This window comes from Nonomuraea roseoviolacea subsp. carminata (assembly GCF_024172185.1).
In the GTDB taxonomy this organism is placed as follows: domain Bacteria; phylum Actinomycetota; class Actinomycetes; order Streptosporangiales; family Streptosporangiaceae; genus Nonomuraea; species Nonomuraea roseoviolacea.
In genome coordinates, this window is record NZ_JAMZEC010000001.1 from 7,069,558 (window position 1) to 7,184,248 (window position 114,691).

Annotated in this window: 103 protein-coding genes, 7 tRNA genes, 3 pseudogenes and 1 riboswitch (2 of these 114 running past the window's edge); of the genes and pseudogenes, 61 read left to right on the forward strand and 52 right to left on the reverse strand. The window is 70.4% G+C overall.

The annotated features are described in order from the left end of the window. The 4 genes from HD595_RS32595 to HD595_RS32610 form a co-directional block, all read left to right on the forward strand. A protein-coding gene (locus HD595_RS32595) for a WXG100-like domain-containing protein (RefSeq protein WP_253775742.1) crosses the window boundary here: on the forward strand, positions 1-2,583 show its 3' portion. The gene continues 978 nt to the left of window position 1, outside the view; only the last 2,583 of its 3,561 coding nucleotides appear in the window; its start codon lies beyond the left edge, outside the window; it ends in the stop codon at positions 2,581-2,583. Further along, the gene (locus HD595_RS32600) at positions 2,580-2,963 is read left to right on the forward strand and encodes a hypothetical protein (RefSeq protein ID WP_253775744.1); all 384 of its coding nucleotides are present in this window, start codon (positions 2,580-2,582) and stop codon (positions 2,961-2,963) included. Before HD595_RS32595 ends, HD595_RS32600 begins: the two co-directional genes overlap by 4 nt. 19 nt (positions 2,964-2,982) lie before the next feature. Beyond that, entirely contained in the window at positions 2,983-4,152 is a 1,170-nt protein-coding gene (locus HD595_RS32605; RefSeq protein WP_253775746.1) for a 4-hydroxybenzoate 3-monooxygenase, read from the forward strand. Positions 4,153-4,287: 135 nt separating this feature from the next. Beyond that, positions 4,288-6,258, forward strand: coding sequence for a glycosyl hydrolase family 18 protein (locus HD595_RS32610; protein ID WP_253775748.1), 1,971 nt, complete (start codon positions 4,288-4,290; stop codon positions 6,256-6,258). Positions 6,259-6,319: 61 nt separating this feature from the next. On the opposite strand, the gene HD595_RS32615 is transcribed toward HD595_RS32610, so the two are convergent. Then, positions 6,320-7,144, reverse strand: a complete 825-nt coding sequence (locus tag HD595_RS32615; protein WP_253775750.1) for an ATP-binding protein — start codon at positions 7,142-7,144, stop codon at positions 6,320-6,322. Next, positions 7,134-8,003 (reverse strand): MEDS domain-containing protein, encoded by an 870-nt coding sequence (locus tag HD595_RS32620; protein WP_253775752.1) that lies wholly within the window; start codon positions 8,001-8,003, stop codon positions 7,134-7,136. The genes HD595_RS32615 and HD595_RS32620 overlap by 11 nt, the downstream gene beginning before the upstream one ends. Positions 8,004-8,288: 285 nt before the next feature. On the opposite strand from HD595_RS32620, the gene HD595_RS32625 reads away from it, so the two are divergent. Further along, the gene (locus tag HD595_RS32625) at positions 8,289-8,540 is read left to right on the forward strand and encodes a hypothetical protein (RefSeq protein WP_253775754.1); all 252 of its coding nucleotides are present in this window, start codon (positions 8,289-8,291) and stop codon (positions 8,538-8,540) included. Here HD595_RS32625 and HD595_RS32630 read toward each other — a convergent pair. The 7 genes from HD595_RS32630 to HD595_RS32660 all read right to left on the reverse strand — a co-directional run bounded on the left by HD595_RS32630 (position 8,515) and on the right by HD595_RS32660 (position 13,498). Then, positions 8,515-9,807 (reverse strand): hydroxyacid-oxoacid transhydrogenase, encoded by a 1,293-nt coding sequence (locus HD595_RS32630; protein ID WP_253775757.1) that lies wholly within the window; start codon positions 9,805-9,807, stop codon positions 8,515-8,517. The genes HD595_RS32625 and HD595_RS32630 overlap by 26 nt on opposite strands. 233 nt (positions 9,808-10,040) lie before the next feature. Then, positions 10,041-10,421, reverse strand: coding sequence for a hypothetical protein (locus HD595_RS32635; protein ID WP_253775759.1), 381 nt, complete (start codon positions 10,419-10,421; stop codon positions 10,041-10,043). A 226-nt stretch (positions 10,422-10,647) separates the two neighbouring features. After that, positions 10,648-10,722: transfer RNA gene (locus HD595_RS32640), tRNA-Val, on the reverse strand. Positions 10,723-10,741: 19 nt separating this feature from the next. Continuing rightward, a tRNA-Gly gene (locus HD595_RS32645) sits at positions 10,742-10,813 on the reverse strand. A gap of 49 nt (positions 10,814-10,862) precedes the next feature. Further along, positions 10,863-10,933: transfer RNA gene (locus HD595_RS32650), tRNA-Cys, on the reverse strand. 16 nt (positions 10,934-10,949) lie between these two features. Beyond that, a tRNA-Gly gene (locus HD595_RS32655) sits at positions 10,950-11,021 on the reverse strand. A gap of 116 nt (positions 11,022-11,137) precedes the next feature. Beyond that, a complete protein-coding gene (locus HD595_RS32660) occupies positions 11,138-13,498 on the reverse strand; it encodes an N-acetylmuramoyl-L-alanine amidase (protein WP_253775761.1) in 2,361 nt (786 codons plus the stop codon). A 156-nt stretch (positions 13,499-13,654) separates the two neighbouring features. Here HD595_RS32660 and HD595_RS32665 point away from each other — a divergent pair, with 156 nt between their 5' ends. From HD595_RS32665 to HD595_RS32695, 7 genes are all read left to right on the forward strand, one after another. Further along, positions 13,655-13,927 carry a hypothetical protein gene (locus HD595_RS32665; RefSeq protein ID WP_253775762.1) on the forward strand — a complete coding sequence of 91 codons (273 nt, stop codon included), beginning with the start codon at positions 13,655-13,657 and terminating at the stop codon, positions 13,925-13,927. Between the two features lie 77 nt (positions 13,928-14,004). Next, positions 14,005-15,825, forward strand: a complete 1,821-nt coding sequence (glmS, locus tag HD595_RS32670; RefSeq protein WP_253775764.1) for a glutamine--fructose-6-phosphate transaminase (isomerizing) — start codon at positions 14,005-14,007, stop codon at positions 15,823-15,825. Positions 15,826-15,897: 72 nt separating this feature from the next. Beyond that, complete coding sequence (locus HD595_RS32675) at positions 15,898-16,695, forward strand: SAM-dependent methyltransferase (RefSeq protein WP_253775765.1); 798 nt, start codon at positions 15,898-15,900, stop codon at positions 16,693-16,695. A 66-nt stretch (positions 16,696-16,761) separates the two neighbouring features. Then, positions 16,762-17,721, forward strand: coding sequence for a Bug family tripartite tricarboxylate transporter substrate binding protein (locus tag HD595_RS32680; protein WP_253775767.1), 960 nt, complete (start codon positions 16,762-16,764; stop codon positions 17,719-17,721). A gap of 4 nt (positions 17,722-17,725) precedes the next feature. After that, positions 17,726-17,938, forward strand: a riboswitch (cobalamin riboswitch). A gap of 117 nt (positions 17,939-18,055) precedes the next feature. Continuing rightward, on the forward strand, positions 18,056-20,284 hold the full coding sequence (locus HD595_RS32685) for a ribonucleoside-diphosphate reductase subunit alpha (protein WP_253775769.1): 2,229 nt from the start codon (positions 18,056-18,058) through the stop codon (positions 20,282-20,284). Between the two features lie 51 nt (positions 20,285-20,335). Continuing rightward, positions 20,336-21,331 carry a ribonucleotide-diphosphate reductase subunit beta gene (locus HD595_RS32690; RefSeq protein ID WP_253775772.1) on the forward strand — a complete coding sequence of 332 codons (996 nt, stop codon included), beginning with the start codon at positions 20,336-20,338 and terminating at the stop codon, positions 21,329-21,331. A 32-nt stretch (positions 21,332-21,363) separates the two neighbouring features. Next, positions 21,364-22,512: a mechanosensitive ion channel family protein gene (locus tag HD595_RS32695; RefSeq protein WP_253775774.1), complete on the forward strand. Its 1,149-nt coding sequence runs from the start codon at positions 21,364-21,366 to the stop codon at positions 22,510-22,512. Between the two features lie 12 nt (positions 22,513-22,524). On the opposite strand, the gene HD595_RS32700 is transcribed toward HD595_RS32695, so the two are convergent. Then, the gene (locus tag HD595_RS32700) at positions 22,525-23,403 is read right to left on the reverse strand and encodes a DMT family transporter (RefSeq protein WP_253781392.1); all 879 of its coding nucleotides are present in this window, start codon (positions 23,401-23,403) and stop codon (positions 22,525-22,527) included. 87 nt (positions 23,404-23,490) lie between these two features. Here HD595_RS32700 and HD595_RS46965 point away from each other — a divergent pair, with 87 nt between their 5' ends. Both HD595_RS46965 and HD595_RS32710 read left to right on the forward strand, forming a co-directional pair. Next, entirely contained in the window at positions 23,491-24,021 is a 531-nt protein-coding gene (locus HD595_RS46965) for a CGNR zinc finger domain-containing protein (protein ID WP_253775775.1), read from the forward strand. Positions 24,022-24,302: 281 nt separating this feature from the next. Beyond that, complete coding sequence (locus HD595_RS32710) at positions 24,303-26,867, forward strand: M4 family metallopeptidase (RefSeq protein WP_253775777.1); 2,565 nt, start codon at positions 24,303-24,305, stop codon at positions 26,865-26,867. A gap of 61 nt (positions 26,868-26,928) precedes the next feature. Here HD595_RS32710 and HD595_RS32715 read toward each other — a convergent pair whose 3' ends face one another. Beyond that, positions 26,929-27,078, reverse strand: coding sequence for a hypothetical protein (locus HD595_RS32715; protein ID WP_253775779.1), 150 nt, complete (start codon positions 27,076-27,078; stop codon positions 26,929-26,931). A gap of 38 nt (positions 27,079-27,116) precedes the next feature. Between HD595_RS32715 and HD595_RS32720 the strand changes: the two genes are divergently transcribed. Continuing rightward, a complete protein-coding gene (locus HD595_RS32720; protein WP_253775781.1) occupies positions 27,117-27,347 on the forward strand; it encodes a hypothetical protein in 231 nt (76 codons plus the stop codon). 186 nt (positions 27,348-27,533) lie between these two features. On the opposite strand, the gene HD595_RS32725 is transcribed toward HD595_RS32720, so the two are convergent. Together HD595_RS32725 and HD595_RS32730 are read right to left on the reverse strand one after the other, a co-directional pair. Further along, positions 27,534-30,632: an ATP-binding protein gene (locus HD595_RS32725; protein WP_253775783.1), complete on the reverse strand. Its 3,099-nt coding sequence runs from the start codon at positions 30,630-30,632 to the stop codon at positions 27,534-27,536. Between the two features lie 93 nt (positions 30,633-30,725). Next, positions 30,726-32,267, reverse strand: a complete 1,542-nt coding sequence (locus HD595_RS32730) for a LysR family transcriptional regulator (protein ID WP_253775785.1) — start codon at positions 32,265-32,267, stop codon at positions 30,726-30,728. Between HD595_RS32730 and HD595_RS32735 the strand changes: the two genes are divergently transcribed. After that, the gene (locus HD595_RS32735) at positions 32,215-33,174 is read left to right on the forward strand and encodes a YeiH family protein (protein WP_253775787.1); all 960 of its coding nucleotides are present in this window, start codon (positions 32,215-32,217) and stop codon (positions 33,172-33,174) included. The genes HD595_RS32730 and HD595_RS32735 overlap by 53 nt on opposite strands. A gap of 573 nt (positions 33,175-33,747) precedes the next feature. Here HD595_RS32735 and HD595_RS32740 read toward each other — a convergent pair. After that, positions 33,748-34,458 (reverse strand): TetR/AcrR family transcriptional regulator, encoded by a 711-nt coding sequence (locus HD595_RS32740; RefSeq protein WP_253775789.1) that lies wholly within the window; start codon positions 34,456-34,458, stop codon positions 33,748-33,750. Between the two features lie 134 nt (positions 34,459-34,592). On the opposite strand from HD595_RS32740, the gene HD595_RS32745 reads away from it, so the two are divergent. Both HD595_RS32745 and HD595_RS32750 read left to right on the forward strand, forming a co-directional pair. Then, positions 34,593-35,309 carry a DUF4386 domain-containing protein gene (locus HD595_RS32745; RefSeq protein WP_253775791.1) on the forward strand — a complete coding sequence of 239 codons (717 nt, stop codon included), beginning with the start codon at positions 34,593-34,595 and terminating at the stop codon, positions 35,307-35,309. Between the two features lie 182 nt (positions 35,310-35,491). Continuing rightward, positions 35,492-35,672 (forward strand): annotated as a pseudogene (locus HD595_RS32750) (IS5/IS1182 family transposase); the annotation flags it as partial. 24 nt (positions 35,673-35,696) lie between these two features. Here HD595_RS32750 and HD595_RS32755 read toward each other — a convergent pair. Next, a complete protein-coding gene (locus HD595_RS32755) occupies positions 35,697-36,224 on the reverse strand; it encodes a hypothetical protein (protein ID WP_253781477.1) in 528 nt (175 codons plus the stop codon). A 463-nt stretch (positions 36,225-36,687) separates the two neighbouring features. Here HD595_RS32755 and HD595_RS32760 point away from each other — a divergent pair, with 463 nt between their 5' ends. The 3 genes from HD595_RS32760 (at position 36,688) to HD595_RS32770 (ending at position 39,473) form a co-directional block, all read left to right on the forward strand. Next, positions 36,688-37,419, forward strand: a complete 732-nt coding sequence (locus HD595_RS32760) for a hypothetical protein (RefSeq protein ID WP_253775793.1) — start codon at positions 36,688-36,690, stop codon at positions 37,417-37,419. A gap of 726 nt (positions 37,420-38,145) precedes the next feature. After that, a complete protein-coding gene (locus HD595_RS32765; RefSeq protein WP_253775795.1) occupies positions 38,146-38,616 on the forward strand; it encodes a hypothetical protein in 471 nt (156 codons plus the stop codon). Between the two features lie 305 nt (positions 38,617-38,921). Continuing rightward, positions 38,922-39,473 carry a hypothetical protein gene (locus HD595_RS32770; protein WP_253775797.1) on the forward strand — a complete coding sequence of 184 codons (552 nt, stop codon included), beginning with the start codon at positions 38,922-38,924 and terminating at the stop codon, positions 39,471-39,473. Between the two features lie 22 nt (positions 39,474-39,495). On the opposite strand, the pseudogene HD595_RS32775 reads toward HD595_RS32770, so the two are convergent. Together HD595_RS32775 and HD595_RS32780 are read right to left on the reverse strand one after the other, a co-directional pair. Then, a pseudogene (locus HD595_RS32775) lies at positions 39,496-40,428 on the reverse strand (IS5 family transposase); the annotation flags it as partial. Between the two features lie 467 nt (positions 40,429-40,895). Continuing rightward, on the reverse strand, positions 40,896-41,243 hold the full coding sequence (locus HD595_RS32780; RefSeq protein WP_253775798.1) for a hypothetical protein: 348 nt from the start codon (positions 41,241-41,243) through the stop codon (positions 40,896-40,898). 203 nt (positions 41,244-41,446) lie between these two features. Here HD595_RS32780 and HD595_RS32785 point away from each other — a divergent pair, with 203 nt between their 5' ends. Next, the gene (locus HD595_RS32785; protein WP_253775799.1) at positions 41,447-42,676 is read left to right on the forward strand and encodes an NsdA family TPR-like regulatory protein; all 1,230 of its coding nucleotides are present in this window, start codon (positions 41,447-41,449) and stop codon (positions 42,674-42,676) included. A 55-nt stretch (positions 42,677-42,731) separates the two neighbouring features. On the opposite strand, the gene HD595_RS32790 is transcribed toward HD595_RS32785, so the two are convergent. Further along, positions 42,732-43,250, reverse strand: a complete 519-nt coding sequence (locus HD595_RS32790; protein ID WP_253775800.1) for a hypothetical protein — start codon at positions 43,248-43,250, stop codon at positions 42,732-42,734. A 1,083-nt stretch (positions 43,251-44,333) separates the two neighbouring features. Further along, on the reverse strand, positions 44,334-44,798 hold the full coding sequence (locus HD595_RS47305) for a recombinase family protein (RefSeq protein WP_420540766.1): 465 nt from the start codon (positions 44,796-44,798) through the stop codon (positions 44,334-44,336). 174 nt (positions 44,799-44,972) lie between these two features. Here HD595_RS47305 and HD595_RS32795 point away from each other — a divergent pair, with 174 nt between their 5' ends. The 3 genes from HD595_RS32795 to HD595_RS32805 all read left to right on the forward strand — a co-directional run bounded on the left by HD595_RS32795 (position 44,973) and on the right by HD595_RS32805 (position 47,328). Then, positions 44,973-45,272, forward strand: a complete 300-nt coding sequence (locus HD595_RS32795) for a helix-turn-helix domain-containing protein (protein WP_253775801.1) — start codon at positions 44,973-44,975, stop codon at positions 45,270-45,272. Between the two features lie 820 nt (positions 45,273-46,092). Next, a complete protein-coding gene (locus tag HD595_RS32800; protein ID WP_253775803.1) occupies positions 46,093-46,848 on the forward strand; it encodes an XRE family transcriptional regulator in 756 nt (251 codons plus the stop codon). A gap of 12 nt (positions 46,849-46,860) precedes the next feature. Further along, entirely contained in the window at positions 46,861-47,328 is a 468-nt protein-coding gene (locus tag HD595_RS32805; protein ID WP_253775805.1) for an NUDIX hydrolase, read from the forward strand. Between the two features lie 414 nt (positions 47,329-47,742). On the opposite strand, the gene glgC is transcribed toward HD595_RS32805, so the two are convergent. After that, positions 47,743-48,978: a glucose-1-phosphate adenylyltransferase gene (glgC, locus tag HD595_RS32810; RefSeq protein ID WP_253775807.1), complete on the reverse strand. Its 1,236-nt coding sequence runs from the start codon at positions 48,976-48,978 to the stop codon at positions 47,743-47,745. Between the two features lie 195 nt (positions 48,979-49,173). Between glgC and glgA the strand changes: the two genes are divergently transcribed. After that, positions 49,174-50,358: a glycogen synthase gene (glgA, locus tag HD595_RS32815; protein ID WP_253775809.1), complete on the forward strand. Its 1,185-nt coding sequence runs from the start codon at positions 49,174-49,176 to the stop codon at positions 50,356-50,358. 100 nt (positions 50,359-50,458) lie between these two features. Here glgA and HD595_RS32820 read toward each other — a convergent pair whose 3' ends face one another. The 7 genes from HD595_RS32820 to HD595_RS32850 all read right to left on the reverse strand — a co-directional run bounded on the left by HD595_RS32820 (position 50,459) and on the right by HD595_RS32850 (position 55,912). Next, a complete protein-coding gene (locus HD595_RS32820) occupies positions 50,459-50,827 on the reverse strand; it encodes a PH domain-containing protein (RefSeq protein WP_175604865.1) in 369 nt (122 codons plus the stop codon). 60 nt (positions 50,828-50,887) lie between these two features. After that, a complete protein-coding gene (locus tag HD595_RS32825) occupies positions 50,888-51,292 on the reverse strand; it encodes a nitroreductase family deazaflavin-dependent oxidoreductase (protein WP_253775811.1) in 405 nt (134 codons plus the stop codon). Positions 51,293-51,371: 79 nt separating this feature from the next. After that, a complete protein-coding gene (locus HD595_RS32830; protein WP_253775813.1) occupies positions 51,372-51,827 on the reverse strand; it encodes a hypothetical protein in 456 nt (151 codons plus the stop codon). Between the two features lie 166 nt (positions 51,828-51,993). Beyond that, on the reverse strand, positions 51,994-52,506 hold the full coding sequence (locus HD595_RS32835; RefSeq protein WP_253775815.1) for a GNAT family N-acetyltransferase: 513 nt from the start codon (positions 52,504-52,506) through the stop codon (positions 51,994-51,996). A 79-nt stretch (positions 52,507-52,585) separates the two neighbouring features. Then, positions 52,586-53,293, reverse strand: a complete 708-nt coding sequence (locus tag HD595_RS32840) for a sirohydrochlorin chelatase (protein ID WP_253775817.1) — start codon at positions 53,291-53,293, stop codon at positions 52,586-52,588. A 269-nt stretch (positions 53,294-53,562) separates the two neighbouring features. Next, positions 53,563-54,495, reverse strand: coding sequence for an SPFH domain-containing protein (locus HD595_RS32845; protein ID WP_253775819.1), 933 nt, complete (start codon positions 54,493-54,495; stop codon positions 53,563-53,565). Between the two features lie 112 nt (positions 54,496-54,607). Further along, entirely contained in the window at positions 54,608-55,912 is a 1,305-nt protein-coding gene (locus tag HD595_RS32850) for an MFS transporter (RefSeq protein WP_253775821.1), read from the reverse strand. A 94-nt stretch (positions 55,913-56,006) separates the two neighbouring features. On the opposite strand from HD595_RS32850, the gene HD595_RS32855 reads away from it, so the two are divergent. The 5 genes from HD595_RS32855 to HD595_RS32875 all read left to right on the forward strand — a co-directional run bounded on the left by HD595_RS32855 (position 56,007) and on the right by HD595_RS32875 (position 60,116). Beyond that, the gene (locus HD595_RS32855) at positions 56,007-56,687 is read left to right on the forward strand and encodes a GntR family transcriptional regulator (RefSeq protein ID WP_253775823.1); all 681 of its coding nucleotides are present in this window, start codon (positions 56,007-56,009) and stop codon (positions 56,685-56,687) included. A gap of 70 nt (positions 56,688-56,757) precedes the next feature. Then, the gene (locus HD595_RS32860) at positions 56,758-57,120 is read left to right on the forward strand and encodes a DUF2203 domain-containing protein (RefSeq protein ID WP_175595779.1); all 363 of its coding nucleotides are present in this window, start codon (positions 56,758-56,760) and stop codon (positions 57,118-57,120) included. A 115-nt stretch (positions 57,121-57,235) separates the two neighbouring features. Then, complete coding sequence (locus HD595_RS32865; protein WP_253775825.1) at positions 57,236-58,279, forward strand: hypothetical protein; 1,044 nt, start codon at positions 57,236-57,238, stop codon at positions 58,277-58,279. A gap of 5 nt (positions 58,280-58,284) precedes the next feature. After that, positions 58,285-59,361, forward strand: a complete 1,077-nt coding sequence (locus HD595_RS32870) for a WD40 repeat domain-containing protein (RefSeq protein ID WP_253775827.1) — start codon at positions 58,285-58,287, stop codon at positions 59,359-59,361. Positions 59,362-59,402: 41 nt separating this feature from the next. Continuing rightward, the gene (locus tag HD595_RS32875) at positions 59,403-60,116 is read left to right on the forward strand and encodes a CGNR zinc finger domain-containing protein (protein WP_253775829.1); all 714 of its coding nucleotides are present in this window, start codon (positions 59,403-59,405) and stop codon (positions 60,114-60,116) included. Positions 60,117-60,128: 12 nt separating this feature from the next. Here the strand turns inward: HD595_RS32875 and HD595_RS32880 are convergent, their stop codons facing one another. Further along, positions 60,129-61,631, reverse strand: a complete 1,503-nt coding sequence (locus HD595_RS32880) for a hypothetical protein (RefSeq protein ID WP_253775831.1) — start codon at positions 61,629-61,631, stop codon at positions 60,129-60,131. 213 nt (positions 61,632-61,844) lie between these two features. On the opposite strand from HD595_RS32880, the gene HD595_RS32885 reads away from it, so the two are divergent. Beyond that, positions 61,845-63,158 carry an FAD-binding oxidoreductase gene (locus HD595_RS32885; protein ID WP_253775833.1) on the forward strand — a complete coding sequence of 438 codons (1,314 nt, stop codon included), beginning with the start codon at positions 61,845-61,847 and terminating at the stop codon, positions 63,156-63,158. A gap of 102 nt (positions 63,159-63,260) precedes the next feature. On the opposite strand, the gene HD595_RS32890 is transcribed toward HD595_RS32885, so the two are convergent. Continuing rightward, positions 63,261-64,628 carry an MFS transporter gene (locus HD595_RS32890; RefSeq protein WP_253775835.1) on the reverse strand — a complete coding sequence of 456 codons (1,368 nt, stop codon included), beginning with the start codon at positions 64,626-64,628 and terminating at the stop codon, positions 63,261-63,263. A 286-nt stretch (positions 64,629-64,914) separates the two neighbouring features. Here HD595_RS32890 and HD595_RS32895 point away from each other — a divergent pair, with 286 nt between their 5' ends. Further along, on the forward strand, positions 64,915-65,544 hold the full coding sequence (locus HD595_RS32895) for an alpha-ketoglutarate-dependent dioxygenase AlkB (RefSeq protein ID WP_253775837.1): 630 nt from the start codon (positions 64,915-64,917) through the stop codon (positions 65,542-65,544). Between the two features lie 21 nt (positions 65,545-65,565). Here HD595_RS32895 and HD595_RS32900 read toward each other — a convergent pair whose 3' ends face one another. Both HD595_RS32900 and HD595_RS32905 read right to left on the reverse strand, forming a co-directional pair. Then, entirely contained in the window at positions 65,566-66,345 is a 780-nt protein-coding gene (locus HD595_RS32900; protein WP_253775839.1) for a hypothetical protein, read from the reverse strand. 43 nt (positions 66,346-66,388) lie between these two features. Next, entirely contained in the window at positions 66,389-67,636 is a 1,248-nt protein-coding gene (locus HD595_RS32905; protein WP_253775841.1) for a helix-turn-helix domain-containing protein, read from the reverse strand. Between the two features lie 41 nt (positions 67,637-67,677). On the opposite strand from HD595_RS32905, the gene HD595_RS32910 reads away from it, so the two are divergent. Then, complete coding sequence (locus tag HD595_RS32910) at positions 67,678-68,457, forward strand: phytanoyl-CoA dioxygenase family protein (RefSeq protein ID WP_253775843.1); 780 nt, start codon at positions 67,678-67,680, stop codon at positions 68,455-68,457. A 22-nt stretch (positions 68,458-68,479) separates the two neighbouring features. Here the strand turns inward: HD595_RS32910 and dusB are convergent, their stop codons facing one another. Further along, entirely contained in the window at positions 68,480-69,589 is a 1,110-nt protein-coding gene (gene dusB / locus HD595_RS32915; RefSeq protein ID WP_253775845.1) for a tRNA dihydrouridine synthase DusB, read from the reverse strand. An 82-nt stretch (positions 69,590-69,671) separates the two neighbouring features. Here dusB and HD595_RS32920 point away from each other — a divergent pair, with 82 nt between their 5' ends. The 10 genes from HD595_RS32920 (at position 69,672) to HD595_RS46275 (ending at position 73,711) form a co-directional block, all read left to right on the forward strand. Then, positions 69,672-70,307: an ACT domain-containing protein gene (locus HD595_RS32920; RefSeq protein ID WP_253775847.1), complete on the forward strand. Its 636-nt coding sequence runs from the start codon at positions 69,672-69,674 to the stop codon at positions 70,305-70,307. 95 nt (positions 70,308-70,402) lie between these two features. After that, positions 70,403-70,474: transfer RNA gene (locus tag HD595_RS32925), tRNA-Gly, on the forward strand. A 13-nt stretch (positions 70,475-70,487) separates the two neighbouring features. Continuing rightward, positions 70,488-70,561: transfer RNA gene (locus HD595_RS32930), tRNA-Cys, on the forward strand. A gap of 1 nt (position 70,562) precedes the next feature. After that, positions 70,563-70,637 (forward strand) — tRNA-Val (locus HD595_RS32935). A gap of 242 nt (positions 70,638-70,879) precedes the next feature. Then, on the forward strand, positions 70,880-71,119 hold the full coding sequence (locus tag HD595_RS32940; protein WP_253775849.1) for a hypothetical protein: 240 nt from the start codon (positions 70,880-70,882) through the stop codon (positions 71,117-71,119). Continuing rightward, a complete protein-coding gene (locus HD595_RS32945) occupies positions 71,109-71,609 on the forward strand; it encodes a DUF6879 family protein (RefSeq protein ID WP_253775851.1) in 501 nt (166 codons plus the stop codon). The genes HD595_RS32940 and HD595_RS32945 overlap by 11 nt, the downstream gene beginning before the upstream one ends. Positions 71,610-71,618: 9 nt before the next feature. After that, complete coding sequence (locus tag HD595_RS32950; protein ID WP_253775853.1) at positions 71,619-72,467, forward strand: helix-turn-helix domain-containing protein; 849 nt, start codon at positions 71,619-71,621, stop codon at positions 72,465-72,467. A gap of 61 nt (positions 72,468-72,528) precedes the next feature. Continuing rightward, entirely contained in the window at positions 72,529-72,933 is a 405-nt protein-coding gene (locus HD595_RS32955) for a hypothetical protein (RefSeq protein WP_253775855.1), read from the forward strand. After that, complete coding sequence (locus tag HD595_RS32960; RefSeq protein ID WP_253775857.1) at positions 72,930-73,559, forward strand: hypothetical protein; 630 nt, start codon at positions 72,930-72,932, stop codon at positions 73,557-73,559. The genes HD595_RS32955 and HD595_RS32960 overlap by 4 nt, the downstream gene beginning before the upstream one ends. Before the next feature lie 23 nt (positions 73,560-73,582). Continuing rightward, positions 73,583-73,711 (forward strand): hypothetical protein, encoded by a 129-nt coding sequence (locus tag HD595_RS46275; protein WP_301309670.1) that lies wholly within the window; start codon positions 73,583-73,585, stop codon positions 73,709-73,711. Positions 73,712-73,733: 22 nt separating this feature from the next. On the opposite strand, the pseudogene HD595_RS32965 reads toward HD595_RS46275, so the two are convergent. From HD595_RS32965 to HD595_RS46970, 10 genes and pseudogenes are all read right to left on the reverse strand, one after another. Continuing rightward, positions 73,734-74,716, reverse strand: a pseudogene (locus tag HD595_RS32965) (IS5 family transposase). A gap of 242 nt (positions 74,717-74,958) precedes the next feature. Further along, on the reverse strand, positions 74,959-75,333 hold the full coding sequence (locus HD595_RS32970) for a hypothetical protein (protein WP_253775859.1): 375 nt from the start codon (positions 75,331-75,333) through the stop codon (positions 74,959-74,961). A 463-nt stretch (positions 75,334-75,796) separates the two neighbouring features. Next, positions 75,797-77,419 carry a YfjI family protein gene (locus tag HD595_RS32975; RefSeq protein ID WP_253775861.1) on the reverse strand — a complete coding sequence of 541 codons (1,623 nt, stop codon included), beginning with the start codon at positions 77,417-77,419 and terminating at the stop codon, positions 75,797-75,799. 447 nt (positions 77,420-77,866) lie between these two features. Next, positions 77,867-78,667: a hypothetical protein gene (locus HD595_RS32980; protein ID WP_253775863.1), complete on the reverse strand. Its 801-nt coding sequence runs from the start codon at positions 78,665-78,667 to the stop codon at positions 77,867-77,869. A gap of 145 nt (positions 78,668-78,812) precedes the next feature. Further along, positions 78,813-79,307 carry a hypothetical protein gene (locus HD595_RS32985; protein WP_253775865.1) on the reverse strand — a complete coding sequence of 165 codons (495 nt, stop codon included), beginning with the start codon at positions 79,305-79,307 and terminating at the stop codon, positions 78,813-78,815. Between the two features lie 46 nt (positions 79,308-79,353). Beyond that, the gene (locus HD595_RS32990) at positions 79,354-79,512 is read right to left on the reverse strand and encodes a hypothetical protein (protein ID WP_253775867.1); all 159 of its coding nucleotides are present in this window, start codon (positions 79,510-79,512) and stop codon (positions 79,354-79,356) included. Positions 79,513-80,015: 503 nt separating this feature from the next. Then, on the reverse strand, positions 80,016-80,357 hold the full coding sequence (locus HD595_RS47310; RefSeq protein WP_420540728.1) for an HNH endonuclease: 342 nt from the start codon (positions 80,355-80,357) through the stop codon (positions 80,016-80,018). Between the two features lie 272 nt (positions 80,358-80,629). Continuing rightward, positions 80,630-81,064: a hypothetical protein gene (locus tag HD595_RS32995; RefSeq protein WP_253775869.1), complete on the reverse strand. Its 435-nt coding sequence runs from the start codon at positions 81,062-81,064 to the stop codon at positions 80,630-80,632. Positions 81,065-81,087: 23 nt separating this feature from the next. Then, positions 81,088-81,432, reverse strand: a complete 345-nt coding sequence (locus tag HD595_RS33000) for a hypothetical protein (RefSeq protein WP_253775871.1) — start codon at positions 81,430-81,432, stop codon at positions 81,088-81,090. Between the two features lie 14 nt (positions 81,433-81,446). Further along, complete coding sequence (locus tag HD595_RS46970) at positions 81,447-81,797, reverse strand: helix-turn-helix domain-containing protein (protein WP_308211289.1); 351 nt, start codon at positions 81,795-81,797, stop codon at positions 81,447-81,449. Positions 81,798-81,865: 68 nt separating this feature from the next. Between HD595_RS46970 and HD595_RS33010 the strand changes: the two genes are divergently transcribed. After that, positions 81,866-82,453 (forward strand): hypothetical protein, encoded by a 588-nt coding sequence (locus tag HD595_RS33010; RefSeq protein ID WP_253775875.1) that lies wholly within the window; start codon positions 81,866-81,868, stop codon positions 82,451-82,453. 1 nt (position 82,454) lies between these two features. Then, positions 82,455-83,660, forward strand: coding sequence for a tyrosine-type recombinase/integrase (locus HD595_RS33015; protein WP_253775877.1), 1,206 nt, complete (start codon positions 82,455-82,457; stop codon positions 83,658-83,660). A gap of 237 nt (positions 83,661-83,897) precedes the next feature. Here HD595_RS33015 and HD595_RS33020 read toward each other — a convergent pair whose 3' ends face one another. Further along, positions 83,898-84,245 (reverse strand): hypothetical protein, encoded by a 348-nt coding sequence (locus HD595_RS33020; RefSeq protein ID WP_253775879.1) that lies wholly within the window; start codon positions 84,243-84,245, stop codon positions 83,898-83,900. A gap of 168 nt (positions 84,246-84,413) precedes the next feature. Between HD595_RS33020 and bla the strand changes: the two genes are divergently transcribed. Then, a complete protein-coding gene (gene bla, locus HD595_RS33025) occupies positions 84,414-85,373 on the forward strand; it encodes a class A beta-lactamase (RefSeq protein WP_253775881.1) in 960 nt (319 codons plus the stop codon). Between the two features lie 24 nt (positions 85,374-85,397). Here the strand turns inward: bla and HD595_RS33030 are convergent, their stop codons facing one another. Both HD595_RS33030 and HD595_RS33035 read right to left on the reverse strand, forming a co-directional pair. After that, a complete protein-coding gene (locus HD595_RS33030; protein WP_253775883.1) occupies positions 85,398-86,285 on the reverse strand; it encodes an NAD(P)-dependent oxidoreductase in 888 nt (295 codons plus the stop codon). A gap of 94 nt (positions 86,286-86,379) precedes the next feature. Further along, positions 86,380-87,549: an ROK family transcriptional regulator gene (locus tag HD595_RS33035; RefSeq protein WP_253775885.1), complete on the reverse strand. Its 1,170-nt coding sequence runs from the start codon at positions 87,547-87,549 to the stop codon at positions 86,380-86,382. Between the two features lie 172 nt (positions 87,550-87,721). On the opposite strand from HD595_RS33035, the gene HD595_RS33040 reads away from it, so the two are divergent. Genes HD595_RS33040 through HD595_RS33070 form a run of 7 tightly spaced genes read left to right on the forward strand, consistent with a single transcriptional unit; the run spans position 87,722 to position 97,302 of the window. After that, positions 87,722-89,029: a glycoside hydrolase family 36 protein gene (locus HD595_RS33040; protein ID WP_253775887.1), complete on the forward strand. Its 1,308-nt coding sequence runs from the start codon at positions 87,722-87,724 to the stop codon at positions 89,027-89,029. Further along, complete coding sequence (locus HD595_RS33045) at positions 89,026-89,910, forward strand: carbohydrate ABC transporter permease (RefSeq protein WP_253775897.1); 885 nt, start codon at positions 89,026-89,028, stop codon at positions 89,908-89,910. The genes HD595_RS33040 and HD595_RS33045 overlap by 4 nt, the downstream gene beginning before the upstream one ends. Before the next feature lie 10 nt (positions 89,911-89,920). Next, a complete protein-coding gene (locus HD595_RS33050; RefSeq protein WP_253775899.1) occupies positions 89,921-90,739 on the forward strand; it encodes a carbohydrate ABC transporter permease in 819 nt (272 codons plus the stop codon). Between the two features lie 16 nt (positions 90,740-90,755). Then, on the forward strand, positions 90,756-92,066 hold the full coding sequence (locus tag HD595_RS33055; RefSeq protein ID WP_253775901.1) for an ABC transporter substrate-binding protein: 1,311 nt from the start codon (positions 90,756-90,758) through the stop codon (positions 92,064-92,066). A gap of 28 nt (positions 92,067-92,094) precedes the next feature. Beyond that, positions 92,095-93,663 carry an alkaline phosphatase D family protein gene (locus HD595_RS33060; protein WP_253775903.1) on the forward strand — a complete coding sequence of 523 codons (1,569 nt, stop codon included), beginning with the start codon at positions 92,095-92,097 and terminating at the stop codon, positions 93,661-93,663. 10 nt (positions 93,664-93,673) lie between these two features. Then, positions 93,674-95,638, forward strand: a complete 1,965-nt coding sequence (locus tag HD595_RS33065) for an NPCBM/NEW2 domain-containing protein (protein WP_253775905.1) — start codon at positions 93,674-93,676, stop codon at positions 95,636-95,638. Positions 95,639-95,652: 14 nt separating this feature from the next. Further along, entirely contained in the window at positions 95,653-97,302 is a 1,650-nt protein-coding gene (locus HD595_RS33070; RefSeq protein ID WP_253775907.1) for a beta-N-acetylhexosaminidase, read from the forward strand. Between the two features lie 138 nt (positions 97,303-97,440). On the opposite strand, the gene HD595_RS33075 is transcribed toward HD595_RS33070, so the two are convergent. Continuing rightward, positions 97,441-97,935 carry a DUF2087 domain-containing protein gene (locus HD595_RS33075; RefSeq protein WP_253775909.1) on the reverse strand — a complete coding sequence of 165 codons (495 nt, stop codon included), beginning with the start codon at positions 97,933-97,935 and terminating at the stop codon, positions 97,441-97,443. A gap of 17 nt (positions 97,936-97,952) precedes the next feature. Between HD595_RS33075 and HD595_RS33080 the strand changes: the two genes are divergently transcribed. Continuing rightward, positions 97,953-98,531, forward strand: coding sequence for a hypothetical protein (locus tag HD595_RS33080; protein ID WP_253775911.1), 579 nt, complete (start codon positions 97,953-97,955; stop codon positions 98,529-98,531). Positions 98,532-98,756: 225 nt separating this feature from the next. Here HD595_RS33080 and HD595_RS33085 read toward each other — a convergent pair whose 3' ends face one another. Both HD595_RS33085 and HD595_RS33090 read right to left on the reverse strand, forming a co-directional pair. Continuing rightward, the gene (locus HD595_RS33085; RefSeq protein WP_253775913.1) at positions 98,757-99,161 is read right to left on the reverse strand and encodes a hypothetical protein; all 405 of its coding nucleotides are present in this window, start codon (positions 99,159-99,161) and stop codon (positions 98,757-98,759) included. A gap of 52 nt (positions 99,162-99,213) precedes the next feature. After that, entirely contained in the window at positions 99,214-102,852 is a 3,639-nt protein-coding gene (locus tag HD595_RS33090; protein ID WP_253775915.1) for an SGNH/GDSL hydrolase family protein, read from the reverse strand. Positions 102,853-103,875: 1,023 nt separating this feature from the next. Here HD595_RS33090 and HD595_RS33095 point away from each other — a divergent pair. Both HD595_RS33095 and HD595_RS33100 read left to right on the forward strand, forming a co-directional pair. Beyond that, entirely contained in the window at positions 103,876-104,502 is a 627-nt protein-coding gene (locus HD595_RS33095) for an RICIN domain-containing protein (protein WP_253775916.1), read from the forward strand. 41 nt (positions 104,503-104,543) lie between these two features. Then, a complete protein-coding gene (locus HD595_RS33100) occupies positions 104,544-105,500 on the forward strand; it encodes a hypothetical protein (protein ID WP_253775918.1) in 957 nt (318 codons plus the stop codon). Between the two features lie 116 nt (positions 105,501-105,616). Here the strand turns inward: HD595_RS33100 and HD595_RS33105 are convergent, their stop codons facing one another. Further along, positions 105,617-106,753 carry an ROK family transcriptional regulator gene (locus tag HD595_RS33105; RefSeq protein WP_253775920.1) on the reverse strand — a complete coding sequence of 379 codons (1,137 nt, stop codon included), beginning with the start codon at positions 106,751-106,753 and terminating at the stop codon, positions 105,617-105,619. A gap of 111 nt (positions 106,754-106,864) precedes the next feature. Between HD595_RS33105 and HD595_RS33110 the strand changes: the two genes are divergently transcribed. The 4 genes from HD595_RS33110 to HD595_RS33125 are packed head-to-tail and all read left to right on the forward strand — an operon-like array spanning position 106,865 to position 111,157. Then, a complete protein-coding gene (locus HD595_RS33110; protein ID WP_253775922.1) occupies positions 106,865-108,142 on the forward strand; it encodes an ABC transporter substrate-binding protein in 1,278 nt (425 codons plus the stop codon). Positions 108,143-108,150: 8 nt separating this feature from the next. After that, positions 108,151-108,993, forward strand: a complete 843-nt coding sequence (locus HD595_RS33115) for a carbohydrate ABC transporter permease (protein ID WP_253775924.1) — start codon at positions 108,151-108,153, stop codon at positions 108,991-108,993. Continuing rightward, positions 108,983-109,804, forward strand: coding sequence for a carbohydrate ABC transporter permease (locus tag HD595_RS33120; RefSeq protein ID WP_253775926.1), 822 nt, complete (start codon positions 108,983-108,985; stop codon positions 109,802-109,804). Before HD595_RS33115 ends, HD595_RS33120 begins: the two co-directional genes overlap by 11 nt. A gap of 9 nt (positions 109,805-109,813) precedes the next feature. Next, positions 109,814-111,157, forward strand: coding sequence for an alpha-L-fucosidase (locus HD595_RS33125; RefSeq protein WP_253775928.1), 1,344 nt, complete (start codon positions 109,814-109,816; stop codon positions 111,155-111,157). A gap of 106 nt (positions 111,158-111,263) precedes the next feature. Here HD595_RS33125 and HD595_RS33130 read toward each other — a convergent pair whose 3' ends face one another. From HD595_RS33130 to HD595_RS33140, 3 genes are all read right to left on the reverse strand, one after another. Beyond that, positions 111,264-113,771 (reverse strand): DEAD/DEAH box helicase, encoded by a 2,508-nt coding sequence (locus HD595_RS33130; RefSeq protein ID WP_253781393.1) that lies wholly within the window; start codon positions 113,769-113,771, stop codon positions 111,264-111,266. Positions 113,772-113,885: 114 nt separating this feature from the next. Further along, the gene (locus HD595_RS33135; RefSeq protein WP_253775930.1) at positions 113,886-114,398 is read right to left on the reverse strand and encodes a GNAT family N-acetyltransferase; all 513 of its coding nucleotides are present in this window, start codon (positions 114,396-114,398) and stop codon (positions 113,886-113,888) included. Positions 114,399-114,423: 25 nt separating this feature from the next. Further along, positions 114,424-114,691, reverse strand: the 3' portion of a protein-coding gene (locus HD595_RS33140; protein ID WP_253775932.1) for an acyltransferase family protein. It continues 1,034 nt past the right edge of the window; the window shows 268 of its 1,302 coding nt (coding positions 1,035-1,302); its start codon lies beyond the right edge, outside the window; the stop codon is at positions 114,424-114,426.

A 114,691-nucleotide genomic window follows, 5' to 3' on the forward strand; every position in this document is an offset into this window, starting at 1 on the left:
GACAAGAGCTTCACCGACAAGGGCGTCACCGACAAGAGCCTTGCCGGTAAGGGCCTGCTGGGCGACGGGGCGGACGGGACGACGCTGGCCGGGCTGGGGCACCCGCCGAAGGCGGACGCCCCAGCCGCCGCGCGGCCGGAGGCGCCCGCGCCGGGCGGGGACCGCTCGCCGGTCGGCGCCGGCGTGGCCCACCACTTCGGCGCCGCCGACCGCCCCGGCCACGCCGAGCCGCCCGGCGCCGGCCCCCACGAGGGCGCGGCAGAGGGCGGCCACCCGGGCCGGCCAGACCACCCAGGCGACCCAGGCGGGCCCGGCCATCCCGGCCGCCGGGGCGGCGACGAGGGCGGGCGCGGCGTGCCCGAGCTCACCGACGCCCACCGGGAGATCGTCCGCCGGTCCCGGGTCGAGGTCGACGCGGGTCTCTGGTACCGCGAACCCGGCCGGCACGTCCTGCCGACCGCCGACATGCGGCTGCTGCGCCCCACCGAGGGCGTCGTGGACGTCGGCATCCAGGCCGACCGGGAGGGCTTCCTCGTCGGCGACCGGCGGCTGTCGGCCCGCGACGTCGGCGCGATGCTCGCCCACGACCCGAAGGTGCTGGCCGACCCGGACGCCAAGATCCGCCTCATCGCGTGCGACGTCGGCCAGAACCACGCCGTCCTCCAGGAGATCGCCGACATCACCGGCCGGCAGGTCGTCGCCGCCGACAAGTACGTCTACATCGGCGCCGACCGGCTGCCGCACACGGGCGGCGTCCCGGAGTACCTCCCCGACGGCCGCCCCGTCTTCCGCGAGGACGGCACCTGGCACCACGCCCGCCCGGAGCGCCCGCACGAGCAGCCGGCCGTCCCGATGGAGGTGCCCGAGCGGGCGCGCGAACTGCCCAGGGGGCCGATCGACGAGGCCGAGCTCAAGGCGCGACTGGAGCTGGGGCGGCACAGGATCAGCTTCCTCGCCCACGGCCAGCACGGCGTCGTCCAGCTCGTCCGCTTCCACGACGGCCTGGTCCTCGTCCGCAAGCTGCACAACTACGGCCAGGTGACGTTGCTCAAGGACCTGCTGGCCTCGCTCGTCGGCCGCGCCATCGGCGCTCCCGTGCCGCACATCGTCCGCGACCCGTTCAACCGCGAGGCCGTCTACATGCAGTTCGTGGACGGCACGCCCGCCGAGCAGATCCCCGCGATGGAGCTGTACCGCTACTTCTACAGCGAGGCCGGCGTGAAGCTCGGCGCGCTGGACGCGCTGGTGTCCAACACCGACCGCCGGCACGCCAACTGGCACGGCCACGGCGAGGGCCGATTGACGGCGCTCGACCTGAGCCGGTCCTTCTCGTTCGCGGAGGACCGGGCCGAGTTCGCCCAGAACGACTTCTCCCGCCACTACACGGACGTCGAGGGCGAGTGGATCGACAACCCGCTCACCCGCGCCCAGATGGAGTCCATGGTCGACGAGATCACGGCCCTGCGGCCCGCCTTCAAGGACGCGCGCCGCCTCCACTGGTACGAGTCCATGCTGGACAACCTCTACCACCTGAGCTGGCACGCCATGGGCGACGCGGCGGGAGCGGTCGCCCCGGTCCACCACTTCGGCTACACCGACGCCCCCACGGTCTTCGACGCGATCCGCGACCAGGCGCAGGCGATCTTCCAGACACGGTGGCGCGTGGCGGACGTCCTGCCGCTGCTGTTCGACTCCGGCGGGAGCCGCCGGGCGTTCGGCCTGGAGCTGGAGTACAGCCTGCCCCGGGTGCCGCCGGAGCGGCACGCCGCCGTCAACGAGGCGATCGCCCGCGCCCTGCACGAGGCCGGCCTCAGCCGCGACCGGCGGGTCCTCGACCACCACGTCGGCCACGAGCGCGGCTACGGCGAGGACGCGACCGGCTGGTGGGTCGAGACCGAGCGCACCGACGGCGTCGCCGGCGAGGTCGTCTCCCCGATCCTGCGCGACACCCCCGAGAGCTGGCGCAACCTCGCGCGGGTCGTGGAGATCATCCGGGCTCACGGGGGCGAGGTCTCGATGAGCGTGGGCGGGCACATCCACGTCGGCACGCCCGACTACCGCACCGTCGTCAACTACCTCAAGCTCCTCGACACCGTCCGGGGCAACCAGGACATCCTGTTCCGGCTGGCGCAGAACCCGCTCGCCGAGGAGGGCCTGCACCGGGGGTTCAATCACTGCGTGCCCAACGTGCCGAAGCCCGGCCTGCGGCCGTACTACTTCGGGGCGCTGTCCGAGGCCAACGGCGCCACGGCGGCCGTCAACATGACCGAGGTGCGCGGGAAGGTCGGCGACCATGTCGAGTTCCGGATGTTCGACGGGACGCTGGAGCCCGGCGTCATCCAGGCGCAGGTGCGGCTCGTCCTGGCCCTCGCCGACGGCACGCTGGCCGGTCATCTCGACGCGGGCCCGCCCGAACCGGTCGGTCACCACCGCGACCACGGCGACGACTCCGAGTCGTTCCGCCGCCTGCTGGACGGGCTGCCGCTGCGCGAGATCGACAAGGAGCAGCTCATCAGCCTGTACGCCATCACGCACTGGCAGCCGTCCGTGCTCGACCGCTACAAGTCCAGGAGCGACGGATGATCAAGATCGCGCGGGTGTTCGACGGGGTCAGGGACGGGGTGCCGTACTTCGAGCCCGGCCATCCCCGCGTGAGCGAGGCGCACGAACGCGAGCGGCTGGCCCGCTACCTGGAGGCCGGGACGCCCTTCCTGGCGACCACCGGTCTCGACGTGGACCGCGTCGACCCGGGACGCGGCCAGGTGGTGCCGGTGAGCTTCCGCACCGACGGCGTCCACGTCTGGACCGACACGGTCACCTACTACCTGCGCGTCCACCACCTGCGGCCGGACCCCGAGCTGTGCGCGCACATCGCCGCCGCCGGGTACGCCTGCCCGCCGGTCGGCCCGGAGGAGGCGGCCCGCGTCCTCGCCGAGTTCCAGCGCTTCTCCCGGGACGGCTGATCTCTGGCATGCTTCGGCCATGACTTCCTCCCCCACGCGGACTCAGGTCGGGATCGTCGGCGCCGGACCGGCGGGGCTGCTCCTGTCGCACCTGCTCCACCTGCGCGGCATCTCCTCCGTGGTGCTGGAGAGGCGCAGCCGCGCCTACGTCGAGCAGCGGGTGCGCGCCGGCGTGCTGGAGCAGGGCACGGTGGACACCCTCGTCGCGGCCGGGGTCGGCGAGCGGCTGCGCCGTGAGGGCCTGCCGCACCACGGCATCGAGCTGAGGTACGACGGGCGGGGCCGGCGCATCGCCTTCGAGGAGCTGGTGCCCGGCCGCGCCATCACCGTGTACGGCCAGCAGGAGGTGGTCAAGGACCTGATCGCGGCCCGGCTGGAGGCGGGCGGCGACATCCGGTTCGGGGTGGAGGACGTGGCCCTGCACGACCTGGAGGGCGAGCCGTACCTGACCTTCGACGGCGGCCGGCTCGACTGCGACGTGATCGCCGGCTGCGACGGCTTCCACGGCGTGTCGCGGCCGTCGGTGCCCGAGGGCGTGCTGACCCTGCACGAGCGCGAGTACCCGTTCGCCTGGCTCGGCGTCCTGGCCCGTGTCGCCCCGTCGTCCGAGGAGCTGATCTACAGCCGCACCGAGCGCGGCTTCGCCCTGCACAGCATGCGCACGCCCGAGATCAGCCGCTTCTACCTCCAGGTGCCGCCGGACGCCACGCCGGAGGAATGGCCGGACGAGCGGGTCTGGGCCGAGCTGCGGGCCCGGCTGGAGACCGTGCCCGGCTTCACGCTGGCCACCGGCGAGATCCTGGAGAAGTCCGTCACGCCCATGCGCGGCTTCGTCGCCGAGCCGATGCAGTACGGCCGGCTCTTCCTCGCGGGCGACGCCGCGCACATCGTGCCGCCCACCGGGGCCAAGGGGCTCAACCTGGCGGTGGCCGACGTGCGGGTGCTCGCCGAGGCGCTCGACCGGTTCTTCGCCACGGGCTCGGCCGACCTGCTCGACGGCTACTCGCGGGCGTGCCTGGGCCGGGTGTGGCGGGCGCAGCACTTCTCGTGGTGGATGACGACGCTGCTGCACACCTTCGACTCCGACGACGCCTACGGCCGGCGGCTGCAGGTGTCGCACCTGGACTACGTGACCTCCTCGCGGGCGGCCGCGACCACGCTGGCGGAGAACTACGTCGGGCTCTCCTGACTCCGTCCGCACTGCCGTTGTTGACGCCGCCCCAGGCAGGGGTTACCGTCGTCTCTAAATCTAAAGGAAACTTTCCTAATAGTTTCCTGAGGAGACACTCCCATCCCACCCCCAGACACCGGATGTCGGAGCATCATGAGACACAGACCCCTCAGCAAGGTCCTGGCGGGGGTGGCGGCGTTCCTGCTGCCGCTGACCGCCGCCGTCGCCGTCCCGCCCGCCGCCCAGGCCGCCCCCGCGAGCAGCGTCCGGGCCGCCGCCTTCCTCGCCGACTGGGCGCCGAACGTCACCTACGCCACCGGCGCCCGCGTCACCTACAACGGCGTCACGTACGAGTGCATCCAGGGCCACACCTCCCAGACCGGCTGGGAGCCGCCCAACGTGCCCGCCCTGTGGAAGCCCGTCACCGGAGGCGGCGACACGCAGGCGCCGAGCGTGCCCGGCAACCTGCGTTCGACGGGGGTGACGTCGAGCAGTGTGTCGCTGGCGTGGAACGCCTCGACGGACAACGTCGGGGTGACGGGTTATGACGTGTACCGGGGGAGCACCCTGGTCTCGACGGTGTCCGGGACGTCGTACACGGACTCGGGGTTGAGCGCGAGCACGTCGTACACGTACACGGTGCGGGCGCGTGACGCGGCCGGGAACGTCTCGGCGGCGAGCGCGGCCGTGACCGCCACCACCAGCGGGGGCGGAGGCGGCGACACGCAGGCGCCCAGCGTGCCCGGCAACCTGCGTTCGACGGGGGTGACGTCGAGCAGTGTGTCGCTGGCGTGGAACGCCTCGACGGACAACGTCGGGGTGACGGGTTATGACGTGTACCGGGGGAGCACCCTGGTCTCGACGGTGACCGGGACGTCGTACACGGACTCGGGGTTGAGTGCGAGCACGTCGTACACGTACACGGTGCGGGCGCGTGACGCGGCCGGGAACGTCTCGGCGGCCAGCGCCGCCGTGACCGCCACCACCAGCGGCGGCGGAGGAGGCGGCGGCGACAAGCTGCTCGGCTACTTCGTCCAGTGGGGCGTCTACCAGCGCGGCTACCACGTCAAGAACATCGACACCAGCGGCTCGGCCGCCAAGCTCACCCACATCAACTACGCGTTCGGCAACGTGCAGAACGGCCAGTGCGCCATCGGCGACAGCTACGCCGACTACGACCGGTTCTACAGCGCCGCCGAGAGCGTCGACGGCGTCGCCGACACCTGGGACGCCGGCGCCCTGCGCGGCAGCTTCAACCAGCTCCGCAAGCTGAAGAAGAAGTACCCGAACCTCAAGGTGCTGTTCTCCTTCGGCGGCTGGACCTGGTCGGGCGGCTTCACCCAGGCCGCCGCCAACCCCGCGGCCTTCGCCGACTCCTGCTACCGGCTCGTCGAGGACCCGCGCTGGGCCGACGTGTTCGACGGCATCGACATCGACTGGGAGTACCCGAACGCCTGCGGCCTCACCTGCGACAGCAGCGGCCCCGCCGCCTTCAGGAACCTGATGTCGGCGCTGCGCTCCCGCTTCGGCTCCGGCAACCTCGTCACCGCCGCGATCACCGCCGACGGCACGTCCGGCGGCAAGATCGACGCGGCCGACTACGGCGGCGCAGCCCAGTACGTCGACTGGTACAACGTCATGACCTACGACTTCTTCGGCGCCTGGGCGGCGCAGGGACCGACGGCCCCCCACTCGCCGCTGACCTCCTACACCGGCATCCCCACCCCCGGCTTCTACTCCGACAACGCCATCCAGAAGCTCAAGTCCAAGGGCGTCCCCGCGAGCAAGCTGCTGCTCGGCGTCGGCTTCTACGGCCGCGGCTGGACCGGGGTCACCCAGGCCGCGCCCGGCGGCACCGCCTCCGGCCCGGCACCCGGCACGTACGAGCAGGGCATCGAGGACTACAAGGTCCTCAAGACCCGCTGCCCGGCCACCGGCACCGTCGCCGGCACCGCGTACGCCTACTGCGGCGGGCAGTGGTGGAGCTACGACACGCCGGCCACCATCGGCGGCAAGATGAGCTACTCGAAGGACCAGAGCCTCGGCGGCGCGTTCTTCTGGGAGCTCAGCGGCGACACCACCGGCGGCGAGCTGGTCACGGCCATGCGCAACGGCCTCGGCTGACGTCCGCGCGACCACGAGGGGCCGGTCCGGCTTCCGGGGACCGGCCCTTCCCGGCTGAGGATCAGGCGGGCGGCTGGAGCCGGCGCACGGCCTCCTCCTGCGTGCCCGCCACGGTCAGGGGCGCGGGGCTGAGCGCGTCCAGGCGGCGCCGGAAGTCCGCGGTCAGGCCCGTCAGCACCATGGCCCCGGCCTTGGCACCGTCCACCTGCTGCTGCGCGGTGATCAGCGCGGCGATGCCCATCACGTCCCAGAACGTCACCCGGCCCAGATCGAGCAGCAGCCGCGGCTCGGGGCCCGCGGAGACGATCTCGCGGACGACGACGGCGAGCTGCTGCGCGGCCTCGTCGCCGAGCGCCCCGGACAGCTCCAGCACGGTGTGCGAGTCCAGGTCGTGGCGGGTGAGAGCGAACGGCTCGTCGTGCCCGTCCGGCGGCAGGGCGAAGTCGGCGACGGCGACGGTGCCCTCCGGCCCGGAGCCGATCGTGAACCGGTCGGGCAGGAAGCGGGCGATCCACAGCCCGTGGCCGTGCTCGACCGGCCAGCGCGCGGCGTCCACGACGACGTCGTTCTCGGGAACGGTGCCAGGGGCGGCGGCGGGGGGCGTGGCCCGGCCCGCGTCGCTGATCTCGCACCGCAGCGTGTCGCCCGTCCGCCAGATCCGCACCCGGCCCGTCCCCGCGCCGTGGACCACCGCGTTGGTCGCCAGCTCGTGCACGGTGATCACCAGGTCCATGGCCCGGCCGTCGGGCATGCCGGCGTGCGTGGCGTGCGCCTCCAGCGTGGCGCGCAGCGCGTACAGCAGGTCGGCGTCGAACGCCTGGTCGAGGATGAGGCGCCGCTCGTCCTGGGCGGCCGTCGGGGTGTTCACGGACGCGTCATCGACCATGGCCGGTCACCAGACTGATCCCCGGAACGCCGCCCGCCCCCAGGAGCACGAATCTCGACGCCGTGAGCCTGCTGCACCGCAGGTCCACCTTCCTGTCGGGGGCGATGCTGCGCGCCGCGTCCAGGATCATGCGGGCGCTGGACAGGTCGATGAACGCCAGCTCCGCCATGTTGACCGTGATGTCGCCCTCTCCCCGGATCGCCTCGGTCAGCGCCATCCGCAGCGCGTCCTCGGCGGTGCGGTCCATCTGCCCGGCCAGCCTGATGCCGGGTGGCGCGTACTGGCGGCATATGCGCAGCAGTGGGGAGTTGTGGTAGGTCGCGGCGGCCACCGAGCGGGTGTGGAACGGCGACACCGAGGCCAGGGTGACCGGGTCGAAACGGTCGCGGTCGTACTGGCACAGCACCGAGACCCTCGTGTCGGCCAGCGTGGTGGCGATCTCCTGCTCGAACGCCGGCAACTGGTCGATCCCGCTGATCGGCCGCAGCGCCCATCCCATGTCCAGCGCCACGCGCAGCCCGGAGTAGCCCTCGCTCGCGGTCTGCCGGATCTGCTCGCGCAGCCAGCCCATCGCGTGCTCCACGGCGAACGCCTGCCCCGACAGCAGGCCGTCCTGGCAGGCCAGCACCTCCATCCGCCCGGCGGTGGTGGCGGAGCGCACGGAGACCCCGCGGCGGCCCAGCTCGGTCAGCGCCTCCTGCGGCTCCTCCGACAGCCACACCACCCGCAGCCCGCCCGACAGGCCGTCGCGCACGAACGCCGCGGTCAGGTCGAGCAGTTCCTCCGGCTCGCCGAACGTCAGGCAGGCGTGATCGTTGACCCTGAGGTCCGTGATCTGCACCTCGGCGTCGACCGTCACAGCGTCACCCATCCCTTCGCGGCGACCGCCGCGCACCTTACCGCCCGTGAGACCAGGGTAGTGACCGGCGGCAATCCCCACGCACCTCCCGACCGGAATCCTCGCGCCACGGCCGTCCGGCCCTGTCCCCGAAGGGCCCGCCGCGACGATCCGCCAGGCTCGCGGGCCCCTCGGCCGGTACCCGTGCCCCGGCGGCGCCGGTCCACACCTGCGCCCTGGACCGGTCAACCGGAACGGGCGCCGCACCCCCGTGGACCAGCGGGTGCGGAGCCCGATCGGGCCGCCGTGGGAGGGCTGCCGGAGGTCGTGGCCGTCGCCGAGGAGCGGGCCCGGGCCGCCGGGTTCGCCCACGCGTGCGAGCCCGCGGCCGGCCGCCTGCCGGCCGTGCTCGGCTACGCGTGCGAGCCCGCGGTGGGCCGCTCGCCCGCCGTGCTCGCCGCCCGGCTGCCGGCGGACGGGCGGGTGCTGGAGATCCATCCTGGCCACGCGCCACGCGCCCTGACGCGGGTGGTCACCACAGCTCGATCGAGCGGGTGAAGACGCCCGCCACGTCGTCCTCGGTGACCGGCAGGGGAGCGGTCGCGAGCAGGCGCTGCTGCCGCATCGTGCCCTCGACCAGCGCCTCGACGTCGCCCGGGCCGTAGCCGACGGCGCCGATCCCGTTGGGCATGCCGACGTCGCGCATCAGGTCGATGAGGACGGCCGGCAGGAACTCGGCCGGATCGGACGGCTCCTCGCGGTCCGGCGCGAGCAGCCGCGCGGCCAGAAGGTGCCGTTCCGGCGCCGCCGCGAACGTGAACCTGAACGCCTCCGGCGCCGTGAGCGCCACCGACATGCCGTGCGGCACCATCGGCTCCTCACCCGGATAGTCCTTGGGGTGGAAGTCGCGCACCCGGCCCGCGATCGGATAGGCGTTGGCGTGCGGGAGGTGCACGCCGGCGTTGCCGAACCCGAGGCCGGCGAACGTCGCGGCCAGCGCCATCTCGCCGCGGGCCGCCGCGTCGTCGCCGTGGCGCACGGCGCGCCGGAACGCCCCGGCCAGCAGCCGCATGGCCTGCTCGGCCCACATGTCGGAGATCGGGTTCGCGCCGCAGTACGGCACGCGCTCCTCGGGGCGTCTGCGCTCGCCCGAGGCGTACCAGCGGGCGGTGTAGCTCTCGACCGCGTGGCAGAGGATGTCCATCCCGGCCGCGGCGGTCACGCCCGGGGGCTGGGTGAGCGTGAGGCGGGGGTCCACGACGGCGAGCGAAGGGCGCAGCGCGGCGTGGCTGATGCCGGTCTTGACCTTGAGCGCGAGCACGTCGAGCACGCAGATGGTGGTGCTCTCCGCGCCGGTGCCGGTGGTCGTCGGCACGGCGACGAGCGGCTTGAGCGGCGCGGCGGGCGCCCGGCCGAGCCCGACCGGGGCGTTGACGTAGTCCATCAGCTCGCCGGGGTTGGTCAGCATCAGGTCCACCGCCTTGGCGGTGTCGATGCTGGAGCCGCCGCCGACGGCGACGAGCGCGTCCCAGGGGCCCGTGGCGCGGGCGTGCGCGACGGCGGCCTCCAGGGAGGCGTCCGTCGGCTCGACGTGGACCTGGTCGTACACGTGGGCGTCGAGCCCGTGGGCGCGGATCCCCTCGGCGATCCGGTGCGGCGCGCCGGTGGCGGCCACGCCGGGATCGGTGACGATCAGGACGCGCCGGACGTCGCCGTACCGGCTCAGGTCGAAGCCGATCTCGTCGGAGGCGCCGTCACCGAACTTGAGCCGGGGCGCGCCGTAGGTGAAGACGGTCTCGGGGGTGACCGGAGGCGTGGTCGTCATGTCCGTTTCCCTACCCTTCGACGCCCTCCTCCGCGCAGGCCTGGTCGCGCACTTCTCCCTGGCCGGCGGCGACCCGCTCCTCATGCTCGGCCACGAGGGGCGTGGGTAGGCAACCTCCTGCCGCACTGCGGGACGCCGCTCATGGCGGTCGCCGACTGGCCGGTGCGGAACCGCGACCGCCGGCCCTGGCCGTCACCGAAGGGGAGAACGGGCTCAAGGGGGGCGAGACCTGGCTATGAGGGAATCGGCCCGCCATCCGCGCCGCCATCGGACCTCACCTCGGCGATGACGCCACGGCTTCGCAGCCGGTTCCTCAGGAACTCCATCTCCGCCAGCGTCCCGACCAAGCCGGTGTCAGTGAGCTCGTCGGCCAGTTCACGGGCTCGGGGAAGCGACACCTTCGCGACCTCCCGCAGAACCTGCATAACCGAGACCAGGCTCGCCACCGGACCGGCCACACACAGCCGGCTTGGCCCATGCTCTGCCAGCAGCGCGCTGCGGACGTCCTCCGGCGCCTGGCCCGGGCCCGCGTGCTCACACCCGCCATCACCGCAGAACGCGCAGGAGAACTCGGCATCCCACCACAGTTGGCCGCAGTTGATGAACTGGTTCACCTGGCGTACCGAGGAGCCCCCGCACCTGTCGCAACGCGATGGGATCTTCGCCGTCTGCCCTGTCATCCGGACACCAACGCTCCCGTCTGTGGCGGGCCGGTTGTACCCGGCTGATGACAACCATGATCAACCCGGAACAACAAGAAGCCCCAGACTCCCGGCATGTGCCGTGAGCTGGGGCTATAACTCCCGTTTGACCAGGTCAGACCTGATCTGCTATGGAGCCTGGTGGACGATACTGGGATTGAACCAGTGACCTCTTCCGTGTCAGGGAAGCGCTCTCCCGCTGAGCTAATCGTCCGTATTGAGTTGGAACTCAGAGCGGAAGACGGGATTCGAACCCGCGACCCTCACCTTGGCAAGGTGATGCTCTACCACTGAGCCACTTCCGCATGGCGCTCTTTACTTTAGCGGATCCCGGGAGGACCCGCCGCCTGGCCGAGGTGGAGACGGGATTTGAACCCGTGTAGACGGCTTTGCAGGCCGCTGCCTCGCCTCTCGGCCACTCCACCAGGAGATCGAACTCCGAGCGGAAGACGGGATTCGAACCCGCGACCCTCACCTTGGCAAGGTGATGCTCTACCACTGAGCCACTTCCGCGTGTCTCCGGCGAAGTGCCGGCCACGGGAAAACCATATCGCCTCCTGGGAGTGCCCGCGCGCGTCCGGCGGCCTCCGGGCCGAATTCGTGCACCGAATCGGGCGCGGGCCGCTCGCTCACCGGATCACGCGGACGTCCCGCGCCCGCACGAACGCCACCCGGTGGCCGAGCTGGATCTGGTAGAACCGCCGGGTCCCCGTCACCAGGACGTGCGCGGCGGGGTCGAAGGAGCCGCCCCTGAGGTAGGAGGCCGTCAGCGTCTGTCCCAGCGTGTACGTCTGGCCGGGCCGGATCACGTACGCCAGCGGCGTGCGCTCCTGGTAGGCGACGCCCGTCCCCCGGTACGCGGGGTGGCCCGGGTAGGCGCGGCCGTATACCCTGACCTCGTCCCGGCGCGGCGTGACCAGCGGGCCGTGCGCGGGGATCGCGGTCGGCGCCGCGGCCGGGTTGTGGAACCACGCCTTCAGGCCCAGGTACCAGATCGCCGTCCAGTCGCCCCGCCGGTCGGCCACGGCGAAGCGCTGGCCGGTGGAGGCGCGGGCGCTGTGGTCGTACACGCCGTACGTGCTGGGCTTGCCCACCCGCTTGCCGATGTCGTCGACCAGGGGCGCGTCGTCGCGCGGCTCGGTGTGCAGCCACACGGACGAGGCGCCGTGCGGCTCGCAGGCCCGCGCGGGCTTGTCCTTGACGCAGCCGGTGAAGCGGGGCTGGTTGGTGCCGTAGTAGGGGAGGATGATCACCGACTTGCTGCGCGGGGGCCGGTCACCCGACGACGCGGGCACGACGCCGGTGGCGGCTGCCGCGCCTGCCGGGCCGGCCGCTCCCGTGACACCTGCCGCTCCAGTGACACCTGCCGCCCCCGCGACGGCTGCCGGGCCGGCCGCGTCTACGGGGCCGGCCGCATAGGTCGTGCCCAGGGCGGTCGCCGTGTCCGCCGTGACCTCCATGGCCGGGTCGCCGCTCGGTGCGGAGACGCTGGCTTCGGACGCGAGGGCATCGGACGCGAGGGCATCGGACGCGGGAGCGGGGGCGCCGGGCACGAGGGCGGGGGCGTCGGACGCGAAGACGGGGGTGTCGGACGCGAGGGCGGGGGCGAGGCCGCCGGGCGCGGTGTCGTCGAGCGGCATCCCGTACGTCGGTCCGCCGCCCGCCGGGGCGCTCACCGCCTCCAGGGCCGGGTCGCGGACCGGCACGCCGCCGATCGGGCTGCCCGCCAGCGCCAGGTAGTGGGCCCAGTCCCAGTACGGGCCCGGATCCTCGTGCATGCCCGGATGGCTCTCGGCCGTCGTGCCCGGGACGTTGTCGTGGCCGAGGACGTGGGCCCGGTCGAGGGGCACCTTGTACAGGTCCGCCAGGTAGCGCAGCAGCCGCGCCGACGAACGGTACATCGCCTCCGTGTACCAGGTCGCCCCCTTGGCCAGGTAGCCCTCGTGCTCGATGCCGATCGAGCGGGCGTTGAAGTCCCAGTTGCCGGCGTGCCAGGCGACGTCGCGGGTCCGCACGTGCTGGGCGACGTGCCCGTCGCCGGAGCGCACGGTGTAGTGCCAGCTCACGTAGTCGGGGTCGGTCACCATCGACCGGATGCCGCTGTAGCGGCCCTCCGTGTCGTGGATGACGATGTAGTCGATGTGCCGCGTCGTGGTGGCGGGGAGCCGGTCGTGGTTGCCGTAGCCGCCCCCGCTGGTCCGCTCGTACACGGCGGGCATCCACTCGCAGTCGAGCGTCGCCGGGCACTCGGCCTGCCGGGCGAGACGCAGCGGGGGCCCGGCGGGCGGGCGCAGGCCGGAGACCGGGGCCAGACGGACGACGAAGCCGTCGTCGGTGCGGCGGGCCTCTCCCTCGCGGATCACCGCGAACACCTCGTCCGCGAAGCCGCGGGATCCGCCGGCGGCGGGCGGTTCGCCCGTGCCGGCGTAGCGCGCCACGGCGTCGTACCAGTCGGCCGGGTCGGAACTGGGACGCTCCTGGAGGGAGGCGAGGACGGCGGCGCCGCCCCTGATGTTCGCGGCCGGGTCGCTGCGCAGCCGCGCGGCCGGCAGCCCGGTGAGCCGCGCGGCCCGCGCCAGCGTCGCCACTCCACCCGCGCCGGGCCCGCCGCCCGCAGCGCCCGCTCCGCCCGCACCCGGCTCGCCGCCCGCAGCGGCCGTTCCGCCCGCACCCGGCTCGCCGCCCGCAGCGGCCGTTCCGCCCGCACCCGGCTCGCCGGCCGCGCCAGACCCGCCCGTCCGGTGGCCCCCGGGATCGGCGGGGCCGCCCAGCAGGTGCATCGGCCCGTACCCGCCCGCCGTGCTCGGCCGTCCCCCGTTGGAGTCCCAGCGCGACTCCAGGTACGACACCCCGAGCAGCACGCTCACCGGCACCCCGGACTCCGCGGCGGCCCGCGCGAAGTCCGCCTGGCGGCCCGGCGGCGGGCCGGGGACGGTGAGCTGAGCGGCGGCGAGACCGGTGACCAGACCGGCGGCGGCCCAGTGCGGCATGACAACCTCCACGGATCGACATGGATACACTACGCAGAGTAATCAACCATGCGAGAGGCCCGGGGGCGCCGCGAGACCGTGTTCGGCAGGCTATTCCTGCCCGATTTCGGGCAGGATGTTGGCGTGTCGCGTTCCCTGTGCGTAGTGTCCTCGTCTGTGTCCACGTCGCACCCCTTCGAGGAGCTGATCGTCCACCTCACCCGGACGAGCGGGCTCGGCCCCGGTGAGGCGGCGCGCGTGGTCGCCGACGTGCTGTCGTACTTCTCCGAGCCCGTGGAGGAGTTCGTGCGGCGGCGTCACGGCGAGCTGAAGTCCCGCGGTCTCACCAACGACGAGATCTTCCCCCGGGTGGCCGCGGAACTGCGGGGGCGTCGCGTCGCGGCGCCCGAGCTGTCCCTGCGGCAACTGCGCCGCATCGTCTACGGATGACACCAGCGGATCGCCGAACGAACAACGGAAGTCCGTCTTCCCGGTGAAGGCGGATGACGACGGATAGGAGATGTCGGATGTGCGGAATCGTCGCCTACGTCGGCCCCAAGGACGCCGCCCCCATCCTGCTGGAGGGCCTGCAGCGGCTGGAGTACCGCGGGTACGACTCGGCCGGTGTCGTGGTGTCCAACAAGGGGCTCAAGGTCCGCAAGGTCAAGGGCCGGGTCGCCGACCTGGCCAAGGTCATGCCGGCCAGGTTCAAGGGCGGGCTCGGCATCGGTCACACGCGGTGGGCCACGCACGGCGTCCCGAGTGACGTCAACGCGCATCCGCACCTGTCGTCCGACGAGCGGGTCGCCGTCGTCCACAACGGCATCATCGAGAACGCCGGCGAGCTGCGCGCCAAGCTGGCGGCCGACGGCGCCGTGTTCGTCTCCGAGACCGACACGGAGGTGCTGGCCCACCTGATCGCCCGCACCGTCCAGGAGACCGACTCGCTGGAGGAGGCCGTCCGCAAGGCGCTGAAGAGCGTCGTCGGCACGTACGGCATCGCCGTCGTGGACTCCGAGCGGCCGGGAGAGGTGGTCGTGGCGCGCAACGGCAGCCCGATCGTGCTCGGCATCGGCGAGAAGGAGATGTTCGCCGCCTCCGACGTGGCCGCGCTGGTCCGCTACACCCGCCAGGTCGTCCACCTGGAGGACGGCGAGCTGGCCGTGCTCAAGGCCGACGGCTTCCACACCTTCGCCAGCGACGCCCGCGAGACGGCCAAGGAGCCGCTGACCGTCGACTGGGACGCCGGTCACTACGACACCGGCGGCTACGAGCACTACCTGCTCAAGGAGATCTCCGAGCAGCCCGAGACCGTGGCCCGCACCATGAGCGGCCGCCTCGACGAGCGCTTCCACATCGCCCACCTGGGCGGCCTCAACATGGACGCCCGCGAGACCCGCTCCTTCCGCCGCGTCAAGATCATCGGCTGCGGCTCCGCCTACTACTCCGGCCAGATCGGCGCCCAGCTCATCGAGGAGCTGGCCCGCATCCCGGCCGACGCCGAGCCGGCCAGCGAGTTCCGCTACCGCAACCCGGTCGTCGACCCCGACACCCTCTACGTCGCGATCAGCCAGTCGGGCGAGACCTACGACACGCTGGCCGCCGTGCAGGAGCTCAAGCGCAAGGGCGGCCGGGTGATCGGCATCGTCAACGCGGTCGGCAGCGCCATCGCCCGCGAGGTGGACGGCGGCGTCTACCTGCACGCGGGCCCGGAGGTCTCGGTCGCCTCGACCAAGGCGTTCACCTCGACCGCGCTGGCCTTCGCGCTGCTCGCCCTGCACTTCGGCCGCGTGCACGACCTGTCGCCGGCCGACGGCCGCCGCATCGTCGAGGGGCTGCGCCGCCTGCCCGCGCAGATCGAGGAGATCCTCACCCAGAACGACAAGATCGCCGAGCTGGCGCAGAAGTACGCCCCGTACCCGAGCATGATGTTCGTCGGGCGCGTGCGCGGCTACCCGGTCGCCCGCGAGGGCGCCCAGAAGCTCAAGGAGATCTCGTACGTCCACGCCGAGGCGTACCCGGCGAGCGAGCTCAAGCACGGCCCGCTCGCGCTGATCGGCCCGGAGATGCCGACGGTGGCGATCGTCCCGGACGACGAGCTGCTCGACAAGAACCTCACCACGCTCGGCGAGATCCGCGCCCGCGGCGGCCAGGTGCTCATGGTGGGCCACCGCGAGCCCGACGAGAAGCTGGCCGACGACGTGATCGTGGTGCCCAAGAACGAGATCGAGCTCGACCCGATCCTGCTGACGATCCCGCTCCAGCTCCTCGCCTACCACGCCGCCGTGGCGCTGGGCCGCGATGTGGACAAGCCTCGCAACCTCGCCAAGAGTGTCACAGTCGAATAAATATGTGCGGCACTATGGCCACAATCGCTCAAAGGTCGTGTTAGCGGAGCAATCTCGACCTAAGATCCGGATGTGGCCGAGTTCGATCCTCACACGCCGAACGTCGCCCGCATGTACGACTACCTGCTCGGCGGCCACGACAACTACGCCGTCGACCGCGAGGCGACCGAGCGGCTGGTGGCGCTGGTCCCGCAGGCCGTGCCGATGGCCCGGGCCAACCGCGGCTTCCTGCGGCGGGCCGTGCGCCATCTGGCCGACGCCGGCGTGCGCCAGTTCCTCGACCTCGGCAGCGGGCTGCCCACCCAGGGCAGCGTCCACGAGATCGTCCCGGACGCCCGGGTCGTGTACGTCGACCGCGATCCGGTCGTGGCGGCGCACGCGCGGGCGCTCCTGGGCGAGCACGACGGAGAAGGGCCCGGCCCGGGCCGCCGGGCCTTCCTCCAGGCCGACCTGCTCGACGTGGACGAGGTGCTGGGCCGCGCCTCGGACGTGCTGGACCTCGGCCGCCCGGTCGGGGTCCTGCTGGTGGGGATCCTGCACTTCGTCCCGGACGCGGACGGTCCGTACGCGATGGCGGACCGGCTGCGCGAGGCGGTCGCGCCGGGCAGCCACCTCGTGATCACCCACTCCGTGACCCCCGGCCGCCCGGCCGGCGTCGCCCCGGCCGCGCGGGGCGGCGGCGCCGCCCGGGACCCGGCCGCGATCCGGCGGTTCTTCGGCGACTTCGCCCTGGTCGAGCCCGGGCTGGTGCACGCGGCGGACTGGCGTCCCGACCGGCCCCGCCTGGCGGGCGAGCCTGGTGCGGGTTCGTACCTGATGGCGGGTGTGGGGTGGAAGCACCCTATTGGGGGGAGTGGCCCCAGAGTGTGACGGCTCGTGATGGTTCGCTAACCTGGTGTAGCGAGGTCGCGCCTCGCGGACCGGGGGAGGCACGCCATGCGCCGACGGCAGGTGATCGCACTCGGGCTGGCCCTCGCGGCCTCCGGGCTCGCCGGCGCCGCCGGCTGCGGCGCGCGGGGCGCCCCCGGCCGGGGCGTGCGCGGCCGGTTCGCCATCGTGCCGCAGGGCGACCGCTGGACGCGCGTGGCCGGCGCGCTGGCCACCGCCGCCTGGGACGCCGGGTTCGCCGTGTCGCGGCACGACCAGGCCACCCCCATCACCGTCACCGGCCTGCCCGCGCTGGCCGCCGCCGCGCTCGACGACGGGCCCACGCTCCTCGACACCGCCACCCCGCTGGCCCGGCTCGCCGGGGAGATCGAGGTCGTGGTCGTGCCCGCCGCCTCGAAGTTCCGTGACTTCGAGGAGTTCGGGACCCAGTTGCTGGCCCGGCCGGGCGAGACCGTGCTGGCCGGCGGCCCGCGGGGCGAGCCCGACCACCTGCTGTTCGGCCTGGTCGCGCAGGGCCTCGGCGCCGACACCCGCCAGGTCGTCTACACCGGCTACCCGAGCAGCGTCGAGGTGGCCGCCGCCCTGCTCGGCGGCAAGGTGGCAGCCGCCGCCGGCGCCCTGGCCGACTGGCGCCACGACATCCGCACGGGACGCTTCCGGGTGCTGGCCGTCTCGTGCGCGCACCGCGTCGACGGGATCGACGCCCCGAGCCTGCTGGAGAGCGGGGTGCGGGTCGACTTCGCCGCCTGGTGCGCGGTCGTCGGCCCGCACGGCATGACCGGCGACACGCGCGACGCCGCCCTGGAGATGTGCGAGGCGGTCTCCGGCTCGGCGCCCTGGCGCGAGGCGTGCCGCAGGCGCGGCTGGAGCGCCCTCCCGCTGTTCGGGGACGACTTCGCCGCCTGGCTCGCCACCGAGATCGGCCGCACCCGCGGGGTGTTCCGCGACCTCGGGCTCGTCGACACGAACAGCACAACATGCGGGCCTAGTTGCGTCAGCGGGCACTAGATGTAGGATCCTGCTCGTCGCTGGTTCGCCCGTCAGGGCGGAGCAAAAGGGAACCCGGTGCGATTCCGGGGCTGCCCCGCAGCGGTGAGCGGGAACGACCGCCGTCACAGAGCACTGGAGCGTATCCGGGAAGCGACGGCCACTAGAACCACGCGCGTGAGCTGCTCACGCGCGCCTGCCCGCGAGCCCGAAGACCTGCCAGCGTGCCGGAGCACCACCGGCTGACCTGTCCAGGGCCTCGAGGGAGGGCCCGGGGGCCGTCGCGGCCGGGGACCACCCGCGCCGCCGTGCTCTCGCGTGCCCTCACCGGGGTGAGCTCGCGAGGAGAGAGCACGTGACGACCATCGTTGAGGGTGACCGCCGGCTGGCCATCGAGGAGGCCGCCGCCCGGGTGATCACCGACCCCGCCAACTCCCGGGTCGCCGCCCGGCTGCTGGCCGAGGAGATCGCCGCCGAGGCCGCGTCGTGCGGGGTGCGGTCGTTCTCCGAGTCCGTCGCCGCCACCCACGCGGCCGGTCTGGTGCAGGACGAGCTGGCGGCGTTCGTCGCCGCGCACGCCGCCGAGCTGGACGCGCTGGTGCCGGCCGACGCCGACGACCGCTTCGAGTACTTCGGCCTGCGCACCGTCTACGACCGCTACCTGCTGCGCCACCCGGAGACCCGCGCCGTGCTGGAGCGCCCGCAGCACTTCCTGCTGCGCGTCGCCTGCGGCCTGTCCGCGACCGTCGCCGAGGCGGCCGAGCTGTACGCCCTCATGAGCACCCTGTCGTACCTGCCGAGCTCGCCGACGCTGTTCAACTCCGGCGCGCGCCGCCCGCAGCTCTCGTCGTGCTTCCTGCTCGACTCGCCCCGCGACGAGCTGGAGGCCATCTACGACCGGTACGGCCAGGTCGCCCGCCTGTCGAAGTACGCCGGGGGCATCGGCATCGCGTGGACCCGGGTCCGCTCCCGGGGCTCGCTCATCCGCGGCACCAACGGGCACTCCAACGGCATCGTCCCGTGGCTGCGCACGCTCGACTCGTCCGTCGCCGCCGTCAACCAGGGCGGCCGCCGCAAGGGTGCCGCCTGCGTGTACCTGGAGACCTGGCACGCCGACATCGAGGAGTTCCTGGAGCTGCGCGACAACACCGGCGAGGACGCCCGCCGCACGCACAACCTGAACCTCGCCAACTGGGTGCCGGACGAGTTCATGCGGCGCGTCGAGGCCGACGAGATGTGGTCGCTGTTCGACCCGAAGGACGTGCCGGACCTGACCGACCTGTACGGCGAGGCGTTCGACCGCGCCTACCGCGCCTACGAGGAGCAGGGCCGCCAGGTGCGGCGCGTCCCGGCCCGCACCCTGTACGGGCGGATGATGCGCACGCTCGCCCAGACCGGCAACGGCTGGATGACCTTCAAGGACGCGGCCAACCGCACCTCCAACCAGACCGCCCGGCCGGAGAACGTCATCCACCTGTCCAACCTGTGCACCGAGATCCTGGAGGTCACCAGCGACGCCGAGACGGCGGTGTGCAACCTCGGCTCGATCAACCTGGCCGCGCACCTGCGCGACGGCGCCGACCTGGACTGGGAGCGGCTGCGCGCCACCGTGCGGACCGCCGTGCGCTTCCTCGACCGCACCATCGACCTCGGCTTCTACCCGACGCCCGAGGCGGAGGCGGCCAACCGGCGCTGGCGGCCGATCGGGCTCGGCGTGATGGGGCTGGCCGACGTGTTCTTCACGCTGCGCCTGCCGTTCGACTCGCCGCGGGCGCTGGAGCTGTCCACCCGCATCGCGGAGGAGATCGCGCTGGCCGCCTACGACACCTCCGCCGACCTGGCCGCCGAGCGCGGCCGGCACCCCTCGTACGCCGACACCCGCGCGGCCGGGGGAGTGCTGCACGCCGACCACTACGCCGGCGCCGCGGCCTCGCCGCGCTGGGACGCCCTCCGCGAGAAGATCGCCAGGACCGGCCTGCGCAACTCGCTGATGATCGCCATCGCCCCGACCGCGACGATCGCCTCGATCGCCGGCTGCTACGAGTGCATCGAGCCGCAGGTGTCGAACGTCTTCAAGCGCGAGACGCTGTCCGGCGAGTTCCTCCAGGTCAACCGCTACCTGGTGGCCGACCTGCAGGCGCGCGGCCTGTGGACGCAGGAGATGCGCGACGCCATCAAGCGGGCCGACGGCTCGATCCAGGACGTCCCCGGCATCCCGGACGACCTCCGGAGCCTCTACCGGACCGCCTGGGAGCTGCCGCAGAAGGCCCTGATCGACCTCGCGGCGGCCCGCCAGCCGTACATCGACCAGTCGCAGTCGCTCAACCTCTTCATGGCCAGCCCGACCATCGGCAAGCTCTCGTCGATGTACGCCTACGCCTGGAAGAAGGGCCTGAAGACCACGTACTACCTGCGCTCGCGGCCGGCCACCCGGATCGCCCAGACCACCGTGGCGGGCTCCGCGGCGTTCACCGCCGGCGCCCCCGCGCCCGTGCCCGCCCCCGCGCTGCCGGCCGCCGAGGAGGCCGCCGCGGCGATCGCCTGCTCGCTGGAGAACCCGGAGGTCTGCGAGGCCTGCCAGTAGGCCGCGCGACCGTCACCCCGAAGACCACCCCACGTACGGAGATTTCCAGACATGCTGCTTGACCCGGGAATGGACCTGACCCTGCGCCCCATGCGCTACCCCGACTTCTACGAGCGCTACCGGGCCGCCATCCGCAACACCTGGACGGTCGAGGAGGTGGACCTCCACAACGACCTCGCCGACCTGGCGAAGATGACGCCGCAGGAGCGCCACCTGATCAACCGGCTGGTCGCCTTCTTCGCCACCGGCGACTCGATCGTCGCCAACAACCTCGTGCTCAACCTCTACCAGCACGTCAACGCCCCCGAGGCGCGCCTGTACCTGAGCAGGCAGCTCTTCGAGGAGGCGGTGCACGTGCAGTTCTACCTGACGCTGCTCGACACGTACCTGCCCGACCCGGACGAGCGGGTCAAGGCGTTCGCGGCGATCGAGCACATCCCGTCGATCCGCGACAAGGCGGAGTTCTGCTTCCGGTGGATCGACTCGATCAACGGTCTGCGGCGGCTGGAGACGGCCGCCGAGCGGCGGCAGTTCCTGCTCAACCTGATCTGCTTCGCCGCCTGCATCGAGGGTCTGTTCTTCTACGGCGCCTTCGCCTACGTCTACTGGTTCCGCTCGCGGGGGCTGCTCGGCGGCCTGGCCACGGGTACGAACTGGGTGTTCCGCGACGAGTCCATGCACATGGAGTTCGCGTTCAGCGTCGTCGACACCGTGCGCGCCGAGGAGCCCGAGCTGTTCGACGACGAGCTGGCCAAGCAGGTCACCGCGATGCTGGAGGAGGCGGTGGCGGCCGAGCTGGCCTTCGCCCGCGACCTGTGCGGCGACGGCATGCCGGGGATGACCGCGGACCAGATGCGCGAGTACCTTGAATACGTCGCCGACCAGCGGCTGGCCCGCCTCGGGCTGCCCACGCGGTACGGCACCGCCAATCCCTTCGCCTTCATGGAGCTCCAGGACGTGCAGGAGCTGGCGAACTTCTTTGAACGCCGGGTTTCTGCGTATCAGGTGGCCGTTGAGGGCAATGTGAGTTTTGACGAGAGCTTTTAAGACGACCTTTAGTGACATTGGGGGCATGACACGTGCAGTCGCCGGCTGACTGGCCCATCCTGGCCGTCTCCGTCGTGGGGGCGATCCTCGTCGTGGAGATCGTCCGCAGGCTCCTGATCCGCGCCAGGCGCCGCTCGGCGCTGGCCGGGCACCTGGTGGAGCACTGCACGTGGCCCGCCTTCGCCGTGGCCGCGGTGGTGGCGGCCAACTTCGTGTTCGGGCCGGGCATGTTCGGCATGACCCCCCAGGAGCGCGACCTGTCCTCCGCCGTCGAGCGGGGGCTCGGCCTGGTCACGATCGCCTCCGTCACCTGGCTCATCGTCCAGGCCAGCTACGCGCTGACCGACGTGGTGCTCGAACGGCTGGTGCGGGTCGAGGGCGAGCGCAACCGGCGGGCCCGGCGGATCATGACGCAGATCGCGCTGGTCCGCCGGATCGCCGCCGCGAGCATCATCGTGGTCGCGCTCGGCGCGATGCTGTTCTCGTTCCCGCAGGTGCGGGCGCTGGGCGCCGGGCTGCTCGCCTCCGCGGGCATCGCCGGCGCCGTGGTCGGCATCGCCGCCCAGCCGACCATCGGCAACGCGCTGGCGGGCCTCCAGCTCGCCTTCAGCGACGCGCTGCGCCTCGACGACGTGGTCGTGGTCGACAACGAGTGGGGTCGCATCGAGGAGCTGACGCTCACGTACGTGGTGGTCCGGCTGTGGGACGAGCGGCGGCTCGTGCTGCCGGTCTCGTACTTCACGCAGAACCCGTTCGAGAACTGGACCCGGCACGGCAGCCGGGTCGTGGCCGTGGTGTTCCTGCGGGTGGACTGGTCGGTCCCGGTGGAGAAGCTGCGGGAGGAGCTGTACACCTTCATCCAGTCCAACCCGCTGTGGGACCAGAAGGACTGGACCCTCCAGGTCACCGACGTCCTGCCGAACGGCCTGATCGAGCTGCGCGCCCTGATGAGCGCCGCCGACTCGCCGTCCGCCTGGGACCTCAAGTGCGACGTCCGCGAGCACCTCGTCCGCTACGTCCGGGAGAACTTCCCCGAGGCGCTGCCGCGCTTCCGCGTCGAGGCGCCGGAGACCCGCGCCGGCGTGCCGTGGACCGCGCAGCTCGGCGCCGAGCTCGACCCCGGCCAGGAGGTCTCCCGGTCCGGGTATCCCGACCCCAAGCCCCCCACCCAGCAGCTCTGACGTCACCGCCGCTCAGCGGCGGGCCGCCAGGAACACGCCGGCGCCGCCCACGACCAGACCGGCCACCGCGAGCGGGTGCAGCGCCTGCCCGGCGAGGAGCCAGGCCATGACGGCCGTCACGGCGGGCGTGAGGAAGAACATCGTGCTCACCCGGCTCGCCGGCGCGTCCCGCAGCATGGTGTTGAGCAGCAGGAACGCGCCGATCGAGTTGACCAGCACGAGCCAGGCCACCGCGCCGCCGAACGCGCCCCAGTCGGCGACCCGCGGCGTCTCCAGCAGCAGCGCGGCCAGCCCCATCACGGGCGCCCCGGCCAGGAACTGCACCGCCGTGCCCGTGCGCACGTCCATGTCCGAGGCGAAGCGCTTCTGGTACACGGTGCCGACGCTCAGCCCGGCCAGCCCGATCGCGCACAGCGCCACCGCGGAGGGCGAGAAGCTCACCCGGTCGGCCACCGCGAGGGCCACCCCGGCGGCGCCCAGCCCGAACCCGGCCCACCGCACGCGGCTCATCCGCTCGCCCAGCGCCCGGCCGGCGAGCAGCGCGACGACCATGGGGCTCAGCCCCTGCACCAGCGCGATCACCGCGGCGGGCATCCCGCGGCCGAGCGCCGAGTAGAACGCCCCGAACTGCACCGCCTGCACCAGCAGCCCGGCCACCACCACGTGCGCGAGCCGCCGCCCGCGCGGCCACGGGGCGCGGACCGCCAGCGCGTACCCGCCCAGCAGCAGCCCGGCCAGCGCGAAGCGGGCGAAGGTCAGCAGCAGCGGCGGCGCGGCGCCCACGCCGATCAGGCCCGCCACGAAGGCGCTGCTCCACGCCACCACGAACAGGGCCGGCACGCCGACCGGTGTCCTGGTCCGGGCCGGTGTCTCCATCGTCGGGACGGCCATCGCCACGCCTCCTCCATAACCATCCAAGCCGGTTATTCCACTGTGGTGCCCGCGTCCGTAACCTGTCAAGGCGGTTAACATGGGGGTGTGGCACGCTTCACCTTCGTCAGCGGCGACCTCGCCCTCGACCTGGCCGGCACCGTCCAGCACCGCCGGTCCGACCGGCTCGACCTGCTGCGCGAGCCGGCCGACCTGGGCCGCTGGGCCGTGGCGGCGGGCGTCCTCGACCGGCCGTGCGCGGTCACCCCGGCCGGCCTGGCCGCCGCCAAGGAGCTGCGCGAGGCCGTCTACCGGCTGGCCACCGGAGCGGGCGCGCCGGGCGACCGGGAGCTGGTCAACCGGGCCGCCGCCGAGCCGCCCGCCGGCGTCCGGCTCGGCCCCGGGGGCGGGGTGGAGCGCGCCGGCGACCTGACGGCCGTCCTGTCGACGGTCGCCCGGCAGGCCGTGGAGCTGCTCGGCGGGCCGGGCGCCGCGCGGATCAAGGAGTGCGGCGCCGAGGCGTGCACCCGGCTGTACGTGGACACCTCGCGCGGCGGCGGCCGGCGCTGGTGCGACATGCGCGAGTGCGGCAACCGCGCGAAGGCGGCCCACTTCCGCGCCCGCCACGCCACGTCCTGACCCCCGGCGGACGCACCCGGCACCTCTGACGGACGCCTCCGGCGTCCGCGGTGTTCCCACTTATCCCGGGCCAGAGTCGGAATTATCAGTATGCCTACCGATATGCATACGGATTCCCAGCTTTGTGACAAGCGCCTACCGTCTGGCTCGCAGTGATCCTTCGCACGTGCGACACACCCCCCGTTCCCCGACCGGTCCGTGCTCACAGGTGACCCCTGCGACGCGGGCCCGCGCCCGCCCACCCGGGCGGCCGGCCGGGGACAGCCGAAAGGAGCACAAGCGTGAAACGCAAGGGCCTGGCTGCCGCGACCGTGGGACTCACCGCGGCCGCGGCCATGGTGCTGTCCGCCTTACCCGCTCTCCCCGCCTTCGCGGCCCCGCCCGGGGCCACCCCCGCCCAGAAGGGCTCCGGCGGGCAGGCGCGCGTCGCCGCCGACCCCGAGTCCCGCGCCGCCGCCGTCGCCGACCAGGCGATCTCCAGCGGCATGGACAACCTCGCCAAGGGGGCCGACGAGGCGTACCGCCGCCTGAAGGTCGTCAAGGGCGCGGGCGACATGTTCTTCGTCTCCTACGAGCGCACCTACAAGGGCCTGCCGATGGTCGGCGGCGACGCCGTGGTCGTCACCGACTCCGCCGGCCACGTCCGCGACACCGTCGCCGAGTCCGGGCCCGCCCCGGCCGACCTGGCCACCAAGCCCGACATCAGCGCCGCGCGCGCCCTGCGGGTGGCCAAGACCAAGCTCTCCCGTGTGGACGACACCGCCGACCCGCGCCTCGTGGTGCTCACCTGGGGCGGCAAGCCGCGGCTCACCTGGGAGGCGGTCGTCGGCGGCCTGGCCGACGGCAAGCCGAGCATCCAGCACGTCTTCGTCGACGCCCGCACCGGCGAGATCGCCGACTCCTACGACCAGGTGCGCGAGGGCACCGGCAACGGCTACTACTACGGCCAGGTCACCATCAACACGAGCGGCTCCGGCAGCTCGTACTCCATGACCGACACCACCCGGCCGGGCATCAAGTGCGGCGGCCAGAACGGCTCCGCCTACACCGGCACCGACGACAACTGGGGCAACGGCTCGGGCACCGACCTGGAGACCGCCTGCGTCGACGCGCTGTACTCCGTCCAGCGCGAGTGGGACATGCTGCGCGACTGGCTCGGCCGCAACGGCATCAACGGCAGCGGCAGCGGCTTCCCCGCCCGCGTCGGCCTCAGCGACGTCAACGCGTACTGGAACGGCAGCTACACCAACTTCGGCCACAACCAGGCCAACACCCGCCAGGCCACGCCCATCGACGTCGTGGCGCACGAGTTCGGCCACGCCATCTTCCAGACCACGCCCGGCGGCGCCGGCTCCGGCAACGAGAACGGCGGCATCAACGAGGGCACCGGCGACATCTTCGGCGCCCTGACCGAGCACTACGCCAACAACCCCAATGACCCGCCGGACTACCTGGTCGGCGAGGAGGTGGACCTCGTCGGCGACGGCCCGATCCGCAACATGTACAACCCGTCGGCGCTCGGCGACCCCAACTGCTGGTCCACCTCGATCCCCAACACCGAGGTGCACTCCGCGGCCGGCCCCATCAACCACTGGTTCTACCTGCTGGCCGAGGGCAGCAACCCCGGCGGCGGCAAGCCGTCCAGCCCCATCTGCTCCGGCGGACCCTCCTCGGTGACCGGCCTCGGCATCGAGAAGGCCGGCAAGATCTACATGGGCGCCCTGAACCGCAAGACGTCGTCCTGGCGCTACACCAACGTGCGCGCCGCGGCCGTCGCGGCGGCGATCGAGCTCTACGGCGCCAACAGCGTCGAGTGCAACACCACCAAGGCGGCCTTCAGCGCGATCGCCGTGGCCGCCGCGTCCGGCGAGCCCGCCTGCGGCACTCCGGGCAACGACTTCTCGCTGTCGGTCAACCCGGCCTCGGGCAGCGCGCAGCCGGGCCAGCAGGTGACCACCACGGTCAGCACGCAGACCACCTCGGGCAGCGCGCAGACCGTCAACCTGAGCGCCACCGGCCTGCCGAGCGGCGTCACCGCGAGCTTCAACCCGTCGTCGGTGACCTCCGGCAACTCCTCGACGCTCACCCTGTCCGTCTCCTCCTCGGCGGCCCAGGGCAGCTACCGGATCACCGTGAACGGCGCCGGCACCACCACGCACAGCGCCGTCTACACCCTCCAGGTCGGCAGCACGCAGACCCGTGACTTCTCGATCTCGGCCAACCCGGCCTCGGGCACGGTGCAGGCGGGCTCGTCGGCCACCACCACCATCGCCACCCAGACCACCGCCGGCAACGCCCAGGCGGTCAACCTGTCGGCCAGCGGCCTGCCCACCGGCGCCACGGCCACCTTCAACCCGGCCTCGGTCACCTCCGGCGGCTCGTCCACCCTGACGATCGCCACCGCCCCGACCACCCCCGCCGGCTCCTACAACGTCACGGTGACGGGCACCGGCGAGACCGCCACCCACACCGCCACCTACGCGCTGACCGTCCAGGGCACCTCGGGCGGCCGGACGTTCACCAACGACACCAACTACACGATCTCCGACTACTCCACCGTGCAGAGCCCGATCACCTCCACCGCGACGGGCACCGCCGCCTCCCCGGTCAAGCTGTCGGTCACCATCAGCCACACCTGCGCCGAGGACCTCGACATCTGGCTGCGCGGCCCGAACGGCCAGTGGTACGCGGTCGACCGGTACGGCGGCACCAGCTGCACCTCCTACGGCACCCGGACGTACTCGGTGCCGGTCAGCCAGCAGGCCGCGGGCACCTGGACCCTCGAGGTCAGCGACGTCTACCTCGGTGACACCGGGTTCCTGGACTCCTGGAGCATCACCGTCTGACCCCCGGTAGGGAGGAGCTCAGCGAGCCGCTCGGTCAAGGCCGAGCGGCTCTCGCTGTTCTTCAGACGCGTGCCGGCGATGCCGGACTCGCCGGGCTCAGAGCGGCCAGGACGGTGCGCACCTCGGCCTCGGAGGCACCTACGACGCGGATCAGGGTGTCGTCGCGGCGGGCGTACAGACTCGTCATGCCATGGTCTTCCGCCAGCAGCACGTCGCCTCCCGGTGCGGTGAGCCGCGGGAACGATGGAGATGGAGGACATCGAGTCGCCGTTCCGGTACTCGAGTTCGAGCCTGACGTCATCAGGGCGTCCACCGGGGGGCCAGTCGGCCACGGCGGCCCGGCCCTGGAGCGCCGCGACGACGAACGCGCAGATCGCGGCGGCCGCCGCCGCCCGTGACGACCACGAGGGGTTACGAGAAGCGGCCCACGCCGCGGCCGCGTACGAGATCGTCGCGGCGAGAACGAAGGGGAGCGCGTAGCACGCCTCGGGAAGATCGGAAAGCGAGGGGTTGGGCATGAGTGCATTCAGGGCCTGGGCGGGGAACGCGAACGTGACCGACCCCGCCACAGCGGCCGCTCCCCAACGGGGAAGTCCGGTCCGGAGGACCAAGGCCGCAGCCAGCGGCAAGGGCACGACCCACATCGCCAGCATGTGGTAGATGCGGTCAGGGGGGCGGGTCCACCTCGGTGCGGGTGCGCACGCCGAGCTTCTGCAGCACCCGCGCCACGTGCGTGTCCACCGTACGGCGCGACAGGAACAGCACCTCGGCGATCTCCCGGTTCGTGCGGCCCTGCGCCACCAGCCGGGCCACCTCGCGCTCCCGGGGCGACAGCACGCCGCCGGCCGCCCTGCGGCCCCGGCGCGGCGGCCCGCCCACGCCGATCGTGCGCAGTTTGTGGCGGCAGCGGGCCGCGTCGTGGGTGCCGCCGAGCGTGGCGTACCGCTCGGCGGCGTCCGCGACGAGCCGCGCGGCCCCCTCCCTGTCGCCCAGCTCCAGCCGGGTGTCCGCCTCGTCCTCCGCCGCCCGGGCCGCGCCGTACGGCCTGGACATCGCCTCGTACGCGGCCCGCGCCCGGACATGGCACTCCAGCGCCTCCGCCGGCACGCCCCGGCCCCGCGCCAGCGCCCCGCGCGCCACCTCCAGCGCCGCCATCGCCGACGGCGCGTCGCGGCCCTCGATGCCCGCGGCGAACTCCGCCACCAGCTCCGCCGCCTCATGACGGCGCCCCGCCCTCAGCAGCGCGGTGACGGCCGCCGGGACGAGCTGGTCGCCCCACACCCACACGCCCTTGCGGCGCAGCCGCGCCACCGCGCCGCGCGCCTCGGCCAGCGCCGCGTCCACCTCGCCGCGGATCAGCGACAGCTCGATCAGGCCGCCCGAGGCGCACGCCGCCACCGGCAGGAAGGCCGAGTCGGCCCCCCGCGGCCCCGCCGCCTCCAGGCGCCGCCCGGCCTCCTCCCACTCGCCCCAGGCCAGCGCCAGCATGCCGAGCACGAGCTGGGCGTCCACGCCGAGCAGCGGCGCCTCCGGCATCCGCTCGACCGCCGCGACCGCCCGCTCCCGCAGCCGGTCCCAGCGCCCGGTCAGCCAGTCGAGCCGGATCGACGACATCTCCACCAGGTAGACCGGGTACAGGGCGCCGCTCTCCTCGGCGATCCGCCGGCCGAGGCGCGCGTACCGCTCGGCCGCCGCGTAGTGGCCGAGCGGGATGGCCGCGTCGCACAGGTTGGAGTAGGCGCGGGCCACCTGCCGCCGCACCCCCGCCGACGGGTGGTCCGCGGGCAGGGACTCGGCCAGCTCGAACGCCTCCGGCGAGCCGACCAGCATGGCGAAGGCGACCTTGTTGGCGTGGACCGTGGCCGCCAGCTCCGGGTCGTCCTCCGCGACCACCAGGCTCTCCGCCTGCTCCATCCACTTCTGGTGGGTGGCGATCGGCTCGGGACCCCAGGCCGGGATGGCCAGCAGCGCGAGCCCCCTGGCCGCCATCCCGGGCCGTCCGGTGAGGTCGGGGAGCGCGGCCAGCACCTCGCGGCGTCCCGCCTCGATCGCGCCGGCCTGGTTCGACAGCAGCACGCCCAGGTTGAGCCGGGCCTCGCCGCGCGCCTCCGGCGCCAGGAAGTCGTCCGACAGCAGGCGGCGCAGCAGCCGCACGACCCGCCGGTGCGACAGGCCGACCGCGGCCAGCCTGCTGAGCCGCAGGGCCAGCGGGCCGCGGGCCTCGTGCGGCAGCTTGGGGTCGGCCAGCATGCCCTCCAGCAGTTCGACGGCGAGCGGCACGTCACCGAGCGCCGCGGCCTGGTCGGCGGCGGCCTCGCCGTGCCGCCGCCAGGCGTCGAAGTCGCCCGCGCGCCTGGCGTGGTAGGCGAGCCGGACCAGCGGCCGCTGGTCGAGCGTGGCCAGCGCCGCCACGGCCCGCCGGTGCAGCAGCCGCCGGTCGGGGCCGGGGATGGCGTCGTAGACGGCCTGCTGGGCGAGTGTGTGCCGGAAGCCGTACTGGCCGTCGGGGTGCTCCAGCAGCACGCCCGCCCTGAGGGCCTCGCGCAGCCCCGTCCCGTCCGGGCCGCCGTCCCATGGTGCGCGGTCGTTGTCCCATGGCGCGCGGTGGCCGTCCCATGGTGCGCGGTCGCTGTGCCACGGTGTGCGGTCGCCGGCGCGCGGAGGCCCGGACACGGTGACGCCCGCCCCCTCGTCGCCGCCCGCCCTCTCGTCCCCGCGCGGCCTCTCGTGTCCGGGGGGCCTCTCGCCGCCGGACGGCCGGGCTCCGGTGGCGGCCGGCCCCGGTTCGCCGCCCGGCGGATGCACCACGGCGGCGATCAGCGACTCGTCGGCGGGAAGCTGGAGCACGGCGGCGGCGTGCACGGCGCGCAGCGCGGCGGGGGAGAGGCCGGCGAGCTGCTCGGCCATCGCCTCGCGCAGCAGCAGCGGCACCGCGATGCGGTCCAGGCCGGTGGGGTCCGCCTCGCCGTCCTCGTCGGCCCCGGGGAACCGGCCGGCCTCGTCGAGCAGCGAGCGGACGACCTCTTCCACCACGAACGGGACGCCGCCCGTGTGCTCGCGCAGCCGGGCCGCGAACGACACGGACAGCTCCGCGCGGCCGAGCAGGGTGCCCGCCATCCGCCGCACCTCCTCCACGTCCAGGGGCGCCAGCGCCACCACCGAGCTGTTGACGCCCTGCGGATGCCGGTAGGCGTGGCCGAACGGCAGTCCCGGCACCGGCAGGTCCTCCCGCCGGAACGTGACCACCAGGGCCAGGGCCGCCGGAGGCTGGTCGGTGAGGAAGCGCAGCAGGTCGCGCGTGCCGTCGTCGGCCCAGTGCAGGTCCTCCACCACGAGCAGGACCGGCCCCGCCGCGCTCAGCAGCGCGTGGACGGCCCGGAACAACCGGTGGCGCTCCGCGCTCGGGTCGTCAACGGGCGGCGGAGCCGGCGCCGGCGGCAGGTGCTCGGCCAGCTCCGGCAGGTAGCCGCGCAGCGTCCCGGTCACCGGGTTCAGCGCCGAGCGGTCGGGCAGCGCCGCGGCCACGTGGCGCAGCGCGTCGAAGACCGGCCCGTACGGGAACGGCTCCCTGAGCTGGTGACAGTGGCCGACCAGCACGGTGCGCTCGTCCGGGAGGAGCTCGACGGCGGCGCGCACCAGCCGGGTCTTGCCGATCCCCGCCTCACCCTGCACCAGCACCACGGCGGGCGGGTCGGTGATCGCGTGGAGGAGCGCCCTGAGCTGCGTGTCGCGTCCGACCAGCGCTGGGGAGGCGAGGCTCGTCATCGGGTGCTCCGAAACAGTGCGGGTGTGCTGCCCGTGCCGGATTCCGTTATCCACTAATGGTCAAGTATGGTCAACCCTCCCCTTACTCACCGGTCACCCGCCGGCCCCCTTCCCCGGCTGCCTCCGGTCTCCTGTACGGCGCTGTTCGGGCATGTGGCCGGCGTGACCCGAGGCCCCGGCGAGGCTGGCTCGACCGGGATCGACGAGGCCGGCGTGACCCGAGGCGGCGGCGAGGCGGACGAGCTCGGCCGCGGCGCCCGCCAGCCGGGTCCGGCCCCGCCACACGGCGAACAGCGGCCGCCGCCCGTCGAAGTCCGCGACGGGCACCTCGACCAGCCGCCCCTCGCGCAGCTCGGCCGCCACGGCCAGCACGCTGAGCACCGCCGGGGCGACCCCCGCCTCCACCGCCACCTTCACCGCGGCGTTCGAGGACAGCTCCAGGGCCGGGGCGGCGACGTCCCGCCCGGCCAGGAACCGATCGACGGCGTGCCGGGTGCCCGAACCGGGCTCACGCATGACGAGCGGCGCCGCCGCCAGCTCAGCGAACTCCAGAGGAGCGCGCCGCCGCGCCCAGGGATGCCGGGGCCCCACCACGACGACCATCCGGTCCTGCGCCATGAGCCGGGCGGTCAGCCCCTCCGGCACGTACGGCGACTCGATGAAGCCCACGTCGATCTCGCCCTCCTCCGCCAGGCGGCACACCTCACCCGAGTTGGCCACCCGCAGCCCCACCTCCACGTCCGGCGCGGCACGGCGCAGCGCCACGAGCCAGCCAGGCAGCAGGTACTCGGCGACCGTCATGCTGGCCGCCACCCGCACCCGGGCGTCGCGATCGCGGCGCAGCGCCTCCACGCCGGTCAGCAGCTCACCGGCCGCCTCCAACGCCACCCGGGCCCGGCCCGCGACGACCTCGCCCTGCGGGGTGAGCCGGGAACCGGTGGTCGAGCGGTGCAGCAGGGGAACGCCCAGCTCGCGCTCCAGGGTGTCGAGCCGGCGACTCGCCGACGCCTGCGTGATGCCGTGCAGCCTGGCGGCCTTGCCGAGGCTGCCGTGCTCGGCGATCAGCAGCAGCAGTTCGAGGCTGCCCAGGTCGGGCCATCGTCGGGTCATGCACTCACCGTATGACCCGCTGCGAAACCGGTGGCTACCGGGCATGCCGAAGGGTTGTGAAGATCGGCTCATGAGCGCGTCCACCAGCCCGCCCTCCGACACGCCGCCCACCCGCGCGGCGTCCACCCGCACGTCGTCCATGAGCACGGCGTCCACCCGCACGTCGTCCATGAGCACGGCGCCCACCCCCACGCCGTCCATGAGCACGGCGTCCACCCCCACGCCGTCCATGAGCACGGCGTCCACCCCTGCGTCGTCTTCGAGTGCGTCGTCCGCCCATCCCTCGTCCGCCTCTGCGGGGTCGCTGAACTCCCCGCCTGTGAGCGCGGCGTCCACCCGCACGCCGCCTACGAGTGCGTCGTCGACCCGCTCGTTCTCCACGCGCTCGCCGTCCTCCAGCCCGGCGGACACCGACTCGCCCTCCCCGCCCTCCGTCGGCGCGGTGCGCGGCGCGACCGGCGGAGGCTCCTTGGTGCCAGGGTTGCTCGTGGCCGCCGCGGGGGTCGCGGTCGCGGTGACCGTCAACGCGCTCGTGCCCGCCGTGAGCCCGCTGATGGTGGCCGTCGTCCTCGGCGCCCTCCTGGGCAACCTCGGCGCGCGGCCGGAGGTGCTGCGGCCCGGCCTGACGTTCGCCTCGGGGCGGCTGCTGCGCCTCGGCGTCGTCCTGCTCGGCGCGCGGCTCGCGGTGCCGGACGTCCTCGCCCTGGGACTCCCGGTGCTCCTGCTGGTCGTGACGACGGTGGCCGTGACGTTCTCCGGCACCTGGTGGCTCGGGACGCGGCTCGGCCTGGGCCGCGACCCCGCCCTCCTCGTGGCCACGGGCTTCTCCATCTGCGGCGCCGCGGCCATCGCGGCCATGGACGGCGTGACCGACAGCGAGAAGCGGGACGTCATGACCGCCGTCGCCCTGGTCACCCTGTACGGATCGGTCGCGATCGCCCTGCTGCCCCTCGCCGGCGGGCTCCTCCACCTGCCCGCCGAGAGCTTCGGCGTCTGGGCCGGGGCGAGCGTGCAGGAGGTGGCCCAGGTGGTGGCCACGGCGCAGACCGCCGGACAGGCCGCCCTCGCCACGGCCGTGGTCGTCAAGCTCACCCGGGTCGTCATGCTCGCCCCGCTCATCGCGGGCGTCAGCCTCTGGCGCCGCCGCACCGCCGGGCCGGGCCCCCGGGGCCGGACTCCCGTGGTGCCGCTCTTCGTCGCCGGGTTCCTGGCCGTGGTCGCCCTGCGCAGCCTCGGCGCGGTGCCGGACGGCTGGCTCGCGCCGATCAGGACGGCCGAGACGGTGCTGTTCACCGCCGCCCTCTTCGCGATGGGGACGGCCGTACGGGTGCGGGAACTGCTGAGCACCGGCCGCCGCGCCGTCGCCCTCGGGGCCGTCTCGGCGCTGCTCGTCACGCTGGTGGCACTGGCCGGAGTGCTCGTTCTGGTCTGAAGCCTCACGGGCCGGCCGAGGCGTCCAGGGTTAATGAGTGGCAGTCGTGACGATCACCTGGTTACCGTGGACGACATCCGGATGATCGACGGGCCACGATCTGACCGGCGGGAATGGCGCCCCCCGGCTGGACGGCGGCCCAGCCTCGGGCATGGCCCACGCCAGCCCCGCCCGAGGCCGCACCATCCCCGCCCGCCTGCTCAGGGGCGCAGCTATCACAGGTGACGGCACGTTGTCCGCCGGCGACTTCGGCGGGCGCTCCTGGCGCGCCCCCGGCCGACCTGGACCTGCGACCGGCCACCTTGAGGCTGCCACCGCCGGTACCGTGGGCGCCGTGGCGGGATGTACCCGGCCTGCTACGGCCGCTGGTTCACCGTGTACGGCTTGTTTTGCCGCTGGCGTGTCGCGCCGGTGGTGCCCCACGTGATCTTTCGGAACACGGCCTTAGAAGCCGCGCAGAGAGGCGGCCGGTCATGGTCGGCGTCGGGGGCGGAAACCCTGACATGGTGACGCGGTGCGAGGGGGCAGCGCGAGGATCTGTTGCCTGGTCCAGCGGGAGGTACTTCCGTCGCGTCAGAATCGCTCGGCAGACGTCCATCCCTGCCGGTGGAGTCGTTCGAAGCCGTCCAGCAGGAGGTCCAGGGCGAACTCGAACTCGAACTGGTCGTCACAGCCCTGGCCCACGACCGATTCGCCGTCGTGCGGCCGAGCCAGCACGATCTCGATGATGTGCGGGTACCGGGTGGCCATCTCGCCGAGCAGGGCCGCGAGCGCCTGGGGGTCGGCGTCGGCCGGAGCCGGCCCCGGTGAGGCCGGGAACAGTTCCTGGGTGAACCCCCATACGCGGCTGCCCAGGGCGTGCATCGCGTGGTGGGTGAGGTCGGCGGACAGGCCGCCGGCCCGGAACATGCCGATGATCGAGTTGAGGTAGTCGAGTACACCGGGGGTGGGGCTGGTTCGGGACTCGATGACGCGCGAGGCCCAGGGGTGGCGCAGGAGCGCTCGTCGTGCCGAGAGGATGCGGCGGCGGATCGCGCTCTTCCAGTCCGCGTCGCCGGCCGGGGGATCGATCTCGCCGACGATGACATCCACCATGCCGTCGAGGAGCTGCTCCTTGTTGGCCACGTGCTTGTAGAGCGCCATCGGCACGACGTCCAGCTCGTGCGCCAGGCTGCGCATGCTCAGCGCCTCGATGCCGGCGCGGTCGGCGAGCGCGACGGCGGCACGCAGCACACGGTCGCGGTTGAGGGGCTTCCGGCGCGCCGGTTCTGTCTGCTGGGTCATCTGCTGACCGCCTCCCGTTCGACCGGTCGTCGCCGATCCCCCATTGACAGGTGTACGCGGTACACCCTACTTTGGACAACCAAGGTGTACGTCGTACACCTTTGCGGCGCGACCACATCACCGAAGGAGTCCCGGTGGCCTCACCAAGAAAGCTCGCGACAGCGGCGGGCGTGTGCTACCTCGTCACCCACGTCACCTCGATCGGCGGGCTCATCCTGTACGGCCCGGTGCTGCACAACGCCGATTACATCGCCGGCCGCGGCGCGGACACTGGGGTGCTCCTGGGCGCCCTGTTCGAGGTGGTCCTCGCCATCGCGATCGTCGGCACCGCGTTCACCCTGTTCCCCGTCGCCCGGCGGCACAGCGAAGGCCTCGCCGTCGGTTACGTCGGCCTTCGCACCCTGGAGGCCGCCGTCATCACCGTCGGCATCGTCAGCCTTCTCGCGGTCGTGACGCTGCGTCAGCATCCCCCGCAGGGGGCGGACCCGGCCTCACTCCTCACCACGGGCCGAGCGCTGGTCGCGGTCCATGACTGGACGTTCCTGCTCGGGCCCAACTTCGTCTGCGGAGCCAACACGGTGGTCATGGCATACCTCATGTACCGCTCGCAGCTCGTGCCGCGCTTCATCGCCGTGCTGGGGCTGGTCGGCGGCCCGCTGATCTTCGTTTCCGCGATCGCCGAGCTGTTCGGCCTCTACCAGCAGACCTCCGGGGTGGGGGCGCTCACCGCGATACCGGTGTTCGCCTGGGAGCTGACCTTGGCCATCTGGCTCATCACCAGGGGATTCAAGCCGTCTGCCGGCACGATCGACGCCACCGCCGCCTCGCCGGCAGGCAGCGAGCGCCGCTGACGGCACGGCCCGAAGCCAAGGCTGCCGCCAACCCGGCCCCGTACGCCGGCCGAGCCTTTCCCCTGATGCCATGACATCGGCCTGCGCAGACAGGCGGCGGGCGCGGCCCGGTTGGCCGACGGGACAGGCACGAGGTTCTGTGATCATGGAGTTGCGGCGCTCTGTGATCGCTGGGGAGACCTGTGCCTGCGCTGTCATCGAGGCTGACCGAACCACTCTGGGACCAATCCGCCGCCCTGCTGCCGCAGCGGCCCCAGTTCGATCCAGCCCACCCGCTGGGCTGCCACCGGCAACCGCCGCGACGAGTGGATACAGCTCGGGCTGTTCACCCGCCTGAAGCAGATCGCGCTGGACGCCCATGACCCGGCCACCTATTTGCGCAGGCTCTTAGACGTCCGCAGCGGCGGCTTCCTCCACGGCCGTCCTGCCCACAGCGATCAACCCGGTGGCCATGATCAACCCATAGACGAGGAACGGCCAGCCATACGGCCGGCGTGGCCCCCAGTCGTCGAAGATGGTCACCACTCCCGTCACAATGACGGCCGCGGCCAAGAACCACCCGATGACACGCCCCGCCGTACGTGTGCGCCGCCATGCCAGCAGGACCGCCAACACGATCGCAAGGACGATCCCCGGCCACGCCATCAGGACGTAGTCCCAGGCGTACGGGTAGTTCACTCCATAGGTGGGATCGTCATGCTTCGTCGGGTAGATCAGTTGTTGCAGTGTCCCGTACAAGGAGCCGCCGGCGAGAGAAAGCGGGAAGGCCATGAGCATCATGGCCAGCACCCCGAACATCGCGTCGCCGAGGTGACCGTCCTGGGTGAGCCATGTCAGCGTCAGCACCGCCGCCCCGTACGAGCACGCCACCAATGCCTTCGACAGGCCGCGTACCTTGGCGATGGCTTGAATCATGAGATGCCTTCCCCGGACCACTTTGCCGCTCCGGCAGAGCGGATAAACCCAACATAGGGTGCCGGATCGGTGATGGACGCACCCGTCGCTACTGCCGAGCATCGCCACAGCCGATCGGCTGGGCTCAGCCGAAGGAGTCGTAAGGTGGGGCGAGCTGCGGTTCGTAGGCGGGCCCACGACGATACGGGTCGGTCTTAGCTTGCTCCTTGTCCACCAGACCGTTCAACTCGTTGGAGCGACGCGCTCATCCACACGAGCCCACCCCGCGACCGATTCAACCCCGGGTGGTCCAGTCGACGCATAGTCACCCGAAACAACACTCAAACGGTACGATGCGAACACCGAACCGGGCAGCTGGCCGTACCAGCAGCACCAGCGGACAGGACTTCTCCGTCAGGGGGCGTGGCCGTACCACGCCCACCAGCGGTTTTCCACGTATCTCACGTTGATGGAGAACCCGATCATGACCTCTGCGGTCCCTCGTGCCTTCCACTGCGAGCACACCCGCGCCAGGAGCAGAGTGCTCGCCCTCGTCGAGCGCTCCGGCCAGCCCGCGACCCTGCATGCCGTACTGACCTGCACCGATCCCGCCCTCGCTCAGCACGCCGCCTACCTTCTGTTCTCGGTGCTGGAGAACGGCCTGGGCCCCGCCGCCCGCGCCGAGTCGGAGCGGATCGCAGCGGCTCTGCCCGACGCGCCCGCCGCCTCCTTCCGCCGTACGCTGGCCGATGTCGTGAACGGGACCTGGACCGATGCCCCCGAGCTCGCCGCCACGTGGGAGGCCCTGCGGCGGGGCCGCGGCGACTCGGCCGGCCTCGGTGGCGACCTTGAGAGCCGCACGCCGGGCGACGCCCGCCTCGACGCCTTCCCCGGGCCGGTCGTCCGCACGATCAGCCTGCTGGAGGTGCACGTCCACGACCCGGCTCGCCTTCTCGCGGCGGCCGCCGCGACGGGCTGGAGGCCGTTCGACGCCGAGGACCTCGACGAGGACGACAGACAGGACGTCGTCGGGGCCGTCATGCACTTCGTCAACGGCCCGGAGTTCCTGCCCGGCGCCGACCAGCTGATGGACGTCGTGCAGGCGCGGCTGCTGCGCGTCGACAGGGGTGATGAGGTGAGCGATTGGAGCACCGCGCCCGTGACGGCTACGTTCGACACGGGAACGAGGTCTGACCCCGACAGCCAGGCCGGCTGATCGCTACCTCGCAGGCACATCGGCGCGGCCAAGCATGTGATCGCCTCGGCTGTGCCGGGATCTTCACACACCTGACTGGTTCTTCATCGTTCGGATTGTTGGAGTGCTGCGAGGGTGCGGCCGCGTTTGACGGTCCTGCCGACGTCGTAGCGGGGCGCGGGCCGGCGGTTGGGGATGCCGGGTGGGCGCCCCGGGCCGGCTTTGGAGGGTTTCGTGCGCTGGCCGGTTGGGCCAGGAGCAGGCGCAGGTTCCGAAACCCGCGCCGGACGCGGGCGGGCGGACGCCGCCACGGGCGGGCCGGTTTCTCCCACGGGTGACGCAGGTCTCTATTGGTTGATCACTGCGCGGGCCGGAAAGGCAGCCTGAGGGAGCAGCGGATGGCTGAGCCAGGTGTGGCTTAAGCCTACGAGGCCGTCTCCTGCCCGGTCGGCTTGACGTCCGGCGACGCGTAGGCATACGTAGCAACCTGAGTCTGAGCACGCCAGAGCGAGACTTCGCCCCCGGGAGACGGCCCGGCCGCCAAGGTGAGTGTGTCTCTGAGAACGGGCAACATTCGCGCTGTCCAGGAGCGAGTCGGGGCCCGCGGGTTTTCCGCCTACGTCGACGCCGCTGTGGAGCGCCAGATCGAGCGGGATCTTCTGGAGGAGGCGTTGCAGGCGAACGAGGCCGCTTCAGGTGTTCCCTGATCGCCTGTATTCAGATCGTGTTCTGACTTGGCCTGGTGAAGTGAGCACCAGCCATGTCGACGCCGTCACGTTCTCCGACCTGTCGAGAAACCCCCGGGCCGTCGCCGAGCGCGCGGCCCGCCTGGGACGTGTCCGGGTCACGCATCGGGACGCCCCCGACTTCTACCTCACGGCGGTGGACCGTGAGGAGGAGCGCGACCAGACGCTGGCCACGGCGTCCCGGCTTCTTCTCGCCTTGATCAAACACGATCCCACCGCGCGCGCGTTGGTCCTCGCCATGCCTGAGGTCTTCCCCTGGGTGCGCCACCTTTCCCCGGAAGAGCTTCGCGCCTTCACCTTGGAACTGGTCGAGGCACTCTCCGATGCCGCGGAGCTGGACGTTGACGTCACCACTCAAGAGGTCATCGCAGGGTGGCGGGCGACCGCCCGGATCAAGGCTGACCCTGAACGCCATGCCGGGGCCCGCAAGCCGACCGAGGGTGACTTCGGTCCGGCGGAGGTCTCAGCGTGAGCCCGAAACACGGCGATCGCGTAACGGTGCCACCGCCCGATGACGAGTGGGACGTGCGGTTCCGTACCGGCGACGCGGTCAAGGGATGGGAAATGCTGTGCCCTCATGCCGTGGCAAGTCCTATGTCGAAGGCACGGCGCCCACTGCCACGCTCACAGAGCGGATCGATGACATCGCAATGATTGGCCACGGTGATTCCGGACAACCGTCCTAGGGCCTGTACGGAGTTGAGATCAGCGGATCCGCCCTCGGCCATCGTCATGGCGTGTGGAAACTTTCGGGATGTTCTTCGCGTCTCATGCATCATGCATAAGATCGCGACGGCAGCCATCGCCGGTGTCGGCATCCTCGTCTTCTCGTCCGCCTGCGCCACGACGGAGGTGTCTGCTTCCCAGGCGTCGTGCGCGTTCACCTGGTCCAACATCAACGACCGTGACGTCCTCACCGCGGTCTCCGAGGCGAGAACGTTGGCGAAAGATGAGAAGTGGGTCCCGTCCATGCGGGTGCTGCGGTCGGGTGTCGCGCAGGTGACCGGGGTGAGGCTCGACAACCCGCAGACGGCGATCACCTCGTTGGGCAAGCGGGTCGGCCAGTCGTTGGCACTGATCGGCCAGACGTATCCGTCCAAGGGCCGTCACGGTGAGAACTCTTTCGGCGCCGCGGGACGCTACGTCGTCTACCAGGTGGCGCCTCACCTGGTAGACGCCGACTTCGTCGTGGAGTGCGGCGGGAAGCGGCTCGGCTCGGGACACGCCACCTCCTGGCAGTACGGCGACTCCGGCGGGACGGCGGAGTGCGACGTCAAGACGGGGGACGACAGCCGCATCGCCCGCATGGCGACCGAGCTGGCCTGCTAGAGCATGTACGGAGTTCTGATCTCTAGGCTGGCCGGAGGCTTCGGATCCATAGGACGGCCCCGCCTAGGTACAGGCCGGCCAGATAGCTGTCGGGTGTCTTGTCGAACCGGAAAGCCAGCCCACGCCATTGTTTGATCCGGTTGATGCAGCGTTCGGCCGTGTTGTGCTGCTTGTAGAGATCGGGAACATGGGTGACCGGCCGGCCGCCGGCAGATCCGCGCTTCTTGCGGTTGGCCGCCTGGTCGGCCTTCTCCGGATAACCGCCTTGATCCGGCGTCGACGCAGGTAGGCGCGGTTGCCGCGGCAGGAGTACGCCTTGTCCGCGGCCACCGCGCCCGGCCGATCGGCAGGCGGATCTTGATACGTTCCAGCACCGGGCGGAACTGCGGGCTGTCTCCGGCCTGACCGGCGGTCAGGACGAAGGACAGCGGACGGCATCGACCATCGGCCGCCAGATGCACCTTGCTGGTCAACCCGCCCCGGGAGCGGCCCAGCTTGGCAGCCTTCAACCGGAACCGGTATCGGCGTCGCAGCCGTCGCCGCTCGTTCCTCTCGTCGTCCCCGTCGTCGTTGTCCCTGCTCTGTTCGTCGCCGGGGTTGCCGTCAACGGCGTTTTGCCCCTTTGGCGTAGCCCTTTCCTGCTCGACGGCTTCTTCCAGCGCTGCGCTCAGCTCACCGTCCAAGACCATCCCGGCGGCATGAGGTGGGTGCGGGCGGTGGTGGAGTCGACGCTGACCAGGTCGAGGTCGGCCTGCCCCCGGGCTGCGGCCTCGCTGATCACGGCTTGCATCAGCCGCTCGAACACGCCGTCCCGCGCCCAGGAGCGGGACCGGTCGTAGGCGGTGGACCATGGCCCGTACTCCTTCGGCAGGTCACGCCACGGGCTGCCGGTACGAAACCGCCACATCACCGCGTTGAACAGCCGCCGCGGATCCGGGATCGGGCCCCGCTCACCCGGCGCACCACCGCCTCGGCTATGACGCTCTTTTCACCAGACGGACACACTCCGGACAGGCTCTTTCGGCCGTGACCGCGAAGACTAGGACCACCCACAGACGGGCAGCGGGTGCGCCACTGCCCCGCATACAGCGACGGGCGGCGTCTCGGGTTGTACAGCATGCTTGACAGCGTCGCGGCTCGGGCCGGACAAGCCGAGCCGGAATGGGCGCTCTGGCTCGCCGGGTTCCGATGGCCAGGCATAGATGAGCAGGTCATCCCAGTGCACAGGCCACCGTTGAACTCCGTTCGGGATGTCGAGAGCAGCTACGTCGAGCTTCAGAAGCGCAAGAGTGTCGTTGCGCAGGACGCCGACGATCTTTCCGCGCTGCCCCATCAGCCACGCGCCGTATGCGCGTGTGCGTGCGGGACTATGGAGCAGGTCAATGATCTTGGCTCTGCCTCCGATGGCTGCGCGGTGATTTGTCATTGTTTGGGCTCGGCGATGACCGTGGACAGTGGGTGGTTCGCGCGGAGGTCGGCGTACCGGAAGGCGATGCGGCGGGCGGCACGAGCCGGCTCGACAGCGGGATGCCAGGCGTAGATCACGCGCTTGCGGTCGGCGTCCCAGCCTGTCCGCCACCAGTAGCGTTCACCGTCGCACCACACCACCAGACTGACCCAGACCGACACCAGCGCCAGCCCGTACCCAATGTGTACGTCGGCCAGGATTCCCACCCCGCTCAGCTCGGCGCGAAGTTCTTCGGCGGCATCGTTCGCGGCCGATGACCTGGCATCCGAAGCCGTGCGCCGACTCCCGGATCGCATCTCCACTCTCGGGACCGGGACGCCTCTAGAGTTCTCCATGGGTCGCACCTCCAGTGTGCGATCAAGGGACCCGTACGGCGTGCGCGCGCCTACGGGTCCCGCTCGTGTGCAGCACTCTCATGAGATCGCCGAGGCGTCTCCCATCGGCAGTTCGAGTAGGGGAGACTGGGGGAGACACGCGGGTCCCCCGAGTTCCCGAGGTGCATGCCATGGACAGCGTTCCGGCCTGGGCCGCACGGCTACGTGCCGCAAGGCGCGGCAAGTTGTGGACGCAGCGGGAGATGGCCAAGCAGCTTGCCGAGGCCGCTGACAGCCGCACCCGCGCCCGGCTGCCCGAACGGGAATCCCTCACACGGATGATCAAGGACTGGGAAGCGGGCAGGCACCAGCCCAAGGATCCCTACCGAGTGCTCTACTGCCGGGTGTTCGGCATGGAGGAAGCCGAGTTGTTCGGCGCTGAGGCCAGCGGCGCGGTCTCTCGTGTGTCTTTCGACGGGGATGAGATTGAAGCGCTGGAGCTGACCCGGCGTGTCGCTGCAAGCGACGTGGGCGCCGAGACGCTCGACCGGCTGGAGGCAGCCGTTGACGACCTCGCGACCGCCTATCCGGTGACCCCGCCGCCCGAACTGCTCAACCGGGTCCGCCGGCACCTGTCCTACGTCTCGCATCTCTTCGACGCCAAGAAGACGCTCCACGAGCATCGACGTCTTCTCGCGGTCGGCGGCTGGCTGTCATTGCTCACCTCCACGTGCCATATCGACCTTCGGCAGTTCCGGGCGGCGAGCACATGGTTGCGGACAGCCTCCCAGTTGGCCGGCCACGCCGAGCATTCCGAGATCGCGGCATGGTGTCTGGAGACGGAGGCATGGCAGGCTGTCACGATCGGCGACTACCGCCGTGCTCTGAGCCTCTCCCAGGGCGCGCAGACGATCGCGCCACGCGGTAGCTCCGTCTACATACAAGCGACCGCTCAGGAGGGGCGGGCATGGGCCCGACTGGGAGCCGGTCCGGAGACCCGGGACTCGCTGCGCCGCGTTGACCGGCTCGTCGCGCCCCTGCCGATGCCCGAGCGGCCCGAGCACCATTACCGCTACGACCCTTCCAAGAGGGACGCCTATGTCGCGACCACACTTTCCTGGCTCGGGGACCCGGCGGCCGAGAGGTACGCAAGGCAAGTGCTCACCCGTCTGGAGTCCGCTGCCGATGGCACGGTTCGCGCGAGGAGGGCAGTCTCCGCCCGGCTCGACCTCGCGCTCGCTCTGCTGGCCGCTGACCAGCCAGACGAGGCAGGGCAGATCACGCTTGCTGCCCTTACCAGCGGGTCCCTGGTGCCATCCAGCTATTGGCGAGCACGAGAGGTGATCAACGCCATCGAGGCGCGCCGTGTCCCCGAAGCCGGAGAATTGCGCGAGGCGTACCGGGAACTGGCCGGCACTTAAACAGAACACAAGGGGAAGCCCCGCGTCGATGGTTGCGAGCCTCCCCTTCGCAAGATCACGGGGAGAGATAGAGGCTTGCACGCTGCGCCTGCCCTCGTGCGGCCGCATCCAGCACCTGTTGCGAGGCTGCATTCATGAACTCTTGGAGAGCGATGAGTGCTTGATCACGGCCAGCGTTTAGCTCCGTCTGATCTGCCGAGGAATAGATCCTCCACGCGGCATCTAGCGCCTGGGTGGCGAGGTGATTCAGTGCCGGGTCCGCTGTGACGAGCTGGAGTCTGAACAGCGCAGACTTGGCGCTCGCTCGCCGCGCGAACGAGACCTCACGTGCCGCCACATCCGCCGGCCCGTCAGGATCCTCCTTGTGCTGATGCCACCGATCGTTTTGACTATAGCGATACGACGTCAGGGCGTCGGCGAAGGTGCTGTAGGTAGCCAGCCGTTCCTGCCACAAGCGCTCATCCCACGCATATCGCCTAGCCTGCCGGGCGGTACGTAGCTGGAAGACATAGGTGGCTGAAGCGCCTAACAGCGTACCGGCGATCGCGATCAGACTTGCTAGAGCGTTCCCCATCTCACCAGTGGAGCACGAGCGAGGCTCTGGCCGCCGCCCCTCTTCAGGAGTTCGATTGACTTAGCAGGAGATGGCCGCTCTCTACGCGCACTTTCGTTCAATCCCGCGAGCAGTGGCGATGCGCTAGCGTGGGCCAGTTCGGCCCAGAAAGGCTCCGTGTGGTGGAGGCCGCACAGCGTCAGGAAAGTGGTATCAATGCGCGATTCGATCAGGCGCTTGTGCCGGTGGAAGCATCGATGCTGGTCTTCAGCAGGTGAGCCGTGAAGGCGGATGAGGTGTACTGGACCCGTGCTCTAGTCCGTAGGGAACGCGGGAACAGCCAGCGTCTCTTCCTGGTCTACCCCCAGCCCCAACCGTCCGTAAGCATCCATTGGACGGCGAGAAGCCAATTTATGGCCAAAGTAAATGGGTACCAACCATGAGAGCACGCAGGAATTTATTCTTTGGGCCAGACATGATTTTAAAGAGGTATATCTGTGCGGCTACGATACTCCCAGCCAAGCCGACGAGCGTTCCCCATGTCGCCGTGTCTCCGATCACACCTAGGACATCCCATCCGAGAGGATGTGGCTTCCCGCGTACTTTTGTAAGCTCCCACGCCACCGCAGAGACTCCGAGAAGTGTTCCATAGATCGCGCCCACTCCTGCACGCTGTGCAACTAATTGCACCATTCTCCGCGCATCCGCTGATCGGGTCAGTCGCAAGGCGGCGGTTGCGACAGCGGTCAGAGTGCCTATGGAAACCGATATAGGAATACCGACGGCACTCCCTATCAGGGCTTTGACTACAGTAAGATGCGATTGATTTCCTGGGTTAACCACAACATTTGAAAATGCGTATCCCAGAACGTTAACGGCTAGGAACAGCAAGAGTGCTACCGCGTTCGTTGGGTACAGCTCGCCCGCGCCGGGTGTGCCCATATCGTCCGTTTCATCCGGACTGATACGCGACCCTGCATCCTCTGATTTCCGGACCTGGGCAGTGACTTGCGGCCTTCTCCTGCTTCTGCGGCTTCGATCGCCCTTGCCCATGCATCATTCCCTTGATCATTGGATGTGGCGAAAGGCAGTCCAGACTCAAGGCTAGCCAAACCGTTGCAGCACCCATAGTCCCTTTCTTGTCATGCCAGGACCGCTTTTGCCGTTCGGCCTTGTGCTCTGCCGGGCGGCGGCTCCGAGCGTGCGGGCGACTAGTCGTCCGATAGGGGTGGCCAGGTCGATCTCTCCAGTGACGGTGGCGAGTCGATGCCGCGCCGGTCGGCTAGGTCGATGACGTCTTCCAACTCGCCTGGGATCCTGTCGCCTGTCCACACGCCAGCATATGATCGCGTCTACCGTTCGGGCTTGGATGCCGCCGAGAAGTCGTTGCCGCGCAGGGCACGGGCTTACGGAGCGCGCGCTGACGTCGTTGTCGGAGTAGACGCCGACGGCCTGCCAGTCTCGGTGTATACCGGGGCTCGGCAGTCGGCTTCGTGGCGGGCAGCCTTCCGCAAAGTCACATAAACCCACGCTCGTAGGGACCGGGGTTTTTGGTCCGGTGGGCATCATTTCCACCGGTGAGTGACTGATGAATCTGGACACTCCGTGCTGACGACCGCGGATATGTCGTCCGGTGGCTGTCTCTCGGAAGACGCGGATGAGGGAAGATCGAAAAGTGGATCGGGTACGTCGGGGCGCTGTATAGATGCATCGATGAGGCGACGCGGTGGACGAGGAGTCGTGATGACCGAGCGGACCGCTTGGAAGGACCTCAGGGACCAGCGGATGGCTGAGCCAGGTGCGGCTGAAGCCTTCGAGGCGGCCCGCCTTGCCTTTGAGCTCGGTCGGACGGTACGGCAGATGCGGGAAGCCCGTGGGTGGAGCCTGAGTGAGTTGGCCGGTGTGGCTGACATGACGCAGTCGGCGGTGGCGAGCGTCGAAGCCGGTGGCACTGTGCCGACGTTGCCGGTTCTTGAGCGCCTGGCCAGGGCTCTGGACGCTGATCTGGAGGTACGCATCAGCCCACGCGCTCCAGCAGCGTGATCTGATTCATGTGTGCAACCTGCTATCACCAGCAGGCTCCGGAAAATCAGTCTGCCGCCCCGCTTCCGATGCTCGGGCTTGGAGGCCTCCGCTCCAGGTCGGGTTGCCATCGGATTAACGGATTACCCGGGGGGAGCGCGACTTCTGGAGCCTGATCTCAGCCTGAAGGTTCCCGGCCAGTTCCCGCAAGGTCGCTCCGCAGCGGACATTGGAGAGCCCGCTGCCGCTCGGCACGAGGGTGACTCGGTATGCGACCCAGCCGCCGGCCATGTCGGTGATGTGCCACCCGGGGAACCTGCTGAGCACTTGTTGCATGGTCAGGTTCATGGCTGCACGTCTGCTATGAGCCCCGAGTGCGGATGCGATCTGCGCAGCTCCGCGTAGCGCAGGGCGACGCGCCGTGCTGCTCTTTCTGGCTCTGAGAGCGGGTGCCACGCATAGACGGCGCGCTTCCGCCCTGGCTCCCAGCCCGTACGCCACCAGAAGGCGTCATGGTGGCACCAGACGATGAGCCCGACCCAGACAGAGATGAGTGCGATGCCGTAACCGTCGTGCACGTCGCTGGAGATGTTCAGGTGGATCAACTCTCGCTGCAGTTGCTGGGCCGCGTCCAGCGATGTGACGACCTGTGGGCCGGGGAGCGCGTGCTGCGGGTACATCCACCTACCTCCGGTGACTTCGGTGCCAGTACGGCCAAGTGAAGCCAGATGGGCGGGACCTTTGAACTTCGCCGCTGCCCGTTGTCGGGACGTGTTGAGTCACAGAGAAACGTCCCGAGACGGCCTTGAAACGTCCCGGGCGTTAACGTCCACTGGAGTGCGTGAACGAGCGCCTACGCACAGCGATGCTCCGCCATGGTGTGGCCCTGGAAGACCTGGCCGAGACCTGTGGTGTCGAGCCGAAGACCGTCGAGCGCTGGATCAATACAGGCCGCGTCCCGCACCGGCGGCACAGGTGGGCGGCAGCGAAGTTACTGACCGCTGACGAGACGTACCTGTGGCCTGACGTGCTGGAGAGCAGTCAAGCACGCCGAGGCAGGGCGAACAGGTCGGAACTCGTGGAGGTCTTTCCCGACCGCGCCAGCGTGCCTCGCGAGCTGTGGCTGCGGCTCCTGATCGACGCTCAGGAACGGGTGGACGTCCTGGTCTTCTCAGGGACGTTCTATGCCCAGACGCAGCCGAAGATCGCTCGACTGCTGACCGAGGCTGCGCAACGCGGTGTCACGATCAGGTTGTGCTTCGGCGATCCCAACGCACAGGCCGTGGAGACGCGCGACCGCGAGGAGGGGCTCGGCGGGACCTTGGCCGCCAAGATCCGCTCGTCACTTACGTACTACCGGACCTTGCCCGACCTGGACGGCTGTGAGATTCGGCTGCACTGCACGACGCTGTACGCCTCGCTGTTCCGCTACGACGATGACATCCTGGTCAACCCGCACGCGTACGGCGAGCCGGCCTCGGCGAACCCGACCTTCCACTTCCGCCGCCTCGACGGCGGGACAATAGCTGATCACTACACGTCATCGTTCGAGCGAGTCTGGGCCGAAGCCGTTCCATGGTCCGGCGCGGAGATCTGAGAGGCGACCCATATGGGACGAGTCGAGTACTGGAACGACCCGGACGCCCCCAAGGCGAACAGCCTGGTGCCGGCCTGCGGGACGGTCACCGTGGACGACGCGGGACGCATCCTCATGCAGCGCCGACGGGACACCGGCCAATGGGCGTTGCCCATGGGCAAGATGGAGATCGGCGAGACGCCCTCGCAGTGCGCCGTGCGGGAGACGGAGGAGGAGACCGGCGTCCGAGTCGAGCCGGTCGGCATCCTCGGGATCTACTCCGACCCCGGTCACATCGTGGCCTACACCGACGGTGAGATCCGCCAGGAGTACGAGGTCATGCTGATCGCCCGTCCAGTCGGTGGCCAGCCAGGGGCCAACGATGAGGCGAGCGACGTGCGGTGGGTCGAGCCGGGCGAACTGCACACCCTGGACATCCACCCCACGCAATGGCGGCAGCTCAACGACTACCTGGAGCAGAGGCATCCCCACATCGATTGACCCAGACCACCGGGACGCCGGGCGAGGCGGTCTTCGGCGACGATCACCACGCCTTCAACTGCCGTGTCGTTGTGGAGTTCGCCGGCCCCCCAGCGTCCGTAGCGTGGCCTCGAAGTCATGCGCACGACGTCGGCTTTGGCGGCCGACTTGTCGTTGCTCGTGTACTCGTGGACGACCGTCCACCCCTGTCGCGTCGCCGTATCCCGGTTGAGCCTGTGCTGGTCCTGCGTACCAGCTCTCTGCCGTCGAGGTGGCCGGCGCTCGGGGGTCCGGGGGCCGGGAGGCCCCCGGCTAGGGGGTGTGGGGGAGCTTGGCTCCCCCACTGTCACAGCCCGAGCCCCATCGCGCGAAGCGCGCCTCCGTGAGGACCTTGCTTTTAAAGCCCTGCAAGCCCCTTCGTGGCCGGGCGCCCCGTCAGCGTTCGACGATCTCGTTCTTGCCGATGACCACGACCCCGCCGCGGGTCAGCGCGAAGCGGGTGCGGTCGTACTCGAGGTCGAAGCCGATGCGCGCCCCGTCGGGGATCACCACGTTCTTGTCGATGATGGCCCGCCGGACGATGGCGCCCCGGCCCACCTTGACGTTGTCCATGAGCACGGAGTCCTCCACCAGCGAGTGCGAGTGGAGCACGACCTTGGGCGACAGGCAGGAGCGGATCGCGGTGCCGCCCGAGACGATCACGCCCGGCGACACGAGCGAGTCGATCGCCCGGCCGACCCGGTCGCCGTCGTTGTGCACGAACTTGGCCGGCGGCAGCGGGTCGTGGCCGGTGTGGATCGGCCACTTGTCGTTGTACAGGTTGAAGATCGGGTGAGCCGAGATGAGGTCCATGTGGGCTTCGTAGTAGGCGTCGAGCGTTCCCACATCGCGCCAGTAGCCCCGGTCGCGTTCGGTGGAGCCCGGCACGACGTTGTTGGCGAAGTCGTAGACGTCGGCGCCGCCCGACTTGACCATCATCGGGATGATGTTGCCGCCGAGGTCGTGCTTGCTCGTCGGGTCGAGCGCGTCCTCGCGCAGCGCGTCGATCATGGCCTGGGTGCGGAAGACGTAGTTGCCCATCGAGGCGTACACCTCGTCGGGCGAGTCGGCGAGACCCACCGCGTCCTTCGGCTTCTCGCGGAACGCCACGATCCGGCGGCCCTGCGGGTCGGTCTCGATGACGCCGAACTGGTCGGCCAGCGACAGCGGCTGGCGGATGGCGGCCACCGTGACGTCGGCCCCGGAGTCCTCGTGCTGCTCGACCATCTGCCGGGGATCCATCCGGTAGATGTGGTCGGCGCCGAACACGATGACGTGGTCGGGCATCTCGTCGTAGATGAGGTTCAGGTTCTGGAACAGCGCGTCGGCCGAGCCGGAGAACCAGCGCGGTCCGAGCCGCTGCTGCGCCGGCACCGGCGTGACGTAGTTGCCGAGCATGGCCGTCAGCCGCCAGGTGCGCGAGACGTGGCGGTCGAGACTGTGGTTCTTGTACTGGGTCAGTACGACGATCTGCAGGTAACCGCCGTTGGCGAGGTTGGACAGGACGAAGTCGATCAGACGGTACATCCCCCCGAACGGCACGGCCGGTTTCGCCCGGTCCGCCGTGAGAGGCATGAGCCTCTTCCCCTCGCCACCTGCCAGTACGACCGCAAGCACCCTCCGGGACCTCATGTGCAGGACGCTACCCCCTACGAGCCGATCTATCGACGTGACCCCGTACCGGAGTGTCACTTTTCTTAAGATTTTGGTGATTTCTCCTTGCCGGTCGGCCGCAATGACCTCGGCCGTCCCGCGGCGGAGCGGTGGTGGACGGCGAGTCGTACGCCGGTGTGTCCTTGATGGGCGGGATGCTCGTAAGGTCGTCTCATGCGCGTTGATCTGCTCAGCCGGGAGTATCCGCCAGAGGTGTACGGCGGCGCCGGAGTCCACATGGAGTACCTGGCGAGCCGCCTGCGCCGCCTGGCCGACGTCCGGGTGCGGTGCTTCGGCGCCGACCGCGACATGCCGGGCGTGTCCGCCTACCGGGTGCCCGGCGGGCTGGAGCGGGCCAACGCGGCGCTCCAGGTGCTGGGCGTCGACCTGGAGATGGCCGCCGCCTGCGAGGGCGCCGACGTCGTCCACTCCCACACCTGGTACGCCAACTTCGCCGGACACGTCGCCAAGCTGCTGTACGGCGTCCCGCACGTCGTCACCACGCACAGCCTCGAACCGCTGCGCCCGTGGAAGGCCGAGCAGCTCGGCGGCGGCTACGCGATCTCCTCCTGGGCCGAGCGAACCGCCCTGGCCGCCGCGGACGCGGTGATCGCGGTGTCGGAGGGCATGCGGCGCGACGTGCTGGCCGCCTACCCGGAGATCCCGCCGGAGCGGGTCAGCGTGATCCACAACGGCATCGACACCGCCGAGTACGCCCCCGACCGGGACGACGCGGTGCTGAAGAAGCACGGCGTGGACCCCGCCAAGCCGTACGTGGTCTTTGTGGGCCGCATCACCCGGCAGAAGGGCCTGGTCCACCTCCTGCACGCGGCGCGCTCCCTCGACCCCGGCGCGCAGCTCGTGCTCTGCGCCGGCGCGCCCGACACGCCGGAGATCGCCGCCGAGGTGACCGGCCTGGTCCGCGCGCTCGAACGCGAGCGCGAGGGCGTGGTGTGGATCTCCGAGATGCTGCCCAAACCCGAGGTGATCCAGCTCCTGACGCACGCCACGGTGTTCGTGTGCCCCTCGGTGTACGAGCCCATGGGCATCGTCAACCTGGAGGCCATGGCCTGCGAGACGGCCGTCGTCGCCACCGCCACGGGTGGCATCCCCGAGGTGGTCGCCGACGGCGAGACCGGGCTGCTCGTGGCGGTCGACCAGGGCCCCGACGGCACCCCGCACGACCCGGAGCGCTTCGCCGCCGACTTCGCCGAGCGGGTCAACGCCCTGCTGGCCGACCCGGAGCGGGCCCGCCGGATGGGCGAGGCCGGGCGCGCGCGGGCGATCGGGCACTTCTCGTGGGAGCGCATCGCCGAGCGCACCCTGGAGCTGTACGCCTCGCTGACCGGGCCGCGCTGACGGGGCCGCGTTGACCGGGCCGCTGACGGGGCCGCGTTGACCGGGCCGCGTTGAGCCGGACGGCGCCCGGCCCCGGCGAGGGGCCGGGCGCCGCGGGCCGTCAGCCCTGGGAGATGTGGTGGAGGATCACGTCGTGGACGTGGTGCGCCTTGTTCTCGCCGCGGAAGTCCACCTCGTAGGTGTGCGTCCCGACGTGGATGGCGATCGCGCCCGAGGAGAAGAACCCGCCGGCGAACGACTTGTTGCTGACCACGCTCACCGCGGAGATCTTCCCGTACGGGATGCTCGTGAGCGCGACCTTCTTGCCGACGAACGACGTGTCCTGCACGATCACGCGGCGGTCGGTGAGGCCGAGGAAGCCGGTTCCCGCCCCGATGGCGTCGTAGACGGCGACGATCCGTTCGCCCGGCAGGAGACCGCTTTCGATCTGCCTGAGCTGTTCTTTCCGATCATAGGGAATGTCAGCCATGCCGGGGCAACGAACGGACCCGGCCCGCCGTTCCGCCGGGCCGGGTTTGTCACCCGCGGGTCAGCGGAGCGGCTCCAGGACGACGACCGGGATCTCGCGGTCGGTCTTGGTCTGGTACTCGTCGTAGTCGGGCCACGTGCGGGTCATCAGGGCCCACAGCTCCGGCTTCTCCTCGGGGATGGCGGTGTGCGCGCGGGCCGTGAACTTGTCGCCCTTGACCTGCACCTCGACCTCGGGGCTCTGCTCCAGGTTCTTGTACCAGTCGGGATGCTCGGGGTCGCCGCCCTTGGACGCCACGACGACGTAGGCGTCGCCGTGCTTCTGGTAGATGAGCGGCGTCGTGTACGGGCGGCCCGAACGGCGGCCCTTCGTGGTCAGGAGGAGGACCGTCGTGTTGTTCCAGTCGTGGCCTTCCTCGCCGTTGGTCTGCTGATAGCGCTGAACGTGTTCCTGGCCGAAAAGCATGAGGGCCGACTACCCGCGACGCGGGGCATGTCACCGCCGGCGGCCCGGTCTGTACGAGGACTTGACCGGCCGCCCGGGGTCAGAGGTAGGGGCGGGTGACCGTGACCAGGTCGGGGACGGCGTCACGGGTGTCGACGTAGAGCGCGGCGTCGGGGGTGCGCTCGCGCACGTCGCGGTCGCGGATCGCGAACACGGCCGGAGGGACGCCCGCGTCGCCGTAGCGGCCGGTGACCGCCGTGGAGATCGCCCGCCGCACGTCGGCGACCACGCCGCGCGTCGTGTGGCCGGGCCCGGAGGCGGCGAGGTAGCCGAGCAGCGCGGCGAAGCGCTGCTCGGCCCCGGCGCCCGGCGCCTGCCGGGCGGTGCCGGGCCGGTCGAGCCAGAACACCTTGCCGGCCAGGAACGCCTCGTAGCTCACGCCGTCATGGTCGAGCGCGCGGGCCGTCTCGGCCAGCAGCGCGCCGAACTCGGCCAGGTCGGCGCCCGGCGGCAGGTCCGTCGTGACGAACAGGGGCACGATCAGCGAGTCGAGCATGTCTGTGATCCCTCCGTGAGGAGGCTCATCGTAGAGGGACCCACCGACAATCCCCGATGGCGACGCACCGCCGCGTCAACCCCGTGGGCTACGGGGATCGCGACACCCGCCGTCATTCCCGTACACAACCGCTCCGCCTGTCAACCGTGGCCGCCCCGGCGCCGGGTCAGCGGTCGGTCCACTCGTCCTCCAACGCCGAGTGGACGATGGAGTCGCGCCAGCCGTCCGGGGTCGGCAGGTGGTGGCGGATGCGGCCCTCCTCGACCATGCCGGCGGTCAGCATCGCGAGCTGGGCGGGCAGGTTGTCGGGGGAGCGGGCGCCCCAGACGCGGTGCAGGCCGAGCTGCTTGAAGCCGAACGACAGCAGCAGCCGGATGAGGTCGGTGCCCATGCCGCGGCCCCACTGGTCGGGACGCAGCCCGAGGCCGATCTCGGCGCTGTGCGGCAGGTCGGCCTCGACGTGCAGCCGGGCGACGCCGATCACCTCGTGGTGGTCGGAGTCCTCGACCGCGAGGACGTACAGGCGGCGCGGCTCCTCCTCCGCCGCCTCCAGGGCCTCCTTGACGAGCGCCCCCACCTGGTCGGAGGTGAGGGCGCCGAAGGGCATGAAGCGCGTCGCGGCGGGGTCGCCGTAGACGGCGTGCAGCGCCGGCACGTCGGCCTCCGTGACGTCACGCAAGCACAAACGCGCACCTTTGCACTGCACGCGGCGCATGGGGAGAAGTAAACGCGAGTTCTGCGATCTCCACAAGCCCTTGTCAAGTGGCGAGTTGACTACCGTAAGCCCGGGCGACAAGTTCGGCGATGGCGCCGTGCGCGCCGAGCGGCTCGGCGTGCCCGGCCTCGATCTCGGCGGCGGCCCGCTCCAGGGCGTCCGGGGCGAGCTCGTGACCGATCACGCAGGGCGCGATGGCCAGCCGTTCGGCCCCGGCGGCGCGCAGCCGCTGGGCGGCCACGCTCACGCCCGGCTCGCTGTCGAGCGAGGCGGCCACGACCGGCAGCGTCAGCCGGGAGGCGAGCAGCACGGCCGTGGCCTGGACGGCCTGCACCGCCCGCGCGCCGCCGGCGGTGCCGAGGATGACCGCGTCGACGGGGCTGGAGACGTTGAGCAGGCGCACCCGGTCGGCCCGGGCCAGGCCCTTCTCGGCCAGCCTGATGTGCAGGGCCTCGGCCAGCAGCGGGTGCGGGCCGAGCGCCTCGGTGACCACCGCGCCGGTGCCGGCGGCCGCCACGGCCTTGTCGATCTCGGCGAGGACGGCCGGGTCGTCCCAGGTCAGCAGCGGCACGACGACGGCGTCGCGGCCGGAGGGCAGGGAGCCTGTCAGGTCGGCGACCGTCGCCAGGCGCACCTCGATCTGGGGGTTGTCCACCCGCACGACCGCGGCGATCTCCGCGGCCACGCCGGAGGCGTCGCCCGGCGCGGCGAGCACGAGCACGGGGGCGTCCGGCGGCAGGGACGTGGGCACGGGACGGCGGTGGCGACCGCCGCCCGGGCGGGGGGAACGTTCACGTACAGGCAGGCTCACAGGCGCGCAGTTTATGCGCAATGGATGCCCGGTGTTCTGGGAATCGGCAGCGATTCAATCACAACGTCCGCTTCGCTCCCGGCCCGTTCGCCGCCCGCTCCGCCGCGGCCCCCGCGGTCGCGGCGGGCGGGACGGTGAAGATCGGCGAGCCGGGAGCGGAGGATCGGCGCGCCGGGCTCGCGAAGATCGGCGCGCCGTGCCAGGGAAGATCAGCGGGCCGGGACGACGACCGATTGCGGGTTGCCCGGGGCGTACACCGTGATGCCCTGCGGCAACGACCTGAGCTTCTCGATCTCGGCGCACGCCGGGCACTTGTCGTAGCCCTCCTGGCGCGCCCGGTTGGCCGCGGCCTCGGCCTTGGCCTGCTCCACCTTCGCCTGGGCCTCCGACACGGCGGCGCCGGCCGACAGCGACCGGTCCACCGCCTTCTGCACCTCGGCCGGGAGCGTCACCCTGGCCAGCGTGAACCGCAGCCCGGTCAGGAAGTCGCCGCCCAGCGTGCCGGGCAGTTCGCGGGCGAGCGTGGCGTTGACCGCGTTCTGCACCTTGACCAGGTTGGTGTTGCTGCTCTGCGGCCGGAGCGCGGTGCTCTCCAGCAGCGAGCACGACGGCACCAGCTCGCCGCACCGCATGGCGCCGATCTCCGAGCGCAGCGCGTTGTCGATGACCGGCCGCACCGCCTGGCCGAAGAAGGCGCTCCAGCCCTCGTCGCCCTCCCACGGGTAGAGCGCGGCGTCGCCCTGCGCGCGGAAGGTGCGGGTGCCGTACTTGTCGTCGAACGTCTTGAGCGTCTCGTGGTCGAGGTTGAGGGTGAAGTACAGGGTGCCCTCGATGCCGAGGTTCACGCCGTCGCTGCTGGGCACCGTCACGACGTCCACGCCGAGCGTGGTGGCCCGCCGGGGGTCGGCGGTGATCGTGTAGAAGCGCTGCTGGGCCGGGTAGCCGTGCGTGGACGACCACCAGCCGGTCCAGGTCAGGCCGGAGGCCGGGTCGATGACCTGGCGCACCTTGTTGTCGTCGAACGGGCCGCCGTCGCGGACCACGGCGACCTCGCCGCCGTCGGTCCGCTCCAGCCCGGTGACGAGACCGATGAGCGCCGGGACCGACAGGATCGTGGCGATGACGAGCAGGGCGGTTCTCACAGGGGACCTCCCGCGCGGGCGGCGGTGGCAGCCGCCGCCCGCGCCTTCGCGGCGGTTTGGGGGAGTGCGACCTGGACGCCCCTGGACCGGCCAGGGCCGCCCGGGGCCGGGGTCAGCCCCGGTGGGCCAGGTCGGTGGGGCGGGCGAGGTCGAGGTCGCGGGTCTCCGGCGCGATGGCCAGGCCCACGGCCGTGACGGCCAGCGCGATCACGACGTACACCGACACGGCGAGCGTCGTGCCGTACACGTCGAGCAGCTTGAGCGCGATGATCGGCGCGATGGCGCCGCCCACGATCCCGGCAAGCTGGTAGCCCATGGAGGCGCCGCTGTAGCGCAGCCGGGTGCTGAACAGTTCCGCGATGAACGCCGCCTGCGGCCCGTACATGGCCGCGTGCGTGATCAGCGCGACGACCGCGGCGAGCACGATGAGCGGGAACGAGCGGGTGTCGAGCAGCGGGAAGAACGCGAACACCCAGATCGCCGCGCCGACGACGCCCGCCAGGTAGACCGGCCGCCGGCCGAGGCGGTCGGACAGGGAGCCGAAGAACGGGATCAGGCCCAGTTGCAGGGCCGAGGCGATGAGCACCGCGTTCAGGCCGACGGAGCGGGGCAGGCCGAGCCGGCCGGTCACGTAGACGAGGATGAAGACGGTGAAGGTGTAGAAGGCCACGTCCACGCCGATGCGGGCGGTGAAGGCCGACACCAGCGCCCGCGGGTGGGTGCGCACCACCTCGACCAGCGGCATCCGCGCCGTCCGCCCCTGCTTCTCCACCTCCGCGAACAGCGGCGACTCGGTCACCTTCAGCCGCACCCAGAGCCCGACGACCACCAGCACGCCCGACAGCAGGAACGGGATCCGCCACCCCCACGACAGGAACGCCGCGTCCGTCATCGTGGCCGACAGCAGCGCCAGCAGCGCGGTGGCCAGCACGAACCCGGCCGGCACTCCCACCTGGGGCCAGCTCGCGTTGAACCCGCGGCGGCGGTCGTCGGCGTGCTCCAGCGACATGATGACAGCGCCGCCCCACTCGCCGCCCAGCCCGAGCCCCTGCACGAACCTCAGGACCGCCAGCAGGATCGGGGCGGCGACGCCGATGGTGGCGTAGCCCGGCAGCACGCCGATGAGGAACGTCGAGATCCCCATCACGAGCAACGTGACCACGAGGACGGTCTTGCGCCCGGCCCGGTCGCCGAAGTGGCCGAAGACGATGCCGCCGAGCGGCCTGGCGACGAACGCGACGGCGTTGGTGGTCAGGGCGAGCAGGGTGGCGTTGAGCGGTTCCAGGGTCGGGAAGAACAGCTTGCCGAAGACCAGCGTGGCCGCGGTCGTGTACAGGAAGAAGTCGTACCACTCCAGGGACGTGCCGACCAGGCTCGCGACGATCACCCGCCGCGCCTGGGAAGTGGAGCCTGCCATCGCTTCGCTCCCCACGGTGTTGAAAGGCTTTGTCTTCAACATAGGAATCGTTGAACAATTCGACAAGAGGTTTGTTCGATGATTAATTGGCGTCGTGGACCATGGGGTTGCTGATCTCGAACGAGACCGTTCGCGCCTGGGGCGCAGCAGCACGGCCGAGCGGGTCGCCGACATCCTGCGCGAGCGCATCAGCGAGGGCTTCTTCGAGCCCGGTCAGCGCCTGTCGGAGGAGGCGATCTCCGAGGCGCTCGGCGTCTCGCGCAACACCCTGCGGGAGGCGTTCCGGCTCCTCGGCCACGAACGGCTGCTCGACCACCGGCTCAACCGGGGGGTGTTCGTCCGGATCCTGTCGGCCGAGGACGTCGCCGACCTCTACCGCGTGCGCCGCGTCATCGAGGGCGCGGCCGTGCGCCGCAGCCCCACCCCGCAGGCGCTGGGGCTGATCAAGGAGGCCGTCGCCGACGCCGAGCGGGCCGCCGCGCGCGACGACTGGCGCGCCGTCGGCACCGCCAACATCCGCTTCCACCAGGCGCTGGTCACCCTCAACCAGAGCCCGCGGCTGGACGAGGCCATGCGCCAGCTCCTCGCCGAGCTGCGGCTCGTCTTCCACGTCATGAAGAACCCGCGCGACTTCCACGAGCCGTTCGTGGAGCGCAACCGCCGCCTGCTGGAGCTGCTGGAGAGCGGGCGCGCGGACGAGGCGGCGGCCTTCCTCGACGGCTACCTCGACCACGCCGAGCGGCTGCTCGTGCACGCGTACGAGCCGAACGCCTGACCGGTTCGCCTCAGGCCGAACGCCTGACCGGCGGCCCGCCCGGGGCGGCGCCGGGCGCTAACGTGCCGTCATGGACAGGCTCTACACGCCCGACGAGGCCCGCGCGCTGCTGCCCGCGATCGTCGAGGACGCCCGCGCGCTCGTCGCCGCCCGCGCCGACATGACCGAGCTCGCCCACGACCGGCGCACCTCCGGGTCCTCCCCGCTCGGCGGGATCCCCGAGCTCAAGGCGCTGGAGGCGCGCATCGAGGAGATCCTGAGCGGGTGGGCCGGCCAGGGCCTGGAGATCAAGGGCATCGCGCCCGTCCTCCTCGACTTCCCGGCCGTGCTCGACGGCGTGTCCGTACGGCTGTGCTGGATCGAGGGCGAGACCGAGCTCGGCTGGTACCACCGCACGGACCTCGGCTTCGCGGGACGCAGGCCGCTGCCGTAGCGACGCGCGCCGCGGTAGGCGACGACCGCGACGCGCGCCGCGGTCGTGGCCGAGATGTGACCAACCGCGCTTCTCCTGCCGGGATCTAACCGGGGTGAACGGAAGGATCACCGACATGAGGCGCATCTCAGCATCCGCGGCATTACTGGCCGCGGCGATCATCGGAGGGACGGCGCTCGCGCCGCTCCCCGCCCAAGCCGCCCACGGGTCCGGCGCAACCCACGTCTCCCACGCCTCCCGCACCGTCACCGGCTCGCCGGCGGCCCGGGCGGCGTGGATCCCGTCCTGCGCGGGCAAGAACGGCGACACCCGCGCCTGCGGGCACTGGCGGCTGCTCATGGCCGACGGCCGCACGGTCACGGTCCGCGACGCCGCGGTCCACCGGACCGACGCCAAGGGCCGGCCGGTCGGCGACGAGGGCCGCTTCGCGATCAGCGGCGACGGCCGCGTCCTCGCCTACGAGCGGGCCCGCGACCACCGCGTCGTCGTCCGCGCCGCCGCCGGGGGACCGGTCACGCGGCTGCCCCGCTCGCTCGTGCCGAAGGGGATCGGCACCGGCGACCTCACCCTGACCCTGTCACCGGCGGGCGACCGGCTCCTCGTGAGCTACGACGACGACCCGGCCCGCCGCCCCACCAAGGTCGTCACGATCGCCACCGGGAAGGTCACCGAGTTGCCCGCCGCCGAGGACCCCGACGGGTTCAGCGCCGACGGCGACGAGGTGCTGGCCCACCGCCTCTCCGGCGACAACACCACGGCCCTCGTCGCGCACCGGCTCGGCGGCGGCTCGACGCGCAGGACGCCGCCCCAGGTCGTGGCCAACGCCACCACCCTCGCCCTGGCCGCCGACGGCAGGACCGTGGCGGTGCTGATCGACGGCGACGCGGACCTGAAGCGGCCGCCGCGGCTGCGGATCTACGACCTGGACAGCGGCGAGCTGCACGACACGGTGAAGCTGGCGCTCAAGCCGTCCGCCTCGCCGTACCTCGCCCGGTGGACGGCCGACGGGCGGCTCGTCCTCACGACGACGACCGACGACCCGGGAAGGCCGGCGGTGGTACGGGTGCTCACCGCCGACCCCGACACGGGCGAGGTCCGGCAGAACGACAGGTACACCCTCGGCAAGGACCGGTACGCCTTCTACGTGGCGGGAGAGTGACGTCGATGAGTGACGCGAACGGCAGAGGAACGTTCCCGGCGGGCGCCGCGGCGGGGGCCGCACTGGGGCTGGCCGTCCTTCTGGCCACACCCGCGACCGCGCTGGCGGCTCCGGTGGCGGCCCCGATGGCGGGTCCGATGACGGCCCCGATGACGGCTCCGGTGAGCGTCCTCCACGAGCCGCCGCACGCCCACACCGGCCACGGCCAGGACAGCGTCCGGTACGTCTCCATCAAGGGCTGCCCGTCCAAGGGCGGCGAGACGCGCCCGTGCGGCGCCTGGCGCGTCGTCATGCACAGCGGCGCGCGCGGGACGCTGCCCGACGCCCAGACGATCGCCCGCGACGCCAAGGGCCGGAAGGCGGCCAACGTGGCCGCGCCCGTCGCGGTCAGCGGCAACGGCCGGCGGCTCGCGTACTTCACCAAGGGCGGCCGCCTGGCCCTGCGCACCCTCGGCGGCGGGGTCAGCCTGCTCCCGGGGAACGCGCTGCCCAAGGTGGCGCAGTACGAGACCGCTCTCCAGCTCTCCGACGACGGCTCCCGGCTCGCGGTGTCCTTCACCGGCGACAAGGCGCGGGACACCCGCGTCTTCGACACCGGGACGGGCGAGCGGATCGGCACGATCCCGGCGGCGTACGAGCTGAAGGGCTTCAGCGCCGACGGCGGCGAGGTACTGGCCGGGTCGGAGGACGACGAGGGCTCGCAGATCCTCGTCGCCTACAGCGACTCGGGACAGGAGCTGGCCCGCGTCACGCCCCCGCAGGTCATCGCCTCGAACGGGCCGCAGGCGCTGTCCGGCGACGGCCGCACGGTCGCCGCGCTCGCCGCCAAGCGGCGGCTGGCCCTGTACGACATGGCGACCGACCAGGTGACGGCCCGGCTGAAGGTGAAACTGCCGGCCGGCGACGTCGAGATGGTCGACTGGACGGGGCCGTCGCAGGTCACGGTGCACCTGGTGGACTACAAGGCCAAGGGCTACACGGTGTCGATCGCGCAGATCGACACCGGCACGGGCAAGGTCACGATCAGGGACCGGTACGCGCTGCTGAAGGACACCTTCGTCTTCGCCGCGTGCGGCGGGTGACGGAGGCGTCCACCGGCGCCGGGCGGGCATACGCTGCGGGCGTGAAGGTTCACTCCACGAAGGCGATGGCGGCGCGGGCGGTCGACCTGTGCGTGGTGCTGCTGTACGGGGAGCCGCCCGGCGGGCCGTCGGGCGGGTCGTCGGGCGGGTCGCCCGGGGGGCCGTCGGGTGGGTCGCCCGGCAGGCCCTCCGTGGAGGCGGTCGCGGAGGTGCTGCGGGCGCACGGCGAGACGGTCGTCCCGGTCCCGGTCGCCGGCCCGCGCGGCGGGGGAACGCCTCCCGAGCCTCAGGAGGAGCGGACTCCGGGGACTCCCGCGTCTCCCGGGGCGGGGAGCGGCGGGGTGGCGATGAGCCCGTGCCTCTCGGCGGACGACGTCGCCGCGATGGGGGAGGCGGCGGCCCGGCTGGTGGAGGTGTTCGCCGCCCCCGGGCCCGACGAGGCCGCCCGGCTGCTGAACCAGGTGCTGGACGACACCGCCCGGGCGCCCCGGCTCACCCGCCACGGCGGCACGAGCCCGTGGCACCTGCACGTGGACAGCCGGGACGACGCGCCGTGGGCGGAGTGGTTCCTGTCGTCGTCGGCGCTGGCGCTGGCGGTGCTGCTGGCCGACCTCCAGCGCGTGCCCGGCGGGCTGTGCGCCTCGCCCGGCTGCCGCCGGCCGTATCTCGACCTCGGGGGCGGCAGCCCGCGCCGCTACTGCAGCGCGCGCTGCGCCACCCGCGAGCGCGTCGCCGCCCACCGGGCCCGCGCCTGACCGGGCGCGGCCTCAGGGGAGGGTGAGCCGGTCCACCACCGAGCGGATCGCCTTCTGCAGGCCGGCGTCGCCGGGCAGTTCCTGGACGAAGTACCACCAGAAGGCGCCGCCGAGGCTGCGCGGGTAGCCCAGGGAGGCGGCGTAGTAGTGCGCGGCGACGGCGCGCCGCCCCGCGAGCGGGTCGCTCTTGTCGAAGGCCCAGAACGCCTTGGTGGTGTCGTGGCTCCAGTAGTCCAGCTCGCCGACCGCCACCTTCTGGTGCGGGAACTCCGCCTGCAGCGCCCGCATGACCTGGTCGAAGGCGAGGCCCATGGGTGCGTCCTCCACGTACGTGGACAGGGTGACCACGTCGATGTTCTTCCTGGTCGAGGCGGGCAGGTTGGCGCGCGCCCAGGTGAAGGTGGACCACCGGGCGTCATCGGTGCCGAGCTGCCAGTAGAGCGTGAGGACCACCTTGGCGCCCTTGGAGCGCACGTAGGCGGCGGCGTCGGCGATCTTGTTCTTGATGCGGTCGTCGCCGGCGACGCGCTTGTCCAGGCAGTCGCCCTTGGCGTCGGTGCGGCTGTCGACCCAGCAGCCGTTGACCTCGTTGGCCACCTCCCACGCCTCGACGTCGGGGTAGGCGTCGACGTAGGCCTTGACCCTGGCGAGGTACTCCGCTCGTGTGTAGCGGCTGGCGAAGGTGGAGTCGATCGGCTGGCCGATCACGTGCAGGCCCGCGGCGCGGGCCGCCTTCACGGCGCCGCGGTAGTGCTCGACGTTCCCGTGATCCGCGATCGGGTCGAAGACGATCCTGACCCAGCCGTACGGCTGCGTGTGCGTCCTGGCGAGGGCGGCCCAGTCCGGGTGCGACTTGATGTCGTCGACCGTGAGGCCGATCCACGGCCGGGTGTCGCGGGCTCGGGCGTAGGCCGGGCCGTACTCGCTGAGCAGCAGGTCGTTGGCCGTGTTGACCGCGTTCAGCGCGCGCTGGCCGTACTTGCCGCGGCCGGCGTCGGTCGTCGCGGCGTCGGCCGCGTCCAGGTTGGCGACGGCGTCGGCCAGGGCGGCGGTGAACGCCGCCGAGCGGACGTAGTCGGGCCGCGCGGCCAGTGCCGCGTCCAGCCGCCGCTTGGCGTCCTCGGCCGCCTGCTGGTTGAACACCAGGGTCCCGCCGGTTCTGAACCCGGCGCCGCCGTTGTCGACGACGACCGTCGAGAAGCCGCGGCTGGTCGGCCAGTTCACGGCGAACGCCACGGCCTTGCGGGGGACGTCGAAGCGCCACCGGGCGGGCGAGCCGCCCTTGTAGAGCGGATACCCCTGGACGTCCTCCAGCGTGACCGGGTCGACCAGGGCGTCGCTGTCGGAACCGCCGCTGCCGTGCATCACGGCCTTGGCCTGGGTCGCGCTGAGCTCGGTGCCGTTGCCCGCGGTGTCGTAGAACTTCAGGACCACGGTGCCGCTCGCGGCGTGGGCGGCGGGGGTGACTCCCAGGCCGGCGGCGAGAGCGGCGAGGACGAGTACGACACGTTTCATGCGGCCGGCTCCTATCGACGGACGGAAGAGTATGCCTATTTGGGGCTTTTGTCGCATTGATCTCCGCGCCTGTCCGCCGAGGACGCGGTGGTCACACTCTCCCACTCGGCTCCGTCATGTGGTCGGGAGCGCGATCGCGCCGGCGAGACCCGCTCTCATCCCCGCGCGATGCGCGAGGATCTTTCGAGTGACGCAAGTGGAGAAGAGGAACACATGACGAGCGAGAACCTGCGGGATGTCGTCAGGGGAAGGGTTCTTCTCCCCGGTGACAGCGGCTTCGCGGAGGCGAGCGGTGCGTGGACGGTGGGCGTGCCGCAGCCGGTGTCCGCGGTCGTCGAGGCCGAGGACGCGGCGGACGTGGCGGCCCTGGTGCGCCACGCCCGCGACGCGGGGCTGACGATCGCCGCCCAGCCCTCGGGCCACGGCGCCTCGGGCGACGTGGAGGGCGTCATCCTGCTGCGCACCGGTCGCCTGGACGGCGTCGAGGTGGACCCGGCCGCGCGGGTCGCCCGCGTGGGCGCCGGCGCGCGGTGGGGCCGGGTGCTCGCCGAGACCGGCGCGCACGGCCTGGCGGGTCTGGCGGGCAGCTCTCCCGTGGTGAGCGTGGGCGGGTTCGTGGCCGGGGGCGGGCTGTCGTGGTTCAGCCGCGCGCACGGCTGGGCCGCCGACTCCGTGCGCGCCTTCGAGGTCGTGGACGCCGGAGGCGAGCAGGTCCGGGTGACCGCCGAGTCCGACGCCGACCTGTTCTGGGCCCTGCGGGGCGGCGGCGGGGACTTCGCCCTGATCACCGCCGTCGAGCTGGAGCTGTTCCCGCTGCCGCTCCTGTACGGCGGGCGGCTGGTGTGGCCGGGGGAGCGCACCGGTGAGGTGTTCGAGGCGTTCCGCCAGGTCACGGCGGGCGCGCCGGGGGAGCTGTCGGTGTGGGTCAACCGGGTGCAGCCGCCGCCTCCCGCCCCCGCGATCGTCACGATGGACGTGACGTACCTGGGGAGCGAGGAGGAGGCCAGGGACCTGCTGGCGCCGTTCGAGAAGATCGGCGGCGTGCTGTCCGACAACCGTTCGATCATGGACGTCGCCCGCCTGGGCGGCATCGCCGACGAGCCGGTCGATCCGAGCCCCGCGCTGCCGCGGGCGGAACTGCTGACCGGCGTGGACGACGCGGTGCTGGAGGCCCTCACGTCCGAGCCGGTGGCGCCGCTGCTGAACCTCCACGTCCGGCACCTGGGCGGGGCGCTGGCCAAGGCCGACCCCGCCGGGGGCGCGGGCGGCGCGGTGGCCGAGCCGTACCTGCTGAACCTGCTCGGGCTGCGGCTGCCCGGGCTCGCCGAGGCGGTGCCGGCCAGCCAGGAGGAGATCGTGCGGCGGCTCGGGGAGCGGGTCAGCGGGCGCAAGCCGTACACGTTCCTGGTTCCGAGTGAGGACGCCGCCCAGGCGTTCCCCGCCGAGACGCTCACGCGGCTGCGGGAGATCAAGAAGTCGCGCGACCCGGGGCAGGTGTTCCGCGCCAACTTCCCGGTCCTGGGCTGAGGGCGGCCTCTCGTCGGGCGGCGGCGTGACCCTTCACCGAGGGGTCACGCCGCCCGCCTTCCGCGCGCTTGTCAGGAGGGGCGCTGTGCCTCCTCGCGCTCGTCAGGGGCGGGGGCGGCGCGGCCCGCGTGACAGCAGCGCGTACGCCGCCACGGCGGCGACCTGGAGCGCCGCCCCGGCCAGGAGGGCGGCGCCCAGGTCGGCCCCGGCCAGCGGGCCCGCCACCGTGGACCCGGCGGCGAACGAGGTGATCTTGAGGCTGGCGCCCGTGGTGAAGATCTGGCTCCGCAGCTCCGGCGGCGCCTCGCGGTGCCGTACCGCCAGCAGGGCCGTGAGCTGCGGCCCCTCCGCCACGCCCGCGAGCACCGCGGCGACCACCGCCACCCCGAACGCCGCCGTGAACGGCCCGGGCCGCGCCGGCGCGAGCTGCGGCGCCACGGCCGCGAGCGCCAGCGCCACGCCGAGGAGCAGCGTCGCGGCCACCAGGATCGCGTCGGGGGAGGGCGACGGGCCACGCCGCCGGGCCAGCACGGCGTTGGCGGCGAGGGCGGCGCCGGCGGTCACGGCCAGCAGTAACGCCCCGTACGCCACCGCCCCCGCCAGCGCCGCCCCCAGCAGCGGCGCCGCGACGACGAACATCGGGACGCCCGAGTAGGACACCATCGAGGTCACGGTCGCCCTGCGGAGGGGCGCGTTGCGCGCGATCGCGGTGAAACCGGCGGCCAGCTCCTGCCGGATCCCTCTCCCGCCGCCGCCGTCGCGTGCCGGAGCAGCCCCCCGGCCCGCACCGTCCTGGGATCGCCCTCGACCTGCGTGTCGGGACCCCTCTCGACCTGCCTGCCCAGCAACCTCCTGGGACCCCGCAGGACTTGCCTGCCCCGCGGCTTCCTGGGACCCCTCGCGATCCTCGCCGGTCGCTCGGTGCGTCCTCGCGGGGAGCCGGTACGCGATGGGGACCGCCGCCACCAGGAGCGCCAGCGACACCACCACGGCGCTCTGCCCGCCCCACGCCGCCGCGACCCCCGCCACCACGGCCGGCCCGGCCAGCCCCGCGGCGTTGTAGCTGATCGCGTCGAGGGCGCTGGCCCGCTCCAGGCGTGCGGCCGGGACCAGGAGGGGGAGCTGGGCGGTCCAGCCGCCGGTGAGCGCGGGCCCGAGCAGGCCCGCGAGCACCGCCACCGCGACCAACGCGGCGTCGGGCACGTGACCCAGCCCGAGCAGCACGGCCAGCAGGCCTGCGGTGTAACCCAGCAGGCAGCCGGCGAGCATCCGGCCGGGGTACACGGCGCGGTCGAGCAGCACCCCGAGCAGCGGCCCGCCGATCGCGGCCGACGCGGTCAGCCCCGCCAGCAGCCAGGACGCCACCACGGGCGACCCGGTGAGGGCGAGCCCGGCCACGAGCAGGGCGGGACCGGACATCTCGTCCCCGGTGCGGGCCGTGACCGCTCCGAACATGTAACGGGCTATCACCAACAGGACGTTACATGGTGATCGTGGGGCGGCGGAACCCGGGTCGGGCCGCAATCGCGCGGCCTCCGGTACTGGGCACGTCAGCGGCCTGTGCCGGATACTGGCGGGACACCCGGGCATCCGGTGGGCGCCCGGCCGTTCCGCGCGGGCTGCGTGCCGTACGGACCGGCCGGGCACGGATGCCGCGCCCCGCCCGCACGGGAGACGGCCCGCCGCGGCGGCGGAAAAGCGCAGGTGGCGGGGGCTAGTCGAAAAGATGTTTGAAGGCGGGCGTACACTCGGCGGCATGAGGGGTGTTTTCCAGGCGTCCCTGCTGGGGCTGGACGAGGACGTCGCCGTCGGCCCGCTCGGCGCCACCGTGCAGCGGACCCCGCTCGACCACGGCGCGTGGATCGACGTGCGCCCGGGCTGGCTGTCGGGGGCCGACACGCTGTTCGAGCGGCTGGCCGACGACGTGCCCTGGAAGGGCGAGCGGCGGTGGATGTACGACAAGGTCGTGGACGTGCCGCGGCTGCTGAAGTTCTACGAGGAGGACGAGCCGCTGCCCGACCCGGTGCTCGACGACGCGCGGCGCGCCCTCAACGCCCACTACGCGGAGGAGCTGGGCGAGCCGTTCCGCACGGCCGGGCTCTGCTACTACCGTGACGGCCGCGACAGCGTGGCCTGGCACGGCGACACGATCGGCCGGGGCGGCACCGAGGACACCATGGTCGCCATCATCTCGGTCGGCACCCCGCGGCCCCTCCTGCTGCGCCCGCGCGGCGGCGGCCACTCCCTGCGCCACGACCTCGGCCACGGCGACCTCATCGTCATGGGCGGGAGCTGCCAGCGCACCTGGGAGCACGCCGTGCCCAAGACCACCCGGCCCACGGGGCCGCGCATCAGCATCCAGTTCCGACCGCGAGGGGTCCGCTGACCGGGTGTCTCCCGGGAGGGGTCAGTCCGAGACCTTGGTGGTGACGGTGCCCGGGTCCGGCGCCTTGACGGACACCTTCCGGCCCCAGCCGGTGAAGCGCGACTCGATGGTCAGGGTCTTGCCGTCCATCCCCGAGGTGTCGAGGACCGCGTTCGCCGGGTACGAGCTGGTCACCTTGGCGGCGAGCCCCGACCCGTCGAACGTGACGGCGTAGGACACCTTCGCCGCGTTGTCGGAGCGGATCGGGACGGACGCGTCGAACCACGGCGACACCTTGGCGAGCTCCTTGAAGGTGATCGTGCCCTTGAGCGTGGCGCCGGACCGCTTGCCCTTCTTGAGCAGCACGGCGAGCGTGCCGGGCTCGGCGGGGTTGATCACCTGGCCGTAGAAGCCGCCGCCGCCTCCGGGCAGGCCACGGGAGCGGTACCAGGTCTTGCCCGGCGGCATCTTGTCCTTCCACATCTCGCTGCGGTCGTAGCTGACCTTCCCGATGCTGATGGTCCGCTCGGGCTTCTCGTCCTCCCGGCCGGTCCCGGCGGACCACTTCGCGGTGATGTCCGACGCCGCGATCCCCTTCCTGGAGAACTGGAACGTGCCGGTGCGCTCCAGGAGGCCGGCGTCGCCGTCGTCGGCCTTGACCGTGGTGGTGTCGGTGAAGCGGACGCCGTGGCCGGGGACCAGGCGGGCCTTCAGGGCGCTGACCGGGTCCTTGGCGGCGATCCGGGCCGGGGCGGCCTGGGCGGGAGCGGCGCTCACCAGCAGGGCCCCGCCGGCCACGATGGCGGTGATCATGATTTTCATGCGTGAGATCGTTCCAGGCCATGATCACGAATCGGCCACCGCGTCAGGAGCCCGCTCGGTCCGCCTCCTGGCGGGTCCGCCGGTACGCGCGGGGCGGCAGGCCGTACTCCTGACGGAACGCCCGGCTGAAGTGGAACGGGCTGACGAAGCCGGAGGCCGTCGCGACCTGGCCGACGTCCATGTCCGTGGCCTCGAGAAGGCGGGCCGCGTGCCGTATGCGGGCCTGGCGGACGGCCCGCATCGGCGGCGCGCCCGTCTCGGACGTGAACAGGTGCGCGAAACGGGACGGGGAGAGGGCGACGGCGCGCGCCAGCGAGGCGACCGAGTGGGGGGCGCCGGGCTCGGCGGCGATCAGCGCCAGCGCGCGGCGCACCCGGGGGTCGCCACCCCGCCCGTCACCGCCCGCACCGCCACCGCCGTTGTCGCCGTCGCCGGGGCGGCGGGCCGAGGCGGTGGCCAGAACCAGCACCTCCTCGACCGCGCCGAGCACCAGCTCCCGAGCCGCCGCCGACCCGGCCACGGCCCCACTCGCGTCCCGCTCCATCTCCGCCCCGCCTGGCGTCTCAGCACCGTGTAGCGTCTTCGCCTCCTCGGCCCCCTTGGCGGCGCCACGCCCCGCCGGCCCTCCGGGATCGCCGAGCGCCGCCCCAACCCTCACGACAGCGGGATCGCCCACGCTCCATCCCGCTACCGGCCCCGCTTCGCCGAGCGCCGCCCCGACCTCCGCGATCGCGGGGTCGCCCGCGCTCCGCCCCGCCACCGGCCCCGTAACGCCGACCGGCGACCCGGCACCACCGCCCGCCGGTGACCCGGCGCGGGCAGGAGCCGCCTGACGCGCCCCGGCCGGCTCGGTGCCGTCGCGCCGTGCGGGGTCGGCGGGGGGAAGCCAGCGGGCGTCGCGCAGCGCGCGGCGAAAGGCCCGGTCGAGCCGTTCGTGCAGGGCGATCGGCACCCCCGCCACCAGATGACAGCCCGCCGCCCGCGCGTACGGCGCGAGCCACCCCGGCCACGACGGGCGCGGCTGGAAGTGCGCCCACCAGAAGCGCCACCGCTCGGCCCCCGGCGCCACCCGGTAGTGCTGCGCCGCGCCCGAGGCCAGCACCACCAGATCGCCCGGCCCCGCCGTGAACGACGCGCCGCCCTGCTCCACCAGCCCCGCCCCCGCCTGGGTCCACATCACCAGCCAGCTCGGGGAGCCGGCCGGCCGGCGCGTGACGTACCCCGGCGCCCGGTCGAAGTGGCCCACGATGATCAGCTCCGCGGCAGGAACGGACAAGTCGTCAGCGGTCACGGGCATACCTTTCGCGGGGCTTGCTTCCTAGCGTGAGAAGCATGACGCTCAACGCCTTCCACGACCAGGGGTACGCCGTCGTGCCCGGACTCCTCACCGCCGCCGAGGCCGCCGAGCTGCGCGACGCGTTCATGGACCTGCACGCCGCAGGCCCCATACCGGGGCATTTCCAGCCCAGGCCGCAGGAGCCTGGACAGCCGTACGACATCCTGCGCGACTATCCGCGGGTCATGCACCCCCACCAGGTGAACGACCTGGCCCTGCGCCGCCTCCTCGACCCGCGCATCGCGGAGATCCTCCGGGGGCTGCTGGGCGAGGAGCCGATAGCAGCCCAGAGCATGTTCTACTTCAAGCCGCCGGGCGCGCGCGGGCAGGCGTTGCACCAGGACAACTTCTACCTCCAGGTGGAGCCCGGCACCTGCGTGGCCGCCTGGATCGCGCTCGACCGCATCGACCGGGAGAACGGCGGCCTGGAGGTGGTGCCCGGCACGCACAAGATGGACCTGTTCTGCCCGGAAGAGGCTGACCTGGACGTGTCGTTCACCCGGGAGTACGTCCCGCCGCCGCCCGGCCTGGAGACCGTGCCGGTGGACATGGAGCCCGGCGACGTGCTCTTCTTCAACGGCAGCCTGGTCCACGGTTCGGGCCCCAACGCCACGGCCGACCGCTTCCGGCGCAGCTTCATCTGCCACTACGTGGGCCGTTCCGCCGAGCGGATCGCCGTCCACTACCCGACGCTGACCATGTCCGGCGAGCCCGTCGCGCTGGAGCCCGCCGTCGGCGGCGGCCCGTGCGGCATGGACACGACCGGCCCGCACTAGAGCACGGGAAAAAGCGGCCGGGTCAGCCGCCGGAGGTGTCGGACTCGGCGTCGTCGGGCACGGCGCCGTCCCACGGGTCGTCCAGCCAGCCGTCCGGCAGGTGCACCTTGCCGCGTTCGCCGGACTTGCCGCGCGGCGTGTCGGTGTTCGGCGGCCACGGTTGGTCGTGGTCGAGCCGCGCGAGCCCCTCGCGGAGCTGGTCGAGCGACTCGGCCGAGGCCAGCTCCCGCCGCAGCTCGCCGCCCACCGTGAAGCCCTTCAGGTACCAGCCGACGTGCTTGCGGAAATCGGCCACCGCGTACCGCTCCAGGTCGAAGCACTCCACCAGGCCCTCGGCGTGGCGCGCCATCATCGCGGCCACCTCGCCGAGGGTGGGCCGGGCCCGTTCGGCGCCGCCGTCGAAGGCGTTGGCCAGGTCGCGGAACAACCACGGCCGGCCCAGGCAGCCGCGCCCCACGACCACGCCGTCGCAGCCGGTCTCGGCCACCATGCGCAGCGCGTCGTCGGCGCACCAGATGTCGCCGTTGCCCAGCACCGGTATCTCCGGCACGGCCTCCTTCAGCCGGGCGATCGCCGACCAGTCGGCCACGCCGCCGTAGTGCTGCTTGGCCGTGCGGGCGTGCAGCGCGATCGCCGCGACGCCCTCCTCGACGGCGATGCGGCCCGCGTCGAGGTAGGTCAGGTGGTCGTCGTCGATGCCCTTGCGCATCTTCATCGTCACGGGCAGGGAGCCGGCGTTCGCGACGGCCGCGCGCAGGATGCGCCGCAGCAGATGCCTCTTGTACGGCAGGGCCGAGCCGCCGCCGCGCCGGGTCACCTTGGGAACGGGGCAGCCGAAGTTCAGGTCGATGTGGTCGGCGAGGTCCTCCTCGGCGATCATCCTGGCCGCCCGGCCGACCGTGTCGGGGTCCACCCCGTACAACTGGATGCTGCGCGGCGACTCCGACTCCGCGAACCGGATCATCCGCAGCGTCTTGGGGTTGCGCTCGACCAGCGCCCGCGTGGTGATCATCTCGCACACGAACAGCCCGCCGCCCTGCTCGCGGCAGAGCACCCGGAACGGCGCGTTCGTGATGCCCGCCATCGGCGCCAGCACGACCGGCGGCCACACCCCCATCGCCCCAATCTTCACCTGGACATTTGTAGCGCAGGTCCGGCCATGACCGGTATTCGCCGATAGGCTGGGAGCGGCATCTGTGCAGGGGAGGGGATGGATGCTCCTTCGCGTCCGCATCGCGCTGCCCGACCGTCCGGGGTCGCTGGCCGAGGTCACCCGGGTCCTCGGGACGGCGGGGGCCGACATCACCCAGGTCACCGTCCTCGACAGGGGCGCGGGGCAGGCGGTCGACGACATCACCGTCTTCTGTCCCGAGGACGTCCCCAAGGACGCCCTGCGCAAGAGCCTGGAGGGCATCGACGGCGTCGCGGTCCAGGGCGTCTGGACCACCCGCGAGGCGCCCGGCACCTATCCGGAGCTGGAGATCCTCAAGTACATCACCACGGCCGGCGACCGGGCGCTGACCACGCTCGTCGACTCGCTGCCCGTGCTGTTCAGCGCCGACTGGGCGGCCACGGCCGCCGAGCACGGCGTCCTGTACGCGAGCTGGCGCGCGCCGCAGAAGGTGCCGCTGCCGGAGACCGTGCCGCCCCGCCCCACGGCGGCCACGCTCGACGGCGGCCTGCACGTCATCCACGCGCCGCTGCCGCCGCTCGCGCTCACGCTGCTGCTGGCCCGCTCCGACGGTCCGGCCTTCCACCGCATCGAGGTCCACCGGCTCACCCGCATCCTGGAGATCTTCCTCAGCCTCCCGGCGACGGAGCGCAGCGTGGCCCGCCAGCTCCGCAAATAGCCCCTCGCGCCGCGAGGCCCGGAGCCCCTCGCGGCACTCCGGGCGCGCGTGGAGTGAGCATCCGGTCGGAAAACCCGCTAGAGTAGTCGGGCAACGCGGAAGTGGCTCAGTGGTAGAGCATCACCTTGCCAAGGTGAGGGTCGCGGGTTCGAATCCCGTCTTCCGCTCGGAGTTGGCCTCGGTGGAGTGGCCGAGAGGCGAGGCAGCGGCCTGCAAAGCCGTCCACACGGGTTCAAATCCCGTCTCCACCTCCAAGGACGATTAGCTCAGCGGGAGAGCGCTTCCCTGACACGGAAGAGGTCACTGGTTCAATCCCAGTATCGTCCACCAGGCTCCATAGCAGATCAGGTCTGACCTGGTCAAACAGGAGTTAAAGCCCCAGCTCACGGCACACGCCGAGAGTCTGGGGCTTCTTGTTGTTCCGGGTTGATCATGGTTGTTGTCAGCACCGGTGCTGACGTTGTGCTGACCCGTGATGGGTCCAATCTGGCATGAGTCGCTTGACTGGCTCCCGCTTGCCGTTCAAGCTCGCGTGTGCAAGTTGGAGCACACTCGGAGCATCGGAGGGCACCATGGCGCTACGGTTCATCGGCATCGACCCGAATACGGACGGGAACAACTGCCCTTCCGTGTGGGTGGACGAGTCGGACGGCAGCATCGTCATACAAGGATGGGAAGTGACCGGGCCAGAAGATCTCGCCCAAGTCGCCGCGCGTAGCCCAATCCCCGACAATGAGAAGGTCGTCCGCGTCCCGCGACGCATGGCCAAGCTCCTGATGGAGGCGTGTGATGGAGCCGCTCATGACCTTTGAGGAGATGCTGGCGAGCGCCCAGCATTCAGCGGTCCACCTGGAGATGCGGGACGCCTACGTGCCCGACGACCCGTCGTTCATCGCCTGGCAGGGTGGACCGCCCTACGACCGCACGCAGCGGGAACGCGAATGGCACCAACTCATAGGAGAGGCACGGACCAGGGGCGTGCTGGTTCGCCGGGCACGAGTCGTGTCCGAACCGGTTACCGACTACATCCGGTTCGAGCATTCCGTGACCGACTCCATGAACATCAAGGCCGGGGAGCTTGTCAGGTGGCTCCCCCGCCGACAGGCGTCTGACCTCTTGCTTCCCGGGAACGACCTATGGGTGTTCGATGACCACCTGGTCCGTTTCGGCTTCTTCGCGGGAGACGGCCGGTATCTCGATGATGAGATCGTTCGCGATCCCGGCGTGATCAAGCAGTGCCTGACCGCATTCGAGGCGGTTTGGGAACGCGGGATCGATCACGCCAAGTACAGGATCGTCTGATAGCCATACATGCGCACCTCGCCGTCTTCAAGCGCCCAGCAAGCACGCCAGGGCATAGCTCAGCGCCTACGAGAAATCCGCCTGGACGCCGGGCTCACGGCCCGAGCGGTCGCCCAGATGGCGGGGTGGCATGAATCCAAAGCATCCAAGATCGAGCATGGCCGGACTGTTCCCTCCGAGCCGGACATCCGGGCCTGGTGTACGGCTTGTGGTGCCGAGGATCAGATCCCTGAACTAGTCGCCGCCTCACGAGCGGCCGACCTGATGTACGTGGAGTGGAAGCGGCTCCAAAAGACGGGGCTACGACAGCTCCAGGTCTCCAAGATCAAAATGTACGAGCAGGTAAAGCACTTCCGTGTCTACTGCTCCAACGTCATTCCGGGTCTCTTCCAAACGCCTGCCTACGCTGAGGCGCTGCTGTCATCCATCGCCGCCTTCAGAGAAGCCCCCAACGACGTGGCGCAGGCCGTAGCCGCTCGTGTAGCCAGAGCCCGGCTTCTGCACGAGGGGAATCATCGATTCGCGGTCCTGGTAGAGGAATGGGTGCTGCGCAGCCGGATAGGCAACGCAGAAGTCATGGCGGGGCAGCTGGGACACCTGCTGGCCGTCATGTCCCTGCCATCCGTGTCTCTCGGGGTCATTCCGCAGGATGCACAGCGGCTCATGTGGCCCGTAGAGGCGTTCAACATCTTTGACGACTCGCTGGTGCAGGTGGAGCTGCTGACAGCCGAGATCAACGTGAGCCAGCCATCAGAGATCGCCCAGTACGTCAGAGGGTTCAACCACATGTCTGAATTAGCCGTCTACGGGACGGCGGCCCGGCAGCTCATCGCTGCCGCCATTTCTGAGCTTGGTTGATTCCGAGCAAGTTCGAGCACACTCGTTGAGCTTGGAAATCGCCCACTTCTACCGTCGAGACATGGCCCGCACACACAGAACATCATCGGCTGACGACCTGCTATGCCAGCCGATACCGGAGGAGGAAGCGGCAGTCCAGAACGCGGCTCTTGACCGGGTTCTGGAGCATCTGACGGCCGTAGGCATCCATGCCAAGCTGATCAAGCGGATTGCCGACCGATGCGCGATCAAGCTCTACTCCACCGGCGAGACCCTTTGGCACCCTCCCAAGCTCATCATCTACGTGAACGCCGGATGGAGGATCGCCACGGTGACCATCGGCCCTCGCTCCGGTAGCTATGCCGTCGAGTTGGCGCGTGTCGGCCCGGACAACGAGACTCGGCACGACCGAATCGAGATGGTGCCGAGCGACCACCCCGACCGCGTGGGCCTGCTGGTCGCGCAGAACGCCGGAGCGTGGGCATGACCACGGTCACGGCAGGCGAGCGAGCGTTCCGCTATCCGTACGTGATCGGGTGGACAGGAGAGGCTCAGAACCCTCCGCTGAAGTGGGTGCCGCGCCATGGCGGGTTGCGACTGAGCTACGCCGTGCCGCATCGGGACGACTTCCGCAACGGTGTCCTCCTTCTGCGGCAGAGCCAGAACCGCACGGGCCGACCCGACTTCAAGACGGTCAACACGCTGAGGCAGTGGCGCTGCATGGACAAGCGGCTGTGCCAGGTGTGCGCGCGGTCGGCTGTAGATCGGGAGACGGGCCGCATTTGGTGGCTGCTGTCGTCCGGCTACGGCGGTGATGGCGACGGCTATACCAACGCCCCGCCGACGTGCCCGGCCTGCATCCCGGAAGCGATCTCACGGTGTTCTCACCTACGGCGCAACGCCGCCGTCTTCACCGTGGGCGACTGCTACCCCTTCGGAGTACGGGCAGATGTGTTTGTTCCTTACTTGCCACCGCTGGTGCCGTTCGAGCGCAACGCCGTCGTCAGGTTCGACGACTATGACATGCACCACGCGCTGGCCCGTGAGCTGCTGATGCGACTACATGACGTGCAGCCGGCCGCGACGGAAGGTGACGCGCCGTGGGTGGCGTAGACGGTGTCCAGATGATCTCGCAAATGCTGCGCCTGACCGCCGCCTATCTCGCTATCTGCCCGCTGGCGGGACTGGCCGCGCTCATCGTGCAGTCGTTTGTGGATGACTGGCGCAACGGCTGGCGGCCATGGCGACGCGATGAACGCACCTAGCGCCTGTACGGAGTTCGGATCTTCAGGTCGGTCGAAGGCTTCGGATCCACAAGATGGCCCCGCGTAGATGAAGACCCGCCAGATAGCTATCGGGGGTCTTGTCGAAGCGGAAAGCCAGCCCACGCCACTCCTTGATCCGATTGATGCATCGTTCTGCGGTGTTGCGTTGCTTGTAGAGATCGGGATCATGGCTGACCGGCCGGCCGCCGCGGGAGCCGCGCTTCTTGCGGTTGGCCGCCTGGTCGCTCTTCTCCGGGATGACCGCCTTGATCCGGCGTCGACGTAAGTAGGAGCGGTTGCCGCGCGAGGAGTAGGCCTTGTCGGCGGCCACCGCGTCCGGGCGGGTGCGCGGACGTCCGAGGGGCAGGCGAATCTTGATGCGCTCCAGCACGGCGCGAAACTGCGGGCTGTCTCCCGCCTGGCCAGGGGTGAGAACAAAAGACAGCGGACGGCATCGCCGCTCAGCTGACAGGTGCACCTTGCTGGTCAGCCCGCCCCGCGAGCGGCCCAGCTTGGCCGCCGTCAGCCGGAACCTGCGCCGCCGTCGTAGCCGCCGCCCTTCGTCTCGGCCGTCTTCATCGGGGTTGCCGTCGCGGGGGTTTTGCCCCTTTGGCGGAGCCCCTTTTCCTGCTCGGCTGCCTGTTCCAGCAGTTCGACAAGCTCGCTGTCGAGTGCCATTCCGGCGGCGTGATGGTGGGCGCGGGCCGTGGTGGAATCCACGCTGACCAGGCCAAGCTCGGTCTGCCCGCGGGCCGCGGCCTCGGCGATCATTGCCTGCATCAGCTGCTCGAATACGCCGCTCAGTGCCCAGGAGCGGAACCGGTCGTAGGTGCTGGACCAGGGCCCGTACTCGGTGGGCAGGTCCCGCCACGGACTGCCCGTGCGAAACCGCCACATCACCGCGTTGAACTGCCGCCGCAGATCCGGAATCGGGCCTCGCTCACCCAGGGGCAGGTGAGGCTCGATCAAGGACCATTCCTCGTCGGTGAGGTCTCCACGTGCCATGGCGAAGACCTACCAGGATCGCGGACAGCAGGCAGGCAGATCCCTCTGATCTCAACTCCGTACAGGCCCTAGAACGCGCGGCTGGCCAAAGCCTTCCTTCCTACAACCTGGGACCGCTTGCCAGAAACAGATAAAGCTTGCGCATGAAGCTGGACAAGTACAAGGACGAAGCCGAAGAGGACGAGCAACTCCCCGAGCGCGTCGCCGACATGGAGCTGTACCGGCAGCTCGGGGGTGGTTGATCAGCGCTCCAGTTCCTCTATCTCTGTTCGAGCGGAGACCAGTGCCTCATATGCCTGTTTAGCCTTCTCGGCCTCCGCACGTGCGTCGTACCAGGACGCTTGCAGCTTCGGCCACCACTCGCCCAGCTTGGACGGGTTCTTGAAGAGGTACACCACCGCAGATGTGACGCCTAGGCTGCTTGCCCCGCCCACAAGCAGTTCCATCGTGAGAGGGGAGTTCATAGAAATCCTACGGACCTCCACGATGGGCCGAGATTGAGCGCGGACGACCGACTCAAGGCGTGGGTCTGCCCAATCTAGAGCGGTCTCCTGAAGCGTTCTCTTGACGACCACGGCCATCTTTATCGCATCGACGTAATCATGCAGATACGTCACGAAGCGTGCGAGCAATGAGAGTGTGGGTCCCCCAAACGGCGGCTCCTGTGGAGCTGGTGGAAGCTGAGCGATCACGCTTAGGGCATTTGCGCTGCGCGTCCGCTCACGCGTGTCTAACGGAGTCACAGCTACCAGATCCTAGTTCGCCTAGCGCGCATTCGCTGGAGGAGTACGCCCCTCAACTTCATAACGTCCTGGGAGGTGATGCCCTTGCAGACAGGCAACCCTCTCGGATGGAGTCCCACCCGCACAGAAGCCGCGGCTACCAGATCTTGAGGTGGGCTGAGACCTACATCGTTCAGCCTGACGGCCCCAACAACGGCCCACCTGGAAGCATTCGCCGCCAGGCTCTCGCGTCCGGCCGATGGCCGCGTACGTCTGCCAGTTCACGTACCAGTCTCCGGGATGACGTACCAACGAACAGGCCCCAGCCCGAAAGCCCGGGGCCTGTTCTGGCCGATAGTTAGGCAGCTACCTCAGGCGTCGGGAAGAGCGTCGCAGCGTCGCTCTTGGCACGGCTCCTGCGCGGCGTCTTGACCTTGGCCGCCTTGTCCTCCTGGGGCACGCTGGCAGCGGCCTGGCCAGCCATCATGCCCTTGAGGATCTCCTGAAGCATCTCCGCTCCAGCAGGAGAGGACAGGAAGGCCCTCACGGCCCCCTCCGAGACGGCGGGCTCTTCGGCGGCCTGCTCCATCGGCTCAGGCTCAGGCGTGACGCTTTGTGCGGCGTCGATCTCGTCCCACTCGTCTGCGCTCAGGTAGGGCAAGAACGCGGGAGTCTCCTCAGGAGCCGTCTCCTCCTCAGCGTCCGACTCGGCAGATTCCTCCGTAACAATCTCCGGAGTCACCTCCAGGTCGAGTTCGTTCGTTTCTTCGGCGATCGCTGACTCAACGTAGATGTAGCGCATGCTCGGACGGCCCCCGGTGCCCTTGGCACTGTGCCCCTTGACCACCTCGATCGTGTCAAGCTGCGCCACGATCTCCCTAAGGTCGGCCGCCTTGATGTTCAGGGCTCGATAGATTTCGGTGGCCGTGCGGCCAGCGTCTCCGGCTTCCCTCACGAAGTTCTCGACCTTCACGGCCAAGCTTGCCTCCTCCGAAGCTTCAGCTTCGGGGAGCACGTAGGCGATGGTTTCGATGGAGTAGCAGACCAGCGCAAGGGAGGCATCAAAGTCGCGCTCGCTGATCTCGTCTCGCCGCTCCGACAGGGCGAACAATCCGGCCAGCCGAATCATGTAGGCCATGGCCCGTTCGGCGTACTGGCTCATGGCCTCGGTTGAGATCATGGCTTCCACGATGGGCCGGTGCTTGGCCTCGAACACGCGGGCCACGTGCCCCGGCACGGTCACCGTGTCCACCTGTCGGGCGAAGTCGCCAGCCTGCCTCAGGGCACGGGCAGCCTGCCGGATGGCCTCGTGAGCGTCGGACGACTCGAACACGGGCAGCGTCTTGGACTGCTGCACCCACACCGGCAGGAGACGGTTCCACGTGCCCCCTGTCGCGTCCTTCCCACCGGCGACCGCAGCCCAGTTGCGGGGCTGCACGTGCATCGTGAGGCCCAGGTGGGGACGCCTCACCCTCAGGTCATCCATCTTGGTCTTGTGCGCGATGGTCTGGGCGTCGAACGCCTTGCGGAGGTAGACGCCCACTTTGGCATCCCGGCGCGCGTTGGACAGCAGCGCGTCTCCCTCCTCCTCGATGAACCAGACCGGGTTGGCCAGCGTGCCCTCTGCCCGTTCGGCGAGTTCGGCGATGAACCCCAGGCCCGTGGCCGGAAGCCCTTCCACCACACTCTCCTCTGCGAAGGATGCGAACGCCGCTTCCACCACGCGCCTGGCGATGCCGGTTGCCGTGCCTTTCCTCCCGACACCACTACGCCCGACCAGCACGCCCCACAAGGCCAGCGGGGAGGAACCCTTGCCCGTCTCCACGGTCGGCCCATAGCCGATGTAGGCGCTGTAGGCCGACATGAGGGAGACCATGACGCCGACCTTGGACCCTTCGGTGAAGGGGTCGAGTGCATCGGTGATACGACCGAAGAGCCCGTGGAACGCCTCGTTGGAGATAACAGGAGCATTGCTCTGCATGGCTTGATAGCCTTCCCTTGTCGGCCCCAGAGCGGTTGAGACGCCAATCCTTGCGCTCTGGGGCTGGTCTATGTCTGACGCTGGTTTCTCCGTCCCGAGTTTGTTCGTTAACTCGGTTGCATCGGAGCCAGCGCCGAGAAAGCTAGCCATTCGAGTTTTGTCTGTCAACAGAAAACTACGAAACCGCTGGAAAATCGGTGTTTGTTAGTTCGTTGCCCACACCCTGGGGTAATGCACTTTCGTTGAGGCCGTGGACCCCGACAGGGGGTGGTTCCTCCGACCAAGTACGAGTCTGGGACTTTTCCGGGAAGGCGACAAACATGCTCCGACCTGGAGCATTGCCCGCCCTGAGGGTGGAAGAATTTACAAAACTCCCCAGCCCGGCAAACAAGAAAATCCCCGAACCCTTCCATTGGGCTCGGGGATTCTTGCATCGCAAGGATTAACTTAGGCAGTCCACTTCACAGCGGCCTTCACGAGGCCTTCGGAATTCTGCACGGCGACGTTGGGTGCGGTGGGCTGCTTGCCGCCAGGGAAGGACAAGACCCGTGCCCCGTACAGGTGCAGAGCGTCAATCTGGTCGCGCCGGTACTTCTCTACCGGCTGGCTCCGGAAGTCAGTGAACTGGCTGGCGTACGTGGTGAACGCCTTGTGCCCGGCCAGGATGTCCACGCCGGTTGGCATGGCCGTGGTGGACAGCAGCGTGAACCCGGCCAGGTGGGCAATCACGCCGTTGGCCGTGGCCCCAGCTTCACCAAGGGCGGCAGCGTTGGCCACGTCGGGGGCACGCATCAGGTAGCGCTTGGCCGTGGGCGAGACAACGACATAGCGGCCTGCGGGCACGTCACTGCCGTCGAGCTTCTCCATCATGTCGAAGATGGCTTCCAGCAGCGCCTCACCCTTGGCCACGCTCGTGGGCAGACCGCTCACATTGACCTGCGGCAAGCTGGACGCAGACGCTGCGATGGTCGCGCCAACGAACGTGTCGGTAGAGGTCGCGAGAGCGCGGATGGATTCCAAAGTGGCCGGCGCCGCCAAAGCGCCGGCTACCTGAACCGTCTCGATGTTGCGCACGTAGAAGGCCACGTAATCGGCCTCGGTGATGTCAAGGTACTGCTCAACGGTCTTCAGGTCTTCGATCGTCATTCCGGCCACGTCGTTGTACTTGCCCACGTTGGGCCGGATGAGGCCGTTGACCACCATCCGGTCACCCTGGGCGGTGATGTCGCCCTCGTAGTCGGTGTTCACGACCAGAGGCGAAGCCCACACAAGCAGCGGATCAAACTGGGTGAGAAGCTCGCTGCTCCACTCGGTGGGAACAAACGCATGCGTGCCTGCATGCGCGTATGCGGGGATCGGGGTAATTGCCAAAGAGAAATCCTTTCAATTGGGCTTAGCGGCGTGCTCGCGCGTCCAGCGACACGCCACGCTGGGCGGGTGCGCCTGAGCTTTGAGGGCCGATGCCCACATCCTGGGGATACGCGGGCTTCTTGGTCACAGAACCGAACGAAGTAACAAACTCTGCGATCGCGTCAAGGTCGGCCGTTCCTTCCCCAGTGAGGAAGGCGGACATGTTGAGCTTGGACATCGCGTCTGGGGCCAGCTCCATGCCGCGCTGTTGGGCGGCATGCTGGAGATGAATCTCGGCCAGCTTCAGAGCATGCTCTTGCTGCATCACGGTCATGGCCTGTTCCAGTTCCGTACTCTTGGCCGTTGCGGCCTCCAGTTCGGCGCTGGCGGCCTTCCAGCGAGCTTCGTTGGTCCGACTCAGGCTCTTCCATTTATCGGCCTCAGAATCGAACTGAGCGCCTTCTGGGGGCGCTTCGGCCACCTGATCCATTTCGGTGTCGATGATGGCTTCAGCGGAATTGCTAGGCGAGTCATCCATTTCGGCTACTCCCTTCGATGGTCAATCGCGTTTTCCCTGTCGGGGCTTACCACGTGCGCATGCGCAGCTCGTCATGGTCCGGCGCTGCCTGCCACGCGTAGGTGAGCGATCGAGGGTTGTCCAGGTCGCCGATCACGGACACGATGCGGATGGCGGGGTCCAAGTCGCCGTCTCGCCAGGCGGCGAGGATATCCAGAGCGCTCATGGTCTCAAGGTGAGCATGGGTAATCATCAGTGGCGTTCTCCAAACTGTGTGATGTGGGCATGAAGAAGGCCCTCGGCACGAGGTCACCGAGGGCCTTCAACAGCCTATGCATGGATGAGGAGAGCCGAGGTATCTCTCCCTACTCTGTATTAGAGGGGGAAGTTTTTATTTGTGCGAGAAACCTCACCTCACTAGAGTTCGTATCTCCCAAAGGACATCATCACAACGTAGCGAGCAGTACGGATGGAACCTCTCGTCTTCAATCCTTGTGCCGCACGTCAGGCATAAGCCTTCGGCGAGGCGATAGCGCTCCCGCGCTTGCTCACGATCTCGTACACGCTTAGCGGCCTGACGACACTCAACCGAGCAGTACCGACGCCACGGGCCTCGGCGGCCGGAGCCAAGCTGTCGCGTCTCCTGCACCCGCTGACTGCAGTGCCCACAGCGGAACACCTGAGTGACGTAATCGCCGATCCTGCGATGCCGGGCCATATCTCTCCCCATTACCGCCGAGCGCGATCACGCGACGACTTAGCCGCGTGGCACGCCCGATGGGCACTACGAAGGTTGCCGTAGTCCCAACCGCCGTTGTCGGCTACGGCGGTGACGTGATCCACCTCATTCGCACCGGCCAAACCACACAAGTAACAAACTCCAGCATCACGCTTGAGAACCGCCCTGCGGCGGCGGTTCCAATCCTTCGGCCGAGACAGATTCCTCTTGGACGTGACTGCCCACGGCTTGCGGCGGTGGGCGGAGCACTTACCTTCGCCGCGTACGGCGATCTGATGACAACCACTCTCATTGCAAATCTTGTTAGCCAGGGCCAACGGCCCTCCAATCATATAATTAACTATCAATCCATGGCAGCCCCAAAGGCTGCCTTGTGGTAACTAGTTGGGCCTTCCGGCTAGGGCCTCCAGGCCCCACAACTTAAACAATGAACAACAGATAGGGCCAGCCCTTTAGGAGGCTGGCCCTACCTATGTTCGCTCGTCGTTCCTCCTCGCCGCGGTCAACTACTTCTTATAAGAGTGAGTCCCGCATTCTCCCAGGCCACGGTGATACCGATGGACAAATGCTGTCCATGCCGACCCTCCAGGGGACCGGAAATGCGTTATCCGGCCTTGCGCATGGTCGCCGCTACGCCCAGCCCGTCAACCAACGCAACAGGGTCAATCCAGCCGTCTGGCGTCCATGACAAGTCGTGACCATGCTCCGGGCAGGGCACTGGCGAATACTGAATGTCGGCATTCAGAAGCGTGAACGGAATCACCAGGCATCGCCGGTTGGACGCCGGGGCGAGAATCCCCGCCTCAATCAGATCCTTGATCAGTCGCCCAATCTGCCGATCCGAGTAGAGGGAGGTCTCCCCTGTGCTCCGATTCATTTTGGGCACCAGCGTGCGAAGCTCCTCGGCCTCGAAGTTGGCATGCCCGCCCTGGTAGGCCCGCCCCACCGCGATCAACCACATCCGGAAGGCCGGATCGAGCATAAGAGCCTGCGCGGCCTCTTGCGCCGTCCGCCGTCGAAGCTTCCACCACTGAGGCATATAGCGAGGGTGCCGTGCAGATTTCACAGCAACTCCCCATCAGCGTGGGGTGTGCCAGTGTGCGCCTCTCCACTACCGGAGGCGTACCCGTCGTCAAAAATTCGGAAAACCATGTCGATCGCGTCGCTGTCGGCAGCCTCTTTCGTCTGCCAATCCATGAACGCCTGCCCTTGGTCCCGAAAGGGCAGCAGGGCCTTCACGATCTCAGCAAAAGTGTTTCCATCACAGATCAGGCGGATCTCCATCTGGGTGTCTGCCTCGATCAGCAAAGGGCCTCCCGCGTACGTCAGTTCCCCGTTGATGAACTCAATGTCGAATTCCTCGACGGTCTCAAACGTGTTGTTCATTCGTGCCTCCTTGATGGTCATGCATTGAATTTTCTTCAGACGGTGTGCTTGTCCAGCCACGTCTCCACGTCCCGCCTCCGGAATCTCAGGTTCCGGCCGAACTTTTGGCCCTTCAGACCCCAAGGCTTCCATCGGTCATAGACCGTGCTCTTGGGCACGCCCAAGTAGGCGGCCACCTCCTCCACGCTCATCAGTCGGTTGCTTCCTCCGCTGGCCAATCGCTCTCCTCTCGCATGCGCCAGGCGCGCGTGGCCCGAGGCTCGTGCGCCTCGCATCGTGTCCGCTGTGCAGTTCTCAAGGGCATGCCCGTGACCGCCCGGACCGGGCGTGGCCTGGCGGCGCTTCCCGGCCCGGCGCGGCGGGCACACGACAGACTGGCAATACATGGGTAGCTTGTCAATATACCTATATAGGTGACTTGTCAGATCAACTGCTTATCCGTAGATTGATACGCATGACAGACCACACTGACGAACCCCAGGCACAGCACGGCCAGGCCACCACCGAGGTTGGCCCCTGGCTCGTCACCTACGCCTGGACCGACGACGCATCACAGGGAGGCCCCATGGAGTTGTCCATCAGGCCCAGGCCGGACGCAGACCCCGCAGAACTGGCGCGCGGGATCACCACAAGCACGCTGCGCGCGATCCCTCTCGCGAACGTCATCGAAGCCCGTAAGAAGGCCCAGGCGACCAACCAGCAGCGTCACAACTTCGTCCTGCACGCCGCCACACGAGAGATCAGGCGAATGGTCGAGGAAGATCCCCGACCCGGCAGCCGAGGACGACCGGATCTGTTCTACGTGATGGTCGCCTTCGCCTACGCAATCCAGGCCCTGCGCTCCAAGAGCCCCGTCAACGCACTGGCGCAAGCGACCGGAGCCGACCGGCGGACTGCCGAGAACTGGATCCGCCTCGCAAGGGAACGGGGCATGATCAGCGCCCCCACGCCGGGCATGCCGGGCGGAAAGTGGACCCCCAAGGCTGAACAGGTTCTCACCGAGTACATGGCCCAATCCAAGGAAGACGAGGGAACTAACTAACGTGGCCAGCCTGATCAAGAAATGCGAGTGCGCCGACACCAAAGCCGGGCGCACACTCGACCTCCGTAAGGCCGACGACCGCAAGAGCGCCGAACGATCCTGGAACAAGTGCGGACACTCCTGGGTGGTCCGCTACCGCCTCGGCGGGCGCGACGCCAAACAACAAGAGCAGTCCTACCCCCACCACATGCGCAAGGACGCCGAAGCGTTCATCCTGGAAATCAAGTCCGACAAGGTCAGCGGCTTACGCCGCGTCATCGACCCCAAAGCCGGGAAGGTCGTCTTCTCCGACTACGCCGACAAATGGCTCGCCGGACGCGTACTCAAGCCCAACACCTTGGAGCGCTACCGCTCCTACCTCCGCAACCACATCAAACCCGCCCTCGGCCACCTCAAGCTCAGCGCCATCAAGCGCCAGCACGTCAAAGACCTCATCGCCAAGATGCGGAACGACGGCTACGCCGCCAGCACGATCAACGGCTGCTACGCCGTACTCAACTCCGTGCTTGATGAAGCAGTGCGAGACAAGCTGCTCACCGACTCCCCATGCACAGAGATCGAACTCCCCTCAGCGGTCGGGAAGAAGGACTTCTACGTCCCCACCTGGGCGCAGATCGCCACGCTCGCCGACGCCATGCCAGCAGACTGGGCGGCGGCCATCTGGCTCATGGCCGGATGCGGCCTACGCATCGGCGAAGCACTCGCCTTCAACGAAGACTGCCTCCTCTTCGGCGGCCGGAGGATCAGGATCTCCCAGCAGGTCACCCAGAAACACGGCCTCGGCCCGCTCAAACACCGCGAGGAAGGCGAATACCGAGACGCTCCCCTCCCGCCCTTCGTCAACGCCGTCACCACCGCACACCTCGACACGCACGGCACCAACCCAGACGGCTACCTCTTCCAGGGCCGCAAGAACCCGTACGTCAACCACGAGGTGTTCCGGGTCAAGTTCAAGGCAGCCCTGAAGGCGGCGGGCATGCCCGAGGACTTCACCATCCACGGCCTCCGCCACGCCTACGCCTCCATGCAACTCTCCCAGGGCATCCCGATCACGGACCTGTCCCACTGGCTCGGCCACAAGGACATCAACGAGACCTACAAGACCTACGCCCACCTACTGGAGGAGGCATGGGATCGCGCCCTTGAGGTCATGGAAACGGCCTACCAGGAGGCCATCACGCCCGTTGAAGATCGCGCGGCGTGCTGACTATGTGCTGACTTCAGGAGGCCCCAATGGGCTGTCTACCTGGGACGTTTGCTCCCAGATGGCACATTCCCAGTATCGTCCACCACGCTGACGGCACAGCGGACGAAGCCCCAGCTCACGGCGGAAGCCGGGAGCTGGGGTTTTTCGCTGTCCCGGGTCGCTCGCTCCAGCGGCCGTGCCGGCCGATGCCGTATGTGCACGAGACCGGCGTCGTTCAGTCGCGCCGGCGTGGCCGCGTCATCCGGCGTCGCGGGGCGGATCTTCGCTGACTCGGTTATGGAGGGACGGTGGCCTTGATCCACGCGTGGCGCCACCGGATGTCTCCGGCTCCTCGCCGAAGGTGATCACGATGTACCGGCCGTTGGCGTAGCTGACCACGGGACGCCCTAGCAGGTCGCCCACCCTGCGGGCCACGCCCTGGAACACCTCCGTCATCTCCGGCGTGTCGGCGCTCACCCGGAACCGGCCCCCGGACCTCAGGTGCTCGGCGACGAGAGGGACGAAGTTCGCCTCGGCCCGGGTCCTCTCCTCCGCGCTGAGCGGGGTGCGCCGGGCGGCGGGCTGCGTGCCGGGAGGGTGCGTCATGGCTGATCTCCACGTGGTCGTCAGGGGGCCTCCAGCATGCCATCCGGCGCTCCCATATCCGTTTCCGTATGAGAAGCCGGCCCATATCGGTATTGGACAGATTGATCGGCTCTCTGGTCTGCTCTTCTGCGCACGGAGATCGCAACGAGCGACCAAGGGAGCACCCGCATGCGACATGTCCACCCCCTACGGAAAGTCCTGACGAGGCTGGGAGCGCCGCTTCTGGCGATCTCCACGGTCTTCGCCGGGGCGGTCGTCAGCGCGGGACCCCCCGCGGTCGCCGCCGTGGCCGCGCAGCCGCCCGGCGTCACGGCAGGCGACGTCGCCCGGCGGCTGCGCGAGCTGGAGACCGCCTACCACGGGCGCATCGGCGCGTTCGCCATCGACACGGGCACCGGGAAGACCCTCGCCTACCGGGCGCACGAGCGGTTCCCCAGCCGTTCCACGTTCAAGGCGATCGTGTGCGGCGCGATCCTCGACAAGGCGCGCCGGACCGACCCGGGCCTGCTGGAGCGGACCCTGCGGTGGACGAAGGACGACGTCGTCGTCGACTCGCCGATCACCGGCCTGCAGGAGAACATCGACAACGGCATGACCGTCGAGCGGCTGTGCCACGCGGCCATCACGGTCAGCGACAACACGGCCGGCAACCTTTTGCTCAAGCAGATCGGCGGACCCGCCGGCCTGACCCGCTACTACCGCTCCCTCGGCGACCCGATCGGCCGGCTGGACCGCTGGGAGCCCGAGCTCAACGACTGGAAGCCGGGCGAGCGGCGCGACACGATCATGCCCGCGCTCATGGCCCGGAACCTCCAGAAGATCACCCTGGGCGGCGCCCTGAAGGCCGAGGACCGCGACCGGCTGAACGGCTGGCTGCGCGCCAGCGTCACCGGGACCAAGCGCATCCGCGCCGGGCTTCCGGCCGACTGGACGGTCGGCGACAAGACCGGGGGCGGCGCCGGAGCGTACGCGCCCGGCAGCGACATCGCGGTCGCCTGGCCGCCCACCGGCGCGCCGATCGTCATCGCCGTCTACACCAACCGCACCGACCCGGACGCCACGATGGACAACGGCGTGGTCTCCGCGACGGCGTCCGTGCTGGCGCGCGGCCTCGGAAGGATGCCGTAACCGGCATAAGGCCCCCGGGCGCCCTCAAGAGGCGGAGTCGTCGAAGCTGGCGTAGTAGGAGGCGGCCATGTCGTCGCCGCCGTGGCCCTGGGCGGCGGCCCGGCGGAAGCGCTCGGCGCCCGCCGCCGCCACGTCGAGCCGGACCCCGGCCCCCTCGCCGGCCTGGACGATCAGCCGGGCGTCCTTCTCCGCCGTGGAGACGGCGAAGCTGGGCGAGCTGAGGTCGCCGTTCAGGATGAGCGCGGACTTGGCGCGCAGGTAGCCCATGTCGAGCGGCCCGCCCTCGACCGCGTCCAGCAGGCCCTGAGGATCCACCCCCAGGGCCTTGGCGAGGGACAGCGCCTCGGCCGTGCCGTGGGTGACGGCCAGGACCCAGCTGTTGACGACCAGCTTGAGGCGCGTCGCGCTCGCCCGCGCGCCGTCCTCGCCGGTCCAGACCGTACGGCTGCCGACGGCCTCGAAGACCGGCCGCACGGCGTCGCGTGCCTCGGCGGGACCCGCCGCCAGCACGACGAGCTGCCCGGCCTCGGCCGGCTGCTTGGTGCCGAGCACCGGCGCGTCGAAGAACGCCAGCCCCTGCTCGTCGGCGAAGGCGGCCAGCTCGCCGACGGCCTCGACCCCGGCGGTCGTGGACTGCGCCCACGCCATGCCGGGACGCAGGGACGGCGCCGCCTGGCGCATCGCGTCGAGCGTCGCCGGGCCGTCGTACAGGATGGTGAGCACGACGTCGGCGCCCTCCACCGCCTCGGCCGGGGTGCCGGCGACGTGGGCGCCCTCGGCGGCCAGGGGCTCGGCCTTGGCGCGCGTCCGGTTCCAGACGCGGACCCGGTGGCCCGCCCGGGCGAGGTTGCGGGCCATGGCGGCGCCCATGATCCCGGTGCCGAGAACGCTCACGGTGATGGCGTCGGCCATGACGCGACCTCCTGCTGCTGACGGCGCCACACGGTGGCGGATCCGGTCCGGTCCGATGCCCTTCGACCGTATCGGATGCGCCGATCAGGCCCGGTCAGCGGCCCGCCGGCTGGGGGAGGGGCAGCGAGGGGCCGGCGTCCGGCGTGAACAGGTGGCGGTCGAGGTGGTCCACCGCGTAGTCGATGGCCCCCATCACCACGCACTCGTCGCCCAGCGCCGACGCCCGCACCTCGGGCATGCGCAGGCACGCCCGCTCCAGCCGCTCGCGCAGCGGCCCGAGCAGCACGTCGGCCGAGCGGGAGAAGCCGCCGCCGAGCACCACGACCTGCGGGTCGAGCAGCAGCACCATCGCGGCCGTGCCCACGGCCAGGTCGTCCACGTACCGGCCGACGGCCGCCAGGGCCGCCGGGTCGCCGTCGCGGGCCGCCGCCAGCGTGAAGCCGGCCGCGTCCTCCTCGGGCGTGCCGGGCGGGACGACCGCGCAGGCGTTGAGGTGGTCGGGGGCGTCGTACCAGCGGGCCTCCGGCAGCATGACGATCTCCCCGGCCGCCGCGCCGAACCCCCGGTGGACCTTCCCGTCGATGATGAGGCCGGTGCCCATGCGCCGTCCCACGTGCAGGAACACCACGTCGCGCGCCCCCAGGGCGGCGCCGCGGCGGGCCTCGGCGAGGGCGGCCAGTCGGCTGTCGTTCTCCACCAGCACCTCGCACGGGAACATGCGCGCCAGCTCGCCCGCCAGGTCCAGGCCGCTCCAGGCGGGGATCGCGGCCGAAAACTGCACGCGGCCCTCGGGCGAGACGACGCCGGTGGTGCCGGCCGCCACGAGCCACAGGTCGGACACGGCCCGGCCGCTGAGCGCCAGGCAGCCGGACACCGCGCGCTCGATCGCGGCCAGCCGCTCCTCCAGCGGGTCGTCGGGGCGTACGGGCTGGCGGGTCTCGGCGAGGATCTCGCCGTCCAGGTCGGAGAGCGCGGCCCGGATGTTGTGCCCTCCTATGTCGACTCCCACGAGGTGCCCGCAGTCGGCGCGGAAGCGGTAGCGGCGGGCCGGCCGGCCCATGGTGCCGGGGCTCGGCGGCACCTCCTCCACCCAGCCCAGCCCGGCCAGCTCGTCCACGACCTCCTTGGTGGACGGCCGCGACAGGCCCGTCCGCTCGGCCAGCGCGGTCAGGGTGAGCGGCCCGGCCTCGCGCAGCGCCCTGATCGCGGCCAGCGCGTTGAGCTGCCTGAGCCGCGACAGGTCGCCGCCGCGGACGTTCGCCATCGCCGCTCCTAATGTAGGTCTCCTCTGTAACTGGCCATTATGCCAGCGTTCACCACCGGAGCACCCCACGTAGTGGGCGGCCATATCGTGCAATATCGGGCATTGACCCTGCCGATCACGCAGTGCTACTAATGAAGCGCTCCTTCGTAAGTGTGAGAGAGATGAGGGTCGGATGCCGTTCGCGGAGGTCGGCGAGATCAGGTGCGATCCGGAGCGGGGCCGGGTCTTCGAACACGGCTGGCAGTCGTGGAGCCCCACCGGTTCCTACCGGCTCGGCGAGACCCCGCCGCGCCCGGCGGACCGCAACGTCCAGACGATCTGCTACCGCCCGGAGACGCCCGCCCCCGACGGCGTCTTCCAGGGGGAGGGCCTGCTGGCGATCGACCCGGGCGACGGGCCGGTCGAGGTCTGGTCCGCGCCCGGCCCGCTGGAGGTCCCCTCCATCCGGGCCCGCCCCGAGGGCGACCGGCTCGTCGTCTCGGCCGACGGCCCGGTACGCCACACGCGCGCCGCCGACCTGGACACGGCCCTGCGCGACTGGGCCACCACCACGGCGGCGGGACACGTCCCGGAAGCCTTCCCCGCGGTGCCGCCCATGTGGTGCACCTGGTACGGCTACTGGGACAAGGTCACCGAGACCGACGTCCTCGACAACCTCCGCCTGCTGGAGCGCCACGGGCTGACGGCGGACATGATCCTCGTCGACGACGGCTACGAGGCCGGCATCGGCGACTGGCTGGACCCCCGGCCCGGGTTCGGCTCGCTGGAGCGGGCCGTCGGCGCCGTCACCGGGACGGGCCGGCGGGCCGGCATCTGGACCGCCCCCTTCCTGGCCGGCCACCAGAGCCGCCTGTACCGGGAGCACCCCGACTGGATGGTGGGCGGCGCCCACGCCGGCCGCATGTGGGACCAGGACCTCGCCGTCCTCGACGTGACCCACCCCGACGCCGCCGCCCACCTCGTGGGCGTCTTCCGCGCCTTCGCCGCGCTCGGCATCACCCACTTCAAGCTCGACTACCTGTACGCGGGGGCGCTGGCGGGCCGGCGGCACGAGGACCTCGACCCCGTCGCCGCGTACCGGCGCGGCCTGGAGCTGGTGCGCGAGGGCGCCGGGCCGGACGCCACGCTGCACGGCTGCGGCGCGCCGATGCTGCCCAGCATCGGCCTGGTCGACATCATGCGCGTCAGCCCGGACATCGCCCCCACGCTCCACCCGCGCTCGGGCGACATCAGCCAGCCGTCGCAGCTCGGCGCCCGCCTGACCGGCGCGGCCCGCGAGTTCCTGCACGCGCGGTGGTGGGTCAACGACCCCGACTGCCTCATCGTCCGCCCCGAGGTCGAGGCCCGCGAGCAGTGGGCCGCGCACGTCGAGGGGAGCGGCGGCCTGCGCGGCTCCAGCGACCCGGTCGCCGCCCTCGACGCCTGGGGCCTGGAGACCACCCGCCGCCTGCTGACGCCCACCCGGACGGACCCGTCGTGAGGGGCGGTCGCCGGCTCGGCGACTGGTACGCCTACCTGTTCGTCGGGCCCAGCCTGCTCGGCGTCGTCGCCTTCCTCCTGCTGCCCGTCGTCATCGTGTTCGCGCTCAGCCTGTTCCGCTGGGAGCTGCTGTCGCCGCCCGTCTTCGTCGGGCTGGAGAACTACGCGCGGCTGGCGGGCGACGGCGAGGCGTGGCACTCGCTCGGGGTCACCGTCCTGTACGTCCTGCTGTGCATCCCGCTGCAGACCGTCCTCGCCCTGGCGCTGGCCCTGATGCTCGACCGGCGGATCAAGGGCGTCCGGATCCTGCGGTCGCTGTTCGTGATCCCCTGGATGGCCACCCCCATCGTCATGGGCCTCGTCTGGGACTGGATCTTCGACCCGCGGGACGGCGCGCTCAACCGCGCGCTGGACCTGATCGGCGTGACCGGCCCGGACTGGCTGTCGGACCCCGCCTGGGCGCTGCCCGCCGTGGCGCTGGTCAACGTCTGGCAGCACACCGGCTACACCATGCTGTTCTTCCTGGCCGGCCTCCAGGGCATCCCCAAGGAGCTGTACGACGCGGCCTCCACCGACGGCGCCACCCCCGCCCAGCGGTTCTGGAAGATCACGTTACCCCTGCTCAACCCCACGATGTTCTTCGTCACGGTGACCAACCTGATCGGCGCCTTCCAGGTGTTCGACACCATCTTCGTGATGACCGACGGCGGTCCGAGCAAGAGCACCGACGTGCTCAACTTCCGGATCTTCGGCACCGCGTTCCGCGAGTTCGACTTCGGCTACGCCTCGACCCTGTCGATGCTGCTGTTCGCCGTCATCCTCCTGGTGACGCTGGCACAGGTCAGGTTCTTCGGCCGCCGCACCACCTACGACCTGAGCTGAGGGAGCACCGGTGACGACTCCGTTCAGGCGGACGGCGCTGTACGCCGCGCTCGCGGCCGGCGCGTTCGTGTCCGTCTTCCCGTACCTGCTGGTCGTGCTGACGGCGTTCAAGACGCGGCGCCAGCTCAGCACCACCGAGCCGTGGCTGCCCGGCCTGCCGCCGTCCACGGCGAACCTGGCCGAGATCCTCGGCGGCGACTTCCCGCGCTTCCTGCTCAACACGGTCGTGATGACGGTCCTGCTCACGCTGGGGCAGCTCGTCTTCACGACGTTCGCCGCCTACGCCTTCGCCCGGCTCCGCTTCCGGGGCCGCGACGTGCTGTTCTGGCTGTACGTGGCCACGATGATGGTGCCCAGCGCCGTCACCGTCATCCCGCTGTTCCTCATCATGCGCGAACTGGGAGCCGTCAACACCTGGTACGGCCTGCTCGCCCCGTACATCCTCGGCACCCCGTACGGCATCTTCCTGATGCGGCAGTTCTTCAAGAGCCTGCCCGGCGGCCTGGAGGAGGCGGCGCGCATCGACGGCGCGGGACCCCTGACCGTCCTGTTCCGGATCCTGCTCCCGCTGTGCCGGCCGGCCATCGGCACGCTGGCCATCATCACCGTGATCTCGTCCTGGAACAGCTTCCTCTGGCCGCTGATCATCACCAGCGGCGACGAGACCAAGGTCGTCACCGTCGCCATCTCCGCGCTCAAGGTCGGCATCGGCGTCGACCGCGGCCTCATGATGGCCGGCGGCCTGATCGCCCTCGCGCCGATGGTGGCGATCTTCATCTTCTTCCAGAAGTACATCGTCCGGTCGGTGGTCCTCACCGGCCTCAAGTGAGAGAGGTCAGCGAATCATGCTCACCCCCCGAATTCGCTGGGCCGCGTCCCTCGCCGGCGCCGCCGTGCTCACCCTGTCCGCCTGCGGCTCCGGCGGCTCGGACGGCGCCCCGGGAGGGAAGGTCACCCTGACCTACCGCCTGTGGGACGAGCAGCAGAAGGCCGGCTACGAGAAGGTCATGGCCGCCTTCGAGAAGGCCAACCCGGCGATCGACGTGCAGATCGAGCTGCTGCCCTACGACCAGTACTGGACCAAGCTCACGGCCGACGCCGTGGCCGGCACCGCGCCCGACGTCTTCTGGATGACGCCCACCCAGTTCCCCGAGTACGTCACCAAGGGCGTGCTCAGCCCCGTCCCGGTGGACACCGCGAAGTACCACAAGACCGTGGCGGAGGCCTTCACCTACCAGGGCAAGCAGTACGGCATGCCCAAGGACTGGGGCGTCGTCGGCCTGCTCTACAACAAGGACCTGTTCAAGAAGGCCGGCGTCGAGATGCCCGACACGCTGACCTGGAAGCCCGACGGGTCCGGCACGTTCCTGGAGACCGCGCGCAAGCTCACCGCCGACGCGGCCGGCAAGCACCCCGGCGACCCCGGCTTCGACCCCGCGAAGATCAAGACGTACGGCTTCCTGTCCTGGAACCACTACCAGACCCAGTGGATGAACTGGGTCAGCAGCAACGGCGGCAAGCTGCTCGACCAGCCGTTCGGCACCTACACCTTCAACGACGACGCGAGCGTGCAGGCGCTGCAGTTCGGCGTGGACCTGGTCAACAAGCACCACGTCTCGCCGCCCGCCACCCGCACCAACCCGCCCACCGGCAAGGCCACCGACATGTTCAAGGCCGGCGAGGTGGCGATGTTCCCCGCCAACAACGCGCTGCTGCCGTTCGTGGTGCCCGACGCCGCGTTCGAGGTGGGCGTCGCGCCCATGCCCGAGGGCCCGGCCGGGCGCTCGGTCAACCTCAACGGCCTGGCCGAGGCAGTCTACGCCAAGAGCAAGCACCCCGAGCAGGCGCAGAAGCTGGCCGTCTACCTCGGCACCGAGGAGCCGCAGAAGCTCATGGCCGACGAGGGCTACGCCTTCCCCGCGCTGAACGGGCTGGCCCAGGGCTACGTCGACCACTGGGCGAAGACCGCCAAGCTCGACGTGACCCCCTTCGTCAAGGAGGCCGAGGGCACCACGTTCCCCCTGCCGGTGACCACCGGCTTCACCGGGTTCGAGCCCAAGCTCAACCAGATCTTCAACGAGATGTACCTCGGCCGGCTCACCCCGAAGCAGGCCGCCGACCAGGCGGTCACCGAGGGCAACGCCACCATCAAATAACCACCGGCAAGTAGGGAGCCCCCCACCTATGATCACCCGGCGTGCGTTTCTCGCCGGGGGCGCCGGCCTGGGCGCCGCCGCCGCGCTGGGCGTCCCGCCCGCGCAGGCGACGGCCACCAGCGCCTCCACCCGCGCCCTCCGCCGCGCCCCCCTGTCCGACCCGTTCCGGCTCGGCGTCGCCTCCGGCGAGCCGGTCCCCGACGGCGTGGTCCTGTGGACCCGCCTGGCCCCCGACCCGCTGGCCGCCGACGGCCTCGGCGGCATGCCGTCGCGGCCCGTCGCCGTCCAATGGCAGCTCGCCAGGGACGAGAACTTCCGCCACGTCGTCCGGCAGGGCGTCGAGACGGCCCGGCCGGAGGAGGCCCACAGCGTCCACGCCGAGCCCGGCGGCCTCCAGCCGGGCGCCGAGTACTTCTACCGCTTCCGGGCCGAGGGCGAGATCTCGCCCGTGGGCCGCACCGTCACCGCCCCCGCCTCGGGCATCCGCAGCCGGGCGCTCAACCTGTCGTTCACCTCGTGCGCCGACTACCAGACCGGGTGGTTCACCGCGTACCGGCGGATGGCCGAGGACGAGCCCGACCTGATCGCCTTCCTCGGCGACTACATCTACGAGTACGGCGACTACAAGTACCCGGTGCGCGACCAGGCCGGTGGCGAGTGCCTCGACCTGGCCGGCTACCGGTTACGCCACGCCCAGCACAAGGCCGACCCCGAGCTCCAGCTCGCCCACGCGGTCGCGCCCTGGGCCGTGGTCTGGGACGACCACGACATCGAGAACGCCTGGGCCGGCGACGTGCCCGAGCAGCCCGACCCGCCCTTCCTCAGGCGCCGCGCCGACGCCTTCCAGGCGTACTACGAGAACATGCCGCTGCGCCGCGCCCAGCGGCCGCAGGGCTCGTCGCTGCGGCTGCACCGCACGCTGCGCTGGGGCGCCGTCGCCAACCTGCACCTGCTCGACACCCGGCAGTACCGCGACCTGTACGCCTGCACCGGCAGGAGCGGCACGGTCGGCGCCGACTGCGCCGAGCGCCTGGCGCCCAACCGGACGATCCTCGGCCAGGAGCAGGAGGCGTGGCTGGAGAGCCGGCTCAAGGACTCCGCCGCCACCTGGGACCTGCTCGGCCAGCAGGTGTTCATGATGGAGATGGACTGGACCAACGGCGAGGGCAAGGGCTACTCCAACGAGGGCTGGGACGGCTACGTCGCCTCCCGCGACCGGCTGACCGCCGCCATCGAGGCCACGAAGCGCAACGCCGTCGTCCTCACCGGTGACGTCCACTCCCACTGGGCCGGCGAGGTCAAGCGCAGCTACCAGGACCCCGAGTCGAAGTCCGTCGCCGTCGAGCTGGTCACCACGTCGGTGACCAGCGCCGGCGACGGCCTGGACGAGTACCCCAACACCGGGGTCCTGCTGGCCGAGAACCCGCACGTGAAGTTCTTCAACGGCCGTCGCGGCTACGTCCGCGCCAAGCTCACCGAGCGCGAGATGACCGTCGACTTCCGGTCGCTGTCGCGCGTCACCGAGCCGTACGCCCCGGCCTACACCTCCGGCTCCTTCGTCATCGAGCCCGGCACCCCCCGGCTCAACCAGGTCTGACGGGAACCCCATGCGCAAGCTCACGGCCGCCGCCGCGGCGGCCCTCCTCACGCTGGCCCTCCCGCCGTCGCCGGGCGCCGCCGCGGCGCCGGCCGGCGGCCCCCCGATGGGCTGGAGCAGCCGCTCGCTGGGCTGGACGGTGTCCGAGACGTCGGTACGGCAGGCCGCCGCCGGGCTCGCCGCCCTCGCGCCCCTCGGCTACCGCCTCGTCCTGATCGACGACTGCTGGCTCGCCCCGCAACGCGCGGCCGGCGCCCTCGCCCCCGACCCGGCCCGCTTCCCCGGCGGGATCAAGGCCCTGGCCGACCACCTCCACGGCCTCGGGCTCAGGCTCGGCCTCAGCCTGTCGGCCGGCACCAAGGCGTGCTCGGGCGGCGGCCCCGGCTCCTACCGCAACGAGGCCGCCGACGCCGAGCTGGTCCGGAGCTGGGGCGTCGACCACGTCAAGTACGACTGGTGCAACATCCCCACCGCGGACTTCCCCGGCCAGAACGTCCAGCAGATCGCCCAGACGCTCTACCCGCGCATGCGCCAGGCCCTCGGCGACTCCGTCGCCTTCGCCATGAACAACGAGGACGGCAGCACCGTCCCGTGGCTGTGGGCGAAGGACTCCGGGGCGGTCACCTGGCGGACCAACGTCTACAACCGGCCCCTGCCCGACGCCTACGCCTCCATGGTGGACGTCTGGGAGACCAACCAGCTCCGCGTCCAGTACGCCGGCCCCGGCAACTGGGCCGACCCCGACCTCATCCAGGCGGGCCGCGGCGGCATGACCGAGGCGGAGTACCGCACCCAGGTCACGCTGTGGGCCGTGGGCGCCGCCCCGCTCGTCCTCCAGGCCGACCCGGCCGCCGCCCCCAAGGCGGTCGTCGCCAACCCCAAGGTGATCGCCGTCGACCAGGACAGGCTCGGCGTGCCCGCCCGGCTCGTCCGCAGCGACGGCTGGTACCACGTCCTCGTCAAACCCCTCGACGGGGGCGACCAGGCGGTCGTGCTGTTCAACGAGAGCAACCGGGCGACCACGATCTCGTACCGGCTGCCCGCCGGCCGCTACCGCGCCGAGGAGCTGTGGAGCGGGCAGGTCGCCACCACCACCGGCGAGCTGTCCGCCCACGTGCCCGCCCACGGCGCGGTGATGTACCGCGTCGGCCCGAGCCGCGAGCAGGCCCCGCCGCTGCTCACCGTGGAGACCGACCCGCCGGCCTTCCTCGGCGACGACCGGCCCGGCACGCTCGAACCCGGCAGGCAGCGCGACGTCATCACCCGGGTCGTCAACTCCGGCGCCACCGCCCGGGCCCGCGACCTGCGCGTCACGCTCGCCGTGCCCGACGGGTGGACGGCCGAGGCGCGCACCCCCGCGACCCGCTCCCGGCTGGACGCGGGGGAGACGTTCACGGTCACCTGGGCGCTCACCCCGCCCGCCGGGACGGAGCCGCGCGCGTACGACCTGACCACCACGGCCGCCTTCACGGGCGGGACGGCCACCGGCACGGCCGTCGTGGCCGTCGCCCAGGCGCCGGGCGCGGGCCGCACGTACCTCAGCGACCTGCCGTGGACCTCCGCCAAGAACTACTTCGGCCCCGTCGAGCGCGACACCAGCAACGGCGACAAGGCGGCGGGCGACGGGCGGCCCCTCACGATCGAGGGCGTCCGGTACGCCAAGGGCCTCGGCGCGCACGCGCCCGCCGACATCGAGTTCTACACGGCCGGCCGGTGCCGGGGCGTGGAGTTCACCGCCGGGATCGACGACGAGGTGGGCCCGGCCGGCTCGGCCGGGTTCGAGGTGTGGGCCGACGGCCGCCGGGTCGCGTACACCGGCGTGCTGACCGGCGCGCAACCCGGCAAGAAGGTCACCGCCTCCGTGAGCGGCGCCCGGTTCGTGCGCCTGGTCGCCACCAACGGCGGCGACAACGCCACCTCCGACCACGTCGACTTCGCCGACGCCGCCATCACCTGCGACCAGGCGTCCTCCTAGGAGAAAGAGAGCACATGATCGTTCCCAAGCCCGTCCGGTACGAGCCCCGCCTCGGCCGATGGCTCCTCGACCGCGACACCGCGCTCGCCGCCGACCCGGCGCTCGGCGGGGTGGCCTCCTGGCTGCGGTCCGAGCTCGCCCCGGTGACCGGCGGCGAGCTCCTGCCGGGCGGTCCGGCGGCCCCGGGCGGGCCGGCGGTCTCCGGAGCGGGGCCGTCGGGGACGATCAGCCTGGTCCTGGCCGACCTGCCGCCCGAGGCGTACCGGCTCACCGTGGACACCGGCGGCGCCCGCGTCGAGGCGGGCGGCCCGGCCGGGGCGTTCTACGGCGCGCAGACGCTCCGGCAGCTCCTGCCGCCGCGCGCCTACCGCAGAGCGGGCGCCTCCGGCGGCGCCCCGCTGGAGGTGCCGGCCGTCCTCGTCGAGGACGCGCCGCGCTTCGCCTGGCGCGGCTGCGTGCTCGACGTGGCCCGCCACTTCCTGCCCAAGCGCGAGGTGCTGCGCTTCATCGACCTGATGGCCCTGCACAAGCTGAACGTGCTGCACCTGCACCTCACCGACGACCAGGGCTGGCGGGTGGAGATCCGGCGCTACCCGCGTCTCACCGAGGTGGGCGCCTGGCGCCGGGAGAGCCAGGTCGGCTGGAACGGCCCCATGGACGGCCGCCCGCACGGCGGCTACTACACGCAGGACGACCTGCGCGAGATCGTCGCCTACGCCGCCGACCGGCACATCATGATCGTGCCCGAGATCGACCTGCCCGGCCACACCCAGGCCGCCATCGCCGCCTACCCCGAGCTGGGCAACCTCGACGTCCCGCTGGAGGTGCGCACGACCTGGGGCATCGGGGTCAACGTGCTCAACGTCGAGGACTCCACCATCGCCTTCTTCCGGAACGTCCTGGACGAGGTGGTGGAGCTGTTCCCGGGGCCGTACGTGTGCGTGGGCGGCGACGAGTGCCGCAAGGACCAGTGGCGGGCCAGCCCCGCGGCGCGGCGCCGGGTCGCCGAGCTGGGGCTGCGCGACGAGGACGAGCTGCAGAGCTGGTTCATCCGCCAGTTCGCCGACCACCTGGCCGGGCGCGGGCGGCGGCTCGTCGGCTGGGACGAGATCCTTGAGGGCGGCCTGCCGCCGGGCGCGGTGGTCGCCTCCTGGCGCGGCGAGCACGGCGCGGTCGCCGCCGCCCGCCGCGGCCACGACGTGATCACCTGCACCGACACGTCCGTCTACCTCGACTACCGCCAGGGCCCGGGGCCGGAGGAGCCCGCGCCGTTCGGCACGGTGCTGACGCTGGAGGACGTCCACGCCTTCGAACCGGTGCCCGCGGCGCTGCGCGACGACCCGGCCGGGGCGCGGGTGCTCGGCTCGCAGTGCGCGGTCTGGACCGAGCTCATCGACTCGCCCCGGCGCGTGGACTACATGGCCTTCCCGCGGCTGGCCGCCTTCGCCGAGACCGTCTGGAGCCCCGCCGGGCGCGACCTGCCGGACTTCCGGGAGCGGATGGCGGCGCACCTGCCCCGGCTGGACGCGATCGGCGTGGAGTACCGGCGCGAGGGCGGCCCCCTGCCCTGGCAGACGCTGCCCGGCGTGCCGGGACGGCCGGAGGACGACGCCGCCTGGCAGGCCAAGATCGACGCCTGGACCCGCAACATCCGCGAGCCCTGACGCTCCGTCCGGATCGGACGCGCACGGGGCCGCGGCGGCCTTGCGGGGCACCCTCCGGCCGGGATCAGACGTGCACGGGGCCGCGGCGGGCTTACGGAGCGTCAGACGTGCACGGGGCCGCGGCGGGCTTAGGGCGGGTCAGACGTCCACGGGGCCGCCGCTGCGCCAGTACACGTTGCCCTCCCGCGACAGCAACCCCTCGTCCACCAGGTAGCGGCGCAGCGCCGCGTAGTCGTCGTGGAAGGCGCGCAGCGTCACGTTGACGTCCTTCTCGGCGTAGCGCACGCCCGGCTCGAACAGCCGCGCGATGTAGCGCAGCACCACCAGCCGCTTCTCGCGCCGCATCGGCATGGTGCGCAGCCTGCCGTCCACGAGGAACGTCCGCAGCAGGCGCTCCTCCTCGCTCACCGGCGCGGGCGGGTCCGCGATCTGCCGCAGCAGCTCGCGGAAGCGCCCGGGGGTGGCCCGCCACGTCCCGTCCTCGCCGCGGGCGGCCAGCCCGCCGCCGGCGAGCCGTTCGAGCGCCCGGGGCGGCAGCTCGCCCTCCACGCCGAGCACCAGCGACGCGAACGCGCGCAGCGTGTCCTCCTGCGCCAGCAGGCCGAGAGTTCTCCGGATGTCCTCGTCAGTCATTCGTACTATTTTGAACCATGCTGATCAGCCTCGCGTTAGCCGCCGCCGTGTCCATCCCCAACGGGTTCCTCCTGTACGAGAAGGCCGCCTCGATCAAGGACGACGACCCCGAGACGAGCTGGAGCGTCAGCGGCAAGAAGACCGCGCCCCTCGTGGTGGACCCGTGCGAGCGGCCCAAGCTGGGTCAGTCCGGGCGTACCGCGGCCAAAACCATCGTCTACACGGCCGTCCCCGACTACTCCAAGTCCGAGCAGGTCGTCCTGTACGCCTCCGAGGCCGCCGCGCGCCGGGCCCTGAGCGACCTGCGCGCCGCCGCCACGGCCTGCCGCACCGGCGGCTACCGTTACGCCGTCGCGCCCCTGGCCCTGGGCGACGAGGCCGTGACCGTGTCCGGCCAGAGCTACCAGGGCGGCAAGCCGGCCATCGGCGGCGAGCGCGCCGTGGTCGTCCGCCGCGCCGACGCCCTGGTCCTCTACACGCGGGCGGGGGAGTGGGGCCGGCCCGCCAAGGCGGACTACCGCGAGCAGATCAAGGACGCCCGGCGCATGCTCGCCAAGCTCTGCACCGTCGCACGGTGCGAAATGTCCCGATCTTGAGACATTCTCATGACCCGATCAGGACCCACTCCCCGCGAAGATTGAGGAACAGGCGTGTGCCGGAACGCCGTTGCCAGTCCGTTCCGGCACACGGCTATCTCCCCCGTCGTCCTGCCACGACGGGGGACGTCGAGCCCGGCGTCGGCCCGGGGGCCGCCGGGCTCCAAGCGCGTCCGCAGCTCTGTGGGCTTCCTTCGCCGCACGCCCGCGTCGTGAGCCCCGGGATCACGGACGCGTTCTCATGTGCGGAGTCGCCTCTGGGCATACCGTTCCTTCTGTCGCGCGCGAGGCGCCACGAGAGGGCAGCGGAATCTCGTAGGTGAAGCAGCGGTCTCCCAGCCCCGAGGTGTCGTCGATGCGGACGACCACCCTGGCATGCCCCGGAATCACCTCGGCATGCCACCACTGCCGGTCAACGACTTCTTCGATCTCGCGGGCCGACAAATGTCCGTCTCCCGCATTCTTGCTCAATGCCTGTCCGATTCGCTCCGCCTGCTGCCGCATGTGGGCGAGCCCGGCTTCTTCGCGTGCATGTTGATGCGCGTGCACGCTGAGAAAGACCCAGGATATGGCGACGATCACGAGCAGTGGTACGGCTATGAGGATGACCCGAAGAATGAGGAGTGTCACCCCTGCCCGGGGAGAGCCGGACGGCGTCGTGGCACTCCTCGCAGATGTCATCTCATGACCCGTGGTAGCCAATGGCGTTCAACACGCCGTTCACCACCGTAGCGTATCCCACCGTACCGGCCCTGTTCGGGTGGAACGATTCCCGGCTGAGGCATGTTTCGCCGGTGGGGACGCACAGTTGTGATGCCGCGTCCCCTGGATGGAAATCTCCGTCGCCGTTGGGGCCCGAGACCATCTTGTTGACCCACTCTGGCGTGTCACAGCCGCCGTGGCCGACGAAAGCCGGAACAGGGTCGGCGTACGCCACCTTCATTGGAGGAGTGGCCGTGGAAAGCGTGTGCACGAGCTGCGCCTGCTTTCCGTTCGCGTAGGTCACCAGTTCCGCGAGCGCCTCGGCCTCGGTGAGGTCGAACCACAGGGATCCGTTGCATTTCACCGTCGTGCTGAGCAGTTTCGGATAGCCGGCGAGGACGATCTGCGCGTTCGGCGCGAGCCTTGCGATGTCCCGCAGAGTGAGCTCCAGATTCGGGATCATGTCGTCCGCCTTCTTCTTGTACTTGGCCAAGAATTCCGGCGTGTTGCACGCGGGCACCGGATAGGAACAGTCGGTCATCGCCAGCGTGAAAGCGTTGCCGTCGTTCCCGCCGAGCGTCAGGACGACGAGGGTGGTGTTCTCGTCGAGGACTCCCGAACCGGCTTGGTTGATCTCCTTGAACTGGCCCTCTCCGAGATACTGCCGGTCCGGGGCGAAATAGGTGTCCATGACGTTTCCGGTCTGTGCGCCGGAGCAGGCCACGAACCCCAGCTCGACATTCGGGTCGAAGCTGTCAGAAAGAGCCCCGACGGGAGTGGACGACCCGGCCACCACGAGTTTGCGAGCCCATGCGTTCTTGCTTCGCCGGCAGGCGTTCCATCGCTCGGTTCCATGCGCGGCGTCCGACTCGGGAGAGTATTCGCCGGCTCCCTCCCCGGCGGTGTACGAGTCTCCCAGCACGGCGATCAGGTGTTTCGGCTTGGCCGGGAGGGGTTGGAAAGCGATGGCATCCCATGCGATGGGCGTGTTGCCGTTCCCGTCGTAGGTGCTGTTGCTGAGCTTCACCTTCGGGGTGCCGGCGAACTTGTACACGCCGAGGCTGACCCACTTGTTGGTGCGTGCTCCTTGGGAGAGGTATCGCTTCTTGGTGGATCCGTTGCCGAGGTGGATCTCGTAGGGGGCCTGCTGCGAGAGCGCAAGCCTCCGGGGTACATGGACCAGCACGCGGGCCCAACCGTTGAGCGCCTGGTTGAGTTCCCAGGTTCCGGTCGCCTCCATCTCCGTGCCCCTGTGCGCTGTGTCGCGCGTGAAGCCGAACCAGTAGTGGCCTCCGAAGCCGTTGCCCAACTGTTGGAAGTCGGCCCGTCCTGGCACTCTTCCGGCCGCGTCCTGAGCGAACTCGAACGTCATTCTTCCGGAGTTCGTCCAGTTCTTGTTGTCCTGTTCGCAGCCTCCCCCTCGGATCACTGGAACGGATCTCGGCACATCGTCGACGATGAGCGAACCCGCAGGGAGCCCGGCGGTATTACAGGACGTGAAGTTGTAGGTCGGCTCGGCTCGCTCGATCCCTGCGTATGTCTGGTCGTAGCGGAGGTAAGCCTCGTTCCCGCAGTCGTCGGGACAGGTCTTCCACGTCTTCGCGGCGTGCCACCAGCACGTCTCGCGGTCGGCGGACCTGCAGCCGTCGGCGGTCGCGCGGTCGCAGTTGTTCTCGTCGCCGCAGAAGGCGTTGTGGTCGACGATCTCCTTCAAGGCGGCGTACGTCGGAACGATTCTGGATCGCGCATTCGCGGAGTTCCACCACGCGTAGTTGTATCCGCCCTCGTCCTTCGGCTGCTGGGTGGCGGGGTCGATGTACGTCTTGACGATCGGCCAGGCCGCCCATCCGAGCACTTTCTCCTGGTACGGCCACTGCTGGGGACGCGCGGCGTCCGCATAACTGTTGTTGTCGAGGAAGGGCGTACGGCCGATCGGGTAGTCGGGATTCCTCGGGTTGTTCGTCCAGCCAACTCCCCAGTTCCCGTTGTGGCTCCCGGCCTCCGATTTCGGGTGCCAGCCGGAGTTGTACGCCCATGCCGCGAAGTACCAGTTCTCGATCTTCGACGGGTCGCCGTTGTTCGCTATGACCTTGCCCCCCGTGTCGCTCCAGATCTGGTTCCATTTCTCGGCGAGCGTCACGACGCCGGCGGCTATGTTGGTCACGTAGTCGAGGGCGACTCTTCGCTGGGTGTCCTCGGGCCATGACCATTCGCCGGGCGGCACGTGCCCCGCGCCTCGCATGTGGTCCGTCTGCTGGGTGATTCCATAGCCGCAGTCAGCCTTGGTGAAATCGATGTCCCAGTCGTTGCCCGGGTTCTGGTCGTATACGTTGACCCCGTAGTAGTTCCCCACCAGAGGGTTGCCGGTCTCTCCTTCGGAGACGTGTCTCTGGGCCTGCCAGAGATTCGACTCCTGAGCCAGGATGCCGAAGACCACGGAGACGGGGATCCTTCCGCCACCAGCCAGATCGGGTGCAGGGAAGAGTCCTTGCGGGTTCCAGGAGGAAACGCCGGAGCCCTTCCAGTTGTCCGGTCGGGTGACCTGCAGTCGGTTCTTGAAGACCAACTGATCCACTGCCCACTCGACCTGACGCCAGTGCGGCTGGTACGTCTGGGTCTTCGGATCATTGCGCGGCACCGAGCACGAATACCCCTGATCGACCGTTCCTGGAACGGAGGCGACGGTCGCGTCGGTCACGCCCAGTCGGGCAAGCCGAGGGTTCGGCGCCGTACCGGTGTCCGCCTTCGGCGCCCGCCGACGCCCCGGAGCGAGTTCGAAGTTCACCCTCTGCCGCGTGGTCGGCACATAGGCGGTCACATCGATGGTGGAGCCGGTCGCCGTACCGTCGGAGACGCCATGGATCCCGGTGTCCTGCTGCGAGGTCGGTTGAGGCCTTCGCAACTCACTGGAAGCGGTGCTCTCGACGACGACTCCGCCTTCCGAACTGACCTCTCCCGCTGAAGGCGCATCGACCAACGTGACCTTGGAAGGGAGGTTCTTGTTCGGTTCGGCCTTGCCGACGACGAAGACACGGCCGTCGGCGCCCGACCTGAGACCGACGGATCCGAGACGGCCGGATGCGACCACTCGTGAACGTCCCTGCTGGTAGTGGTTGACGAAGGCATCTGTGCCCGATGCGTCGAGATAGAGGACGCCGCCATCGACGGTCGGCCGCAGATCGAACGGTGTGGAGCGTGTGGTGGCGAGCGTGGTGAGCCGACCATCGCGTTCCACACGGACCAGGCGGTTCCCGGCGGCCGCGACGGTCTCGCTGCTCGTCGCGATGGCAGACGTGACCTGTTCCCGAACGACGACGGGGTCGCCCAGCTTCTTGGTCGCGGCATTGACGACGCGAAGGCGAGTGCTGCCGCGGCTCTCCGTCACACCTTGCGTGAATGCCACTCGGTCATCGGCTCCGCACCCGGGGTTGTAATAGGCCAGAGAAACCTGATCCTGCAGTTTGGTGACGGCACCGGATTTCACGTCGATGATCGCGGCAAACGCTCCCCTGCTGAACAACCAGTCCCGATTGGTGAAGTACCGGGGCGCGTATACGGCGATGACCTGTTTGCCGGAGCTGGTGAGGCAGGCATTGCCAATCCACTGATCGTTGGACATGCCGGGCTCGTTCAGGGTGGCCAGCGTCCTCCACTGATAGGCCGTCCTGGCCGAAGCAGCGAGCACGTGGAAACCGGTGGAGTCCCCGGTTGCGGTGACCGCCAGATCCGTAGAGTCTTGCCACCCCTTGGGAAGGACGTGTTCACGCCGAGCGGGAGCCACGGACGATCGGTCTTCATCGGGCGGCGGTGGTACAGGAGGATTGTTGCCGCCACCCGCTCCCAGTAGGGGATCCACCACTTGCGAAATGGCCGACGGTTGCGCCAGGGCCGGGAGGTCTGGTGCGGTCAGTCCTGTGACGAAGAGGCCGGCAGCGGCAGCCACCACAATCGAACGTCGTAAAGGCACTGTTTCCCTCCCATGTACGAGGGCACCCGAGAGCGCGATTTTGCGATCGAGTGCGAACACGCTCTGACGGGAACGCGTGATGTGGCAACGGCCTCAGCCCGGCCGGAACAGGCGCCTCGGTGATCTTCACTCATGGTTGGACACTTGGCAAGGCAATTTCGGGAAGGTCGGCCTTCCTGACTTCACTGGCGTCCGGGTTGCCTGAGCGTCTTGATGGGGCTCATGTGTTCATCGACCGGGCCGACGTCCCGAGGCAAGGGCAGGCTTCGCGTGGTGTCGTCGAGATGAACATTTCTTGTTCGGTGATGGTGTCGCGGCTCCGAAACCACCGTGCGACTCCACGAATCAAGCCCGGTAGGACTTCTTGCATCCTGTTTACGGACCGCCCGGATCTACGTTCGGCGCCCGTGCCGGGACACGCCGTACTGTGATTTGCATCACACCGAAACTCATTGTCAACCTGAAATGTCTGGTACATGATCAAGCGACGGAAGACGGGGATACTCAATCAAAAGGAATCGGAATAGTTCGGCGGTGGCCTGAGGGGTCTAGTACTGCTGGACCCTGTCAGCCGCGCCGGCGGCGGTGGAAGCGGTCTTGGCCGCACCGATCGACCGACCATCGAACAAGCATTCAGTGCCTGTCACGCAGGGCAGTAGAGGAGGAGAGGGAGAGTTGAAGGTCAGCATACGCGCCACCGCATCCAGGCTCGGTGCAGCGTCACTGGCGGCGGTTACTGCCGCAACCGCGCTCACGGTGTTTCCTGGAAATGCTGCGCACGCCGACTCGGTGAACAGATGGGCGACCGCCGGCGATTACGGAAGAGGCTACCTGTTCCTGGAGGTGCTCAGCTCCAGCACGGCAGATCTCGCCAACGTCATAGCGTATCCGTCGAACAGCGGCTCGGCCAATCAGTACTGGTCGGACCACCACATATCAAACGGCTACTACTATCTTGTGAACAACAACAGTGGGAAAGTTCTCGATCGCTGGGACAGTCACACGGGTCCGGGCAGCGACGGCGGGTGCAGCACCCCGATGCAGTACCGGTGGGTGAATGAGTCGCAACAGTACTGGCGCTTCGACGATGAGTACAGTAACTACTACGGCCGATGGTTCAATATGTGGGTGAACAAGGCGGGATGCTCCGGCAACGTGTACCAGGCCACTCTGGGCGTGAATTTTTCCACGGCTGCCAACAACGGACTCTGGACGACGCAGTTCCACATGGACCGGTGCGTCTACGGTGACAACTACGGCATATATCACAGGTGCTACTGGAGGAGGAACGGCGAACAATGACACTTCGGCGAGGGAGTGCTGCGGCCGTTGCTGTCGTGGCTGTGGCCACGGTTGCCACTGTAGGGATCTTCAGCCAACTGTCCCAGGACGAGCAGCCGGCGTTCGCCACGGTTGACCCGACCGCGGCACCTCCGGTTCCCTCCGATGTGCGCTCGACCGGCGGACCGGGCGGCGAAGTGCGCGAGCCCGTGCTCGGTGAGATCGTGAAGGTCACGAATTCCAACCCGGTGCCGATGCCGCTCGACCCGCACCTCACGTCGATGAGTGACATCAAGATCATCGACCAGGCGCAGGACGTCGCGGCGGCCATGTGCATGCGGTCGCTCGGCTTCACGCGGTGGAAGGCCGACACTATTCGTACGTGGCGTCCAGAGGACTATCGAGAATTCGACACCTTCGAATACCTGGATCCCAAGGCCGCCGCCGATTCGGGCTACCCACGCGTCCCAGCGGTCAAAACTGCGGCGCCCGACGCCAGGACAGGACACGAGCCCACTGCCGACGAGAAGAGCGCGTTCTACGGCGCCGCGGCCCGGACCACGGCTGGAACTGCCGTCCCGGCCGGAGGGTGTGTACGCCAGGCCGATCAGAGTATCTATGGCAAGGCCGGTGGCGACCTGCCCGCCGACCCCCGTAGCCTTGCGGTCGGTTCCCGCTCGCGCGCGCTCGGCGACAGCCGGTTGCGAGAAGCGATCAGCGCGTGGCGCGCATGTATGCAGGACGCCGGTATCACGTCCTACCAGCACCCGGTCGCCGCGAAGAATGATCCCACGTGGCAGTCGCGTGACGCCGGTACACCCGCGTCGGCCGAGGAGAAGCGAGTGGCCGCGGCCGACGCGAACTGCCAGCTCCAGGTGAATCTCGTGGGCGTGTACAAGACGGTCCGGGCAGCATACGAACAGCAACTGCTCGACGAGAACAGAGCCAAGATCGACGAGTCCAAGCGTATATTCGCCACCTGGGTCAGCAACGCCAAGGCGATCATCAAGGCCGGCTGAATCGCGCCTTCATCCAGGTGAGATGGTTCGCATGGGGAGCGGGAAGTAATACGCGGAAACAGCGGAGGACGCCATGCGTCCTCCGCTGTTTCCGTACGGCTGCAGAGACCGGCGGCTCACGAGGCGAGGCTGGCGGCCAGGACGAGGCTGGCGGCGCCGCGGGCGTGGCCGCTGTCGTCCCACGGCCGCAGCGTGATCTCCAGCCCGGACAGCGCCGCGATGACCCCGTCGTCGACCGCGCGGTGGAAGCCGGGCGCCAGGTACGGCCAGAGCACGTGGCTCTCCCCGATGACGGTCAGGGCCCGCACGGCCAGCACGTTCACCACGCCCGCCACGGCCCGGCCGAGGATCTCGCCGGCCTCGGCGAGCAGGTCGCGCACGCCCTTCGCGTCGTCGGCGGCCAGGCGGCGCAGCTCCTCCAGCGGCGGCGGCGCGACCGTCAGGCCACGCCTGACGGCCTCGGCGGCGAGCGCGTAGTCGGCGACATACGCGTCGACGCAGCCCCGCCGGCCGCACACGCACGCCGGGCCGTCCGGGCCGGTCGGCACGTGGCCGAACTCGCCCGCCACCCCGTCGGGCCCGCGGTGGACCCGGCGGCCCAGCACGATGCCCATGCCCACGCCGTCGCCGATCGCCAGCACCAGGAAGTCGTCGTGGTCGCGGCCGGTGCCGTAGAGCAGCTCTCCCGTGGTGGAGGCCCTGGTGTCGTTGTCGATGAGCACGGGCACCGGCAGGCGCGCGGCCAGCGGCGGCTGGAGCGGCAGGTCGGTCCAGCCCATGCGCGGTGACAGCCGGACCGTGCCGGTGCCGGGGTCGATCACCCCCGGGACGGCCAGCCCGATGCCGAGCACCCGCGCGCCGGTGGCCGGGTCGCCCAGCACGTCCTCGCACGCCGCCGCGAGCTGCCCCACGGGGTCGTCCGCGGGGGAGAACGGCCGGGTGAAGCGGGCCACCTCGCCCCCGTCGAGCCGCGCCAGCACGCCCATCAGGTGGTCGGGGTGCACGCGCAGGCCCAGCGTGTAGGCCGCGTCCGGGACCACCTCCAGCGGCACCTTCGGCCGTCCCCGGCCGCTGACCTGCGGCGGCAGCTCGCGCAGGAAACCCAGGTCGATGAGGCGGCGGGTGTGCTCCGTGACGGTCGCGGCGCCGAGGCCCAGCCGGGCGGCGATCTGTGACCGGTTGAGCGGCCGTGACCCGAGCATGGCGAGGATCTCCGCCTTGATCAGGTCCTCCCGGTACGGGGGTGGGGGCATACCGCTCATTCTGCCTCTCTTGACGCCTTGCGCATCCCGACCCTAAGGTCAGCCACCATAATAATTTCGCCCCCGAAAAATATCACGGGCGGCGTCCAGGAGGGAGCGCAGATGCACATGCGCAGAGGCGTCCTGCTGGCCTTGGGCCTGGCAGGCACGATGGTCACCGCCGCGTGTGGCGGCGGCGGAGGCACCGGCACGTCGGGCGGCGCCCGCGACACCGGCGGCACCGTCACGCTGGACTGGGAGATGTGGGCCGGCAGCGAGGACGAGAAGGCCCAGCTCGACCATCTCGCGGCGCTCGTCACCCAGAAGCACCCCACCATCAAGGTCAACCTCCGCACGGCGCCGTTCAACGACTACTTCACCAAGCTCCAGACCGAGTTCGCCGCCGGCAAGCAGCCGTGCGTGGTGTCCATGCAGAGCCTGCGCCTCAGCGCCTACGCCGACCTGCTGGAACCCCTCGACGGCAAGGCCGACGCCCAGGGCTTCGCCCCCGCCGCGCTCCAGGCGCTCAAGCTGGGCGGCAAGCAGCTCGCCCTCCCGTACGACCTGGCCTCGATGCTCCTCTACTACAACAAGGACGCCTTCACCAAGGCAGGAGTGGCCGAGCCGAAGAGCGGCTGGACCGTCGCCGACTTCGAGCAGGCGGCCAAGAAGCTCTCCACCGGCGGCAAGGCCGGGTTCGGCATGTCCTTCGCCGACCTGCACACGCTGTCGATGCTGCTGACCTACAACGGCGCCCAGCCGGTCACCTCCGACGTGAAGCTGCAGTTCGACAGCCGGCCGATGGTGGACGCGCTCACCTGGTACGCCGGCCTGGCCACCGCCAAGGCGGCACTGGTGCCGGCCAGCTCCTCCGACGTGGGCTGGGGCGAGACGCAGTTCGTCAACGGCAACGCGATGATGGCGGTCGACGGGTCGTGGAACATCGGCTCGGCGCTCAAGGACGCCAAGTTCGCCGTCGGCTTCGCGCCCCTGCCCGCCGGGTCGGGCGGGTCCAAGACCTACCTCGCCGCCTCGGGCTTCGGCGTAGCCAAGGGCTGCCCGTACCCGGCGGAGGCGGCCAAGGCCGTCTCGGTGCTGACCGGGGCGGACGCCCAGGCGTACCTGGCCGGGCAGGGCCGCAGCTTCCCCTCGCGCACCGACCAGCAGGCCACCTACGAGGAGTTCCTGGTCAAGCAGGACCCGAAGAACGCCGCGGCCGTGCGCGGCGCCATCGCCTCGGTCAAGGACGGCCTGGCCGGCGGCGTCCCCCTGTTCACCACGAAGAACTGGGACAGCGTCGGCAAGCTCATGGCGCAGTACCTCATCCGGGTCTACACCGGCGACCAGTCGCCCAAGGACGCCCTCGCCACGATCCAGCAGCAGAGCGCCCGGGGCCAGTGAAGAGGCCAGTGAAACCGCGTACGACAGAGCAGTGGAGCGCGCTCGGCTTCGTCACGCCGAGCGTGCTCGGACTGGGACTGTTCACCCTGTTCCCGGTCGGGATGGCCGTCGTCATGAGCTTCTTCCGCTGGCCCATGCTCGGCACGCGGGAGTTCGTCGGCCTGGACAACTTCCGCTACCTGCTCGGCGAGGACCCCGACTTCCTGACCGCGCTGCGCAACACCTTCGTCTTCACCGGCCTGTACGTGCCGCTCAACATCCTGCTCGCGCTCGGCCTGGCCTTCTGGATCCACCGCTCACGCTGGGCGAACCTGTGGCGGGTGCTGTTCTTCGTCCCGGCCATCACCCCCATGGTGGCCAACGCGGTGATCTGGAAGCTGCTCTTCCAGGCCCTCGGCGGGGAGCCGAACGTGCTGGCCGACGGCCGCACCGCGCTGCTCGCGGTGGTGGCGATGAGCGTGTGGCAGGGCTTCGGCTACAACATGATCGTCTTCTCCGCGGCCGTCAACGAGATGTCGCCCAGCGTGCTGGAGGCCGCCTCGCTCGACGGGGCGACCGGGCTGCGCAGGCTCGTCAGCGTGCAGCTCCCGCTCATCTCGCCGGCGCTGTTCTTCGCGGCCACGATGACGATGATCAACGCGTTGCAGGTGTTCACCCAGCCCTACATCCTCACCGCGGGCGGCCCGGGCAACGCCACCGAGACCCTGGTCATGAACGTCTACCAGGCCGGCTTCGAGTCACGCGACCTCGGGCTGGCCGCGGCGGGCGCGTGGTTGCTGTTCGCGATCATCCTCGGCGTCACGGCCGTGCAGTTCGTGGGCCAGAAACGGTGGGTCCACTATGAAAGCTAGCCGTGCCGTGTCCCACGTCCTGCTGGCCGCCGTCGCCCTGACGTTCCTCTACCCGCTGGTCTTCGCCGTCGCCACGGCGCTCAAGCCGCCGGGCGAGACGTTCGGCTCGCCGGCCGCGCTGGTCGGCTCGGAGGTGCGCTGGCGCAACTTCGCCGACGTGTTCTCCTACGTGCCGTTCGAGCGCTACATCGGCAACGGCGTGCTGGTGGCGGGCGCGGGCACCCTCGTGGTGCTGGCCGCCTCGGCGCTGTCGGCCTACGCCTTCGCGGCGCTGCGCTGGCGCGGCCGGGACGGGATCTTCCTCGTCTTCCTGGCCACCATGATGGTGCCGCAGGAGGTGCTGGTCGTCCCCATGTTCCTGCTCATGCAGGCGTTCGGCTGGGTCGACAGCTACCAGGCGCTGATCTTCCCGTGGGCGTTCACCGCCTTCGGCGCGTTCCTGCTGCGGCAGTTCTTCAAGAGCGTGCCGGGCGAGCTGCGCGAGGCGGCGCGCCTCGACGGCGCCGGGGAGCTGCGCGTGTTCCTGCGGGTCATGCTGCCGCTCGCCCGGCCCGCGCTGGGCGTGCTGGCCGTGTTCACCTTCATCGGCTACTGGAACAGCTTCCTGTGGCCGCTCATCATGATCAACGACGTGAACGCCAGAGGCACCGTGCCGCTCGGGCTGCAACTGTTCTTCGGCCAGAACGGCAACCAGTGGCACCTGGTCATGGCCGCCTCCGTCATCTCGATCCTGCCCACCCTGCTGCTGCTGATCGCGCTGCAGAAACACCTGGTGAAGGGAATCGCCACGGCCGGGCTGGCCGGGCGCTGAAAGGAATCCATGCTCTTCTTCGATCGCCGGACCGGCCCCGACCTCGGTGAGGACGCGCCGCGCTACCCCGACCGACCGGTGCCCGACTGGTACCGGGACGCCAAGTTCGGCGTGTTCGTCCACTGGGGGCTGTACTCGGTCGCCGGGTGGGCGCCGCCGCGCCGGCCGGGCGAGGACGTGCCCGTGGAGCTCGAGTACAGCCACCACCAGTACGCCGAGTGGTACGCCAACACCCTGCGCATCCCCGGCTCGCCGACCGCCTCCTACCACGAGACCGCCTTCGGCGTCGGCACCTCCTACGAGGACCTGGCCGACGCCTGGACCGCCGAGCGGTACGACCCCGACGGCTGGATGCGGCTGTTCGCCGCGTGCGGGGCGCGCTACGTGGTGCCGACGGCCAAGCACCACGACGGCTTCTGCCTGTGGGACACCGCCACCACCGGCTTCTCCAGCGTCCGCCGGGGGCCTCGCCGCGACGTCGTCGCCGAGCTGGCGGACGCCGCCCGGTCGGCGGGGCTGCGCTTCGGGCTGTACTACTCGGGGGCGCTCGACTGGCACGTGTCGCACTTCCCGCCGATCCGGTCGCTGACCGACCTGTTCACCCACCGGCGCAACGACCCGGCCTTCGCCCGCCACTGCTTCGACCAGGTGCGGGAGCTGGTCGAACGACACCGGCCCGACGTGCTGTGGAACGACATCGACTGGCCCGACTCGGCCAAGGCGGCCGGGCCGTACAGTCTGGCCGAGCTGTTCGAGCACTACTACGACCTCGTGCCCGACGGGGTGGTCAACGACCGGTGGGGCGTGCCGCACCTGGGTTTCCGCACCCGCGAGTACCGCACCGAGAGCGGCACGACGGACTGGGCGTGGGAGGCGACGCGCGGCCTGGGCGCCTCGTTCGGCTACAACCGCGCCGAGGACGACGCCCACCTCATCGACGCCACCGAGCTGGTCCACCTGCTCGTCGACACCGTCGCCAAGAACGGCAACCTGCTGCTCAACATCAGCCCGCGCGGCGACGGCTCACTGCCCGAGACGCAGGTCGGCCGGCTGCGCGAGCTCGGCCGGTGGCTGGCCGCCCATCCGGACGCCGTCTACGGCACCCGCCCCTGGCGCCGCCACGCCGAGCCGGTGGGGGCTCCGCTGCGCTACACCGTGCGCCCCGACGGGACGCTCAACGTGATCGCGCTCGACCCGGCGCAGGGCGGCTTCCGCCTGCCCGCCGACCTGATCGGCCGCCCCGGCGCCCGCTGGGGGGAGGGGGCCGCCGAGATCGGCCCGGACGGCACGGTCGTCATCCCGGAGGCCCTGCGCCACCTGCCGGCCGCCGTCCTGACCCTGCCGCCGTCCTGACCACGCCCGGCCGTCCTGACCACGCCCGGCCGTCCTGACCACGCCCGGCCGTCCTGACCACGCCCGGCCGTCCTGACCACGCCCGGCCGTCCTGACCGGTAACCCCTCAGAGCCGGTTGAGGCCGAGGACGTGCAGGACGGCCCGCCCCTCCTCGTCGGAGGCCGCCAGATCGACCTGGGCGTCGATGCCCCAGTCGCCGTCGCCCGCCGGGTCCTTGACCGTCTGGCGGACCTTCCACAGCCCGCTCTCCTCCTCGATGCGCAGCAGCGCCGGCCCGCGCGCGTCGGCGTCGGTGTGGATCTCCTCGTGCTCGTCGTAGTACGCGTCGAGCGCCGCGCCCCAGTCGACGTCCGGAGCCAGCTCCTCCAGCTCGTCCTCCTTCTCCAGCGCGCACAGCTCCACCAGCCGGAACATCGCGTTGCGCACCAGCACCCGGAACGCCCGCGGGTTGGCGGTGACCGGGCGGACCTTGGTCTCGAGCTGCTGGTGCCGCTCCAGCGCCTCCGCCGGGTTGGCCAGCTTCTCCCACTCGTCGATCAGCGACGAGTCGACCTGCCGCACCAGCTCGCCCAGCCACTCGATGAGGTCGACCAGGTCGTCGGTCTTCAGGTGCTCGGGCACGGTGCGCGACAGCGTGCGGTAGGCGTCGGCCAGGTAGCGCAGCACCGTGCCCTCGGAGCGGGCCAGCTCGTAGAACTGGATGTACTCGCCGAACGTCATCGCCCGCTCGTACATGTCGCGCACCACCGACTTGGGGCTGACCGTGTAGTCGCCCACCCACGGGTGACCCCGCCGGTACGTCTCGTAGGCCCCGAGCAGCAGCGTCTCCAGCGGCATCGGGTACATCACCTCGGCGAGGGCGTCCATGCGCTCCTCGTACTCCATGCCGTCGGCCTTCATCTGCGCGACCGCCTCGCCCCGCGCCTTCTTGAGCTGGGCGGACAGGATCTGGCGCGGGTCGTCGAGGATCGACTCGACGATGGAGACCATGTCGAGGGCGTAGCTCGGCGACTCCTGGTCGAGCAGGTCGAAGGCGGCCAGGGCGAAGGTGGACAGCGCCTGGTTGAGCGCGAAGTCCTCCTGCAGCTCGATCGTCAGCCGGGCCCGGCGGCCCTGCTCGTCGGGCTCCGCGAGCTGCTCGACGATGCCGCCCGCGAGCAGCGACCGGTAGATGGCGATGGCCTGGCTGATGTGCCGCCGCTGCCACTTGCGGTCCTCGTGGTTGTCGGTCAGCAGGTGCTTCATCGCCTGGAAGCAGTCGCCGGGCCGGTTGATGACGGCCAGCAGCATCGCGTTGCTCACCTTGAAGCGGGAGGCCAGCGGCTCGGGCTCGGCGCCCTGCAGCTTCTCGAACGTCTCCTCGCTCCAGCCGACGAACCCCTCCGGCGGCTTCTTGCGGGCGTAGCCGCGCCGCCGCTTCGGGTCGTCGCCGATCTTGGCCAGGGCCTTGGCGTTCTCGATGTCGTGCTCGGGCGCCTGGCAGGCGACGTAGCCGATCGTGTCGAACCCGGCCCGCCCGGCCCGGCCCGCGATCTGGTGGAACTCGCGGGCCCGCAGGCGGCGCACCTTGTTGCCGTCGTACTTGGACAGCGCGGTGAACAGCACGGTCCGGATCGGCACGTTGACGCCGACGCCCAGCGTGTCGGTGCCGCAGATGACCTTCAGCAGGCCCGCCTGCGCCAGCCGCTCGACCAGGCGGCGGTACTTGGGCAGCATGCCGGCGTGGTGGACGCCGATGCCGTGGCGCACGAGCCGCGACAGCGCCCGGCCGAAGCGCGTGGTGAAGCGGAAGCCGCCGATCATCGCGGCGATCGCCTCCTTCTCCGCCTTCGACGCCATGTTGATCGACATCAGCGCCTGCGCGCGTTCCATCGCGGCGGCCTGCGTGAAGTGGACGACGTACACGGGCGCCTGCCCGGTGCTGAGCATCTCCTCCAGCGTCTCGTGCAGCGGCGTCATGCGGTACGAGTAGACCAGCGGGACGGGCCGCTCGGCGTGCTTGACCACGGACGTCGGCCGCCCGGTGCGCCGGGTCAGGTCGCGCTCGAACATCGCGACGTCGCCCAGCGTGGCCGACATGAGCACGAACTGCACGTGCGGCAGCTCCAGCAGCGGCACCTGCCAGGCCCAGCCGCGGTCGGGTTCGGCGTAGAAGTGGAACTCGTCCATGACGACCTGGCCGATGTCGGCCGCCGCCCCGTCGCGCAGCGCCACGTTGGCGAGGATCTCGGCGGTGCAGCAGATGATGGGGGCGCCCGGGTTGACGCTGGCGTCGCCCGTCATCATGCCGACGTTCTCGGTGCCGAAGATCGCGCACAGGTCGAAGAACTTCTCCGACACCAGCGCCTTGATCGGCGCCGTGTAGAACGTGCGTAGGTCCCGCGTGAGCGCCGTGAAGTGGGCGCCCGCCGCGACCAGGCTCTTGCCGGAGCCGGTCGGGGTGGCCAGGATCAGGTTGCTGCCGGAGACCACCTCGATGAGCGCCTCCTCCTGGGCGGGATAGAGGGTGAGCCCGCGTTCGGAGTTCCAGGAGACGAAGGCGTCGAAGATCGCGTCCGGTTCGGCGTCGATCTCTTCGGGGAGGCGGTCGATGAGAAGGCTCACGCCCTCTATCCTGCCGAAGAAACCCCGGTGGTCGAACCGCTTGTCGCGCCGCTCACCGTGTTTTGCGGGCGTGCGCGGGGGAGGGGGACGGAAACCCCGGTGGTCGAACCGTCTGTTGTGGGTTCAGCGTGTGGTGGGGGCGTCCAAGGCGCGCTGGAGGAGGATCGTGTCGATCCACCGGCCGTGCTTGAAGCCGACGCTCCTCAGCCGTCCCGCCTGCTCGAAGCCGAACGCCGTGTGCAGCCGCAGCGAGGCCGGGTCGCCGCCGTCGGCGACCACCGCCACCATCTGCCGCACCCCGGCGCGCGCGGCGCGCTCGACGAGCTCGCCCAGCAGCAGCCGCCCCAGGCCGCGTCCCGTGGCTCCGGGCGCCAGGTAGATGGAGTCCTCCGCCGTGTGCCGGTAGGCGGGCTTGGGCCGGAACTGGCCGGCGTAGGCGAACCCGGTCACCTCGCCGTCCTCCTCCGTCACCAGGAACGGCAGCCCGGCCCCGATGATCGCCGCGGCCTTGGCCCGCCAGTCCTCGACACCGGGCGGGATCTCGTCGAAGGTGGCCACGCTCTTCTCGACGTAGTGCGCGTAGATGGAGGCGACGGCGGGGACGTCGGACTCCGCCAGCGGTCGTGGTGTCGTCATGTCATGCCATTGTGCGGCTGTCGCATTACAGGCGTGTTTCCAGGAGTTCACCCACCAGGGCCGGGCGGCGCGGAGCCGCCGTCAGCAGGAGCGCGCCGCCGACCGCCGCCACCGCCGCGACCGGCGCGACCCCCGGAGCGAACCCCGCCACCGTGAGCGTCAGCAGCCCCGCGCCGGCCAGCGCCGCCGCCACCAGCATCCGCGGCCACCCACCCGGCCGGTACGGCAGCGCGGGCGGCTCCTCGAACCGGGCGAACACCTTCAGCAGCGGCCACATCACCAGGCACAGCGCC

Bases quoted from the DNA above. Each gene is read 5' to 3' on its own strand.
- HD595_RS33055 (WP_253775901.1), top strand. From the start codon at position 90,756: ATGCTCACCCCCCGAATTCGCTGGGCCGCGTCCCTCGCCGGCGCCGCC.
- HD595_RS32755 (WP_253781477.1), bottom strand. From the start codon at position 36,224: ATGATTCAAGCCATCGCCAAGGTACGCGGCCTGTCGAAGGCATTGGTG.
- HD595_RS32865 (WP_253775825.1), top strand. From the start codon at position 57,236: ATGAGGCGCATCTCAGCATCCGCGGCATTACTGGCCGCGGCGATCATC.
- HD595_RS32950 (WP_253775853.1), top strand. From the start codon at position 71,619: ATGCGCACCTCGCCGTCTTCAAGCGCCCAGCAAGCACGCCAGGGCATA.
- HD595_RS33030 (WP_253775883.1), bottom strand. From the start codon at position 86,285: ATGGCCGACGCCATCACCGTGAGCGTTCTCGGCACCGGGATCATGGGC.
- HD595_RS32940 (WP_253775849.1), top strand. From the start codon at position 70,880: ATGGCGCTACGGTTCATCGGCATCGACCCGAATACGGACGGGAACAAC.
- HD595_RS32995 (WP_253775869.1), bottom strand. From the start codon at position 81,064: ATGCCTCAGTGGTGGAAGCTTCGACGGCGGACGGCGCAAGAGGCCGCG.
- HD595_RS32895 (WP_253775837.1), top strand. From the start codon at position 64,915: ATGAGGGGTGTTTTCCAGGCGTCCCTGCTGGGGCTGGACGAGGACGTC.
- HD595_RS32805 (WP_253775805.1), top strand. From the start codon at position 46,861: ATGGGACGAGTCGAGTACTGGAACGACCCGGACGCCCCCAAGGCGAAC.
- HD595_RS32820 (WP_175604865.1), bottom strand. From the start codon at position 50,827: ATGGCTGACATTCCCTATGATCGGAAAGAACAGCTCAGGCAGATCGAA.
- HD595_RS32870 (WP_253775827.1), top strand. From the start codon at position 58,285: ATGAGTGACGCGAACGGCAGAGGAACGTTCCCGGCGGGCGCCGCGGCG.
- HD595_RS33000 (WP_253775871.1), bottom strand. From the start codon at position 81,432: ATGACCATCAAGGAGGCACGAATGAACAACACGTTTGAGACCGTCGAG.
- HD595_RS33135 (WP_253775930.1), bottom strand. From the start codon at position 114,398: ATGACGACACCACGACCGCTGGCGGAGTCCGACGTCCCCGCCGTCGCC.
- HD595_RS32985 (WP_253775865.1), bottom strand. From the start codon at position 79,307: ATGGATGACTCGCCTAGCAATTCCGCTGAAGCCATCATCGACACCGAA.
- HD595_RS47305 (WP_420540766.1), bottom strand. From the start codon at position 44,798: ATGATGCCCACCGGACCAAAAACCCCGGTCCCTACGAGCGTGGGTTTA.
- HD595_RS32945 (WP_253775851.1), top strand. From the start codon at position 71,109: ATGACCTTTGAGGAGATGCTGGCGAGCGCCCAGCATTCAGCGGTCCAC.
- HD595_RS32690 (WP_253775772.1), top strand. From the start codon at position 20,336: ATGCTGCTTGACCCGGGAATGGACCTGACCCTGCGCCCCATGCGCTAC.
- HD595_RS47310 (WP_420540728.1), bottom strand. From the start codon at position 80,357: ATGATTGGAGGGCCGTTGGCCCTGGCTAACAAGATTTGCAATGAGAGT.
- HD595_RS33105 (WP_253775920.1), bottom strand. From the start codon at position 106,753: ATGCCCCCACCCCCGTACCGGGAGGACCTGATCAAGGCGGAGATCCTC.
- HD595_RS32960 (WP_253775857.1), top strand. From the start codon at position 72,930: ATGACCACGGTCACGGCAGGCGAGCGAGCGTTCCGCTATCCGTACGTG.
- HD595_RS33035 (WP_253775885.1), bottom strand. From the start codon at position 87,549: ATGGCGAACGTCCGCGGCGGCGACCTGTCGCGGCTCAGGCAGCTCAAC.
- HD595_RS32605 (WP_253775746.1), top strand. From the start codon at position 2,983: ATGACTTCCTCCCCCACGCGGACTCAGGTCGGGATCGTCGGCGCCGGA.
- HD595_RS32740 (WP_253775789.1), bottom strand. From the start codon at position 34,458: ATGACCCAGCAGACAGAACCGGCGCGCCGGAAGCCCCTCAACCGCGAC.
- HD595_RS33080 (WP_253775911.1), top strand. From the start codon at position 97,953: ATGCTGATCAGCCTCGCGTTAGCCGCCGCCGTGTCCATCCCCAACGGG.
- HD595_RS32990 (WP_253775867.1), bottom strand. From the start codon at position 79,512: ATGAGCGCTCTGGATATCCTCGCCGCCTGGCGAGACGGCGACTTGGAC.
- HD595_RS32850 (WP_253775821.1), bottom strand. From the start codon at position 55,912: ATGGCAGGCTCCACTTCCCAGGCGCGGCGGGTGATCGTCGCGAGCCTG.
- HD595_RS33090 (WP_253775915.1), bottom strand. From the start codon at position 102,852: ATGTCCAACGATCAGTGGATTGGCAATGCCTGCCTCACCAGCTCCGGC.
- HD595_RS32975 (WP_253775861.1), bottom strand. From the start codon at position 77,419: ATGCAGAGCAATGCTCCTGTTATCTCCAACGAGGCGTTCCACGGGCTC.
- HD595_RS32920 (WP_253775847.1), top strand. From the start codon at position 69,672: ATGCTCCTTCGCGTCCGCATCGCGCTGCCCGACCGTCCGGGGTCGCTG.
- HD595_RS32910 (WP_253775843.1), top strand. From the start codon at position 67,678: ATGACGCTCAACGCCTTCCACGACCAGGGGTACGCCGTCGTGCCCGGA.
- HD595_RS46275 (WP_301309670.1), top strand. From the start codon at position 73,583: ATGCTGCGCCTGACCGCCGCCTATCTCGCTATCTGCCCGCTGGCGGGA.
- glgA (WP_253775809.1), top strand. From the start codon at position 49,174: ATGCGCGTTGATCTGCTCAGCCGGGAGTATCCGCCAGAGGTGTACGGC.
- HD595_RS32955 (WP_253775855.1), top strand. From the start codon at position 72,529: ATGGCCCGCACACACAGAACATCATCGGCTGACGACCTGCTATGCCAG.
- HD595_RS32680 (WP_253775767.1), top strand. From the start codon at position 16,762: ATGCGCCGACGGCAGGTGATCGCACTCGGGCTGGCCCTCGCGGCCTCC.
- HD595_RS33110 (WP_253775922.1), top strand. From the start codon at position 106,865: ATGCACATGCGCAGAGGCGTCCTGCTGGCCTTGGGCCTGGCAGGCACG.
- HD595_RS33070 (WP_253775907.1), top strand. From the start codon at position 95,653: ATGATCGTTCCCAAGCCCGTCCGGTACGAGCCCCGCCTCGGCCGATGG.
- HD595_RS32600 (WP_253775744.1), top strand. From the start codon at position 2,580: ATGATCAAGATCGCGCGGGTGTTCGACGGGGTCAGGGACGGGGTGCCG.
- HD595_RS32770 (WP_253775797.1), top strand. From the start codon at position 38,922: ATGCATAAGATCGCGACGGCAGCCATCGCCGGTGTCGGCATCCTCGTC.
- HD595_RS32760 (WP_253775793.1), top strand. From the start codon at position 36,688: ATGACCTCTGCGGTCCCTCGTGCCTTCCACTGCGAGCACACCCGCGCC.
- HD595_RS32615 (WP_253775750.1), bottom strand. From the start codon at position 7,144: ATGGTCGATGACGCGTCCGTGAACACCCCGACGGCCGCCCAGGACGAG.
- bla (WP_253775881.1), top strand. From the start codon at position 84,414: ATGCGACATGTCCACCCCCTACGGAAAGTCCTGACGAGGCTGGGAGCG.
- HD595_RS32860 (WP_175595779.1), top strand. From the start codon at position 56,758: ATGGACAGGCTCTACACGCCCGACGAGGCCCGCGCGCTGCTGCCCGCG.
- HD595_RS32610 (WP_253775748.1), top strand. From the start codon at position 4,288: ATGAGACACAGACCCCTCAGCAAGGTCCTGGCGGGGGTGGCGGCGTTC.
- HD595_RS33020 (WP_253775879.1), bottom strand. From the start codon at position 84,245: ATGACGCACCCTCCCGGCACGCAGCCCGCCGCCCGGCGCACCCCGCTC.
- HD595_RS33125 (WP_253775928.1), top strand. From the start codon at position 109,814: ATGCTCTTCTTCGATCGCCGGACCGGCCCCGACCTCGGTGAGGACGCG.
- HD595_RS33065 (WP_253775905.1), top strand. From the start codon at position 93,674: ATGCGCAAGCTCACGGCCGCCGCCGCGGCGGCCCTCCTCACGCTGGCC.
- HD595_RS33060 (WP_253775903.1), top strand. From the start codon at position 92,095: ATGATCACCCGGCGTGCGTTTCTCGCCGGGGGCGCCGGCCTGGGCGCC.
- HD595_RS32720 (WP_253775781.1), top strand. From the start codon at position 27,117: ATGGAGGACATCGAGTCGCCGTTCCGGTACTCGAGTTCGAGCCTGACG.
- HD595_RS33010 (WP_253775875.1), top strand. From the start codon at position 81,866: ATGACAGACCACACTGACGAACCCCAGGCACAGCACGGCCAGGCCACC.
- HD595_RS32830 (WP_253775813.1), bottom strand. From the start codon at position 51,827: ATGCTCGACTCGCTGATCGTGCCCCTGTTCGTCACGACGGACCTGCCG.
- HD595_RS32795 (WP_253775801.1), top strand. From the start codon at position 44,973: ATGACCGAGCGGACCGCTTGGAAGGACCTCAGGGACCAGCGGATGGCT.
- HD595_RS32725 (WP_253775783.1), bottom strand. From the start codon at position 30,632: ATGACGAGCCTCGCCTCCCCAGCGCTGGTCGGACGCGACACGCAGCTC.
- HD595_RS33040 (WP_253775887.1), top strand. From the start codon at position 87,722: ATGCCGTTCGCGGAGGTCGGCGAGATCAGGTGCGATCCGGAGCGGGGC.
- glgC (WP_253775807.1), bottom strand. From the start codon at position 48,978: ATGAGGTCCCGGAGGGTGCTTGCGGTCGTACTGGCAGGTGGCGAGGGG.
- HD595_RS32660 (WP_253775761.1), bottom strand. From the start codon at position 13,498: ATGCCGCACTGGGCCGCCGCCGGTCTGGTCACCGGTCTCGCCGCCGCT.
- HD595_RS32885 (WP_253775833.1), top strand. From the start codon at position 61,845: ATGACGAGCGAGAACCTGCGGGATGTCGTCAGGGGAAGGGTTCTTCTC.
- HD595_RS32785 (WP_253775799.1), top strand. From the start codon at position 41,447: ATGGACAGCGTTCCGGCCTGGGCCGCACGGCTACGTGCCGCAAGGCGC.
- HD595_RS32790 (WP_253775800.1), bottom strand. From the start codon at position 43,250: ATGGGGAACGCTCTAGCAAGTCTGATCGCGATCGCCGGTACGCTGTTA.
- HD595_RS33075 (WP_253775909.1), bottom strand. From the start codon at position 97,935: ATGACTGACGAGGACATCCGGAGAACTCTCGGCCTGCTGGCGCAGGAG.
- HD595_RS46970 (WP_308211289.1), bottom strand. From the start codon at position 81,797: ATGTATTGCCAGTCTGTCGTGTGCCCGCCGCGCCGGGCCGGGAAGCGC.
- HD595_RS32900 (WP_253775839.1), bottom strand. From the start codon at position 66,345: ATGAAAATCATGATCACCGCCATCGTGGCCGGCGGGGCCCTGCTGGTG.
- HD595_RS32880 (WP_253775831.1), bottom strand. From the start codon at position 61,631: ATGAAACGTGTCGTACTCGTCCTCGCCGCTCTCGCCGCCGGCCTGGGA.
- HD595_RS33120 (WP_253775926.1), top strand. From the start codon at position 108,983: ATGAAAGCTAGCCGTGCCGTGTCCCACGTCCTGCTGGCCGCCGTCGCC.
- HD595_RS32825 (WP_253775811.1), bottom strand. From the start codon at position 51,292: ATGCTTTTCGGCCAGGAACACGTTCAGCGCTATCAGCAGACCAACGGC.
- HD595_RS32700 (WP_253781392.1), bottom strand. From the start codon at position 23,403: ATGGCCGTCCCGACGATGGAGACACCGGCCCGGACCAGGACACCGGTC.
- glmS (WP_253775764.1), top strand. From the start codon at position 14,005: ATGTGCGGAATCGTCGCCTACGTCGGCCCCAAGGACGCCGCCCCCATC.
- HD595_RS32630 (WP_253775757.1), bottom strand. From the start codon at position 9,807: ATGACGACCACGCCTCCGGTCACCCCCGAGACCGTCTTCACCTACGGC.